The sequence below is a fragment of the Mesorhizobium australafricanum genome, assembly GCF_033977265.1.
Classification (GTDB): Bacteria; Pseudomonadota; Alphaproteobacteria; order Rhizobiales; family Rhizobiaceae; genus Mesorhizobium; species Mesorhizobium australafricanum.
Genome location: NZ_JAVIIT010000019.1, coordinates 1 through 96,234, shown reverse-complemented (window position 1 = coordinate 96,234; position 96,234 = coordinate 1). Strand labels below are relative to the sequence as shown.

85 protein-coding genes and 2 pseudogenes are annotated in these 96,234 nt (G+C 62.3%); 49 read left to right on the top strand and 38 right to left on the bottom strand.

The window, feature by feature from the left end:
- From RFM98_RS27045 to RFM98_RS27020, 6 genes and pseudogenes are all read left to right on the top strand, one after another.
- Positions 1–347 (top strand): annotated as a pseudogene (locus RFM98_RS27045) (transposase); the annotation flags it as partial.
- A 52-nt stretch (positions 348–399) separates the two neighbouring features.
- Positions 400–564, top strand: a complete 165-nt coding sequence (locus tag RFM98_RS27040; RefSeq protein WP_320311659.1) for a hypothetical protein — start codon at positions 400–402, stop codon at positions 562–564.
- Between the two features lie 101 nt (positions 565–665).
- The gene (gatC, locus tag RFM98_RS27035; RefSeq protein WP_320311658.1) at positions 666–953 is read left to right on the top strand and encodes an Asp-tRNA(Asn)/Glu-tRNA(Gln) amidotransferase subunit GatC; all 288 of its coding nucleotides are present in this window, start codon (positions 666–668) and stop codon (positions 951–953) included.
- Between the two features lie 3 nt (positions 954–956).
- A complete protein-coding gene (locus RFM98_RS27030) occupies positions 957–1,415 on the top strand; it encodes a GNAT family N-acetyltransferase (protein WP_320215839.1) in 459 nt (152 codons plus the stop codon).
- Positions 1,415–2,980, top strand: a complete 1,566-nt coding sequence (locus RFM98_RS27025; RefSeq protein ID WP_320311657.1) for an amidase — start codon at positions 1,415–1,417, stop codon at positions 2,978–2,980. Before RFM98_RS27030 ends, RFM98_RS27025 begins: the two co-directional genes overlap by 1 nt.
- A gap of 126 nt (positions 2,981–3,106) precedes the next feature.
- A complete protein-coding gene (locus tag RFM98_RS27020) occupies positions 3,107–3,904 on the top strand; it encodes a YdcF family protein (protein ID WP_320311656.1) in 798 nt (265 codons plus the stop codon).
- Here the strand turns inward: RFM98_RS27020 and RFM98_RS27015 are convergent.
- On the bottom strand, positions 3,877–4,596 hold the full coding sequence (locus tag RFM98_RS27015; RefSeq protein ID WP_320311655.1) for a DUF599 domain-containing protein: 720 nt from the start codon (positions 4,594–4,596) through the stop codon (positions 3,877–3,879). The two genes, RFM98_RS27020 and RFM98_RS27015, sit on opposite strands and share 28 nt — an antisense overlap.
- Positions 4,597–4,775: 179 nt before the next feature.
- Between RFM98_RS27015 and RFM98_RS27010 the strand changes: the two genes are divergently transcribed.
- Entirely contained in the window at positions 4,776–6,179 is a 1,404-nt protein-coding gene (locus RFM98_RS27010) for an L-serine ammonia-lyase (RefSeq protein ID WP_320215844.1), read from the top strand.
- 9 nt (positions 6,180–6,188) lie between these two features.
- Here the strand turns inward: RFM98_RS27010 and RFM98_RS27005 are convergent, their stop codons facing one another.
- Both RFM98_RS27005 and RFM98_RS27000 read right to left on the bottom strand, forming a co-directional pair.
- Entirely contained in the window at positions 6,189–6,461 is a 273-nt protein-coding gene (locus tag RFM98_RS27005; protein ID WP_320311664.1) for a DUF3471 domain-containing protein, read from the bottom strand.
- An 18-nt stretch (positions 6,462–6,479) separates the two neighbouring features.
- Positions 6,480–7,643 (bottom strand): serine hydrolase domain-containing protein, encoded by a 1,164-nt coding sequence (locus tag RFM98_RS27000; RefSeq protein ID WP_320311654.1) that lies wholly within the window; start codon positions 7,641–7,643, stop codon positions 6,480–6,482.
- A 279-nt stretch (positions 7,644–7,922) separates the two neighbouring features.
- Here RFM98_RS27000 and RFM98_RS26995 point away from each other — a divergent pair, with 279 nt between their 5' ends.
- Entirely contained in the window at positions 7,923–8,360 is a 438-nt protein-coding gene (locus RFM98_RS26995) for a DUF1489 family protein (protein WP_320311653.1), read from the top strand.
- Between the two features lie 123 nt (positions 8,361–8,483).
- On the top strand, positions 8,484–9,182 hold the full coding sequence (locus tag RFM98_RS26990; protein ID WP_320311652.1) for a J domain-containing protein: 699 nt from the start codon (positions 8,484–8,486) through the stop codon (positions 9,180–9,182).
- Positions 9,183–9,225: 43 nt separating this feature from the next.
- On the opposite strand, the gene RFM98_RS26985 is transcribed toward RFM98_RS26990, so the two are convergent.
- Positions 9,226–10,650, bottom strand: coding sequence for an SPOR domain-containing protein (locus RFM98_RS26985; protein ID WP_320311651.1), 1,425 nt, complete (start codon positions 10,648–10,650; stop codon positions 9,226–9,228).
- A gap of 289 nt (positions 10,651–10,939) precedes the next feature.
- Here RFM98_RS26985 and RFM98_RS26980 point away from each other — a divergent pair, with 289 nt between their 5' ends.
- The 3 genes from RFM98_RS26980 (at position 10,940) to clpA (ending at position 14,357) form a co-directional block, all read left to right on the top strand.
- On the top strand, positions 10,940–11,269 hold the full coding sequence (locus RFM98_RS26980) for a phasin family protein (protein ID WP_320311650.1): 330 nt from the start codon (positions 10,940–10,942) through the stop codon (positions 11,267–11,269).
- A gap of 277 nt (positions 11,270–11,546) precedes the next feature.
- The gene (gene clpS, locus RFM98_RS26975; RefSeq protein ID WP_165350036.1) at positions 11,547–11,873 is read left to right on the top strand and encodes an ATP-dependent Clp protease adapter ClpS; all 327 of its coding nucleotides are present in this window, start codon (positions 11,547–11,549) and stop codon (positions 11,871–11,873) included.
- Positions 11,874–11,879: 6 nt separating this feature from the next.
- Positions 11,880–14,357 carry an ATP-dependent Clp protease ATP-binding subunit ClpA gene (gene clpA / locus RFM98_RS26970; RefSeq protein ID WP_320311649.1) on the top strand — a complete coding sequence of 826 codons (2,478 nt, stop codon included), beginning with the start codon at positions 11,880–11,882 and terminating at the stop codon, positions 14,355–14,357.
- 93 nt (positions 14,358–14,450) lie between these two features.
- Here clpA and RFM98_RS26965 read toward each other — a convergent pair whose 3' ends face one another.
- From RFM98_RS26965 to RFM98_RS26950, 4 genes are all read right to left on the bottom strand, one after another.
- On the bottom strand, positions 14,451–14,879 hold the full coding sequence (locus RFM98_RS26965; protein ID WP_320311648.1) for an HIT family protein: 429 nt from the start codon (positions 14,877–14,879) through the stop codon (positions 14,451–14,453).
- Positions 14,880–15,002: 123 nt separating this feature from the next.
- Positions 15,003–16,217 carry a GNAT family N-acetyltransferase gene (locus tag RFM98_RS26960; RefSeq protein WP_320311647.1) on the bottom strand — a complete coding sequence of 405 codons (1,215 nt, stop codon included), beginning with the start codon at positions 16,215–16,217 and terminating at the stop codon, positions 15,003–15,005.
- Between the two features lie 170 nt (positions 16,218–16,387).
- The gene (locus RFM98_RS26955; protein ID WP_320311646.1) at positions 16,388–17,116 is read right to left on the bottom strand and encodes a glycerophosphodiester phosphodiesterase; all 729 of its coding nucleotides are present in this window, start codon (positions 17,114–17,116) and stop codon (positions 16,388–16,390) included.
- Between the two features lie 8 nt (positions 17,117–17,124).
- Positions 17,125–17,589, bottom strand: coding sequence for a RidA family protein (locus RFM98_RS26950; RefSeq protein WP_320311645.1), 465 nt, complete (start codon positions 17,587–17,589; stop codon positions 17,125–17,127).
- 138 nt (positions 17,590–17,727) lie between these two features.
- On the opposite strand from RFM98_RS26950, the gene RFM98_RS26945 reads away from it, so the two are divergent.
- The 5 genes from RFM98_RS26945 to tsf all read left to right on the top strand — a co-directional run bounded on the left by RFM98_RS26945 (position 17,728) and on the right by tsf (position 21,469).
- Positions 17,728–18,558, top strand: a complete 831-nt coding sequence (locus tag RFM98_RS26945; protein WP_320311644.1) for a cell envelope integrity EipB family protein — start codon at positions 17,728–17,730, stop codon at positions 18,556–18,558.
- 25 nt (positions 18,559–18,583) lie between these two features.
- On the top strand, positions 18,584–18,862 hold the full coding sequence (locus tag RFM98_RS26940) for a DUF4031 domain-containing protein (RefSeq protein WP_320311643.1): 279 nt from the start codon (positions 18,584–18,586) through the stop codon (positions 18,860–18,862).
- Positions 18,863–18,900: 38 nt separating this feature from the next.
- Positions 18,901–19,470: a LysE family translocator gene (locus RFM98_RS26935; RefSeq protein ID WP_320311642.1), complete on the top strand. Its 570-nt coding sequence runs from the start codon at positions 18,901–18,903 to the stop codon at positions 19,468–19,470.
- Positions 19,471–19,646: 176 nt separating this feature from the next.
- Positions 19,647–20,426: a 30S ribosomal protein S2 gene (gene rpsB / locus RFM98_RS26930; RefSeq protein ID WP_320311641.1), complete on the top strand. Its 780-nt coding sequence runs from the start codon at positions 19,647–19,649 to the stop codon at positions 20,424–20,426.
- A 122-nt stretch (positions 20,427–20,548) separates the two neighbouring features.
- Positions 20,549–21,469, top strand: coding sequence for a translation elongation factor Ts (tsf, locus tag RFM98_RS26925; RefSeq protein WP_320311640.1), 921 nt, complete (start codon positions 20,549–20,551; stop codon positions 21,467–21,469).
- 54 nt (positions 21,470–21,523) lie between these two features.
- Here tsf and RFM98_RS26920 read toward each other — a convergent pair whose 3' ends face one another.
- Positions 21,524–22,450 carry a LysR family transcriptional regulator gene (locus tag RFM98_RS26920; protein ID WP_320311639.1) on the bottom strand — a complete coding sequence of 309 codons (927 nt, stop codon included), beginning with the start codon at positions 22,448–22,450 and terminating at the stop codon, positions 21,524–21,526.
- A 114-nt stretch (positions 22,451–22,564) separates the two neighbouring features.
- Between RFM98_RS26920 and RFM98_RS26915 the strand changes: the two genes are divergently transcribed.
- The 14 genes from RFM98_RS26915 to lpxB all read left to right on the top strand — a co-directional run bounded on the left by RFM98_RS26915 (position 22,565) and on the right by lpxB (position 36,236).
- On the top strand, positions 22,565–22,993 hold the full coding sequence (locus RFM98_RS26915) for a nuclear transport factor 2 family protein (RefSeq protein WP_320311638.1): 429 nt from the start codon (positions 22,565–22,567) through the stop codon (positions 22,991–22,993).
- A 106-nt stretch (positions 22,994–23,099) separates the two neighbouring features.
- Positions 23,100–23,627: a nuclear transport factor 2 family protein gene (locus tag RFM98_RS26910; protein WP_320311637.1), complete on the top strand. Its 528-nt coding sequence runs from the start codon at positions 23,100–23,102 to the stop codon at positions 23,625–23,627.
- A gap of 37 nt (positions 23,628–23,664) precedes the next feature.
- Positions 23,665–24,774 carry an aldo/keto reductase gene (locus RFM98_RS26905; RefSeq protein ID WP_320311636.1) on the top strand — a complete coding sequence of 370 codons (1,110 nt, stop codon included), beginning with the start codon at positions 23,665–23,667 and terminating at the stop codon, positions 24,772–24,774.
- Between the two features lie 185 nt (positions 24,775–24,959).
- Entirely contained in the window at positions 24,960–25,682 is a 723-nt protein-coding gene (pyrH, locus tag RFM98_RS26900; protein ID WP_320311635.1) for a UMP kinase, read from the top strand.
- Positions 25,683–25,772: 90 nt separating this feature from the next.
- A complete protein-coding gene (gene frr, locus RFM98_RS26895; protein ID WP_320311634.1) occupies positions 25,773–26,327 on the top strand; it encodes a ribosome recycling factor in 555 nt (184 codons plus the stop codon).
- A 30-nt stretch (positions 26,328–26,357) separates the two neighbouring features.
- The gene (locus RFM98_RS26890) at positions 26,358–27,077 is read left to right on the top strand and encodes an isoprenyl transferase (RefSeq protein WP_320311633.1); all 720 of its coding nucleotides are present in this window, start codon (positions 26,358–26,360) and stop codon (positions 27,075–27,077) included.
- A gap of 11 nt (positions 27,078–27,088) precedes the next feature.
- The gene (locus RFM98_RS26885) at positions 27,089–27,904 is read left to right on the top strand and encodes a phosphatidate cytidylyltransferase (protein WP_320311632.1); all 816 of its coding nucleotides are present in this window, start codon (positions 27,089–27,091) and stop codon (positions 27,902–27,904) included.
- Positions 27,905–28,002: 98 nt separating this feature from the next.
- Entirely contained in the window at positions 28,003–29,145 is a 1,143-nt protein-coding gene (rseP, locus tag RFM98_RS26880) for an RIP metalloprotease RseP (RefSeq protein WP_320311631.1), read from the top strand.
- Between the two features lie 218 nt (positions 29,146–29,363).
- Entirely contained in the window at positions 29,364–31,721 is a 2,358-nt protein-coding gene (gene bamA / locus RFM98_RS26875) for an outer membrane protein assembly factor BamA (protein ID WP_320311630.1), read from the top strand.
- 78 nt (positions 31,722–31,799) lie between these two features.
- Complete coding sequence (gene lpxD / locus RFM98_RS26870) at positions 31,800–32,855, top strand: UDP-3-O-(3-hydroxymyristoyl)glucosamine N-acyltransferase (RefSeq protein ID WP_320215871.1); 1,056 nt, start codon at positions 31,800–31,802, stop codon at positions 32,853–32,855.
- Entirely contained in the window at positions 32,848–33,309 is a 462-nt protein-coding gene (gene fabZ, locus RFM98_RS26865) for a 3-hydroxyacyl-ACP dehydratase FabZ (protein WP_320311629.1), read from the top strand. Before lpxD ends, fabZ begins: the two co-directional genes overlap by 8 nt.
- Before the next feature lie 15 nt (positions 33,310–33,324).
- Positions 33,325–34,161: an acyl-ACP--UDP-N-acetylglucosamine O-acyltransferase gene (lpxA, locus tag RFM98_RS26860; RefSeq protein WP_320311628.1), complete on the top strand. Its 837-nt coding sequence runs from the start codon at positions 33,325–33,327 to the stop codon at positions 34,159–34,161.
- Positions 34,148–35,065, top strand: a complete 918-nt coding sequence (locus tag RFM98_RS26855; RefSeq protein WP_320311627.1) for an LpxI family protein — start codon at positions 34,148–34,150, stop codon at positions 35,063–35,065. The genes lpxA and RFM98_RS26855 overlap by 14 nt, the downstream gene beginning before the upstream one ends.
- On the top strand, positions 35,055–36,236 hold the full coding sequence (gene lpxB, locus RFM98_RS26850; RefSeq protein ID WP_320311626.1) for a lipid-A-disaccharide synthase: 1,182 nt from the start codon (positions 35,055–35,057) through the stop codon (positions 36,234–36,236). The genes RFM98_RS26855 and lpxB overlap by 11 nt, the downstream gene beginning before the upstream one ends.
- A 60-nt stretch (positions 36,237–36,296) precedes the next feature.
- On the opposite strand, the gene gltA is transcribed toward lpxB, so the two are convergent.
- Together gltA and gltX are read right to left on the bottom strand one after the other, a co-directional pair.
- The gene (gene gltA / locus RFM98_RS26845; protein ID WP_320311625.1) at positions 36,297–37,625 is read right to left on the bottom strand and encodes a citrate synthase; all 1,329 of its coding nucleotides are present in this window, start codon (positions 37,623–37,625) and stop codon (positions 36,297–36,299) included.
- A gap of 181 nt (positions 37,626–37,806) precedes the next feature.
- Positions 37,807–39,231 carry a glutamate--tRNA ligase gene (gene gltX / locus RFM98_RS26840; protein ID WP_320311624.1) on the bottom strand — a complete coding sequence of 475 codons (1,425 nt, stop codon included), beginning with the start codon at positions 39,229–39,231 and terminating at the stop codon, positions 37,807–37,809.
- A 103-nt stretch (positions 39,232–39,334) separates the two neighbouring features.
- Between gltX and RFM98_RS26835 the strand changes: the two genes are divergently transcribed.
- The gene (locus RFM98_RS26835; protein WP_320311623.1) at positions 39,335–41,809 is read left to right on the top strand and encodes a ComEC/Rec2 family competence protein; all 2,475 of its coding nucleotides are present in this window, start codon (positions 39,335–39,337) and stop codon (positions 41,807–41,809) included.
- A gap of 53 nt (positions 41,810–41,862) precedes the next feature.
- On the opposite strand, the gene lexA is transcribed toward RFM98_RS26835, so the two are convergent.
- Positions 41,863–42,597 (bottom strand): transcriptional repressor LexA, encoded by a 735-nt coding sequence (gene lexA / locus RFM98_RS26830; protein WP_320311622.1) that lies wholly within the window; start codon positions 42,595–42,597, stop codon positions 41,863–41,865.
- A gap of 464 nt (positions 42,598–43,061) precedes the next feature.
- On the opposite strand from lexA, the gene kynU reads away from it, so the two are divergent.
- Entirely contained in the window at positions 43,062–44,309 is a 1,248-nt protein-coding gene (gene kynU, locus RFM98_RS26825) for a kynureninase (protein ID WP_320311621.1), read from the top strand.
- A gap of 15 nt (positions 44,310–44,324) precedes the next feature.
- Here kynU and RFM98_RS26820 read toward each other — a convergent pair whose 3' ends face one another.
- Entirely contained in the window at positions 44,325–45,950 is a 1,626-nt protein-coding gene (locus RFM98_RS26820; RefSeq protein WP_320311620.1) for a benzoate-CoA ligase family protein, read from the bottom strand.
- Positions 45,951–46,203: 253 nt separating this feature from the next.
- On the opposite strand from RFM98_RS26820, the gene RFM98_RS26815 reads away from it, so the two are divergent.
- Positions 46,204–47,034, top strand: coding sequence for a hormone-sensitive lipase (locus RFM98_RS26815; protein ID WP_320311619.1), 831 nt, complete (start codon positions 46,204–46,206; stop codon positions 47,032–47,034).
- 101 nt (positions 47,035–47,135) lie between these two features.
- Here the strand turns inward: RFM98_RS26815 and RFM98_RS26810 are convergent, their stop codons facing one another.
- From RFM98_RS26810 to RFM98_RS26790, 5 genes are all read right to left on the bottom strand, one after another.
- The gene (locus RFM98_RS26810; RefSeq protein ID WP_320311618.1) at positions 47,136–48,341 is read right to left on the bottom strand and encodes a molybdopterin molybdotransferase MoeA; all 1,206 of its coding nucleotides are present in this window, start codon (positions 48,339–48,341) and stop codon (positions 47,136–47,138) included.
- The gene (gene moaC, locus RFM98_RS26805; RefSeq protein ID WP_320311617.1) at positions 48,341–48,820 is read right to left on the bottom strand and encodes a cyclic pyranopterin monophosphate synthase MoaC; all 480 of its coding nucleotides are present in this window, start codon (positions 48,818–48,820) and stop codon (positions 48,341–48,343) included. Before moaC ends, RFM98_RS26810 begins: the two co-directional genes overlap by 1 nt.
- A 66-nt stretch (positions 48,821–48,886) precedes the next feature.
- On the bottom strand, positions 48,887–49,738 hold the full coding sequence (gene trpC, locus RFM98_RS26800) for an indole-3-glycerol phosphate synthase TrpC (protein WP_320311616.1): 852 nt from the start codon (positions 49,736–49,738) through the stop codon (positions 48,887–48,889).
- A gap of 4 nt (positions 49,739–49,742) precedes the next feature.
- Positions 49,743–50,753, bottom strand: a complete 1,011-nt coding sequence (gene trpD / locus RFM98_RS26795; protein ID WP_320311615.1) for an anthranilate phosphoribosyltransferase — start codon at positions 50,751–50,753, stop codon at positions 49,743–49,745.
- Positions 50,750–52,645: a peptidylprolyl isomerase gene (locus RFM98_RS26790; RefSeq protein ID WP_320311614.1), complete on the bottom strand. Its 1,896-nt coding sequence runs from the start codon at positions 52,643–52,645 to the stop codon at positions 50,750–50,752. The genes trpD and RFM98_RS26790 overlap by 4 nt, the downstream gene beginning before the upstream one ends.
- 143 nt (positions 52,646–52,788) lie before the next feature.
- On the opposite strand from RFM98_RS26790, the gene tpiA reads away from it, so the two are divergent.
- From tpiA to RFM98_RS26765, 5 genes are all read left to right on the top strand, one after another.
- Positions 52,789–53,556 (top strand): triose-phosphate isomerase, encoded by a 768-nt coding sequence (gene tpiA, locus RFM98_RS26785; RefSeq protein ID WP_320311613.1) that lies wholly within the window; start codon positions 52,789–52,791, stop codon positions 53,554–53,556.
- 147 nt (positions 53,557–53,703) lie between these two features.
- Positions 53,704–54,207, top strand: coding sequence for a preprotein translocase subunit SecG (gene secG, locus RFM98_RS26780; protein ID WP_320311612.1), 504 nt, complete (start codon positions 53,704–53,706; stop codon positions 54,205–54,207).
- Between the two features lie 214 nt (positions 54,208–54,421).
- Positions 54,422–55,549, top strand: a complete 1,128-nt coding sequence (locus RFM98_RS26775) for a L,D-transpeptidase (RefSeq protein WP_320311611.1) — start codon at positions 54,422–54,424, stop codon at positions 55,547–55,549.
- Between the two features lie 232 nt (positions 55,550–55,781).
- Positions 55,782–57,419 (top strand): CTP synthase, encoded by a 1,638-nt coding sequence (gene pyrG / locus RFM98_RS26770; RefSeq protein ID WP_320311610.1) that lies wholly within the window; start codon positions 55,782–55,784, stop codon positions 57,417–57,419.
- 21 nt (positions 57,420–57,440) lie between these two features.
- The gene (locus RFM98_RS26765; RefSeq protein WP_320311609.1) at positions 57,441–57,986 is read left to right on the top strand and encodes a DUF1697 domain-containing protein; all 546 of its coding nucleotides are present in this window, start codon (positions 57,441–57,443) and stop codon (positions 57,984–57,986) included.
- A gap of 86 nt (positions 57,987–58,072) precedes the next feature.
- On the opposite strand, the gene RFM98_RS26760 is transcribed toward RFM98_RS26765, so the two are convergent.
- Positions 58,073–59,530, bottom strand: a complete 1,458-nt coding sequence (locus tag RFM98_RS26760) for an NCS1 family nucleobase:cation symporter-1 (RefSeq protein WP_320311608.1) — start codon at positions 59,528–59,530, stop codon at positions 58,073–58,075.
- A 309-nt stretch (positions 59,531–59,839) separates the two neighbouring features.
- Between RFM98_RS26760 and RFM98_RS26755 the strand changes: the two genes are divergently transcribed.
- Positions 59,840–60,142: a DUF982 domain-containing protein gene (locus RFM98_RS26755; RefSeq protein WP_320311607.1), complete on the top strand. Its 303-nt coding sequence runs from the start codon at positions 59,840–59,842 to the stop codon at positions 60,140–60,142.
- Positions 60,143–60,408: 266 nt separating this feature from the next.
- On the opposite strand, the gene RFM98_RS26750 is transcribed toward RFM98_RS26755, so the two are convergent.
- Both RFM98_RS26750 and RFM98_RS26745 read right to left on the bottom strand, forming a co-directional pair.
- On the bottom strand, positions 60,409–60,639 hold the full coding sequence (locus RFM98_RS26750) for a hypothetical protein (RefSeq protein ID WP_320311606.1): 231 nt from the start codon (positions 60,637–60,639) through the stop codon (positions 60,409–60,411).
- Between the two features lie 94 nt (positions 60,640–60,733).
- Positions 60,734–61,036, bottom strand: a complete 303-nt coding sequence (locus tag RFM98_RS26745; RefSeq protein WP_320311605.1) for a hypothetical protein — start codon at positions 61,034–61,036, stop codon at positions 60,734–60,736.
- Positions 61,037–61,257: 221 nt separating this feature from the next.
- On the opposite strand from RFM98_RS26745, the gene RFM98_RS26740 reads away from it, so the two are divergent.
- From RFM98_RS26740 to RFM98_RS26715, 6 genes are all read left to right on the top strand, one after another.
- On the top strand, positions 61,258–62,400 hold the full coding sequence (locus RFM98_RS26740) for a helix-turn-helix domain-containing protein (protein WP_430682353.1): 1,143 nt from the start codon (positions 61,258–61,260) through the stop codon (positions 62,398–62,400).
- A 501-nt stretch (positions 62,401–62,901) separates the two neighbouring features.
- Complete coding sequence (locus tag RFM98_RS26735; protein WP_320311603.1) at positions 62,902–63,591, top strand: ATP-dependent DNA ligase; 690 nt, start codon at positions 62,902–62,904, stop codon at positions 63,589–63,591.
- A 128-nt stretch (positions 63,592–63,719) separates the two neighbouring features.
- On the top strand, positions 63,720–64,643 hold the full coding sequence (locus tag RFM98_RS26730; RefSeq protein WP_320311602.1) for a porin PorA family protein: 924 nt from the start codon (positions 63,720–63,722) through the stop codon (positions 64,641–64,643).
- Positions 64,640–66,616 (top strand): sensor histidine kinase, encoded by a 1,977-nt coding sequence (locus RFM98_RS26725; protein ID WP_320311601.1) that lies wholly within the window; start codon positions 64,640–64,642, stop codon positions 66,614–66,616. The genes RFM98_RS26730 and RFM98_RS26725 overlap by 4 nt, the downstream gene beginning before the upstream one ends.
- A complete protein-coding gene (locus RFM98_RS26720) occupies positions 66,613–67,059 on the top strand; it encodes a response regulator (protein ID WP_320215911.1) in 447 nt (148 codons plus the stop codon). The genes RFM98_RS26725 and RFM98_RS26720 overlap by 4 nt, the downstream gene beginning before the upstream one ends.
- 6 nt (positions 67,060–67,065) lie before the next feature.
- The gene (locus RFM98_RS26715) at positions 67,066–67,971 is read left to right on the top strand and encodes a GGDEF domain-containing protein (protein ID WP_320311600.1); all 906 of its coding nucleotides are present in this window, start codon (positions 67,066–67,068) and stop codon (positions 67,969–67,971) included.
- A 117-nt stretch (positions 67,972–68,088) separates the two neighbouring features.
- On the opposite strand, the pseudogene RFM98_RS26710 reads toward RFM98_RS26715, so the two are convergent.
- From RFM98_RS26710 to RFM98_RS26700, 3 genes and pseudogenes are all read right to left on the bottom strand, one after another.
- A pseudogene (locus tag RFM98_RS26710) lies at positions 68,089–68,237 on the bottom strand (IS630 family transposase); the annotation flags it as partial.
- Between the two features lie 71 nt (positions 68,238–68,308).
- Positions 68,309–69,940, bottom strand: coding sequence for a chaperonin GroEL (groL, locus tag RFM98_RS26705; RefSeq protein ID WP_320311599.1), 1,632 nt, complete (start codon positions 69,938–69,940; stop codon positions 68,309–68,311).
- A 55-nt stretch (positions 69,941–69,995) separates the two neighbouring features.
- Complete coding sequence (locus tag RFM98_RS26700) at positions 69,996–70,310, bottom strand: co-chaperone GroES (protein WP_320311663.1); 315 nt, start codon at positions 70,308–70,310, stop codon at positions 69,996–69,998.
- A 465-nt stretch (positions 70,311–70,775) separates the two neighbouring features.
- Here RFM98_RS26700 and RFM98_RS26695 point away from each other — a divergent pair, with 465 nt between their 5' ends.
- A complete protein-coding gene (locus RFM98_RS26695) occupies positions 70,776–70,982 on the top strand; it encodes a hypothetical protein (protein ID WP_320311662.1) in 207 nt (68 codons plus the stop codon).
- A gap of 667 nt (positions 70,983–71,649) precedes the next feature.
- Here RFM98_RS26695 and RFM98_RS26690 read toward each other — a convergent pair.
- The 12 genes from RFM98_RS26690 to RFM98_RS26635 form a co-directional block, all read right to left on the bottom strand.
- The gene (locus RFM98_RS26690) at positions 71,650–73,080 is read right to left on the bottom strand and encodes an HlyD family type I secretion periplasmic adaptor subunit (protein ID WP_320311598.1); all 1,431 of its coding nucleotides are present in this window, start codon (positions 73,078–73,080) and stop codon (positions 71,650–71,652) included.
- Positions 73,055–75,193: a type I secretion system permease/ATPase gene (locus tag RFM98_RS26685; RefSeq protein WP_320311597.1), complete on the bottom strand. Its 2,139-nt coding sequence runs from the start codon at positions 75,191–75,193 to the stop codon at positions 73,055–73,057. The genes RFM98_RS26690 and RFM98_RS26685 overlap by 26 nt, the downstream gene beginning before the upstream one ends.
- Positions 75,194–75,226: 33 nt before the next feature.
- Positions 75,227–79,252 (bottom strand): alkaline phosphatase family protein, encoded by a 4,026-nt coding sequence (locus RFM98_RS26680; protein WP_320311596.1) that lies wholly within the window; start codon positions 79,250–79,252, stop codon positions 75,227–75,229.
- A 302-nt stretch (positions 79,253–79,554) separates the two neighbouring features.
- Positions 79,555–79,827 carry a hypothetical protein gene (locus tag RFM98_RS26675; RefSeq protein WP_320311595.1) on the bottom strand — a complete coding sequence of 91 codons (273 nt, stop codon included), beginning with the start codon at positions 79,825–79,827 and terminating at the stop codon, positions 79,555–79,557.
- A 226-nt stretch (positions 79,828–80,053) separates the two neighbouring features.
- On the bottom strand, positions 80,054–80,332 hold the full coding sequence (locus RFM98_RS26670; protein WP_320311594.1) for a hypothetical protein: 279 nt from the start codon (positions 80,330–80,332) through the stop codon (positions 80,054–80,056).
- Positions 80,333–80,355: 23 nt separating this feature from the next.
- Positions 80,356–81,711 carry an HlyD family type I secretion periplasmic adaptor subunit gene (locus RFM98_RS26665; RefSeq protein ID WP_320311593.1) on the bottom strand — a complete coding sequence of 452 codons (1,356 nt, stop codon included), beginning with the start codon at positions 81,709–81,711 and terminating at the stop codon, positions 80,356–80,358.
- Positions 81,708–83,432, bottom strand: coding sequence for a type I secretion system permease/ATPase (locus RFM98_RS26660; protein WP_320311661.1), 1,725 nt, complete (start codon positions 83,430–83,432; stop codon positions 81,708–81,710). Before RFM98_RS26660 ends, RFM98_RS26665 begins: the two co-directional genes overlap by 4 nt.
- A gap of 451 nt (positions 83,433–83,883) precedes the next feature.
- Positions 83,884–85,146, bottom strand: coding sequence for a polysaccharide biosynthesis/export family protein (locus RFM98_RS26655; RefSeq protein WP_320311660.1), 1,263 nt, complete (start codon positions 85,144–85,146; stop codon positions 83,884–83,886).
- 96 nt (positions 85,147–85,242) lie between these two features.
- Complete coding sequence (locus RFM98_RS26650; protein ID WP_320311592.1) at positions 85,243–86,247, bottom strand: SDR family NAD(P)-dependent oxidoreductase; 1,005 nt, start codon at positions 86,245–86,247, stop codon at positions 85,243–85,245.
- Between the two features lie 6 nt (positions 86,248–86,253).
- Positions 86,254–86,982: a sugar transferase gene (locus tag RFM98_RS26645; RefSeq protein WP_502572762.1), complete on the bottom strand. Its 729-nt coding sequence runs from the start codon at positions 86,980–86,982 to the stop codon at positions 86,254–86,256.
- Positions 86,979–88,115, bottom strand: a complete 1,137-nt coding sequence (locus RFM98_RS26640) for a DegT/DnrJ/EryC1/StrS family aminotransferase (RefSeq protein ID WP_320311590.1) — start codon at positions 88,113–88,115, stop codon at positions 86,979–86,981. Before RFM98_RS26640 ends, RFM98_RS26645 begins: the two co-directional genes overlap by 4 nt.
- A gap of 35 nt (positions 88,116–88,150) precedes the next feature.
- Positions 88,151–88,873 carry a nucleotidyltransferase family protein gene (locus RFM98_RS26635; protein WP_320311589.1) on the bottom strand — a complete coding sequence of 241 codons (723 nt, stop codon included), beginning with the start codon at positions 88,871–88,873 and terminating at the stop codon, positions 88,151–88,153.
- Between the two features lie 577 nt (positions 88,874–89,450).
- Between RFM98_RS26635 and RFM98_RS26630 the strand changes: the two genes are divergently transcribed.
- On the top strand, positions 89,451–90,131 hold the full coding sequence (locus RFM98_RS26630) for a LuxR C-terminal-related transcriptional regulator (protein WP_320311588.1): 681 nt from the start codon (positions 89,451–89,453) through the stop codon (positions 90,129–90,131).
- Here the strand turns inward: RFM98_RS26630 and RFM98_RS26625 are convergent.
- Complete coding sequence (locus tag RFM98_RS26625) at positions 90,128–91,864, bottom strand: PAS domain S-box protein (RefSeq protein WP_320311587.1); 1,737 nt, start codon at positions 91,862–91,864, stop codon at positions 90,128–90,130. The genes RFM98_RS26630 and RFM98_RS26625 overlap by 4 nt on opposite strands.
- Positions 91,865–92,163: 299 nt before the next feature.
- Here RFM98_RS26625 and RFM98_RS26620 point away from each other — a divergent pair, with 299 nt between their 5' ends.
- On the top strand, positions 92,164–92,856 hold the full coding sequence (locus RFM98_RS26620; RefSeq protein WP_320311586.1) for a helix-turn-helix transcriptional regulator: 693 nt from the start codon (positions 92,164–92,166) through the stop codon (positions 92,854–92,856).
- 573 nt (positions 92,857–93,429) lie between these two features.
- On the opposite strand, the gene RFM98_RS26615 is transcribed toward RFM98_RS26620, so the two are convergent.
- A complete protein-coding gene (locus RFM98_RS26615) occupies positions 93,430–95,661 on the bottom strand; it encodes a lipopolysaccharide biosynthesis protein (protein WP_320311585.1) in 2,232 nt (743 codons plus the stop codon).
- Positions 95,662–96,234 lie beyond the last annotated feature (573 nt).

Genomic DNA, 96,234 nt, shown 5'->3' with positions numbered 1-96,234 from the left:
TGAAGCCCAGGCTCTCGGCCGCTCGCGCGGTGGGTTCGGCACCAAGCTCCATGCCGTCGTAGATGCACTTGGCCTGCCGGTCCGCTTCGAGATCGGCCCCGGTCAGCAAAATGACATGGCACCTGCCATGTGATCCTCGACCAAGGCGGTGAACCGGTCATCCCGCCGCGGCGCCATCGCAAATACCAGCACAGCTACGACAAGATCGCCTACAAAAACCGCTGGGGCATCGAGGCGTTCTTCGCGAGCTCAAGCAGTGGCGGCGCATCGCAACGCGCTACGACAAGATCGCTGCCAACTTCCTCGGCTTCGTCAAGCTCGCTGCGATCATGCTCTGGCTCAAATGATTAAATTGTCACTACAGCCTAGGTCATTCCGCCAGGAATCTGGAACAAAACCATGATCTTGGGACGGACTCTTTGCGTTTCGATGCTGGTGGCCGCGATCCCCGGGCCGGCGGCCGGAATTGATCTCGTCTCAGTCCGGCCGGTCGACGGTGAAAGCGAGCAGGCCGGCGACAGCGGCAGTTACTATCACTGCGACGGCGGGGTGTTGCCTCAGTAAACGCTGGGGGCACCGCAAGCGGCCACTCCGGCATCATCCATGTTGCGCGGCAAGCGCCGCGCCGCTATAGCCCGCACTGGTTTTCCCGAGGCGAAAAGAACATGTCCGTTGATCTTCAGACCGTGAAGCGCGTCGCGCGCCTTGCCCGTATCGCGGTGAGCGAGGAGGATGCCGAGCGCATGACCGGCGAATTGAACGCCATCCTTGGCTTCGTCGAGCAATTGAACGAGGTCGACGTCTCGGGCGTCGAGCCGATGACCTCGGTCACGCCGATGGAGATGAAGAAGCGCCAGGATGCAGTCACCGACGGCAACAAGGCCGCAGACATCGTCGCCAACGCGCCGGCAACGGACGAGAATTTCTTCCTGGTTCCGAAGGTGGTGGAGTAGCCCGTGGCTGTCGAGATCGCCGTCGAGACGCCTTTGCAGGACGACGTGCGCGCGCTGGTCGCCGAACTCAACGCTGCGCTGCTCGAATTGACGCCGCCCGAGCATTGTTACCACCTGACCGTCGAGCAGATGGCCGGCAAGGATACCACCGTGTTCATCGCCCGCGACAATGGCTTGGCCGTCGGTTGCGGCGCGCTGAAGCGCCATGACGATGCTGTCGGCGAGGTCAAGCGCATGTATACGCGCGCCTCGCATCGCGGCCAAAAGATCGGCGCAGAGATCGTCGGACGGGTCGAGGCGCTGGCCCGCCAGGAAGGGTTGACGCGTCTGGTTCTCGAAACCGGCGATCGGCATCCCGCTGCCTGGACCGTGTATGAGCGCGCCGGATTTTCGCGTTGCGGACCGGTGCTGGATTATCCCGACTCCGAGTGGTCGGTGTTTTACGAAAAGAGCCTTGCCTGATGAGCGATCTCACACATCTCACCATTTCCGAGGCCCGCACCAAGCTGCGTGGCAAGGAGATCTCCGCGGCCGAGATCACCGAGGCCTACCTTGCGGCGATCGATCGCGCCAATCCCGTGCTCAATGCCTATGTGACGGTCACCGCCGACAAGGCGCGCGACATGGCCAAGGCGTCCGATGCCAAGCTCGCCAAGGGCGAGGGCGGCGCGCTCGAGGGCATTCCGCTCGGCATCAAGGACCTGTTCGCCACCGAAGGCATCCACACCCAGGCCTGCAGCCATGTGCTGGACGGCTTCAAGCCGCGCTATGAATCGACCGTGACCACCAATCTATGGGCCGACGGCGCCGTCATGCTCGGCAAGCTCAACATGGACGAGTTCGCCATGGGCTCATCCAACGAAACCTCCTATTACGGCCCGGTCATCAATCCGTGGCGGCGTTCGCGTCTCGACACGGTGGTGATGCCTACGACGCACCAGGGCGATGGCGGCTTTGTCTCCGCCGGTGGCACGAGGACGGCGCGGACTTTGGACAACGCCCAGCTGGTGCCGGGTGGCTCGTCCGGCGGGTCGGCTTCGTCCGTGGCCGCCTTCCTGTGCGCCGGCGCAACCGCCACCGACACCGGCGGCTCGATCCGCCAGCCCGCCGCCCTGACCGGCACGGTCGGCATCAAGCCGACTTACGGGCGCTGCTCGCGCTGGGGAATCGTCGCCTTCGCTTCCTCGCTCGACCAGGCCGGGCCGATCGCGCGCGACGTGCGCGACGCCGCGATCCTGTTGAAGTCGATGGCCTCCGTCGACCCGAAGGACACGACTTCGGTCGACCGCCCGGTGCCGGACTATGAGGCGGCGATCGGCAAGCCGATCAAGGGCATGAAGGTCGGCATTCCGAAGGAGTATCGCGTCGACGGCATGCCGGAAGACATCGAGGCGCTCTGGCAGCAGGGCATTGCCTGGCTGAAGGACGCCGGCGCCGAGATCGTCGACATCTCCCTGCCGCACACCAGATATGCTTTGCCGGCCTACTATATCGTGGCCCCTGCCGAGGCTTCGTCGAACCTCGCCCGCTATGACGGCGTTCGCTACGGTTTGCGCGTGCCCGGCAAGGACATCATCGACATGTATGAGAAGACGCGCGCCGCCGGTTTCGGCCGCGAGGTCAAGCGCCGCATCATGATCGGCACCTATGTGCTGTCGGCTGGCTATTACGATGCCTACTATCTGCAGGCGCAGAAGGTGCGCACGCTGATCAAGCGCGACTTCGAGAACGTCTTTGCCGCCGGCGTCGACGTCATCCTGACGCCTGCAACCCCATCGGCCGCCTTCGGCATCGCCGACGAGGACATGGCCTCCGATCCGGTCAAGATGTACCTCAACGACATCTTCACCGTGACGGTGAACATGGCCGGCCTTCCCGGCATTTCCGTGCCGGCTGGCCTCGACGGCAAGGGCCTGCCGCTCGGCCTGCAGCTGATCGGCCGCCCGTTCGACGAGGAAACGCTGTTCCAGACCGCGCATGTCATCGAACAGGCCGCGGGCAGGTTCCAGCCGGAAAAGTGGTGGTAGCCTCGTCCTCATCTCGCTCATCACCCCGAAAATCGGCTCCGATATTCGGGGTCATGAGCCAAAATTAAAGCGTTGCAGCGTCCTTTGCTCGTCCAAAAGATGCCCGGCGCTGTAACGAGGTGAGGGATGTTCTACCATCTTTCGAAAATCTTCTGGTTCTTCGGCCAGCCGATCAACCTGGCCATCTTCCTGCTGTTCGCAGGCCTGCTGGCGGCATTGTTCGGACGCCGGCGGCTGGCGGCGACCGGCAGCGTGCTCGGCTTAGCAATCCTGGTTCTTTCGGCCTGGACGTCGCTTGGCGCGATGATGCTGAACCCGCTCGAAGAACGCTTTCCCAAGCCGTCACTGCCCGAAAAGGTGGATGGCATCGTCGTGCTTGGCGGCGGCTTCGAGGGCGCCATCAATCTCGCGCGCGGCGGCTATGAGTTGAACAGCGGCGGCGACCGCATGGTCGAGACGGCGATTCTCGCGAGACGCTTCCCGCAGGCAAAAATAGTCGTGTCCGGCGGCAACGGCTCGCTTTTCCTCGACGGCGAGGGCGACGCCGATACCGCACCCCGACTGCTCGGTGCTTTGGGCGTTTCGGCCGATCGGCTGATCCTCGAGGACAAATCGCGCAACACCTACGAGAATGCGGTGTTCTCGCGAAAACTTGTCGAGCCGAAGCCGGGCGAGAGCTGGCTGCTGGTCACCTCGGCTTTCCATATGCCGCGCGCCAAGGCGCTGTTCGACATGGCCGGTTTTGCGACCATCCCGTGGCCGGTCGACTATCGCACCTCGGGCAAGGAAGGCATCGGCTTCTACCGCGACAACCCCATCGATTCGGTGCAGGCGACCACAATTGCGGTCCGCGAATGGATCGGGCTTTTCGCCTACAAGCTATCCGGCAAGATCGATCAGTTCTTCCCCGGGCCGGGCGGCTGACCGAGCACCGCCTGCCGCGCCGCTGAGAAGAACTGGCGGCGCACCAGCACCGCCAGAAGCACCAGCGTCGACACCACGAACACCATCGGATCGACGAACCAGCCGAGATAGCCGATCGAGAAGAAGACGGCGCGCAGGCCGGAGTTGAAGTGCTTGCCGGCGAGCACGTTCATCCGCGTCGCCCGCCAGACCGCCGTTTCGCTGACCGGGTTGCGGGAAGCCGGGCCATGCGGGGTCGGCACCGCGCCGATCAGGATCGAGCAGTAATTGAACAGCCGGTAGGCCCAACCGAATTTGAAGAAGGCGAAGGCCAGGATCAGCACCAGGCCGAACACCTTGGTCTGGAAGGCTTCGCGCGACGAAGCCGTGCCGAACGGCAAGTCGGCCAGAACCTGCAGCACGCGGTCAGAAGCGCCAAGCAGGGCAAAACAGCCGCCCAGCGCGATCAGGGAAGAGGAAGCAAAGAAGGCGGTGCCTTGTTGCAGGCCGCTCATGATCGCGGTGTCGACGATGCGGATTTCACGCTCGGCCATATTGCGCATCCAGGCCTCGCGCTGGGCGTTCATCGCGGTCGTCAGGGAGACGCGGCTGATCAGCTTGCCGTCGGAGGCGAGCGTATGCAGCACCCAGACGACCAGGAAGAAGGTCAAAGCCGCCAGATCTGCCGCTGACAGGTGGAGTGAGTCGCCCATGCGTTCTTGTAACACAGGCCGAGCCTGTGCTTCGACGGGCGCCAAAGCTGTCGACGGGGCGATGTCGCTGACGGAGCAAACAAGGTCGGCAGCCGCCGAGCCGCGACATGCAAAACAGCGGAAACATCCCGGGAATTCCTATATATAAGTTTGAGCGACCCTCAGGAGACAACGGCCCCGTGTTCCTTTCGGTTTTCGACCTGTTCAAGATCGGCATCGGCCCATCGAGCTCGCACACGATGGGGCCGATGACGGCCGCGCGCCGGTTCCTCGACGAGATCCTGGCCGGCGACTGGCCTCGCCCGGCAGGCGTGAAGGTCGATCGCATCGGCGCCAGCCTGCATGGCTCGCTCGCCTACACCGGCATCGGCCACGGCTCGGACCGCGCCGTCATCCTCGGCCTGGCCGGCCAGACGCCGCAGACGGTGGATCCGGACGAGGCGGATGGCATCGTCGCCCGCATCGGCGCGGAGAAGCGCATTTCGCCCCCCGGGCATCCGGCCTATCGTTTCGACCCGGCCAAGGACCTTGTGCTCGACCGCAAGACGCCGCTGACCGGCCACGCCAATGGCATGGCCTTCTATGCCTATGACGCATCCGACCGGCTGCTGCTCAAGCGCATCTATTATTCGATCGGTGGCGGCTTCGTGGTTTCCGAGGAAGAGCTGCAGCGCATGAAGACGAAGGGGTCGGTGACGACCGAAGGCAAGAAGGTGCCGTACCCGTTCAAGAATGCCGTCGAGATGCTGGCGATGGCGGCAAAGAGCGGGCTTTCGATCGCCGAGATGAAGCGCGCCAACGAGGAGAAGCACATGTCGCGCGAGGAGCTCGATGCGGGCTTGGACGCGATCTGGGGCGCGATGAAAGGCTGTATCGATCGCGGGCTGTCGCAGGACGGCATCATGCCAGGTGGGCTGAAGGTGCGCCGCCGCGCGCGACAACTGCACGACAAGCTGCAGGAACAGTGGCAGCAGAACCGGCCCAATCCCTTGCTCGCCAATGACTGGCTGTCGATCTACGCCATGGCGGTCAACGAGGAGAACGCCGCCGGCGGTCGCGTCGTGACGGCGCCAACCAATGGGGCTGCCGGTACCTTGCCGGCCGTGCTGCGCTACTGGCTGCATTTCCATCCCGAGGCAGACCAGCCAAGCATCCGTGACTTCCTGCTGACGGCCGCCGCTGTTGGCGGCATCATCAAATCGAACGCCTCGATCTCGGGCGCCGAGGTCGGCTGCCAGGGCGAGGTGGGTTCCGCTTCGGCCATGGCCGCCGCCGGCCTGTGCGCCGTCATGGGCGGCACGCCCGAGCAGGTGGAGAACGCCGCCGAGATCGCGCTCGAGCATCATCTCGGCATGACTTGCGACCCGGTTGGCGGCTTGGTCCAGGTGCCTTGCATCGAGCGCAATGCGCTGGGCGCGGTGAAGGCGGTGACGGCCGCCTCGCTTGCCATCAAGGGCGACGGCACCCATTTCGTGCCGCTCGACGCCGCGATCGAGACCATGCGCCAGACCGGCCTCGACATGAACGAGAAATACAAGGAAACCAGCCTCGGCGGCTTGGCGGTCAATGTGGTCGAGTGCTGAGGTCCGCGATTACGGGATGCGATTAGCAGTGTGATCCTGGCCGTCCTGGTAGATGGTCAACCGCTGAGCAATGGCTGAGCCGTCGGTCTCGAAGGTAAGGACCGAATCGAACGCGGTCGTGAAGAAGTAGCGTTCGCTTTGTGGGAACAGCTCGAATTTCGCTTGTCCTGTCGCCTGCGAAAACAAATTCCCACCTTCATTTGAAATATGAAGGACCATGGTTGGGCTAAGTCGATAAGTTCCGACCAATCGCTCCACCAGCTTTGGATCGACCGCGACCAGTTTCCGCTCTTTGCGGGCCTAGTCCGGCCATTGGTACTCGGCGGCGATGCTTTGCATGATCTCCGCAACCAGGATGTCGCCCTGGTCGCCGTTCGTCATCACGACGGCGCCGTCGCCTGTTTCATAGGAAATCATCGAATTGATGAAACCGGCATTCACGCCATCATGGCTAAAACGACGATGTGGCGAGGAACCACGGACGATCAGGCCCAGCCCGTAGGCGTCAAGCCCGGAAGTGAGCATTTGAATCGCCGCCGGTTGGGAAAGCACTGGCATTGACCGGCCTGCCCACGCATCGAGCAGGGCGAGATCGAAGCGAGCCAGATCGGTCGGTGTCGTCCACAATCCCGCCGCGGCCAGTTCGGGATAAGTGTGTGGACCACCGGAGACCGGGTCGCCATTTGCGATGTGCGGCATGGCAGCGTGGAGAAGGTCGCTGGCAGGCAGCGGTTGGCGATAACTGCTCCGGGCCATCCCAAGCGGGCGGAGCACCATCTCGTCGAGCAAATCCTCAAACGGTCTACCGGTCACGTCGATCAGCAACTGCTGCACGATCGTATAGCCACCGCCGGAATACCGAAAACGTTCGCCCGGCGGCTCATCGACGACAATTGGACGGTTGTTCGCCGGCGAAGAGCCGTTCAACACCTCGATGAGGGACGGGATCGCCGCCCCTGCCTGATATCCTGCAAAACCATTCACGGTCGTTCCCGCGGAGTGGCTGAGCAGTTCCCGAAGGGTGACTTTCGCCTTATCGGTGTACGAATTCGCCGGTACTTTCCAACTCTTCAAGTAGGAATTGACGTCCGCATCGAGGTCAAGTCTTCCCGCTTGGGCCAAAGCCAGCACCGCCATCGCCGTGACCGGCTTGCTGATCGATGCGGCCTGAAAGAGCGTGTCCGGCCCAATCGGGCGGCCGCCCTTCTTTGCCACACCGAAGCCTCGCGCCCATTCCACCGCGCCGTTATGGATGACAGCGATGCTGACACCGGGAACGTGCAGCGCGCGCATCCTTTCGGCAAGCAAGGCGTGCGGCTGACCGTCAAATCCAATGGGCGGTCGAAGCCCGCTAAGGACACGCTGAATGCGTGCCTCGATGTCTGGTTTGGTTGCCGACGTCTGGGATTTTCCATTGGAGGCAGATGGCGCGCCCTGCGCCCGCGTGACGATGGCCGACAGCATCAGCGTAGCCGCCAAAACCACGTCGCGCCTGTTCGGACCGTTTTGTTCTCGACCGCGTGCCAAGGTGTATGCTCCGCCAATAGCCCAGGTTGCCTATGGTGACCGGCACAGCCCTCTTTTGTCCAGAGAAACTGGCCACTCCGGCGGTGATGGTCTGAAGTCGTGCAGTATTCATGCTACCCCACATTTCCTGCAGGTTTTATGGCGTTATCCCGCTGGCCCTGTGGAGAAGTCGCTCAAGGCGTTGACGCGTCAAGGCGAGTGGCTAAATCTTGGGGCATGTCTCTCAATCTCCTAAAACTGTGCGTCGGCTGCGACAGCGTCGAGGATCTCGAAGAGTGGATCGAGTTCCGCCTCGACGAGCGGCGTCGCGCCGGCGAGCCGGCCGAGCACTGGCACACCACCCGCATGGTGCCGACGCGCGGCGGCGAGATCACCGATGGCGGCTCGCTCTATTGGGTGATCAAGGGCAGCGTCCAGTGCCGGCAGCTGATCACCGAGATACGGCCCTTCACCGACGGCGAGGGCATCGGCCGCTGTCATCTTATGCTCGATCCGAATGTGGTGCGCACCGAGTGGCAGCCGCGCCGCGCCTTCCAGGGCTGGCGCTATCTGAAGCCTGCCGATGCGCCGGCCGATCTCGGCAAGGGCAAGGCAGCACTGGCCGAAATGCCGCCGAAACTCAGGCTGGAACTCGCCGAACTCGGCCTCTTGTAGCGCGGCTTCGCGCCTCGCCCGCGGTGCTGGCCCTTCGGCTTGTGCGATGTGGGACTTGCAAGCGCCGGACCTTGGTCCCATCCTATTTCTTATGCTCAGTCATCCGTATGGCGGCGCAAATCGATGGGCGTGATCCTCACTTTGGCAGCGGTGCTTGTGGTGCTTTTGGGCGCCGCGGTGCTTTTTGTGCGCGCGGATCCGGCAAGGATGGCGGATAGCCTCAGGTCGCTTGGACCGACCTTGCTGGGCCTGGTTGGCGCGCCGATGCTGATCTTCGGCCGCAGCCTTATCGGCGGGCTGCTCTTGCTCGCGGCGCTGGCCTGGGTCGGCTGGATACGCACGAGGCGGCCCCCGGCGCGCGCCGCCGCATCCAAACACTCGACGGTGCGCACCGCCGCGCTCGAAATGGACCTCGATCACGATAGCGGCAGGCTCGAGGGTCTTGTCCTGGCCGGACGTTATGAGGGCAAGATGCTGGGTGCCATGGGGCTGACGGACCTGCGCCGGCTTTATGGCGAGCTCAGTCCCGATCCGGAGAGCCGCCAGCTTTTAGAGACGTATCTTGACGGCCGTTTTCCCGTCTGGCGCAAGGACGCGCAGCCGCACGGTGGCGAAGGGCTGAGTGTTGCGCCAGGTACGGGCGCCATGACTAAGGAGGAGGCCTACAAGGTCCTTGGTCTTGAAGCGGGGGCTGCCGCGGCGGATATCCGCGAGGCGCACCGCCGCCTGATGCAGCGCCTGAACGCCGATGTCGGCGGCACGTCTGTCCTGGCGGCGCGGATCAATGAAGCCAAGGACGTCTTGCTCTCCAATCACGATTAGTCTCCTTCGACGCAGGTACCTTCCGGGAGATTTCAAGAACCGCCTATTGCTCGACGGCGTAACACGAGATTTTCTTGCGCTTCAGGGCATCGCACGCCTTCCAGGCGGCGTCCTTCGAGCCGAAGCCGCCGAAGCGGGCGCGGTAGTAGGTGATGCCGTCCTTGTCGAAGGCGACGGTGAAGCCAGAGGCATCCGCCAGCACCTTCGGCGCCTGCTTGGCAGTCTGGTCAAGCAGGGTCTGGGCTCCCGATTTCGTCGGCGAGGAAGCGACCTGTACCACCCAGCCGGACGGCACCGACGATGTCTTGACCGGGTCGATCGCCGGCGCGGCGGGCGCTGGCTCGGCATAGGCGGTGACGACCTGGGGCGAGGTCTCCTCGGATTTGGGAGCCGGCGCCATGGCGGCCACGGCAATGGTCTTCACCTTCCTGGCCTTGATCAAGGGCTTGGTCGCTTCGGCGACCTGCTGGGTGTCGTCCTCAACGTCATCGGCCGAGGCAACGACGGCGTCATCCGTTGCCGGCTTGGCATCCGGTGTCGGCGCGTCCTGCTTGGGCAAGAAGACCTTGGCCAACGTCTTGATCGGATTGTCGTTGCCCTTGGCGATGAGATCGCCGCCGCCTCGCGTCGAGGTGCGCGGCATGTAGGTGGTGATCAGCGCGGCCATCTGGTTGTCGCGGCTGCGGCCGGAAGCGCCGCCCATCACCACCGCGACCAGGCGGCGGTCGCCGTCGGCGACGGAGGAGACGAGGTTGTAGCCCGAGGCGCGGGTATAGCCGGTCTTGATGCCGTCGACGCCCTTGATGCGGCCAAGCAGGCGGTTGTGGCCGTTGATGCGCTGGCGGCCATACAGGAAGGAGCGCTGCGAGAAATAGCCGTAATATTGCGGGTAATGCTCGCGCAGCGCTATGCCCAGCATCGCCATGTCGTGAGCCGTGGTGAACTGGCCAGGGTCGGGCAGGCCGTTGGCGTTGCGGAAGACGGTGCCGTTCATGCCGAGCTGGCGCGCCTTTGCCGTCATCATGCGGGCGAAATTGTCTTCGCTGCCGCCGAGCAGCTCGCCAAGCGCGGTGGCCGAGTCATTGGCCGACTTCGTCACCATGGACAGGATCGCGGTCTCGACCGGAACCGAGCCACCGGGGCGCACGCCAAGCTTGGTCGGCGGCTGGGCCGCGGCATGTGCCGAGTACTGTACCGGTGTGTTCTTGCCGATCCTGCCCTTCGCCAGCGCCTCGAAGGTGAGGTAGAGCGTCATCATCTTGGTCAGCGAGGCCGGATAGCGCCGGCCGTTGGCGTCGGCCGAATAGAGCACCTTGCCGGTCTTGGCATCGACGACTATCGCCGCGGACTTTGCGGCAAGAGCCGACGCGACATCGGCGGCGACAATCGTCACCGCAAGCGCGGCGATGGCGATTGCCTTGAAGGAGAATGAAGATTTGGAGACGAAGCCCGACAACGCCTGACGCACCGTTACTTACCCTGAATTTTCGTTGCCCCGGAGGCGGCTATGGGAGTGCCTGCCTCGCTTCCGGCCAAGCTATCGCGCTCAGCGTTACCAATCCGTTTATGGTAACCGCCGCGTTCACCATTTTTCGGCAAATCGAGCTTTTCTTTAATCGAAATTTACCGGCCGCCGGCGCTGGAGCCCCTGCATGCCAAGGGATTCTTGACTTTTGTGCATCGCACAATATATTGAGGTGCATTGCACAAGGGCGCCCGGGGCCAAAAAGGGCGTTTCAACCAAAGGGAAATATGAAATGACCCAGACGTATGAGGACTTCGCGAAATACGGCAAGGAGTTTGCCGACACCGGGCTGAAGAGCTTTGCCTCGCTCACCAAGGGCGCGCAGGCGATCGCCACCGAGGCCGGCGAATACAGCAAGAAGAGCTTCGAGGCCGGCAACGCCGCCTTCGAGAAGCTGTTCGCGGCCAAGTCGATCGAGAAGGCCATCGAGATCCAGACCGATTACGCCAAGCAAAGCTATGAGAGCTTCGTGGCCGAGGCCAGCAAGATCGGCAATCTCTATGCCGAGCTCGCCAAGGAAGCCTACAAGCCGTTCGAATCGGTGGTCGCCAAGGCGAAGTAATTTCGCCCGATCACACCCGATACGGCCAGCCGGCCAATCGAAAGGACCCGGTCGCGCGAGCGCGGCCGGGTTTTTTCATGCCCGGCCGCAACCCTATGCGCGTTGCGGCATTCACGATTGAGAAATTCGCTGAGGTTTGCCCACCTAGCCATATTGTCAGCTAAACAGAAGGGCTTAAAATCGTTCATCGAGCACCTACATGTTGAACTCGCATGAGGATTCGAAGAGGCAGAACTAAGTGACGATTGGCTCCACTGCCACGGCACCCGTGGTGCGAATGCAAAATGACGGCGACCGCAACGATCCCGGTCGCGGCACTGCCGTTATCACGCGCACCAAAACCAAGACCAAGAAGCCCAGCCTTTACAGGGTCCTCATCCTTAACGACGACTACACTCCCATGGAGTTCGTGGTTCACGTCCTGGAACGCTTTTTCCAGAAGGACCGCGAGGCCGCCACACGCATCATGCTGCATGTTCACAATCATGGAGTGGGCGAGTGCGGGGTCTATACATTCGAGGTGGCCGAGACCAAAGTGTCTCAGGTCATGGATTTCGCCCGACAGAATCAGCATCCGCTGCAATGCGTGATGGAGAAGAAGTGAGGTAACATGCCGGCTTTCTCCCAAGGCCTGGAAAAGGCGCTACATCAGGCGCTGACATTCGCCAACGAGCGGCATCATGAGTATGCGACGCTCGAACACCTGCTGCTCGCCCTGATCGACGACACCGAGGCTGCCGCCGTCATGCGCGCCTGCAACGTCGATCTCGACGAGCTCAAGCACACGGTTCTCACCTATATCGACACCGAACTCGACAATCTCGTCACCGGTTACGACGAGGATTCGAAGCCGACGGCAGGCTTCCAGCGCGTGATCCAGCGCGCCGTGATCCATGTGCAGTCGTCCGGCCGTGAGGAAGTGTCAGGCGCCAATGTGCTCGTCGCCATCTTCGCCGAGCGCGAGAGCCATGCCGCCTATTTCCTGCAGGAACAGCAGATGACCCGCTATGACGCGGTCAACTATATCTCGCATGGCATCGCCAAGCGCCCGGGCGCTTCGGAGTCGCGCACGCCGCGCGGCGCCGAGGACGAGCAGGGCGGCCAGAACGGCGCCGAGCCGCAGGAGGAAAACGGCAAGAAGAAGCAGCAGGACGCGCTGACCGCCTACTGCGTCAACCTCAACAACAAGGCACGGGCCGGCAAGATCGATCCGCTGATCGGCCGCGACAGCGAGATCAACCGCACCATCCAGGTGCTGTGCCGCCGTTCCAAGAACAATCCGCTCTATGTCGGTGACCCGGGCGTCGGCAAGACGGCGATCGCCGAAGGTCTCGCCAAGCGCATCGTCGAGGGCGATGTGCCGGAAGTGCTGCAGGACGCCACCATCTTCGCGCTCGACATGGGCACGCTTTTGGCCGGCACCCGCTATCGCGGTGACTTCGAGGAGCGGCTGAAGCAGGTCGTCAAGGAGCTCGAGGACTATCCGGGCGCGGTGCTGTTCATCGACGAGATCCACACCGTGATCGGGGCGGGCGCCACCTCGGGCGGCGCGATGGATGCATCGAACCTTCTGAAGCCGGCGCTGTCGTCCGGCGCCATCCGCTGCATCGGCTCGACCACCTACAAGGAATTCCGCCAGTTCTTCGAGAAGGACCGCGCTCTGGTGCGGCGCTTCCAGAAGATCGACGTCAACGAGCCGACCATTGAGGACGCCATCGAGATCATGAAGGGCCTGAAGCCCTATTTCGAGGAGTTCCACAAGGTCCGCTACACGAGCGAAGCCATCAAGGCCTCGGTTGAGCTGTCGGCGCGCTACATCAACGACCGCAAGCTGCCGGACAAGGCGATCGACGTGATCGACGAGACCGGCGCTTCGCAGATGCTGGTGCCGGAAGCCAAGCGCAAGAAGACGATCGGCATCAAGGAGATCGAGGCGACGATCGCCACCATGGCGCGCATCCCGCCGAAGACGGTCTCGGCCGACGATGAGAAGGTGTTGCAGGGGCTCGATATCGAGTTGAAGCGTGTCGTCTACGGTCAGGACACGGCCATCACCGCGCTGACCTCGGCGATCAAGCTGGCGCGCGCCGGCCTGCGCGAACCGGAAAAGCCGATCGGCTCCTACCTGTTCTCGGGCCCGACCGGCGTCGGCAAGACGGAAGTGGCCAAGCAGCTTGCCGCCTCGCTCGGCGTCGAGCTGATCCGCTTCGACATGTCGGAATACATGGAACGCCACACCGTCTCGCGGCTGATCGGCGCGCCTCCCGGTTATGTCGGCTTCGACCAGGGCGGCCTCCTGACCGACGGCGTAGACCAGCATCCGCATTGCGTGCTGTTGCTGGACGAAGTCGAAAAGGCGCATCCGGACCTGTTCAACATCCTGTTGCAGGTGATGGACCACGGCAAGCTGACCGATCACAACGGCAAGCAGATCGACTTCCGCAATGTGATCCTGATCATGACCACCAATGCGGGCGCGTCGGACGCGCAGCGCGCGGCGATCGGCTTCGGTTCGACCAAGCGCGAAGGCGATGATGTCGAGGCGATCAACCGGCTGTTCACGCCGGAATTCCGCAATCGTCTGGACGCGATCATCCCGTTCGGCTCGCTGCCGGTGCCGGTTATCCACCAGGTGGTGCAGAAGTTCGTCATGCAGCTGGAAGCGCAGCTCTCCGAGCGTGGCGTCACCTTCGACCTGTCGCCGGACGCGATCGCCTGGCTGGCCGACAAGGGCTATGACGAGCGCATGGGCGCGCGTCCGCTGGGCCGGATCATCCAGGAGCACATCAAGAAGCCTCTGGCTGACGAAGTGCTGTTCGGCAAGCTCAAGAAGGGCGGCACCGTTCGCGTCACCGTCGAGAAGAAGGAAACCGGCGAGTCCGGCCTGAAGCTCGAGTCGCTCGCCGACGAGTCGCCCGTGCAGCCGAAGAAGGAAGAACCGGAAGACGCGCCGAAGCCGAAAAAGACGGTCGCCAAGACGGTCGGCAAAAAGCCGACCGCCAAGAAGGCCGTGGCGCAGAAGCCGGATCCGAAGGGCAAGGACGGCAACAAGCGCAGCCTGGTGCCGCAACTGCCGCGCAAGAGCTGATCCGCCCTCTCGATTGAAATGCAAAAAGAGCCCCGGCGACGGGGCTCTTTTCTTTGGAGCGGTCAGCGCGCAGGAACCGGGTCGAAGGCCGCGTCAGCTACCAAGCGCTGCCCGGATCTTTCCGGCATTCTCGGCCAGCACTTCCGGCTTCTCCATCTGACCGGAATGCGGCTTCAACGGCACGCCCTCGAAGCGCGGCATGACGTGGACGTGGAGATGATAGACGGTCTGCCCGGAGGCCGGCTCGTTGAACTGCATCAAGGTGACGCCGTCGGCATTGAAGGCCTTTTTCACTGCCACCGCCACTTTCTGAACCACGGCAAACAATGGACCGAACGTCGCCGGATCGGCGTCGAGGATGTTGCGCGACGGCGCCTTGGGCACCACAAGCGTGTGGCCTATGCCTTGCGGCATCACATCCATGAAGGCGACGACCGCGTCGTCCTCGTAGACGCGGTGAGATGGAATCTCGCCGCGCAGGATCTTCGCGAAGATGTTGCCGGGATCATAGGCTTGGGTCATGGCGGGGGCGCTCCCAATTGTATTCGCCGTCCGGTGTAGCGAAGCAACCGATGGGCGGCAAGGCGACTGGACGATCCGCCGGCGAAGCGCGTTGGCGTCAGCCGCCTTTTCGCTTCCGGAATTTTATTCGTGAAGATCCTTGCGGAAGGGCGTGTGCTCTTCGAGATATTCGCCCATGCGCTCGACCTCGCGCCGCTCGCGCCTGAGATAGTCGGCGACGGCATTGCGCAAGCCGGGATGCGAAATGTAGTGCGCCGAATGCATGGTCACCGGCCGGTAGCCGCGCGCCAGCTTGTGCTCGCCCTGCGCGCCGGCCTCCACCACCTTCAGCCCGCGCTCGATGGCGAAGTCGATCGCCTGGTGGTAGCAGACCTCGAAATGCAGGAAGGGGTGGTCCTCGATACAGCCCCAGTTGCGCCCGTAAAGCGCGTCGGAGCCGATAAAGTTGATGGCGCCGGCAATGTAGCGCCCGTTACGCTTTGCCATGACGAGCAGGATGTCGTCGGCCATGCGCTCGCCGATCAGCGAGAAGAACTGCCGATTGAGATAGGGCCGGCCCCATTTGCGGCCGCCGGTATCCATGTAGAAGGCGAAGAAATCGTCCCAGGCGCGTTCGGTGATGTCCTTGCCGGTCAGCCAGTCGATGCTGATGCCGTCGGCCAGTGCCTCGCGGCGCTCCTTCTTCATGGCCTTGCGCTTGCGCGAGGCAAGCGTGGCGAGGAAATCATCGTAGCTGGAAAAGCCTTCGTTGAAGAAGTGGAACTGCTGGTCGGTGCGATGCAGGAACCCTGCTGCCTCCAGTGTCGCAGCATCAAGCTCGTTGGCGAAGGTGACATGCGCGGAGGAGACACCGAGCTTGTCGGTCACGAGTTTCAACCCCTCCGCCAGACCGGCCTTCACCGCGCCCGCGTCCTCGCCCTTGCCGACCAGCAGGCGAGGGCCGGTCACCGGCGTGAACGGCACCGAGCATTGCAGCTTGGGGTAATAGCGGCCGCCGGCGCGCTCGAAAGCGTCGGACCAGCCATGGTCGAAGACATATTCGCCCTGGCTGTGCGATTTGAGGTAACAGGGGACGGCGCCAAGAAGCCTGCCTTGCGCGGTTTCAAGTCTCAGATGATGGCCCTGCCAGCCGGTGCGGCGGACGGCGCAGCCCGACTCTTCCAAGGCGCTTAGAAAAGCGAATGAAACCAGAGGGTTGTAGCCGTTTTCTTTGTCGCCGCGCGTGGTTCCGGTAAAGCCGTTCCATTCCTCGCAGGTGAATGCGCCGATGCCCGCCGCGATGCGGATCGCATAATCCGCGTTCGCTGCCTGTCCATCGTCGTCGTCGCCCTGATCCATGGGGCTTATTTAAGCTTCGTCCGAGCCGCTACAAGTCACGTTTGAGGCACTGTCTCAGAGCATGATGCCGAAAAGTGTGGAGCGGTTTTCGGGCGACATCATGCTCTCTCCTTAGATTGATTTGGAGGCGGATCAGATTTCAGGTCGTCTCGACCTGAAATCATCCGGCTCTAGGCGACCTTGACCAAATCGGGCTCGAAACCCTCGAAGGTCATCTGGTCGGCATATTTGAAGGTGAGGTCGACCGCGGGCTGGTCATGCACGGTCCAGGTGATGACAGGCATTTTGAGCTTTTCGCGCACGAAGCTGACGAACGGGTTCGGCAGGTCGCCGGCGGCGTAGGACGTAAAGGCGAGGTCATGCGCGAGCATGGCGAAGTGTGCCTCGATCAGCTGGTTCTCGCTGCCGTAAGCGGTCAGCCCGCCGGGGATGCCCGGCGCGTCCTTGGCGAAATCCCGGATCAGCCAGTGGTCGAACGACATGATCGCCACCTTGCCCTGATAGCGCTTGAGCAGCCGGCCGACGCTGGCCACCAGGCCCGCATCATGCCCGGGAACGCCCTTCAGCTCGATCACCAGCGGTACGCGGCCGTCGATCAGGTCGAGCGCTTCCTCGAGCGTCGGCACATGGTCTTTGGTGCCGCCGATCTTGAGCGTCGCCAGCTCGGCCGCGGTGCGTTGCCAGACAAACCCGACATGGCCGGTGAGCCGTTTCAGATCGCCATCATGGATGATGACCGGGATGCCGTCGGACGAGATATGCACGTCGCATTCGATGGCGTAGCCGCGCTCGGCCGCCGCGGCGAAAGCCGACAGCGTGTTTTCCCAGCGCGTCTTGTTCATGTCGTGGAAGCCGCGATGCGCGACAGGCTGCGCAATCAGCCAGGACAGGTCGGTCATCTCAAGCCTCACTCGACTTCGAAGATCGCTTCGATCTCGACCGCGGCATTGAGCGGCAGCGAGGCTGTGCCGACGGCGGAGCGGGCGTGCTTGCCGCGCTCGCCGAGTGCCGCGACCAGGAAGTCGGAGGCGCCGTTGGCGACCAGATGCTGCTCGACGAAGTCAGGCGCGGAGGCGACGAAGACGGTGATCTTGACCAGGCGGCTTATTTTTTCGAGATCGCCCAGTGCGGCCTTGGCCTGCGCCAGGATGTTGATGGCGCAGAATTTAGCGCCTTCCTTGCCGGCAGCGGTATCGAGGTCGCGGCCGAGCAGCCCGCTTGCCTGCAGCTTGCCGTCTTTCAGCGGCAACTGGCCGGCGGTGAACAGCGTGTTGCCGGTGCGGCAATAGGGCACGTAGTTGGCGGCAGGCGCGGCGGCGGCCGGAATGGTGACGCCAAGATCGCTTAGCCGCTTTTCGATTGTTTCGCTCATAGCTTTTCCCTATTGCTGGAAGACGCCGCGCTGGCCGGGCCGAAATTGCTATTTTTGCCTCGCTTCCGCCACGACTTTTTTTAAGCTGGACCATCTTTCCCTGCGGTCTGCCCTCGGCCGCGACGATCGGAGCAACGCATGCGCGCAACGCGCCTTTTTCTCGCCGCCGCCTGTCTTTCGGTGGCGTTCCCAATGGCGCCGGCCTTTGCGGTGCCCGCGCTGCAGGCACACCGCGCCGTCTACGATCTCACGCTCAACAAGGCCTCCGACCGTTCGGGCATTACCGGCATCACCGGCCGCATGGTTTATGAGTTCAATGGTTCGGCCTGTGAAGGTTACACGGTCAAGTTCCGCTTCGTCACCCAGATCGTCACCAACGACAACACCAGGCTGACAGACCAGCAGACGACGACTTTCGAGGACGGCGAAGGCAAGACCTTTTCCTTCGTGACGAAATCCTTCGTCGACCAGAACCTCGACAAGGAGGTGAGGGGCATGGCCACCAGGGAACCGAAGGGCCTCAAGGTCGATATCGACAAACCCGAGAAGAGCAGCCTCGAGCTTGCGGCCACGCAGTTCCCGACCCAGCATCTGGTCGAGCTGATCGGCAAGGCCGAGAAGGGCGAGAATTTCTACCAGACCAATTTGTTCGACGGCTCCGAGGACGCCAACAAGGTGATGACCACCACCGTCATCGTCGGCAAGAAGGCGGATTCACAAAAGACGGATCCCGAAGCGCCGGCGCTGGCCAAGCTCGCCTCGGACAAATACTGGCCGGTCGACATCGCCTATTTCGACGATACCGAAAAAAGCGGCGAGGAGGTGCCGGAATATCGGATCAGCTTCAAGCTGCACGAGAACGGCATCACCCGCGACCTCGTCATGGACTATGGCGACTTCTCCATGACCGGCAAGCTGGTGAACCTGTCGCTGTTCGACCAGACCAAGCCTTGCCCGGCTTCGAAATAAGGCCACGCGGAATCCGGCGCGCCTGATGGCGGTCTACGTCGATGCGGCGATCTGGAAATGGGCCGGCCATCGCTGGTGCCATCTGCTCGCCGACAATACCGACGAACTCCATCGCTTTGCAGCCGAGCTAGGCCTTAAGCGCTCGTCCTATCAGGGGCCGCCCAAGACATCGGCGCCGCATTACGATATCACCGGCTTCGAGCGTGATCGCGCGGTCAGGCTTGGCGCGATCGAATGCAGCCGCGAGGAGATCGTGGCGATCTTCCGCCGCGTGCGGGTGCCGAATGGGAAGGTAAGACGATGACGGTGACGGCGTTCCTGGCCTATTGCGTCGCGATCTCATTGGCCGCCGCCACGCCTGGACCGGCGATGTTCGCGGTCATCACCAATGGTCTGTCACGTGGGTTTTTGCGGGCTTTCATAGCCGGCGTGGGCGTCGCCGCGGGCGACGCCGTCCTGGTCACTCTCGCGTTGCTCGGATTGATGGCCTTGGCCCAGACCTTCGAGTGGATTTTTCTTTTGCTGAAATACGCCGGCGCCGCTTACCTGGTCTTTCTCGGCATCAGGATGTGGCGGGCCGCCGCCCAGAAGCCGGACGAATCTCGTCAGACACAGGTTCGGCTGTCGCGGTCCTTCTTTCTCGGCGCATCCATCGCGCTCGGCAATCCGAAGGCGATCCTGTTCCACGCCTCCATCATGCCGCTGATCCTCGACCTTGACACCATGACCTTCGCCGATGGCCTGCTCGTGGTCCTTGTCGTGGTCAGCGTCAACATCATCACCATGGGCTTCTATGCCGCGATGGCGGGGCGGGCAGCCGGGTGGTTCAAGACCCCGAAGCGCATGCGCCTCATGAATAGGCTCGCCGGTGGCGCGATGATGGGCACCGGTGCACTGATTGCCGCACGTTGATGGGCGAAGCGATGCACGGCTTGCGTTTGTAGCGCTTCCCCTCTATATGCGCGCTCATTCCACACACGGACTTTGGTGTCTGCCCGGGAGAAATCCGGCTGAAACCTCCGGTGGCACAAGGACATCCCGTCCGAAATGCCTGTGTCCGTGGAGGCCAACCGGAAAGGAACTAACGAATGGCTCTGCCAGATTACAGCATGCGCCAGCTTTTGGAAGCTGGTGTTCACTTCGGCCACCAGACCCATCGCTGGAATCCGAAGATGGCGCCCTACATCTATGGCGCCCGCAACAACATCCACATCATCGACCTGTCGCAGACGGTGCCGCTGCTGCACCAGGCTCTGAAGCAGGTGTCCGACACCGTTGCCAAGGGCGGCCGCGTGCTGTTCGTCGGCACCAAGCGCCAGGCGTCCGACATCGTTGCCGACGCCGCGCAGCGTTCGGCCCAGTACTATGTCAACTCGCGTTGGCTGGGCGGCATGCTCACCAACTGGAAGACGATCTCGAATTCGATCCAGCGCCTGCGCAAGCTCGACGAGACGCTCGCCGGCGAGGCCCAGGGCCTCACCAAGAAGGAGCGCCTGAATCTCGACCGCGAACGCGAGAAGCTCAACAAGGCGCTGGGCGGCATCAAGGACATGGGCTCGACGCCGGACCTGATGTTCGTCATCGACACCAACAAGGAAGCGATCGCCATCCTCGAGGCCAAGCGCCTTGGCATTCCGGTCGTGGCCATCATCGATTCGAACTGCGATCCGGACAAGATCGACTTCCCGATCCCCGGCAATGATGACGCGGCTCGCGCCATCCAGCTCTATTGCGATCTGATAGCCAAGGCCGCCATCGACGGCATCGCCCGCCAGCAGGGCGCGCTCGGCGTCGACATCGGCGCTTCGGCCGAGGCTCCAGTCGAGCCGGCGCTCGGCACCCCGGCAGCCGAAGCTCCGGAAGCTTAATTAAAGAAGGCCGGATCCCGGCCTTCATCTTTCCAATAAATTGGCGCGCTAAAGCGCTTTTGCCGAGCGCATCACGCGAGTCCCGGTTGGTGCGTCGGCGCATTTGAAACAAAGAGGCGACAATGAGCATTTCGGCTGCACAGGTCAAAGAACTCCGCGACTTGACCGGCGCGGGCATGATGGACTGCAAGGCGGCGTTGAACGAAACCAACGGCGATATGGAAGCGGCCGTCGACTGGCTGCGCAAGAAGGGCATCTCGAAGGCCGACAAGAAGGCCGGGCGCACTGCGGCCGAAGGCCTGATCGGCGTCGACGCCGGCGTGCGTGAGGCCGCCATTGTCGAGGTCAATTCCGAGACCGACTTCGTCGCCCGCAACGCGGCCTTCCAGGAAATCGTCGCCAACGTCGCCAAGGTTGCGCTCGCCTACGGCACTACCGAAGCCGTGGCCGCCGCCAAGTACCCGGGTTCCGACAAGTCGGTCACCGACACCATCAAGGATGCGGTCGGCACGATTGGCGAGAACATGGGCTTCCGCCGTTCGGCCAAGCTCACCGTGCCGCATGGCGTGGTGGCGACCTATGTCCACAACGCGGTTGCGGACGGCCTCGGCAAGCTAGGCGTTCTGGTCGCGATCGAGACCACGGGCAATGAGCATGCGGCCAACGCATTCGCACGTCAGGTTGCCATGCATGTCGCCGCCACCAGCCCGATGGCGTTGACGGCCGAAGAAGTCGACCCGGCCGCGGTCGAGCGCGAGAAGGCGATCTTCGCCGACCAGGCGCGCCAGACCGGCAAGCCGGAAGCGATCATCGAGAAGATGGTCGAGGGCCGCCTGCGCAAGTTCTATGAAGAGGTCGTCCTTTTGAAGCAGGCCTTCGTGCTCAATCCCGACATCACCGTCGAGAAGGCGCTGAAGGATGCCGAGAAGGAGATCGGCGCTCCGGCCAAGATCACCGCTTACCTGCGCTTCGCGCTCGGCGAAGGCATCGAGAAGGAAACGACCGACTTCGCGGCGGAAGTCGCGGCCGCGGTCAAGAAATAGCTCTAATCCAAGGGGAACGCCCGGCGTCTCCCTTAAGGTGAAGAGCTTACGAGCTCAGGCAACTCGGCTGGGTGTCCGCATGGATGCCCGGCCGATTTCTTGTGCGGTGTCGATAAAGGCCCTGAGCTTCGGCGCCATCGATGCGCGGCGCGGGAAGTAAAGGAAAAGGCCGGGCTCCTCGATCGCCGTCTTGGGCAGGATCCGGGCAAGACGGCCGGCGGCCAGGTCGGCCTGCACCAGCGGCTCGAAGACGTAAGCAAGGCCAACGCCGGCCAGCGCCAGGTCAATGGCCGCGAGCGAATCGGTAACGATCACCGTGCCACGCGCTTCGACGACGATATCCTTGCCGTCCTCGTGCAAATCCCAACGATAGAGCCCGCCCGAGCGGACCAGCCGGTAGCTGATGCAATTGTGGTTCGCGAGGTCGGCCACGTCACGCGGACGGCCGTGCTTTCCGATATAGGCGGGCGAAGCGACGACCACGGCCTTGAAGGGCGGCGTGAGCCGCACGGTGATCATGTCCTGCGCGATCATCTCGCCCAGCCTGATGCCGGCGTCGAAACCTTCGCCGACGATATCGACAAGGCCCTGTTCGGCGAAAACCTCGACCGTCACATCGGGATAGCGTTCGGCCATGGCCGCCACAACGGGCGTAACCGCCAAGGGGATCGCGATATTGGAGGCGTTGATCCTGAGCAGGCCGGAGGGCCGGCCCTTGATGCCGCGGAGGCGGTCCATCCGCTCGGCGATGTCTTGAAGGGCAGGGGCTGCCGTCTCCACCAGCGCCTTGCCTGCTTCCGTCAGTGAAACGCTGCGCGTCGTGCGGGCAAAGAGCGGCTGACCGATGCGCTCTTCCACCAGCCGCACCGCGTGGCTGACGGCCGACGGGCTCATGCCGAGCTCCGCCGCGGCGAGCGCAAAGCCGCCGCGCCGCGCCACGGCGACGATAACTGGCAGATGCGTGAGCAGATCGCGATCCATTCATGAACTATATCGCATAGTCCATGCGGATCGTGCAATCTTATCGGGCAGGCAAAAGAGGTGCATCTAAGGGGCATCGAATGGCGCGGACGAGCCAAGCACGGGAGACCCGAGATGACCGACCTTCACACCAATCGAGCCCGCAACCTCGAGACGGTTCGCATTTTCTTCGAGCTGATGCAACGCAAGGATATCGATAGCTGGAGCGATCTTTGGGCCGAAAACGGCCGGATCATCGTCTTCTACCCACCGGCGGGATTTGGCGACAGCATCGACGGCAAGGCCGCGATCGTCGCAGCCTTCAGGGAATTGTTCGGCAATTTCGAATCCTTCGAATCCGAGCTGACGGCCATCTATCCGGCAGCCGACGCTGAAGCCGTGGTGGTTGAATACCGCAACCGCGCCATGATCAAGGGCGGCACCGAATACACCAACAGCAACATCGCGGTCTTTCGTTTCGAGAACGGCTTGATCAGCGCCTATCACGACTATTTCGACCCGCGCCGGTTCCAGGTGGTCGTCGACGCGTTGGCGAAGAACTGAAGGCAGCCTCGCCCCGACAAATCATCCATTCGTTTGCAGACCTGTCCACATAAGCCCATCCACTCAAACCTACCCACATAAACCTATCCACGCTGGGAGAAGCGAAATGAACGCGTTGAGACATGTAACTTTTACGGCGGGCATGGCGCTGGCGCCGGTCGATGCCGGCGGTGCCGAGCCGGCCGCCTGGCAGGCCCTTGCCGATGAGCGCGCCGTCATCCGCATCGCCGACGCCATCGACCGCGCGGTGGATGCGCAGGACTGGAAGCTCGCCCGCGGCTATTTCGCCGACCGTGTCACCGCCGATTTCAGCAGCTTGTCGGGGCAGCCCGCGGCCAACATCGCTTCCGACGATCTGATCGGCGCCTGGGCAGGCAACCTCAAGGGCAGCAAGACCAGCCTGCATCTACGCACCAACCATCAGGTCGTGCTTGAAGCCAACGCCGCGACTGTCCGTTCCAACGGCTATGCCTGGAACCGCATGGAAAGCAATGGCGACCCGCTCTGGGAAGTCTGGGGCACCTATGAGCACCACCTGACGCGCTCGGCTGCCGGCTGGAAGGTCGATGGCTTCACGTTCCGAATGACGCATGAGCGCGGCAATCCCTGGGTCAAGGCGACCCCTGGCCAATGACGGGCAGCTATCATCAGATGAAGATCGGAAGACCACTATGGCTATGACCTATTACACGCTCGGCAACAGCGGCCTGCGCGTCAGCCGGCTGGCGCTGGGCACCATGACCTTCGGCACCGAATGGGGCTGGGGCGCGGACAGGGACACCGCCCGCGCCATGTTCGACGCCTATGTCGAAGCGGGCGGCAACTTCTTCGATACGGCCGACCTCTACACCGGCGGCACCAGCGAGACCTGGCTCGGCGAGTTCGTCGCCGAGCGGGGCTCACGCGACAAGGCGGTGATCGCCACCAAATTCACCATGAATTCCGAGGCCGGGAATCCGAATGCGGGCGGCAACGGCCGCAAGAACATCATGCGGGCGGTGGATGCCTCGCTGAAGCGGCTCGGCACCGACTATATCGACCTTTACCTTTTGCATGTCTGGGACAGGATCACCCCGGCCGAGGAGGTGCTGCGCACGCTGGATGACCTGGTTCGCGCCGGCAAGGTACGCCATATCGGCCTCTCCGACGTCCCGGCCTGGTATGCCGGCCGAGCCCAGGCGATCGCCGGATTGCGCGGCTACGAGCCGGTCTCGGCGCTGCAGCTCGAATACTCGCTGGCCGAACGCGCGATCGAACATGAATACGTGCCGTTCGCCACCCGTCATGGCGCCGGCATCATGGTGTGGAGCCCGCTGGCCAGCGGCCTGCTCAGCGGCAAGTACAAGCCGACGCAAGCCGGAAACGCCGGGCGGCTTGACCGCTTCCGCAACACCACGCATCCCGGCTTCCGGAAGTTCAGCGACCGTAACTGGGCGATCGTGGCGGAGCTCGAGAAGGTGGCGGCCGATCTCGGCCGCAGCATGGCTCAGGTCGCGCTCAACTGGGTGGCGACGCAGCCGGGCATCGCTTCCGTCATCCTTGGAGCGACGAAGCTTACGCAGTTGCAGGACAATCTTGGTGTGCTCGATTTTTCGATTCCCGCCGCGCTTCGCAAGCGGCTGGAAGAGGTCAGCGCCGTGCCAGCGCCGTTCCCGCATTCCTATTTCGGCTCCGAGATCCAGGTCCGGGTGACCGGCGGCGCCGTGACGGGCGACAAGCCGGCCGGTTATTCGCCTGCGGTCATGATCGAAGGCGAGGTGGTCAGCATCTCAAGTAACTGATCAAAAGACAGCAACTGATCAAAAGGCGGCAACTGACCGAAAAAGCCTGGAATTTTGCACGAGGGCGCGGCGTGACATCGCCGCGCCCTTCGTGTATCGGGTCAACCCGTCATGACAGCATCGCCGGATGAAACGGGGGCGGTTTTGCCTCCAAAATTGCCGCGCCGAGATATTCGAGGACCCAGATGACGGTGAACCCCCTCTATCGACGTGTCGTGCTGAAGGCTTCCGGCGAAGCGTTGATGGGCGAGCAGCATTTCGGCATCGACGTCTCGGTGGTCGACCGCATCGCAGCCGACATTGCCGAGGCGCGCGCGCTGGGCGTCGAAGTCGGCGTCGTCATCGGCGGCGGCAACATCTTTCGCGGCGTCGCCGTGGCCTCGAAGGGAGGCGACCGCGTCACCGGCGATCACATGGGCATGCTCGCCACCGTCATCAACTCGCTGGCGCTGCGCACGTCGCTGAACAAGATCGGGGTCGACGCCGTCGTGCTTTCGGCGATCGCCATGCCGGAGCTCTGCGAGAGCTTTTCCCAACGCCAGGCGACCGCCTACATGAACCAGGGCAAGGTGGTCATCTTTGCCGGCGGCACCGGCAATCCATTCTTCACCACCGATTCGGCCGCGGCCCTTCGCGCCGCGGAGATCGGCGCCGACGCGCTGTTCAAGGGCACACAGGTCGATGGTGTCTATTCGGCCGATCCCAAGAAGGACCCGAATGCGGTTCGCTTCGACCGCATCAGCCACGCAGAAGTCATCAAACGCGGGCTTGCGATCATGGATACGGCCGCGATTGCACTTGCGCGCGAAAACAACATTCCGATAATCGTCTATTCGATCCACGAAAAAGGTGGTTTCGGCGATATACTGAGGGGCGGTGGCCATTGCACGGTCGTCGCGGACAAGTAATCGAGGCCTGGATACGTTAAACGACTGCGGAACCGCGGACGGGACGACCACACAAGCAGTGAACCCGGCGAACGGGTCGAGGAGATGATCATGAGTGGCGAATTCGAAGACCTCAAGCGACGCATGGACGGGGCGATCGCCGCCTTCAAGCACGATCTGGCTTCGCTGCGCACCGGCCGCGCCTCCAGCAACCTGCTCGATGCCATCCAGGTGCAGGCCTACGGCACGGCGATGCCGATCAACCAGGTCGCCAATGTGTCGGTGCCGGAGCCGCGGATGATTTCGGTTTCGGTCTGGGACAAGTCCATGGTCGGCGCGGTAGACCGCGCCATCCGCGAAGCCAATCTGGGCTTCAACCCGATCGTCGACGGCACCACGCTGAGGATTCCGCTGCCTGAGCTCAACGAGCAGCGCCGCAAGGAACTGGTCAAGATCTCGCATGGCTATGCCGAAAACGCCCGCGTCGCCGTCCGCCACGTCCGCCGGGACGGCATGGATTTCCTCAAGAAGGCGGAGAAGGACGGCACCATCAGCGAGGACGATCAGCGCAAGCGGTCCGACCAGGTTCAGAAGCTGACCGACGAGATGATCAGCACGATCGATCACCTGCTTTCCGATAAGGAAGCTGAAATCATGCAGGTTTAGGGTCGGGTTTTCCGGCTCGAAAGCGAGACTATGGCAACGCCCGCGCATGTCGCGATCATCATGGATGGAAACGGACGCTGGGCCAAGGCGCGAGGCTTGCCGCGCCTTGCCGGCCACCGTGCGGGCGTCGAGGCCCTGCGCAAGACGGTCCGCGCGGCGCCTGAGCTCGGTATCTCCTATCTGACCGTCTACGCCTTTTCCTCGGAGAACTGGTCGCGACCCAAATCCGAGGTCAGCGACCTTATGGGCCTGTTGAAGCTGTTCATCCGCCGCGATCTTGCCGAACTGCATCAGAGCGGTGTGCGGGTGAGGGTGATCGGCGACAGGCATGGGTTGCAGCCCGACATCAGGGGTCTGCTGCAGGAGGCCGAATCGCTGACCGCAGGCAATGAGGCGCTGACGCTGGTCATCGCCTTCAACTATGGCGGCCGCGACGAGATCGTTCGCACCGCTCGCAAGCTGGCGGATGCGGTCGTGCGCGGCGACATGGCCAGCGACGCGATCACGGCGGAAAGCTTTGCCGCGTCGCTCGACACCCAGGGCATCCCTGATCCCGAGCTGGTGATCCGGACCAGCGGCGAGCTCAGGCTGTCGAACTTCCTGTTGTGGCAGGCGGCCTATAGCGAGCTGGTCTTCCTGCCTTGCTACTGGCCGGATTTCAGCCGCGAGCACCTGTCCGACGCACTTCGCGATTTTGCCGGCCGCGAGCGCCGATTCGGCGGGCTTGCTGCCCGCGACGTCGCGCTGTAGCGCCGGCGCCAATGACCAATCTCCAGCAGCGCGTCATCTCGGCCATCGTGATGGCGGCCGTGACGCTTGCCGTGACCTGGCTTGGCGGACTGCCGTTTCGCCTGTTCTGCGGGGCGATCACGGCGGTGATCTTTTACGAATGGACGCGCCTGTCGCGACCGGCAAGCGGCACGACGATCCCCCTTGCGCCCGAAATTATCGTGGGAGTCTTCATTATCGCGCTGGTTGTCGGCCAGCCGGCCTTGTGGCTGCTGCTGCTGATCGCCCTGATCACCGCCATCTTTGCCATTGCCGCACGCCTAAAAGGAGCGGCGCAATGGGAGGCTTCGGGGTTCCTCTACGCGTCCTTGTCCGGCTTCGCGCTCGCCTTGTTGCGTGACGGCGACCATTCCGGCCTGATCGCCATCCTCTTCCTGTTCGCCGTGGTCTGGGCGACCGACATAGCCGCCTATTTCGTCGGCCGCGCGGTCGGCGGCCCGAAACTTGCGCCGTCGATCTCGCCCGGCAAGACGCAGAGCGGTGCGGCAGGCGGCGCCATCGGCGGCGTGGTCGCCGGATTGCTGCTGGCGGCCGTCGCCGGAGCCGGCAATCTCGTTCTGCTGGGTCTTGTCGCGCTGGTGCTCTCGGTCGTCTCCCAGATCGGCGACCTGTTCGAATCCTGGGTCAAGCGCCGGCACGGTGCCAAGGATTCGAGCAACCTCATTCCCGGCCATGGCGGCGTCATGGACAGGGTCGACGGGCTTGTCGCGGCAGCGTTCGCCCTGTACGTCATTGGCTGGATCACGGCGGGCGCCGAGCATCCGGCACTGGGGCTGTTTCCGAACTGAACGGCGCAAGGCGAAAAATGGCGCGCGCCACGGATTCGCCCGGATTGATGCCACAGTCGCGGCGGAGTGTCGCGCGCGGGCGAATTTGAGGGCATGACTTGAACGACATCTTTCACTCGGTCTTCAGCACACAAGGCTTCGTCCTTGGCACGCTCGTGCCGTTTCTGTTCGTGCTGACGGTGGTCGTGTTCGTCCATGAGATGGGCCACTATCTCATCGGCCGCTGGTGCGGCATCGGCGTGAAGGCCTTTTCCATCGGCTTCGGCCCCGAGCTCTTCGGATTCAACGATCGCCACGGCACGCGCTGGAAGCTTTGCGCCATTCCGCTTGGCGGCTACGTCAAATTCGTCGGTGACATGAACGCGACGTCGAGCCAGCCGAGCACCGAAGAGATCGAATCACTGACCGAGGCAGAACGCAAGGTCGCCTTCCATACCCAGCCGATCTGGAAGCGCGCCGCTACTGTCGTTGCGGGGCCGCTGTTCAATTTCCTTTTGACGATTGCCGTATTTGCAGTGCTGTTTTCGCTCTATGGCCGTCCGGTCCTGGAGCCGACGGTGGCCGAAGTCACCGCGGGCAGCCCGGCGGAAAAAGCCGGAATCCAGCCAGGCGACCGATTCGTCAAAGTCGACGGCAGCAAGGTGGTGACTTTCGCCGACGTGCAGCGGCTGGTTTCAGGCCGGGCAGGCGACGCCATCACCTTCACCATGCTGCGCGACGGCAAGGAAATCGCCGTCACGGCAACGCCGGAGCCCATGGAGCAGCAGGATGCGCTGGGCAACAAGGTCAAGGTCGCGGTTATCGGCGTCGTCAACAACGCCGAGCTCGGCCAGCCACGCCTGATCTCCTATACGCCGGCGGGCGCCGTGGTGGCGGCGGTCGAGGAAACCGGGCACGTGATCGAGCGCACCGGCCAGTTCCTGCAGCGCTTTGCGCTTGGACGCGAGGACAAATGCCAATTGGGCGGTCCGATCAAGATCGCGAAGATGTCGGGTCAGGCAGCCAAACTCGGCTTCGAGTGGCTGGTGCAGCTTGTTGCATTTCTGTCAGTCGGAATAGGATTTCTCAATCTTCTGCCGATTCCCCCTCTCGACGGCGGCCACCTGTTGTTCTACGGCGTGGAGGCCATCATAAGGCGGCCCGTTTCGGAGCGAACGATGGAGATGGCCTATCGGACCGGGCTGTTCCTGGTGCTCGGCTTCATGGGCTTCGTTTTTTGGAATGATCTGTTTGGGTGCTGAAATCATGAAGAAATTTGGCTTCAGCCCCGGTCGCATTGAGACGCCGTTTACCATGCGTGGGGATATGCGTGACGCGAAAGCCACGCGGTACGGTTAAGTAAATACAAATTAACCGGGAGCCTTGCGTGTAGGGAAAATCCGGTTAATACGGTAAGGGAAAATACCGCACGTCCGGTTTTCTCGCCGTGGGGACTACGAGAAAAAGGTACCAAAGCCCGATGAAGGCAGCATCCAAGTTTCTGAGCGCCGCGTCCGCGGCGGCTTTGTCCGCCGCTCTGGTCGTGCCAGGCGCGCTCGCAGTGCAGTTCGCTGCCACGTCCGTGGCCGAGGCCGCGGTGATTTCGCGTGTCGAGGTCAGCGGCAACCAGCGGGTCGATGCGGAAACCATCCGCAATTACATCTCGATCAAGCCGGGCAAGCCCTTCTCCAGTTCCGATATCGACGAAGCCGTCAAGGCGCTGTTCGGCACCGGCCTGTTCTCGGACGTTCAGATCAACCAGGTCGGTTCGAGCCTGGTGGTCAAGGTTTCCGAGTACAAGGTCGTCAACCAGGTCCTGTTCCAGGGCAACAAGAAGCTGAAGGACAACGCGCTCCAGGCCGCTATCCAGCTGAAGCCGCGCGCGACCTTCTCGCAGCAGGCGCTCGATGCCGACGTCGAGGCGGTAAAGGCTGCCTACAAGCGCATTGGCCGTGACGACGCCGCCGTGACCACGCAGATCATGGATCTCGGCGACAACCGCGTGAACGTGGTCTTCAACATCAACGAAGGCGGCCGCACCCAGATCGCTGCGATCAATTTCGTCGGCAACCACGCCTATTCCAGCCGCCGCCTGTCGGATGTCATCAACACCAAGCGTTCGTCCTGGCTGTCCTTCGTGCTGCGCGACGACGTCTATGACGAGGACAAGCTGCGCGCCGACCAGGAGCTGCTGCGCCGCTTCTACTACAATCACGGCTATGCCGACTTCCAGGTCGTTTCGGCCGTCGGCGAGCTTGACGACGCCACCAACAAATACACGGTCACCATCACCGTGCAGGAAGGTGACCGCTATACATTCGGCGACGTCAGCGTGGAAAGCACCATCCCCGAGGTCGACTCGAAGGCGCTGGAATCCGCGGTCGAGACCCACAAGGGCGACGTCTACAACGCCAAGGACGTCGAGGATTCGATCGTCGCCCTGACCGAGAAGGTCGCGGGTTCGGGCTATGCCTTCGCCCAGGTGACGCCGCGCGGCGACCGTAATTTCGAGAACCACACGATTTCGGTCGTCTACACCATCGACCAGGGCACCAAGGCCTATGTCGAGCGCATCGAGATCCGCGGCAACGACCGCACGCGCGACTATGTCATCCGTCGCGAATTCGATGTCAGCGAAGGCGACGCCTTCAACCAGGTCCTCATCCAGCGCGCTAAGAAGCGGCTGGAAAACCTTGATTACTTCCAGTCCGTCGATATCTCGACGGTTCCGGGCTCGGCTCCCGACCAGGTCGTTCTCGTGGTCACCGTGGTTGAGAAGTCGACCGGCGAGTTCTCGGTCGGCGCCGGCTATTCGTCGGGCGGCGACACGCCCGGCCCATCCATCGAGGGCTCGATCACCGAACGCAACTTCCTCGGCCGCGGCCAGTACATCAAGGTGTCGGCCGGCGGCGGCAAGCATTCGCGCGATTACGCCCTTTCCTTCACCGAGCCGTATTTCCTCGGTCGGCGCATCGCCGCGGGCTTCGACATCTACAAGTCGACCCGCGAATATGACCACTATGATGCGGACACAACCGGCGCGACGGTCCGCTTCGGCCTGCCGATCACGGACAGCATTTCGACCCAGCTGGCCTACAATATCTCGCAGGAAAAATACAAATACGACCACTGCGACACTGACGGAAATGGCATTCAAGGCGACTGCAACCTCTCGCAGGCCATCAAAGATGCGATCGATCAGGGCTCCTGGGTGAAGTCGTCGGTTAGCCTAGGCCTTACCTACAACACCATCGATGACATGAAGAATCCCCATGAGGGTCTTTTCGTGACCGGCACGACTGAAGTTGCCGGCCTCGGCGGTGATGCCAAGTGGGTGAAAGTGACCGGGCGGGCGAGCGTCTATCAAACGTTGTCCGAGCAACTCGACCTTGTCGGTCTCGTCTCGGGCGGCGCCGGCTATATCGCGGGCTATGGCGACAATGGCTTGCGTATTTTCGATCAGTTCCAGAGCAATGATCGCATGATCCGCGGTTTCGAATATGGCGGAATTGGCCCGGTTGACCCAGCCACGGGCGATCATCTCGGCGGCACGACATATTTCAATGCTTCGGCAGAAGCTCAGTTCCCGTTGCCGGTCATTCCGGAAAGCTTTGGCTTGCGCGGCGCGGTTTTTGCCGATGCTGCGACCCTCTACGGCAGCAAGGTTTCTTCGGTTGCGCAGGAATCTACGGACATGAAACTCCGTGCCTCGGTCGGTATCGGCTTGATGTGGGCGTCGCCCTTTGGCCCGATCCGCATCGACTACGCGATCCCGGTCAAGAAAGAGTCGACCGACGACGTGCAGGAATTCAACTTCGGTATCGCGACTCGCTTCTAATCTCGTGGTTGCGATGGTTCCGGGCCGGCTAGCGGCCCGGAGTAGACTGATCCGACCCAGCTGGATATTGCTTCTGGAATGACCGATCCGGTGTTCTTCGCGCCTTCACGCCGGTATACGGCTGGCGAGGTCGCGAATCTGACCGGCGCCAGCCTGCTCGATACCGCTCAGGCCGAAATTGCCATCGAGGCGCTGGCTCCAGCCAATGAGGGTGGCGACGGCGCGCTCGTCTTTGTCGACGGCAAACGCAATTTCGCACTGATGCAGTCGCTAAGGGCGGCCGCGGTCCTGTGCCCAGCCGATTTTGCCACCAAGGCGCCGCCAGGCATCGCGGTGCTTATGCATCCGCGCCCGCAACAGGCTTTCGCTATGGTCGGGCGCCTGTTGTTTCCGGCAGCCGCAACTCCGGGACCAATGACCGGAGAAACCGGCATCTCGGCGCATGCGTTTGTCGATCCGTCCGCGCATGTCGAGGAAGGGGCGATTGTCGAGGCGGGGGCTGTGATCGGTCCAGGTGTGTCTATCGGCAGCGGCACCGTCATTGCGCCTCACGCCGTTGTTGGCCGTTCCTGCCAGATCGGTCGCGACGGCTTCATCGGTCCCGGCGCCAGCATCCAATATGCGCTTGTCGGTAACCGTGTCATCATCCATGGCGGCGCCAGGATCGGCCAGGACGGTTTCGGCTTCGTGGGCGGCGCCAAGGGACCTGAACGCGTACCGCAGATCGGCCGCGTCATCATCCAGGACGATGTCGAGATAGGCTCCAATTCGACCGTCGATCGCGGCGCGATGTCCGATACCATCATCGGCCAGGGCACCAAGATCGACAATCTGGTGCAGATCGCCCACAATGTTCGCATCGGCCGCAATTGCATTATAGCAGGCCTTTCGGGTATTTCCGGTTCCGTCGTCGTCGGCGACAACGTCACCATGGGCGGCGGTGTCGGCCTCGCCGATCATCTGACCATCGGGCCAGGGGCCAAGCTTGCTGCGAGAAGTGGATTCATGAACAACGTGCCGGCAGGCGAGATCTGGGGAGGTTATCCGGCACAGCCGATGGCGGAAGCCATGCGCGAGATAGCGATGCTGCGCAAGATGGCCAGGACGCGCAAGCAAGGCGACGGAAATGGCTGACATGGTGGCAACGACACTCGAGGCGGTCGACATCACGGGGCTGATGAAGCTCCTGCCGCACCGCTATCCGTTCCTGATGATCGACCGCATCGTCGACATCGACGGCGACGAATCCGCTGTCGGGATCAAGAACGTGACCATCAACGAGCCGCATTTCCAGGGCCATTTTCCGCAGCAACCGGTGATGCCCGGTGTGCTCATCATCGAGGCCATGGCCCAGACCGCCGGCGCGATCTGCATTCGAAGCCTCAACACGGAAAAGCCCTCGTTGGTTTATTTCATGACCATCGACAATGCGAAATTCCGCAAACCGGTGGTTCCGGGCGATCAGCTCAGAATCCATGTCAAAAAGATCAAGAAACGCGGCAACCTGCTGAAATTCGCCTGCGAGGCGATGGTTGACGGCGCGAAAGCCGCCGAAGCCGAGGTTTCGGCCATGATGGTTACCGGCTGACGGTTCGAAATGCTCATGAAAGTCGAGACATCCATCCATCCTTCCTCGGTCGTCGAAGAAGGAGCCCGGCTCGGCAAAGGCGTCCGCATCGGACCCTTCTGCCATATCAGCGCCGATTCAATCATCGGCGACCGCGTCGAACTGGTCAGCCATGTATCGGTGATGGGCGCGACAACCATCGGGGCCGGAACAAAGGTCTATCCGATGGCGACGCTCGGCGCGCCGCCGCAGAACACCAAGCACAAGGGCGGGCGCACCACCTTGGTCATCGGTGAGAACTGCATCCTGCGCGAAGGCGTCACCATGCATGTCGGCACGGATTCCAGCCGTGGCGAGACCACCGTCGGCGACAATGGCAATTTTCTTGCCTATGCCCACATCGCCCATGATTGCGTCGTCGGCAAGAACGCCACCTTCGCCAATGGCGCGACGCTCGGCGGACATTGCGAGATCGGCGACAACGTCTATATCGGCGGCCTGAGCGCCGTGCATCAGTTCGTGCGCGTCGGCGACAACGCCTTTCTTGGTGGCTGCTCGGCTTTTGTCGGTGATGTCATTCCCTATGCCATTGCCGTGGGCAACCGGGCCAGCCTGCGCGGCTTGAACATCATCGGGCTCAAGCGCTCCGGCCTGCCGCGGTCCGAAATCTACATGCTGCGCAAGGCTTACAGGGCGATCTTCGATCGTTCCCGCACCGTCGGCGAGAATGTGGAACTCGCCAAGGCCGAATTCGCCGGATCGCCAACGGCCATGAAGATCATCGATTTCATCACCAGTCGCGGCAAGCGGCACTTTGCCGTCCCATCACTCAAGGATGGCGGCGACGATGACAGCGGCGATGACGAGGTCTGAGCGCGCCGCATCAGGGTTCCAACTGTCGCCGGGCGCAAAAGTCGGCATTATTGCCGGTGGCGGCAGCCTGCCCGTCGAAGTCGCCGATGGCCTGGTCAAGCACGGTTTTGTGCCCTTCATCATCATCGCCGCCGGCGAGGTCGACCGCGAGGCGGACTTCGCGGCCTACGATCAGGAAAAACTCGCGCTGGAAGACATCGGGTTGCTGTTTCCGTTGCTGAGGCGCCAGGGCATCACACACCTTGTCCTTGCCGGCGAGATCAAGCGCAGGCCGCGGCTGAGCAAGATAAGGCCGACGCTTGCTCTGCTGGCGATAATTCCCTCCGTGGTCAGAGCATTGCGACGCGGCGACGATGGTCTGCTGAAGCTGTTGACCCGAGCGCTTGAAACGCGCGGGATCAAGGTCGTTGGCGCGCATGAAGTCGTTCCGGAACTGAGGGCAGGCGAAGGTCCATTGACGGCGGCAGAGCCAAACCAGTCGGATTGGCGCGATATCGAAGCCGCGCGTAAGGCGGCCAAGGCCATTGGTGCCCTCGATATCGGCCAGGCGGCGATCGCGATCGGAGGCCGAACCGTCGCCCTCGAAGGTATCGAAGGCACCGCCGGCCTGCTCGACAGAATGCGCGAATTGCGCGGCCATGGCAGGCTGGCTGGCAAGGCGCGCGGCGTGCTGGTCAAATGCGCCAAGCCGGGCCAGGAATTGCGCGCCGATTTGCCCACCATCGGCCCGCAGACGATCGAGTCTGCGCATGCGGCCGGCCTTGCCGGCATAGCCGTCGAGGCCGGCCGTTCGCTTATTCTTGAAGGCCCGACCACGCTTGCCCGCGCGAACGCGCTCGGCCTGTTCATCGTCGGTCTGCCCGCGACTGAGCTGGCCGATGGGGAGCCGGCTAATGGTCGCTGACAAGCCGCTCAAGCTCGCGATCGTCGCCGGCGAGGAATCAGGCGATCTGCTCGGCGCCGATATCGTGCGTTCGCTCGAGCGCACGACTGGCCGCAAGGTTCAGCTCGTCGGCATCGGCGGCCGGCACCTGCAGCAGTTGGGGCTAACGCCGCTCTTCGACGGCGGCGAGATCGCGCTGATGGGCTTCAGCGCGGTCCTGCGCGATCTGCCGCGGCTGATGCGCCGTATCAGCCAGACGGCGGCGATGATCGCGGCCGAGCGGCCCGATTGCCTGGTTACCATCGATAGTCCGGACTTTTCGCTTCGCGTCGCAAAGAAGGTCCGCGCAACAGCGCCGGCCATTCCGATCGTCCACTATGTCTGCCCGAGCGTATGGGCCTGGCGGCCGGGCAGGGCGGTGGCGATGAAGCCCTATGTCGATCACATTCTCTGCATCCTGCCGTTCGAGGTAAAGGCGCTCGCTCGTCTTGGCGGACCGCCGGGCACCTATGTCGGTCATCGGCTGACGCAGGATCCGGGCGTGCTTGGCGCCGCCAAGGCGCAGAGCCAGCCACGCGACCTCGCCGACGACCGCGTCAAGACGGTGCTGGTGCTGCCCGGCTCGCGCCGCGGCGAAGTCCGCCGGCTGATCGAGCCTTTCGGCAAGGCGATGTCGGTCCTGCGCCAGCGCGGCCATCGCCTGCGCCTGCTCTTGCCGACGGTGCCGCATGTCGCAGAACTGGTGAAGGCATCGGTCGCGAGTTGGGACGACAAGCCGGAAATCATCAGCGAGCCGGAGCGCAAATGGCAGGCTTTCGGCAAGGCCGACGCCGCACTAATCGCTTCCGGAACGGTGTCGCTCGAGCTGGCGCTCGCCGGCGTTCCGATGGTTTCCAGCTACAAGCTCGACCCGATCGCGCGCCAGATTCTGCAGCATTTGGTGACGACATGGTCGGCGCTGCTGCCCAACCTGATTTCCGATCGCGCGCTGGTTCCGGAATTCTACGACCAGTATGTCCGGCCGGAGAACCTTGCCCGGCAGCTGGAAGCCCTGTTTGCCGACACCGGCATGCGCGCCTGGCAGAAGGCCGGCTTTGCCGAGATCGCCCGGCGCATGGCGACCGAGCGGCCCCCGGGCGAGATCGCCGCGGAAGTGGTGATGGGGTGTATCAGGAGAGCGAATAGGGAGTAGCGAATAGCGAGTAGGGTTGTGTCGGCTTTGCCCCGTTTTCCCTATTCGCTACTCGCTCAACTACCTTTTCGCAATCGGTACGTAGTCGCGTTCCGTGGCGCCGGTGTAGAGCTGGCGCGGGCGGCCGATCTTCTGGTGCGGATCCTCGATCATTTCCTTCCACTGGGCGATCCAGCCGACGGTGCGCGCGACCGCGAAGAGCACGGTGAACATGGTGGTGGGAAAGCCCAGCGCCTTCAGCGTGATGCCGGAATAGAAGTCGACGTTCGGGTAGAGCTTCTTTTCGATGAAGTACTCGTCGGTCAGCGCGATCTTCTCCAGCTCCATGGCGATGTCGAGCAGCGGATCGTCCTTGATGCCGAGCTCGCCCAGCACCTCATGCGCGGTCTTCTGCATGATCTTGGCGCGCGGGTCGTAGTTCTTGTAGACGCGGTGACCGAAGCCCATCAGGCGGAACGGATCGTTCTTGTCCTTGGCACGGGCGATGAACTCCGGAATGTGATCGACATGGCCGATCTCGCCCAGCATGTTCAGCGCCGCTTCATTGGCGCCGCCATGCGCCGGGCCCCACAGGCAAGCGATGCCGGCGGCGATGCAGGCGAAAGGATTGGCGCCCGACGAGCCGGCGAGGCGAACGGTCGAGGTCGACGCGTTCTGCTCGTGGTCGGCGTGCAGGATGAAGATGCGGTCCATGGCGCGCGCCAGCACCGGATTGATCTTGTATTCCTCGCACGGCACCGCAAAGCACATGTGCAGGAAGTTGGCCGCGAAGCCGAGATCGTTCTTCGGGTAAATGAAGGGTTGGCCGATATGGTACTTATAGGCCATCGCCGCGATCGTCGGCATCTTGGCGATCAGGCGCATCGACGCGACCATGCGCTGGTAGGGGTCCGAGATGTCGGTCGAGTCGTGGTAGAAGGCCGACAGCGCGCCGACCACGCCGCACATGACGGCCATCGGGTGCGCATCGCGGCGGAAGCCGGTGAAGAAGCGCGACATCTGCTCATGCACCATCGTGTGGCGGGTCACGCGATAATCGAAGTCGTCCTTCTGCGCCTTGGTCGGCAACTCGCCGTAGAGCAGGAGATAGCAGACCTCGAGGAAGTCGCCGTGCTCGGCGAGCTGATCGATCGGGAAGCCACGATGCAGCAGGATGCCGGCATCGCCGTCGATGAAGGTGATCCCCGACTCGCAGCTTGCAGTTGAGGTGAAGCCCGGATCATAAGTGAAGGCGCCGGTGGTGCTGTAGAGCGAACCGATGTCGATGACGTCGGGCCCGACCGTCCCGCTTCGCACCTTCAATTCGTGCGTCTTGCTGGCGAGTTCGAGCCTGGCGGTCGATTCGCGCGTTTTGCTGCCCGGTTCCAGTTTTGTCGCAGCTTCGCTCATTCTCAAACTCCTTTTGTAGCCTCATGCCGGCAAGGCAATTCCTGCAAACGACACGTCGAAGTCACCGGAATGCGCGAACTCGCCACCGCATTTTAGGAGGTGCGTGCCAGATTGGGCCAAGGCCTAATGTTGCACTGCGAAACACACCTTTCAATGCCAATCTTCTTGGGCCAGTTCGCTCCTAATCGATTTGATCTCCAATGCGCGCCAGGCTTTCCTGGCGGCCCAGCACGGCAAGCACGTCGAACACGCCGGGCGAGGTGCTGCGGCCGGTCAGCGCGGCCCTGAGCGGTTGGGCCACGGCGCCGAGCTTGTGGCCGCCGGCCTGCGCAAACTCGCGGATCGAAGCCTCCGCCGAAGCGGCGCTCCATTCGCCCTGGACAGAAGACAATGCGCCATGCGCACCGCGCAAAATCGCGCGCGCATCCGCGGTGAGCAGGCCCGACGCCTTCTCATCCAGCGGCAATGGCCGCTCGGCGAACAGGAACGCCGCGCCGTCGACCAATTCCACAAGGGTCTTGGCCCGCTCCTTGAGGCCCGGCATGGCGGCAAGCAGTTGCGCCTTGCGCTTGTCATCGAGCTTTGCCGCGAGCGCCGGACCGCCATCGAGATAAGGCAGGGTACCGACGAAAACATCGAACAGCGCCTTGTCGTCCATCTTGCGCATATGGACGCCGTTCAGCGCCTCCAGCTTGGCGAAGTCGAAGCGGGCCGCGCCCTTGTTGACGTCGCCGATGTCGAACCAGGCGATCATGTCCTTGATCGACATCACCTCGTCGTCGCCATGGCTCCAGCCGAGCCTGGCCAGATAGTTGAGCAGGGCCTCCGGCAGATAGCCCATGGCGCGATAGGCCTCGACGCCGAGCGCACCGTGCCGCTTCGACAGCTTGGCGCCGTCGGCGCCATGGATCAGCGGGATGTGCGACATCGACGGCACGTCCCAGCCCATGGCGTTATAGATCACCGTCTGGCGCGCGGCGTTGGTCAGATGGTCGTCGCCACGGATGATGTGGGTGACGCCCATGTCATGGTCGTCGACGACGACGGCATGCATGTAGGTCGGGTTGCCGTCCGAACGCAGGATGATGAAGTCGTCGAGATCCTTGTTGGGGAAGCGCACCTCGCCCTGCACGCGGTCCTGCACGACCGTCTCGCCCTCGGTCGGCGCCTTGATGCGGATCGCGCCCTTGACGCCTGCCGGCGCCTCGGAGGGGTCACGGTCGCGCCACTGGCCGTTGTAGCGCGGCGGCAGGCCTTTGGCACGGGCTGCCTCGCGCATCGCCTCGAGCTCTGCCGGCGTCTCGTAGCTGTAATAGGCCTTGCCCATGCGCACGAGCTGCTCGGCCACCTCGCGATGGCGCGGCGCGCGCTCGAACTGCGAGACGGCGCCGCCATCCCAGGAGAGGCCGAGCCAGGTCAGTCCATCGAGAATGGCAGCCGTGGCGGCCTCGGTGGAGCGCTCGCGATCGGTGTCCTCGATGCGCAGCAGCATCGTGCCGTCGGTGTGCCTGGCATAGAGCCAGTTGAACAGCGCCGTGCGGGCCCCGCCAATATGCAGGTAGCCGGTGGGCGAGGGAGCAAAACGGGTGACGACCTTGTCGGACATGGAACTCTCGAAGAAGCACTGAAAAAATGCACGTTTCGCGCGGACTTCCACGCGACCGGCGTTCATGTAGCATAGGCGGTCTGGGGCGCAAGGGGCAGACCCGATGGCTAGACATGGCCGCGGCGCGGAGGAGGGCGAGGGAACGACAGCTGGCGTCAGCGAACGCCTGATGTTTGCTCCTGCCGCGCCTGCCGACGAGGCGTCGCGTTCACTTCCGGAACTCAGCCCACCAGCCGAGCTGCCGCGGCCCGATAGCGGTGCGCTGCAGCCAGCCTCGCCGGCAGGCACCGTCAGCCGGATCCGCAAACAGCTTGGCCGCGTTTCGCTTCCTGCACTGCGCCGAAGGATTGCCGTCGCCGCCGCGACCGAGCTCGATCGCGGCGTCGGCTTCCTGCTGGTGCCGGTCTTCCTGGCGGCCGGCGTCATCTATTACTTCTCGCTGACCACCGAGCCTGACCTATACAGGCCGCTTGCGGCGGTGGCTCTGATGGCCGTCTGCGCGGCGGTCTCGCGTTCCTGGCAGAGAACGCACCTTGTCTTCATGGCGAGCCTTTTCTGTGCGCTCGGCTTTCTCGCGGCCAAAGTCGAGACCTGGCGGATGGCTACGCCGATGCTGGGGTCCGAAATCCAGACGCGGCTGACCGGCCGCCTCGTCATCGCCGAAGCAATGGCCAATGGCCGCGTGCGGCTGACCATCGATCTCATTTCCACGGAGCGTCCGACACTGCGTTACGCACCGGACCGCGTCAGGCTTTCGGCGCGCAGGATCCCGCCCGACATGACGGCCGGGTCGATGCTGACCGGCTATGCCAAGCTGCTACCGCCGACGGGCCCGGTTCGGCCGGACAGCTACGACTTTTCCTTCGACAGCTATTTTGCCGGCATCGGCGGCAGCGGCTTTTTCCTGGGCGACCCAAAGCCGATTGCGCCGGCTCCGACTGTGCCAATGGGGGCACCATTCGGCGCACGCATTGCATCGGCCATAGAAAACGCGCGGGAGGGGATTGCCGATCACATCAGGAGCAGCATCGGTGGTTCCGAAGGCGAGATTGCAGCGGCCCTGATCGTCGGCGTGCGCGCCGGGATCCCGGAAGCAATCAACGAGTCGATGCGACGGACCGGCATCTACCACATCATCTCGATCTCCGGCCTGCACATGGCGCTGGTCGCCGGCACGATCATGTTCCTGCTGCGCGGCGCCTTCGCGCTGTTTCCGGACTTCTCGTCGCGCCGGCCGGTGAAGAAATATGCCGCTGGCATCGCGCTGGTCTCGATCGCCGCCTACCTCGTGATCTCCGGCATCGTGGTGGCGGCCGAGCGAAGCTTCATCATGCTGGCCGTCATGCTTGTCGCCGTGCTCTTCGACCGCGCGGCGCTGACGATGCGCAACCTGGCGATCTCGGCCATCGCCGTCATCCTGGTCTCGCCGCACGAAGTGGTAGGCCCAAGCTTCCAGATGTCCTTCGCCGCCACCGCCGCCCTGGTCGGCGCCTACGCCGGCTTTGCCGATTATCGCGCCGGTAAAGCGACCGCGCCGCCGGCAAGACGATCGTTCATCGGCTTCGTGTCGCGAAAACTGGCGGTTGGAGTGGGGGGCGCCGCCATGACGTCGCTCATCGCGGGCAGCGCAACATTGCTGTTCGCGATCTGGCACTTCCAGCGGGTGTCGCCGCTCAGCCTGCTGGCCAATCTGGCGGTCATGCCGATCGTCTCGCTGATCGTCATGCCGTTCGCCGTCTTGAGCGCGCTGGCCATGCCCTTCGGCTTCGACGGTCCTTTTCTCTATGTGATGGGCAAGGGCCTGACGGCGATGATCGCTATTTCGGCATGGATTTCCGAGCGCTCGCCGGTCGACGCAGTCGGGTTGATCTCGATCCAGTCGGTGCTGCTGGCGACGATCGCGCTGGTCATAGCGACCATGGCCACCACCTGGCTAAGGCTTGTCGCCGTCCCCTTCGCGCTCGCCGCCCTGCTGGCCATTCCGCATGTCCGCACGCCGGATGTGCTCATCTCCGAAGACGCGCATCTGGTGGCAATGCCGATCGGCAGCGGCGAGCTTGCCATCAACCGCGCCCGTTCCAACGAGTTCACCACCGACAATTGGAAACGGGCGCTGAAAGCCGAGGAAATCGTGCCGCCGGAGACATTCGCCAAGGATGCTCTCGACATCGCCGATCCCGTCGACCTGCCGCCTGGCTCGCCCTTCTACTGCACCGGCGACCTCTGCATCGGTCGGCATCCCTCCGGCGCGATCGTCGCGCTCGCCGAAAATCGCGACACCGCACGGCCGGCCTGCGGCTTTGCCGACCTTATCGTCATCAACGACGCCACGGCCTACAATCCCTGCCACGATCCGCATGTGCTTGTCGTCACCAAACGCCAGCTGGCGCGCGACGGCAGCGCCGCCGTGTTCTTCGATCCGCAATCGGCCACCGCGCGGCCCGCTATTCGCTACGCGGTCGAAAAGCCATACCGGCCCTGGCACGAGCAGCGGAAATACGCTCGCGAGGCGAGGGGCCTGCCGCCTTATGAAAAGCCTGAGAGGACGGGTGCCAAGCCCTCGCAACCGTCTCAGTAGATCGTAACGCAATTCCGAACGGAAAACCGCCGCGCACTTTTCCTGAAAATTGCTCAGTAGCGGCGGATAAGCCCGACGAGCTTGCCCTGGACCTTGACCCGGTCGGGCCCAAAGATGCGGGTTTCGTAGGCCGGGTTGGCGGCTTCGAGCGCGATCGAGGCGCCCTTGCGGCGGAAGCGCTTGAGCGTCGCTTCCTCATCGTCTACCAGCGCCACCACGATTTCGCCCGGGCTTGCCGTGTTGGCATTGCGGATGATGACGGTGTCGCCGTCGAAGATACCGGCCTCGATCATCGAGTCGCCCTTGACTTCCAGCGCATAGTGCTCGCCGCCCGTGATCATGTCCGGCGGCACCGTGATCGAATGCGTCTGGTGCTGGATGGCGTCGATCGGCACGCCGGCGGCAATGCGGCCCATCACCGGAATGGATACCGCCGAAACAGCGTCGTCATCATTGCTTGGCGTCGGCGCTCGCGAGGGCGTCGCCGGCTTGACCTGGCGGCTGAGATTGCCCTGGCCGCCCTGGATGACGCTTGGCGAAAACTTCTTCGCGGCATTCAGGCCCGGCGCGATCGAGTCGGGCAGCCGCAAGACTTCCAACGCGCGCGCCCGGTTCGGCAGCCGGCGAATGAAGCCGCGTTCTTCCAGCGCCGTGATCAGCCGATGGATACCGGACTTCGAGGCAAGGTCGAGCGCCTCCTTCATCTCGTCGAAGGATGGAGGAATCCCGCTCTCCTTCAGGCGTTCATGGATGAACATCAGGAGTTCATGTTGTTTGCGCGTCAGCATTGGCGGCCCCCACGGGTTCTGAAACCAGAATCGGAAAAACAAACCCAGAACAAACACTATCTGTTCCAGTTGTGTTCCGCAACCGTTTAAAGTTTAGTGAATTTGTTAAGGCTGGCGAAACAATGTTGCATCCGATGGTGCCCTGGCCGCCTTTAGCCGGGCGGTGACATTGATTCCGCTCGATTTTGCGGCCCGTGCTTAAGCTCAAACAAGAGGTGGCACCACCACGAAAGTGCCGGGCGAGATTCGCGCCGACTCCTCGGTGCGCGTGCTGCACCGTGAACGAAACGAACCCAAAATGCCAACCTCGGCGGTTTTCCGGTTCACAGTTTTCGCCGTCTATGGACCAGCTAACATAGGACGAAAGGTTCTTGCCCTGCCGCCGACGGTGATGAGACAACCGCCCTTGGCCGCCTGACGATGCAGTGCGAGCGGCGCCGGGTCGAAATGGAGGCGGTAGCACAATGAGGGGAATTCCTGATCTGGCCGAGATCGAGGCGATGGATGCCGCCGATCCGCTGCGCGCCATGCGCGGTCGCTTCGTCCTGCCGGAAGGCGTCATATACCTTGACGGCAATTCGCTGGGCGCTGCTTCGGTCAACGTCTTCAACGAGCTCGAGACGGCCGCGAAGCAGGAATGGGCGCAGGATCTCATCCGTGCCTGGAACACAGCCCGCTGGTTCGACATGCCTGTCGAGCTGGGCGACCGGCTCGGGCGTCTGATCGGCGCCGCGCCGGGCCAGAGCGTGGTGTGCGACACGACCTCGATCAACATCTACAAGGTCCTGCACGCGGCACTTGCAATGCGGCCCGAGCGCTCGGTGATCGTTGCCGAAGGCGACAGCTTCCCGACCGACCTCTACATGGCGGAAGGGGTGGCCTCGACGCGGCCGGGCACGGCGCTGCGGCTCGAAGGTGTCGATGCCCCGACGATCGAAGAGCTGGTCGACGATCGCGTCGCGGTCATCCTGGTCAACCACGTCAACTACAAGTCCGGCCGGCTGCGCGACATGGCGGCCCTGACGCGCAAGGCCCACGACGCCGACGCGCTGATCGTCTGGGACCTGTGCCACACGGCCGGTGCCCTGCCGGTGGATCTCGACGGCTCGAATGCCGATTTCGCCATCGGCTGCACCTACAAATATCTCAATGGCGGGCCGGGCGCGCCGGCCTTCATCTATGCCGCGAACCGCCACCATGGCGATATTCGCCAGCCGCTCAGCGGCTGGTGGGGTCATGCGCGGCCGTTCGCGTTCGAGCAGGGCTATGCCGCCGGCACGGGCATCCGGCGGTTCCTGTGCGGAACGCAGCCGGTGCTGTCGATGCGGGCGCTGAAAGGAGCGCTGGATGTCTGGGACGAAGTCGATATGACGGCCGTGCGCCAAAAAAGCATCGCGCTGACGGACCTGTTCATCCGGCTGGTCGAAGCAAGATGCGGCGTCTTTGGTCTTGAGCTGGAAAGCCCGCGCAACGGCGCCGAGCGCGGCAGCCAGGTATCGTTCGCCCATCCGCATGGCTACCAGGTGATGCGCGCCTTGATCGAGCGCGGCGTGATCGGCGATTTCCGCGCGCCGTCGACCGTTCGTTTCGGGTTCACGCCGCTTTATGTCGGCTACCGGGATGTCTGGGATGCTGTCGAGGTGCTGGAAGACATCCTGCGCACGGGCGCCTGGCAGGATGCCCGCTATGCCGTCAAGGAGGCCGTCACCTGAAACGGGATCGCCCGCTCAATGGGGCTTTTCGGCGCGCAGGCGAAAGCGCTGGATCTTGCCGGTCTGGGTCTTGGGCAAGGCCGCGATGAACTTGACCGAGCGAGGGTATTTGTAAGGTGCGATCGTCGCCTTGACGTGGTCCTGGAGGCGCTTGACGGTCGCTGCGTCCGCCGTCGCGCCGGGCGCCAGCACGACATGCGCCTCGACGATCTGGCCGCGTTCGGCGTCCTCTGCGCCGATGACGGCGCATTCCGCGACATCCGGATGCGACAGCAGCGCGGCCTCAACTTCCGGCCCGGCAATGTTGTAGCCGGCGCTGACGATCATGTCGTCGGAGCGGGCGGCGAAATGGAAGAAGCCGTCCTCGTCCTGCACGAAGGTGTCGCCGGTCAGGTTCCAGCCGCAACGGACATAGTCCTTCTGGCGGTCGTCGGCCATGTAGCGGCAGCCCGTCGGCCCGCGCACCGCCAGCCTGCCTGTCGCGCCGCGCGGCAACTCGCGCATCTCGTCGTCGACGATGCGCGCTTCGTAGCCGCGCACCGGCTTGCCGGTCGAAGCCGGCTTCATCTCGCCGAAGCGGTTGGAGATGAAGATGTGCAGCATCTCGGTAGCCCCGATGCCGTCCAGGATCGGTTTGCCGGTCTTTCGCGTCCATTCTTCGAAGACCGGGGCGGGCAAGGTCTCGCCAGCCGAAACGGCAACGCGCAGCGACGACAGGTCGGCACCTTCATCCATGGCCTTCAGCATGGCCCTGTAGGCCGTCGGCGCCGTGAAGGAGATGGTCGCCCTGTAGGTCTCGATGATGGCGATCATGTTGGGCGGCGTCGCCTGCTCCAGCAGCGTCGCGGCAGCCCCGACGCGCAGCGGAAAGATAGCGAGGCCTCCGAGGCCGAAGGTGAAGGCCAGTGGCGGCGAGCCGACAAATATGTCGTCGGGCGTCACCTGGAGAATCTCGCGGGCGTAGGCGTCGGCGATGATCAACAGGTCGCGATGGAAATGCATGGTCGCTTTCGGCACGCCGGTCGTGCCCGACGTAAAGCCGAGCAGCGCGACATCGTCACGACCGGTCTCGACCGCCTTGAAGGTGACAGGCTTATCGAGAGCGGCGCGATCCAGCTCGGCATCATGGTTGGCGGTGCCGTCGAAGCCGATGACCTGCTTGAGGAAGGCGCTTTCCTTGGCGCAGGCCGTCATCTCGTCCATCAGCCGCGTATCGCAAAGCGCGATGCCGATTTCCGCCTTGTCGACGATCTTGGCGAGCTCGCCGGCGCGCAGCATCGGCATGGTGTTGACGACCACCGCGCCGACCTTGGTGGCGGCCAGCCAGCAGGCGACCATCGCGGGGTTGTTCGCCGAGCGGATCAGCACCCGGTTGCCCGGCTTCACTCCGTAGTTTTCGACCAGCGCATGGGCCAGCCTGTTCGTCCAGTCGGACAATTCCTTGTAGGTGCGGCGACGGCCGTTGCCGATCAGCGCGGTGCGATCGCCAAAACCCTTCTCGACCAGCCTGTCGGTCAGTTCGACGCCGGCGTTGAGGCGTTCGGGATAGTCGAAGCCGTCCAGAAGGAAGTCCGGCCATTGCTCCGGCGGCGGCAGGTTATCGCGCGTGAACGTGTCGATATGCGCTGAAGGTCCAAGCATGGTGCCGCTATCCTCCCTGCCTCCCGGAGGAGGTTTGCCGCCACCCAGCCGCACCTTTCGCGCGACGCCACCTGAGGGGCGAGCGGGTGCGGGTTTGGGCTGTTCAGCAGACCTCCCATTGTCGGCTGTTCGTCAGCGAGGATCGCATCGGCCCAAATTTGTTTCAAGCCTAAAATGTTTTGCCTCGGTGCATTGACGTGCCGGTCCATGGCGACCATTGGTGGTGAAGAAACAGTGCGTTCCTGGAGGAGCGATGCTCGAGCACAGCATTTCGGACTGGGACAACGCCTACGCCAACGGCGCGAACATCGCCAGCGGCGACCGTTGGCCGGCGGCCTGGGATGGCCCGGCTCAAGCTTTTCGCGAAAAGCTGCTGGCGAAGGGCAGGGCGAGGCTCGACATCGTCTATGGCGAGGCGCCGCGCAACCGGTTCGATCTCTTTCTCCCGCCTGCAGCGCCAAGGGGGCTCGTGGTGTTCATCCACGGCGGCTACTGGATGGAGTCGGACAGGAGCTCGTGGTCGCATCTGGCCGGAGGCGCGGTCGGACGCGGATTTGCCGTCGCCATGCCCTCCTACACGCTTTGTCCTCAGATCAGGATCAGCGGCATTGTCGATGAAGTCGCGGCCGCGATCGAGAAGGCGGCGGCGATGGTCGATGGCCCGCTGATGCTGACCGGGCACTCGGCCGGTGGACATCTTGCCAGTCGCATGGCGACCACGACGTCACCGCTGGCATCCGATGTGGCGCGGCGTATACGCCAGGTCGTTTCGATTTCAGGCCTGCACGACCTGCGACCGCTGATGTTCACCGCGCTGAACGAGACCCTGCACATCGATGAGCGGGAAGCGTTGAGCGAAAGCCCGGCGCTGCTGCGGCCTCGGCAGCGAGCGCGTATCACCTGTTGGGCCGGCGGCGGCGAGCGTTCGGAATTCCTGCGCCAGAGCGCGTTGCTGGCCAATATCTGGACCGGCCTCGGCGCTGCGACGGGTTCAGTGGTCGAGCCGGACCGGCATCATTTCAACGTTGTCGATGGTCTCGCCGATCCGGACCATGCCCTGACCCGCAGGTTGGTCGACGAATAGGGTTTAAGATCGACGTCGTCGCCGTATGAGCGATCGACTTTGTCGACGCATTAACGATCGACTTCGTCGACGTATTAGCGATCGACTTCGTTGACGTCTGTTCAGCGCAGCATAAGCACGTTGCATTCGCCGCCGGCTTCGGCAGCGGGCGCGAAGGGCTCGCGCACGATCAGGCCGTTGGCGTCGGCGAGCATCCGTAGCATCGAGGAGTCCTGGATGCCGAACGGGGTTGCGACCAGTGTGCCGGCGTCATCGCGCACCACGGCGCGAACATAGTCCTGCCTGAAATCGTTGGCCTGCATCGCGGCGCCCAGCCGGGCGGTTCGCAGGTCCTGCCTGTGATCACGGCCGCCGAGCCGGGCAAGGAGCGGCTTCAGGAACAATTGCGAGCAGACGATGCTTGCCACCGGATTGCCGGGCAGGCCGACGCAGCGGACATTGCCAAGCCGGCCGAACATCAGCGGTTTGCCGGGGCGCATGGCGATCTTCCAGAAGTCGAGCTTCATGCCTTCGCTAGTGAGCACGTCATGGATCAGGTCGTGATCGCCGACCGAGGCGCCGCCGAGCGTGACGATGACGTCGGCGCCGGCATCGACCGCTTTCCTGACCAGCGCGGCGATTGCCTCCCGGCGGTCGGCGGCGATGCCGAGATCGAGGGCGCGCGCGCCGACCGACTGTGCGGCGGCGGCAACGCCATAGGCATTGGACGAAATGATCTGGTCGGGGCCGAGCGTGCTGCCAGGCGGCAGCAGTTCGTCGCCTGTCGCGATGATCGCGACCAGCGGCTGACGCACGACGCTCAGGCTCGGGTGGTTGGCCGACGCCGCCAGCGAAAGCGCTGCCGCATCGAGCGCGCGACCCTTTTCGAGCAACACATCGCCCTGGCCGAAGTCGAGCCCGCGGCGGCGGATATTGCGTCCTTGCGCGGTCGGCTCCGTCACCTCGATCTTGCGGTTGCCAAGGTCACGGACGTTTTCCTGGATGACGATGGTGTCGGCGCCTTCAGGCAGCGGCGCACCGGTAAATATCCGAACAGCCTGGCCCTTCCCGACGGTTCCGGGGAAGCCGCGGCCGGCAGGCGCCATGCCTATCACCTCGAGCTGCGCCGGCACCGAAGCAACATCGGTGGAACGCGCGGCATAGCCATCCATCGCGGAGGCATTGAAAGGCGGCTGCGTGCGCAGCGCCACCACCGGCTCCGCCAGGACCCGTCCGGCCGCTTCCGCCAGCGGAATGCTTTCGCCCGGCAATGGCGCCGCGCCGTCGAGCAGGCGTTCAAGCGCTTCGGCGACCGGGACCAGTGCCATCACGGGGCCGCCTTGTAGTCGCCCGACTTGCCGCCGGTCTTCTCGACAAGCCGGATACCGGAAATCGCCATGCCGCGATCAACCGCCTTGGCCATGTCGTAGATGGTAAGGCAGGCGACCGATGCGGCGGTCAGCGCCTCCATCTCCACGCCGGTCTTGCCGGTGACGCGAGCGAGCGCCGTGACCTTGAGGCCGGGCAGCGTGTGGTCCGGCTCGATCTCGACGGCGACCTTGGTCAGAAGCAGCGGATGGCAAAGCGGGATCAGTTCATGCGTCTTCTTCGCCGCCATGATGCCGGCGATACGGGCAGTGCCCAACACGTCGCCTTTCTTGGCGTCGCCGGCGAGAATCATCTCCAGCGTTTCGGGCCGCATCGAGACAAAGCCTTCGGCGATTGCCGTGCGGGTCGTCTCGGCCTTGTCGCCGACATCGACCATGTTGGCTTCGCCCTTGGCGCCGAGATGAGTGAGGGCAGGCATCCTCAAACGGCCATAGAGCGACGTGCGTCCACTTGGACGCACAAAGTACGCTCTAACACTTTGAATCTATGCATCGTGCTCTCCGAAAATCGGAGTCGATTTTCGGGCCGATGCATTGGCCGGCGCCTTGCCCGTCAGCAGCAGCTCGGTCGCGGCAGCCACATCGGCCTGCCGCATCAGGCTCTCGCCGACCAGGAAGGTACCGATGCCGGTCTTCTGCATCCTGAGGCAATCGTCGTGGATGAAGATGCCGCTCTCGCCCACCAGCAGGTAGCCGCCCGGGACGATCGGCGCCAGCCGCTCAGAAGTCTCAAGGCTGGTCTCGAAGGTCCGCAGATTGCGGTTGTTGATACCGATCAGCTGCGACGACAGTTTTAGCGCGCGCTCCGTTTCGGCCTCGTCATGCACCTCGATCAGAGCGTCCATCCCGAGTTCGAAGGCGATAGCTTCCAATTCGCTCGCCAGGGCATCATCCACGCTTGCCATAATGATCAGGATGGCGTCTGCGCCCCAGGCTCGTGCTTCGTAGACCTGGTAGGTGTCGAAAAGGAAATCCTTGCGCAGAGCCGGCAGGCGCACCGCTGCGCGCGCGGCCGTCAGGAATTCCGGCGCACCCTGGAATGAGGGGGCGTCGGTCAGCACCGAAAGGCAGGCAGCGCCGCCCTTCTGATAGGCCCTGGCGAGCGCCGGCGGATCGAAATCGGCACGGATCAGGCCCTTCGAGGGACTGGCTTTCTTGATCTCGGCGATCAGCGCGAAGGTGCCAGACCTGCGCTTTGCCTCCAGCGCCGCGAGAAAGCCGCGCGGCGCGTCCGCGTCCTTCGCACGCGCCTTGATTTCGGCCAGAGGCACACGCGCCTTTGCCGCCGCTATTTCTTCGAGCTTATAGGCTTCGATCTTGCGCAGGATGTCCGACAAAGCCTTATCCGTTCGAAATCTCGACCAGCTTGTCCAGCACCGCAAGCGCGCGGCCGCTGTCGATCGCCTGCGCCGCCGCCGCGATACCGTCGGCAAGCGTCGTCACCTTGCCGGCCACGACCAGCCCGGCGCCGGCATTCATCAGCACCGTGTCGCGATAAGCACCGGCGGCTCCGCCCAGCATATCGCGCAGTTCCTTGGCATTGTAGGCCGCATCGCCGCCACGCAGGTCCTCCTTGCTGTGCCGCTTCAGCCCGACGGCCTCCGGCGTCAGCGTGAAGCTGCGGATCTCGCCGCCGGCAAGTTCCGCCACCTGGGTCTCGCCCGTCGTGGTGATCTCGTCATAGCCATCGCCATGGACGACCCAGGCATGATCGGCGCCCAGCGCCTTGAGCGTCTCGGCCACCGGCATGATCCACTCCGGCAGGAAGACGCCCACCATCTGGCGGCTGACACCAGCGGGGTTCGACAGCGGTCCGAGCAGGTTGAAGATGGTGCGCGTGCCGAGCTCGACGCGGGTCGGCCCGACATGCTTCATGGCCGGATGATGCGCCGGCGCAAACATGAAGCCGACGCCGGTCTCATGGATGCAGCGGCCGATCATTTCCGGCGGGATGTCGATCTTGACGCCCAGCGCCGTCAGCACATCGGCCGAACCTGTGAGCGAGGACAGGCCGCGATTGCCATGCTTGGCGACCGGCACGCCGGCGGCGGCGATGACGAAGGCCGAAGCGGTGGAGATGTTGACCGAATGCGAATTGTCGCCGCCGGTGCCGACAATGTCGATGGCGCCGTGCGGCGCCTCGACGCGCAGCATCTTGGCGCGCATCGTGGCGACCGCGCCGGATATCTCGCCCACCGTCTCGCCGCGCACGCGCAGCGCCATCAGGAAGCCGCCGATCTGACCGGGCGTCGCATCGCCCGACATGATGATGTCGAAGGCCTCGCGGGCCTCCTCGAAAGACAGCGCGGTGCCGGTGGCGACCTTGGCGATATGGGTCTTCAGCGCGCTCATCGTGTCTGTGCTTGCGAAACGGCGTTCGGATCGATGCGAACGCTATATTGCGACTGCAGCTGCGCCACCAACTGGTCGAGCAGGTCGTCGGACATGCCGGCGCCGAAGGATTTCTGCGCCTCATCCGGCACCGCGCTGCCATCGGCGCCCGCCGGCTCGAAGACCTCGGCGACCTTGAACAGGATCTGGCCGTCGCCGGTGGGCGAGGGGATCAGACCGGTGCCGCCTTCGCCGACGCCGAACATGGCCGCAGCACCTTCCTTGCCGAAATCGGCATCGTCGGCTTCGCGCTTCAGGCCGCGCTTGGTCTGTTTGTCGAGCTTGAGCTCGCCGGCGATGACGTCGAGGGTGGTGCCGGCCTTGAGGCGCTTCTCCAGCTCCTCAGCCTTCGCATCGAGCCTCTTGTCGGTCTCGGCCTCCGTCCAGTCGGCCGCGACCTTCTTGCGGACCTCATCCAGCGTGCGGTCGCGCGCCGGCGTGACCGACTGCACCTCGTAGAAGACGAAACCGTTGTCGGCGGTGGTCAGGCCCTCATTCTCGGTATTGGGCTCCGCCGCGAACACCGATTTGATCAGCTCGGCCGATTCCGGCAGGTCGTTGACGATCGTGCCGTCCGGCCGCTGGCCGGTACGGTCGATGGCGTCGATGGTGACGACCTTGAGCTTCAGCTTTTCGGCGGCCTGGGCAAGCGAAGCGCCCGAGGCCCGGGTGTCCTCGTAGCTGTCATGCACGTCGAGCAGGATGCGGCTTGCTTCGCCGAGCGCCAGGTCCTTGCGGATCTGGCTGGACACTTCCGAAAGCGGCTTTACCACCTGCGGCTTGATCTCGGTGACACGCAAGAGCACGGGACCGAAGGCGCCCTGGACGACCTGGCTCACCTCGTTGGCATTGAGCGAGAAGGCGGCATCGGCCACCGCCTTGTCGGCGATCTTGTCCTTGGCCAGCGTGCCGAGCAGCGTGTCGGCCTGCGTCTTGCCTTCAGCGGTGACGAGCTTGTCGAAAGTGGCGCCTGCCTTCAGCGAATCGTAGGCCGCCTTGGCCGCATCCGGCGTCTTGAACACCAGCTGTTCGATGGTGCGGGTCTCGGGCGTCGTGTAGCGCGCGACATTCTTGTTGTAGTCGTCGCTGACCTGGCTGTCGGTCACCGCGGACGGATCCATGATGTCCTGCGGCTCCAGCCGGGCATAGGAGAACTTGCGGTACTCCGGCGCGGCGTAGTTCTTCTTGTTGGCGTCGAAATAGGTGTTGAGAGCGCTGTCGGACGGCGCCTCGATCGGTTGCACCAGCGTCTTGGGCAGCACGAGATAGTCGATCGTGCGGTCCTCGCCGCGATAGAGAGAGACCGCCTTCAGGAACGTCTGCGGAACCTTCAGGCCGTCGGAAATCGCCTCGACGATCTGCTGGCGCACAGCCACCTGCGAGCGGTTCTTGAGATAGTCCTCCGGCCGCATGCCGAGCTGGTGCAGGAGATACTCGAAGGTCCGGCGATCGAATTGGCCGCCGGGGCCCTTGAAGGCCGGATCCTCGCGCGTCAGTTCGGCCAGCCGATCCTTGGAAAGGCCAAGCCCGAGCTTGCGCGCCTGTTCGTCGAGGACGGCGCCCGAAACGAGCTGCGACAGCACCTGGTTGTCGACGCCGAGCAGCTTGGCCTGTTCCTGGGTGACTCGCTGGCCATATTGCTGCGACAGCAGGCTGACCTGGCGATCATAAGCGAGGCGGTACTCGTTGATCGAGACTTCCGTGCCGCCGGCCGTGATCACCGCGTGATGGCCGCCCAGCACGCCACCCACCATGCGCGTGGTCGCGCCCCAGGCTAGGAAACTGACCACCAGCAAGGACAGCAACGCCTTCGCGACCCAGGTGCCCGCCGCACTTCTCAATATACCAAGCATGCATACTTCCGAGTTTTGCGCATTTTCGCATGCGCCGAGTTTGAAACAAGCGCAATAGCGCCCTTCCGGTCCACTGTCGATTGCTTTGTGACCCGATTTTGGTAGTGAGGGCGCTGCTTAATGTCGCTCGGAGAACGCGCCCCATGACCCCTGGAATCCGCCCGCTTGTCGCCGGCAACTGGAAAATGAATGGCACCAGCGCCTCTCTCGCCGAACTACGGTCGATCGGCAACGGGTTCATGAGCGGGCTCGATGCGGAGACCGAAGCCGTGGTGTGCGTGCCGGCGACTTTGCTCCAGCGCGCCGCCGAGATTCTGTCGCGCACGCCGGTGCGCGCCGGCGGAGAGGATTGCCATGCCAAGGAGAGCGGCGCCTTTACGGGCGAGATTTCGGCCGAGATGCTCAAGGATGCCGGCGCGAGCCACGTCATCGTCGGCCACTCCGAACGCCGCGAACTGTTCGGTGAGGACGATGCGATGGTGCTTGCCAAGGCATCGGCCGCATGGCGGGCAGGGCTGGTGGCCATCATCTGCATCGGCGAGACGCGTGCCGAACGCGAGGCGGGCGCAACGCTCGATATATTGGCGCGCCAGCTCGAAGGCTCCGTTCCGACAAGCGCTACCGCAACGAACACGATCGTCGCCTATGAGCCGGTCTGGGCCATCGGCACCGGCCTGACCCCGACCGCAGCCGACGTCGCGGAGGCGCATGCGCATATCCGCCGCAAGCTGACCGGAATGCTCGGCGATGCCGCGGCCAGGATGCGCATTCTTTATGGCGGCTCGGTCAAGCCTTCCAACGCGGTGGAACTGCTTGGCGTCGAGAATGTCGACGGCGCCCTGGTCGGCGGCGCCAGCCTGAAGGCGGCCGACTTCCTGGCCATCGCGGAAGCTTACATGAACATCGCTTAGGCTCATGCGGCATAAATCGTTGTAATGGCCGCATTGCTTCCCATATTCCCGGCCACGGGCTTGGAAATGCCGTCAAAGCATTGTAAGGAGCCGCCTCCAAAACACCGGTCGTATGCGCGGTCGCGCAAGGCCTCGCCAGGATAAATTATGGAAACCGTACTGATCGTCATCCACCTTATGGTCGTGCTCGCCCTTGTCGGCGTGGTGCTGCTGCAGCGCTCCGAAGGCGGCGGCCTGGGCATCGGCGGCGGTTCCGGTTTCATGACGGCGCGCGGCGCCGCCAACGCGCTGACCCGCGCCACCGCAATCCTGGCGGCGGCCTTCTTCGTGACATCGCTGGCGCTGTCGATCATTGCCCGTTACGGCGAAAAGCCGATCGACATTCTCGACCGTCCGGCGACGTCGACCTCGGGCAACGGCGTGCTCAACCAACTGCCCGGTTCCAATGGACCGGTTGGCACCTCTAAGCCCGCGGCTCCGGCCGGCGGCACGGCTCCCGCGGCCCCGTCGGGCGCCACGACGACCACCACGCCGCTTGCCAATGGCACCACCGCTCCGGCTCCGGCAGCGCCGGCACCTGCGAATCCGACCACGCCGCCGGCAGCCAACGGCGTCACCTTGCCGGTCACCCCGCAGGTTCCGAACCAGTAGCCGGACAAGCACCGAGGCCGCGATCTGTTGTTCTTTGAACACAGTCGCGGCAAATGCGCGCCTGATCACGAAGATTCAACCGGGCGTGGCGCCTGCCTCAGCTTGAGGCGATGACGGCTAATCGATTATAGATTGCGCGCGGCACATTTCGGCGTCCTTGGGGGGCGCCGGGCGACGCCGTGGGCAACTCGCACTGAACGATCGGATCTTCGCCATGCAGCTTCGCAGCTTCATCATTTTGGGAGTCTGTGCCGTCCTCGGCATGGGTTCCGCGGCCCTTGCCGGACCGGCAAATCTGGCCACATCACCGTCATTCGAGAAGACTGACGCCATCAATGTCGCAGCCAAGAGCGACGCATCGCAGCTGAAGCTTCTCAAGAAGAAGAAAAATCCGACCTCGGACGATCTCGCGCAGATCAGCAAGCTCGAGGCCAAGATCGCGGCCGACAAGGAAGCCGCCAAGGACAAGGCGCTCGAGGCTCGCAAGATGGCGATGCGCGAGGCAGCCAAGGCCAAGGCCGACGCTGCGCGTCAGGAATGGCTCTCCAAGAAGGGTTCGGCAGCGTCAGTCGAAGTGGCCGATGCCAGGCCGGTGAAGAAGACCACCAATATCATCGCGCCGCTCGAGCCCTTGGCTTCGTTCGCGCCGATCCAGACCGATGAACCGATCCCGGCTGAGGCGATGAACGTCACGGCCACCGGCAATACTGGTGAGCTGCGCAGCGAGCAGCCCGGGCAAAAACAGACGAGCAGCAGCGGCGGCCTGTTTGCCGGTCTGTTTGGCGGTCAGTCGGTGTCTTCGATCAGCTATCTGCCCGAGACCCGCGCGCTTGATTCGGCGCTCGCCAGGAAGGACGCAAAGCGGCCGTTCAAGGTGAAGCCGGAATTCGTGCCGCAGGATGTCTCGTTTTCGGGCTATGAGCCGGGCACCATCGTCATCGATACCAGCGCTCGTCGCCTTTACCTCGTCGAGAGCTTTTCGACGGCCCGGCGCTATGCCATCGCGGTCGGTCGCGAAGGCCTGCAGTTCAAGGGCACCGTGGCGGTCGGCGACAAGCAGGAATGGCCGCGCTGGATCCCGACACTCGATATGCAGAAGCGCGAGCCGAAGCATTACGGCCAGTACAAGGACGGCATGGCCGGCGGCGGCGAGAACCCGCTCGGCGCGCGCGCCATCTACCTCTATGACGGTAGGAAGGACACGCATCTGCGCATCCACGGCACCATCGCGCCGCAGTCGATCGGAACCAGCGCTTCCAATGGCTGCTTCCGCATGATCAACGAGCACGTCATGGACCTTTACAGCCGCGTCAGGATCGGCACCAAGGTCGTTATCATATAACGACTGGTTGTTGTTATCTGACGCTTTCAATCAAACTGCCGAAAGGGCCGGCGCCGCCGGTCCTTTTGTTTTTCGAGTCTTTGCTTTGATGGATGTCGTTCTCCCAAAGCCGCTCCACACTTTTGGGCGACATGCTTTCCGGAAAGGCTCCTCACGAGCATCGGCGCCATTTTGGGAAAAAGCCTTCGCGGCGGTTTTTTCTCTGGCGGAATCAATCAGGCCGCGTTAAGCGATGACTCCCATGGCGCGATATGTTTTCATCACAGGCGGCGTGGTTTCCTCACTCGGAAAAGGCATCGCCGCAGCAGCTCTTGGGGCTCTTCTGCAGGCGCGAGGCTATCGCGCGCGGATCAAAAAGCTCGACCCTTACCTGAATGTCGACCCCGGAACGATGTCGCCGTACCAGCATGGCGAAGTGTTCGTGACCGATGACGGGGCCGAGACCGATCTCGATCTCGGCCATTACGAGCGCTTCACCGGGCGTTCGGCAAACCAGCAGGACAACATCACCACCGGCCGCATTTACAAGAACATCATCGAGCGCGAGCGGCGCGGCGACTATCTCGGCGCGACCGTGCAGGTGATCCCGCACGTCACCGACGAGATCAAGCATTTCGTGCTCGACGGCAATGAAGACTACGACTTCGTGCTGTGCGAGATCGGCGGCACGGTCGGCGACATCGAGGCAATGCCGTTCCTGGAAGCGATTCGCCAGCTCGGCAACGACCTGCCGCGCAACAACGCGGTCTATGTGCATCTGACGCTGATGCCCTACATCCCGACGGCCGGCGAACTGAAGACCAAGCCGACACAGCATTCGGTCAAGGAATTGCGCGGCATCGGTATTGCGCCCGACATCCTGCTGGTGCGCGCCGACCGGCCGATCCCGAAGGAGGAGCGCAGGAAGCTGTCGCTGTTCTGCAACGTGCGCGAAAGCGCTGTCATCCAGGCGCTCGACGTGCCGCACATCTACGACGTGCCGATGGCCTATCACAAGGAAGGGCTGGATTCGGAAGTGCTGGCCGCCTTCGGCATCGATCCGGCGCCGAAGCCGCGCATGGAGCCCTGGCAGGCGCTGTCCACCCGCATCCACAATCCGGAAGGCGAGGTGACGATCGCCATCGTGGGCAAATACACCGGGCTCAAGGACGCCTATAAATCGCTGATCGAGGCGCTGTCGCATGGCGGGCTGGCCAACCGCGTCAAGGTCAAGCTCGACTGGATCGAAAGCGAGATCTTCGAGAAGGAGGATCCGGCCCCTTGGCTGGAGAAGGTGCACGGCATTCTCGTTCCCGGCGGCTTTGGCGAGCGCGGCTCGGAAGGCAAGATCCTGGCGGCGAAGTTCGCGCGCGAGCGCAAGGTGCCCTACTTCGGCATCTGCTTCGGCATGCAGATGGCCTGCATCGAGGCGGCGCGCTCGCTGGCCGGTGTCGACCATGCGTCGTCGACCGAGTTCGGCCCGACCAATGAGCCGGTCGTCGGCCTGATGACCGAATGGCTGAAGGGCAACATGCTGGAGAAGCGCAGGGCCGCCGGCGATCTCGGCGGCACGATGCGGCTCGGCGCCTACCAGGCCGAACTCGCCAAAGGCTCGAAGATCGCGGATATCTATGGCGACACGCAGATTTCCGAGCGCCATCGGCACCGCTACGAAGTCAACATCGACTACAAGCAGCGGCTCGAGGATTGCGGCCTGGTCTTTGCCGGCATGTCGCCCGACGGCGTGCTGCCGGAGACGGTCGAATATCCCGACCATCCCTGGTTCATCGGCGTGCAGTATCACCCCGAACTGAAGAGCCGCCCGCTCGACCCGCATCCGCTGTTCGCGAGCTTTATCTCGGCGGCGGTCGATCAGAGCAGGCTGGTCTAGGCCCGGCGGTCGGACCGGGTCATGCAAACCTATGTCGCGCTGCTCTACAGCATAATCTTGGGCGAAGGGCGGCGTGTGGTCATGGCCGATCTCAAGGCCATGGCGGAAGGTCTCGGGCTGAAGAATGTCCGCACGCTGGTGGCGACCGGCAATCTGGTGTTCGAGGCACGGGCTGGTGACGTTTCAAAGCTCGAGCAGCGGCTGGAAAAGGCCTTTGAGAAGACCTTCGGCCGCCATGTCGACATTATCGTGCGCGGCGCCCAGGACTGGATGAAGCTTGCTGCAGGCAATCCGTTTCCGGGCGAATCGGTCGACGCGGCCGATCAGGTTGCGGTGCGCGTGATGCGAGAGCCGCTGCTCGCGGATGCCGTCCAAGCGCTCCAGGCCTATGCCGCTGACAATGAGAAAGTACTTTGGGTCGACGGCGATATCTGGCTTGTCTTCTCGCGCGAGCGGCCGCGCTCGCGGCTGCTCGCCGCCGCCAATCACAAGCGCTTTGGCGTCGGTACGTCGCGCAACTGGAACACGGTGCGGCGGCTGGCGGAGATGGTAGGCAGTAGGCAGTAGGCAGTAGGCAGTAGGCAGTAGGCAGTAGGCAGTAGGCAGTAGGTGGCGTTTTCTATTGCCTAATCCCTACTGCCCACTGCCTTGTTTCAGGCTTTCGCCATCTTGGCACCCGCGCCGAGCGCCATGGTGCGCAGGACGTAGTAGACGGCGCCCGCGATCGCTACGCCGAAGAACCAGCCATAGACGCCCCACCAGGATGGCAGCCAGTTGGTGAAGTTCGGCAGGATCGAGGAGAAGATCGCGCCGGTGCCGGCGGCGATGAAGGCGTTGACGTGCCAGCCGCTCTGGAAGCGGAATTCGCCTTCCTCGCGGTAGAGCGCTTCGACATCGACCTCGCTTTTGCGGATCAGGTAATAGTCGACCATCATCACTCCGAAGATCGGCCCCATCGTCGCGCCGATGATGTTGACGAAGGAAGCGGCACTGCCTTCCCACGGCGCGAAGGGATAAAGCACAAGCGCGATCAGCGCTGCGATGTAGCCGCCCTTCTTGAAGTCGATCTGGCGCGGGAAGACGTTGGAGAAGTCGAAGGCCGGCGAGACGAAATTCGCCACGACATTGATGCCGAGCGTGGCCACGGCGAAGGTCAGCGCGGCGAGAGCGGCCAGGAACCAGCTGTCGAACTTGGCCGAGATCTGGTCGGGATGGAGCAGCACCTCGTGGTAGACGTCATAGGCGGCAATGGTGGTGACGCCGGCAACGAGCGAGAACAGGATGAGGTTGACCGGCAGGCCCCAGATATTGCCCTTGCGCAGCGCTGCAGTGTCGGGCGCGTAGCGGGCGAAATCGCAGAAGTTGAGGTAGAGCGCCGAGAAATAGGTCACCCAGATCGCCGCCACCGCGAACAGCGCGGTCCATGAACCGGGCTCACCCGGAACGCCGGCGTCCTTGGTCTTCTCCAGCAGCACATCCATCGGAATGTCGCTGGTAAAAGCGAAAGTGCCCGATTTCACGCAAAGATAGATGGCCAGGATCAGCATCATGATCCACACCGCCGGGCCGGCCCAGTCCTGGAAGCGGCGCACGGTCTCCATGCCCTTCTGGATGATCAGCAGCTGCAGCGCCCAAATGACGACGAAGCAGATCACCTCCAGGGTCGAATGTCCCAGAAGATGCGAGCTCTTGTTGAACTCGTCGAACCATTGCAGGCGCGTCAGCAGCGCAACGATTGCGCCTGATGCCGCGGCCGTCTGGGCGCCATACCAGAAGCAGGCGACGATCGCGCGCACCAGCGCCGGGACGTTGGCGCCCCAGATGCCGAAGGAGGCGCGGGCAAGCACGGGGTAGGGCACGCCGGTCTTCACGCCGGCATAGCCGACCATGTTCATCAGCGCGTAGATGATCAGCGATCCGATGCCGATGGCGATGACGAAGTTGACGAAGCCGCCGCAGAACAGGAAAAGGCTGGCTGCCAGGTAGTAGCCCCAGAGGCTGTGGACATCCGAGGTCCAGACGTTGAAGATCGAAAACGGTCCCCAGTTCCTGACCGTTGCCGGAGCCAGATCCTCATTATAGAGGTCAGGCGATGCGCCTTGAATGGTCATTGCAAGTGTTCCCCTTTTTGCAAAACGCGCCCTCACGCGTTTAACCACAGAGGTTAAGCCTGACGCGGGGGAACCGGCAAGCAACCCATTTGCCGGCTTTCGCCTTAAAGACATTCAATGAGAATCGCCGTTATGGCTGCCTCTACGGCCAGCATCGGAACTGAGTTGCGACGGCGCCTCGTGCAAGGCCGGGCGCTGACCAGCCGGTTGCGAACTTTTTCCGTCGGCAACCAAATTTGTTTGGAACTGATTCGCGAGACGTGCGTTTATTGGGGTTCGACTGCGCTGCGGTCGACCGGGAGGTTAACTATGGATCGGTTGCATTTCTTTACCCCAGTGCGAATTGCGCGTGGGCAGGGACACCCTGTGGAGGAAGTCGATAGCGTCTCCGAGGCGATGGTGTTCCTGCGGAAGTGGCCAACGGGAAGACGCGGCCCGGTATATCAATGCGCCCTTAATTGCTGTGCGGCAGCTATGTCGGGCAAGATGTCGGCCGAGGAAGCGAGAAAGGCCTTTGTCGGCTTTGCCCGCATCACCCGCCTGCTCGACGACGATATGGCGCTGCCGCTGGGTGGCGCGTCTGTGGACAACGTCTTCGCCTTGAGGCGTTAGGAGCCGAGCCAGTATTTCGTAAGATCGGAACGCCGCGACTGGCGCGGCGAGTGGACTTTTACGCGGCATCGGCCCGAATAGGGCCGGGCTGCCGCCCTGCTTTGTCCGTTCCGCGCAGTTCCTGGGACATCCGGTAGGAAACCGCCGCGAAATCGCGGCAGCGCTTCCTTGGCTTCGACGTCGTCAATTACGCGTCTTCGACTTGGATGGGCAATCCTGTCCAGGATCTGAATCAAGGCGCCGCAGAGCATTTTGAGCGACCTGTACTAATGGTCGGATCCCGCGTTTTTTTGCCGGAGGGATCTGACCGCCTCCAGCAGTTCGCGCTCGCCGGTGTGAGCGTTTCGATAAACGGCCACAACCATCACCGCCAAAATTTCGGTGTCCGGGTCCAAAGGATCGAGCCGTTCATCCGCGCAGACCTGATTGAACACGCGTTCGCAAACAGCCAGATCGAGAGGGCTAAGACAGGTGCTGTTAAGATGGCGACGCAGCATTGAGCGAACCTTTCAGGCCCGCCTTCCATGCTTTGCGGCGGGCTTTTGTCACTGAGGCTTGAGCGATAATATCGTCAATAGTATCGTGACAAGATTACTCTGAAACTCGGGATTGCGTTGTCAGTATCCCCAAAATCTGCGCGCACTCGCGAGATCTATATTGCCCGGAAGTCATCAGCTGGTAATAATCTTGCCGCTTGTGTTCCGGTATGCGGAAGCCACGGCGAAAGTCCGCCGCCTCTTTTGGTGTTCTGGTGCAACCGAGCTTGCTGGCGCTCACTTTCAAGCTCGCCAATGAGCATCCGAGCTTTGCCGCAATGTCTTTCAATGGTTCGTTATTGACGTATCCATCAAGGATTATCTTGCGGCGAGCTTCTCCTGTGAGCTTTTCGTTCATTTCGTGGTCTCCTCAACATCGCTTTCACGATGCCGGAATCTATACGTGCGAGTTTGAAGAGTGTCGTTATCTTCACATCCAGAAACTTATCTCCGGATGCATTTCTTGGTGTAATCCAGCGTGATCGCCGATGCAGTCGACAGGCTTGCCAGATGCCCCGGATACACCACATGATTGCGAGGGCATGGGGCATACCGGAATCGGATATGGCACCACGCGCGATGGACGCTGGAAGGCAAAACGAGGCGCATGCCGGGCAGGCACCGGAGCGTGAGCGACGTCGTTGGCCGCGCGACGCTCAACCTCACAACGAGGCCGCTCCACCACTCGCGTCGGTGCTGGCACCGTTGTCCTTTTCAACGCTCAAGCTGGCACCGGAGGATCAATTCAAGGCTTGGCAAGCGCATGTGGCACCGCTTGTCGAGGTCAAGTTGCCGGATGACAAATCGCCGGACGACGGCTTTCCCGCCGACCACACGGCTTGGAATCTTGGTGGCATGCTGATCGTTGAACAGCGCGCGCCGGCGCACAGTTATATGCGTTCCGCCGCGAAGCTGCGGTCCAGCTCGATCGATCACTGGAATGTCGTCTTGCCACATACTGGCCGGTCATGGACGGAGGTCGATCGCCGCGTCGCTGAGGGCCAGCCCGGCAAACTGGAGCTCAGATCTCTTGGCTACCCGTTCCGCGGCAGGACAACGGAATCCGAAAGTCTCTTTCTCTACTTGCCGCGTGATTTGTTCGCCGATGCGGCGGGGACCCTCGACGCAAACAACAATTCAATTCTGTCCGGCAACTTTGCCAATCTTCTGATCGACTACGTCAACAGCATCGTGACTAGATTGCGCGATCTCACGGCGGAAGATCTGCCCCGCATCGTCCACGCAGCTCGCAGCATGATCATTGCCTGCCTTGCGCCTCCGGCGGAACATGCCGCGGCGGCCGAACAACTGGCGAGCGTCGCGCTAATGGAGCGAGCGCGTCGATACGTCCAAAACAATCTGGACGCGGCTCGTCTGACACCGGATTCAATGTGCCGGGCGCTCGGTGTCTCGCGATCTCGCCTCTATCAGTTGTTCGAACCGAGCGGCGGCGTTCTCCATTACATTCAAAGTCGCCGCCTTATGGCAGCCCACCTTGCGCTTAGCGATCCGGCGGACAGCCGGCGCATTGTCGAAATTGCCGAAGCCTTCGGGTTCAGTTCGGCGGCAAACTTCAGCCGAGCGTTCAGCAAGGAGTTCGGTTACAGCCCCCGCGAAGGTCGCAGGACGATGGTATTGCCGCGCCCCGCCCACTCTGTTTCGCTTGGCGAGCACGAGAAGGCCTCTTCCTTTGAAAATTGGCTCAAGGCGCTTGGACGCTGAGCAGGGCGTCGGTGTCGGTCGAGATCGGCGACGTTTCATCAGAATGCCGCCCGGAGTTCTGCTGCGTGCCGGGCGGCAATCCCGTAATTGGAAAAGGCGACTGCGTGGGCTGACGGCACCCCAAATAGCACAAGCCCTGGGAGAGATGCCGCGCCGATATCGAGATATGTACGCCCGGATAAGTATTTGGATGCGCAGCCAACGACAATGCGACCTTATTCGTAGATGTTCGCGATGACTTAGCGGGGGCTCGGCACAGGCGGCAGGTTTCCAAGTTGGGGGGAATATCGCACCGCCTGTGCCGATCGCGCCACCGCTATCCGTCAAGGATGGTGGCGTAATCGAGTTAGCGCGCCAAGACCGGGGGCGGCCGGCTGGTGTTCATTCCGTCGCAAAATGGCTTAGTGGGGGCTCGGCACAGGCGGCAGGTGTCCAAGTTGGGGGATACCGGATCGCCTGTGCCGCTCGCGCCACCGCTATCCGTCAAAGATGGTGGCGTAGTTGGGTAAGCGTGACAAGGTGGACGGCGACCGGCTGGAGTTCATTCCGCCGCAGATGCCAACTCTTGTCGAGCAGCCGCCCGAAGATGAGGGGTGGGTCCACGAGGCCAAGCTCGACGGCTACCGGACGCAGATCATCATCGATAAGGGTCGCGTGCGTCTCTACAGCAAGAACGGCCGTGATTGGACGACAAAATACTGGCCCATCGCGCTGGCGGTCGACCTGCCGTGCCGGGCTGCCATTCTCGACGGCGAGGTGATTGTGTCAGGCGAGCGGGGTACGCCCGATTCCCCTGCGCTGGAAGCCGCGATCTGGAACGAGCCGAGTCGGCTGGTGTTCGTCGCGTTCGACATTCTCCATCTCGACGGTCGCAATCTTGCCCCCTTGCCCTTGCTGCAGCGCAAGCAAGCGCTGCGGCAATTGGTTGAGCCTCGCGTCGGCAAGATCCAATACAGCGATCATTTTGAGGGCGACGCGCCGACGATCCTTCGCGCCATCGAGAACGAAGGGTTTGACGGCATAATCTCGAAACGCGCCGACAGCCCCTACAGGAGCGGACGGTCTAAAACATGGCTGAAGGCCCTTTGCACTGGACCGTCTGATGCTTGGGCGCGAAATCGTAAGCAGAAGGTTATCCATGCCGCGAGTAAGACGAGGCAATCGCAAGGGACAAGAGGTCCTAGATCTTGATCGCGCTGTGGGAAGCAGTTAGCGTGGAACCGCCCGCAGATAGACTGAACGCACGTGTGGAATATTCGTCGGCATAGGAGCGATCCGAGCCGCAATCCGATTGCCGTTGGCGGGCCAAGGGGGCAACGATGGGGCCTGGTGTTCCGCATGCATCGGCAATGGTGAATGCGCCGCGGGCGTGGCGCTTGATACCTTTCCTGTGGGTCCTTGCGCCACCAGCGTTTTTGATCGTTGCCGCGGCGATTGTTCGATTGACCCTTGGACCAGCCTCCGAGAGGCTGCCGGCTGACTATACCAATAGCGTCATACTCGAATCGGATAGCCGCTTTCGGCAGGCCCCGGATGCGGCCTTTGCTGCGTTTCACCAGAAGGGCCGTCGTGTCGACCAAGTGCTGAGCGCCACCGGCGACATTGCCATAGTCCAGAGCCATATCGATTGGACGACTGACACCGGTGAGGTCAACTATCAAACCACCGGCCTTTACGGCGTTGATCGCAAGACCCGGCAGAATGTGGCGGGCTACGGCGACCTTAGCCGCAGCGGGCAATTCATGTTTCCGCCTCAGCTGAGGGACGTCGCTGATGAGGTCTGGGACCCCTATTATGGTGGTCCACGACACTTGGCTTTCGATCGCAATGAGGTGGTCGATGGTCTGGCGCTCGCAGTGTACCGCTTCACGATTGCGGACCTCGACGAGACAAAGACCTATGATTATTTTCCCGACGTACCCGAGCGCTTCGGGGTCGGGACAGACGGCGAAGGTTTGCTTTGGGTTGAGCCCGTCTCAGGTACCCTCGTCGATATGACGGATAATGGCCACAGCTTTTTCGTCGATCCGGCCACGGGGAAGTCGATGGGAGACTTTAGTATCTGGCAGGCTAGGTATTCCGCGCAGTCCAAGGCCGACCTGTTCAGCGCAGCGACTTCGAGCCGACTGCATATATTGGCGGCGAAAATCTGGCTGCCCGCTGCCCTGCTTGCGCTGGCACTCGCCTGGTTGGGGATCGGTTTGCTGTGGCTTCGCCGCGGCGCGCGGCCGAGTCCGGAATGAGCATGCGACCGCATGTAGATCCGCAAGACGCCTTGCCGCTCTTGCAGCTTGGGATTTCACAAAAGCTTACCCTGCTTTTTGCGCTCTTCGCTGCAATTCTTCTCGGTGCGACCGGATGGCTGGCCTTCAACCAGGGCAGGGCGGCGCTTGAGAGCAGCGTTGTTGCCGAGGTCCAATCGCGAGCTCTGGAAAAACAGGCCGCGATCGGGTCATGGCTCGACGGGCAGCTGAGCGAGCTGCGCGGGCTCAGTGAATCGCCCCATATTGTCGACGACTTCACCAGGCTCGCCGATCTTCCTGCGGATGCGACGCCTGACAATTGGGCCGACGTCCGCGACGATCTTGCGGCGCGCACTGGAGAGGGCCAGGACTTTGTCGCCCTCTTTGTGATGGAACCGAAATCGGGCCGAGTGTTGACGGCGACGGATCCCACCGATCGTGGTCGACAGGGCGCGAGCGAGCCTTATTTCACCAATGGCAAGATCCGCGCTGGCCTCTACCTGGTGCCGGACCGATCAAGGAACCTCACCCTTTTGTCGCCGTTCTTGTCCACGCCGCTTCATGCCCGCAACGGTGCACTTGTTGCTGTTGTAGTCGCCCGCCTCGGAACAGAGAGTTTGGCTAGCACCGTCGATCGACGAGCGGGGCTGCGCGCGACCGACGAGGCATACTTGATCGACACGCATAGGCAGTTTGTCAACAGGCCGCGCCTGCTGACCGACGCCGATGCAAGCACCCTAACCTCGGACCGAAGCGTGGCGGCCCGGCTCTGCCTTGATCACAATGATGGGCTGGATCTCTCGAATGACTACCGCGGCGTTCCGGCGATCACCGTTTATCGCTGGATGCCGAAGTTTGGTTTGTGTCTCATCACAAAGCTCGACAAGGCCGAAGCCTTTGCCCCTGTTTATCAACTCGGCCAGAGCCTCGCGATCGCTGGTGGCCTGCTTTTGCTCGTCGCATCGGCAGTGTCGGGGTTGTTGTCGCGAACCATTACCAACCCTATTCGGCGCATCGAGGCGGGCGCCAGACGAGTCGAGGCTGGCGAGCGGGATGTGGTGCTGCGAGAGTCCTCGAGCGACGAGCTTGGTCGTTTGGCGCGTGCCTTCAATCGAATGACGACCGCGCTCAAAGGCCGGGAATCGGAGCTGCGCGCGCACGCTGCCACCCTGGAGCAGCGTGTCGCGGAAAAGACACGCGAGCTTGACCTGAGGGCAAGTGAGTTGGCGCGGTCAAATATCGAGCTGGAGCGCTTCGCCTACGTCGCCTCGCATGACTTGCAGGAGCCGCTGCGAATGGTGGCAAGTTATACCCAACTGCTTGGCAGACGTTACAAGGGTCGGTTGGACGCCGATGCCGACGAATTCATCCATTTTGCCGTGGACGGCGCTGCACGGATGCAGGCATTGATCAATGACCTGCTGGTCTACTCGCGTGTCAGCACGCAGGGCAGTGCGTTCGAGACGATCGATTGCAATCTTGTGGTCGAGCGCGCCTTGACGAACCTCAAAGCAGCGCTGACCGAGAGCGGCGCAATCATCCGAAAGTCGGACCTGCCGAAAATCGATGCCGATCGATTCCAGTTGGTTCAACTGTTCCAAAACCTGATCGGCAACGCCATCAAGTTCTGTGGCGAGCGCGTCCCGGAAATTGAGATCGCGGCGCGGCGAGACAGCGGGGAATGGGTATTCTCCATCGCGGACAATGGCATCGGGATTGACGCCAAGTACATCGAACAGCTTTTTGCTGTTTTCAAGCGCTTGCACACACGGGCCGAATATCCGGGGACCGGCATCGGTCTTGCCATTTGCAAGAAAGTCGTCGAACGCCACGGCGGTCGAATTTGGGTCGAGTCTGAGGTCAACCGTGGCTCGACCTTCTTCTTTACGCTTCCCTGCCGGGATATAGAGGACACCAGCCAGGCATGGAAGTTGGCTGCAACGTCCTCGGCACCTCAAATGGATCCGGTATGAACATCACCTCGACTGAACGCGCCATCAACATCCTCCTCGTCGAAGACAATCCAGGCGACGCTCGGCTCACGATCGAGGCCTTGCGAGACGCAAAGGTGCGCAATGAACTCAACGTCGCGCAGGACGGAGTCGAGGCCATGTCGATGCTACGGCGAGAAGGACGCTACGCCGACGCGCCACGTCCTGACTTGATCCTGCTTGATCTCAATCTGCCCCGTATGGACGGCCGTCAGGTTCTGGCCGAAATCAAGGCGGACGAAAACTTGCGACGTATCCCGGTTGCGGTGCTGACGACTTCGCAGGCCGAGAAAGATATCCTGACCAGCTACAACCTGCATGCCAACTGTTACATCACCAAGCCCGTCGACCTGGATGAATTCGTACGCGTAGTGCGCGGGATCGAGAACTTCTGGCTCTCGATTGTGAAGCTACCGCCGGAGTAATGCGAGTTGAGCGAAAGCCCGTTAAACATACTCCTCGTCGAAGACAACCCCGGTGATGCTCGGCTGATCCGGGAACTGCTTGCGGACGGCAGCGGCACGAGCTTCGTGATCTCTGAGGTGAATCGGTTGGCCCATGGCCTCGAGCAGTTCGCCGACCAGAGCTTCGATCTCGTATTGCTCGATTTGTCTCTCCCCGACAGTACGGGTTTGGATACGCTTCGCCGGTTTCAGGCGACCGCCCCCGACGTCCCCGTCATCGTGCTGACAGGCCTCAACGACGAAGGGTCGGCGATTCAAGCGGTTCGCGACGGTGCGCAGGACTATCTCGTCAAAGGGCAAATCGACGGGCAGCAAATTGTGCGCGCCATCCGCTATGCCCGGGAGCGCCATAGAATGGTGCTGCAGATAAGGGACCTGTCGCTTGTCGACGACCTTACCGGCCTTCACAACCGTCGTGGCTTCGCAGCGCTCGCCAGAGAGGTGGTGAAGCGCGCCGTCAGGACCGGAACGGGGTTGGTGGTGACTTTCGTCGATCTGGACGGCATGAAGCACATCAATGATCGTTTTGGCCATGAGGTCGGCGACCGGGCGTTGATCAGGACAGCAGGGGTTCTGCGTTCCGTTTTCCGGGTGTCCGATGTGATCGCCAGGATCGGCGGCGACGAGTTTATCGCGATGACGGATGGCGTCGACGGAGAAGCCGTCGAACTTCTGCGTCGCCGCCTCGCGAGCGCCGTGGAGGATCACAATCGCGAATCGGCGGGGGAGCCGGCACTGGCCCTCAGTCTGGGCTTCGCCCACCACAATCCAACAACGGAAACGTTGAAATCTCTCGACGCTTTGATTGCAGAAGCGGACGAGGCGATGTACGTGGATAAAGATAGCCGCCGGACCAAGGCGGCCCGCCAATGACCTCTCCTTGAAAATATCTGGCTCCCCCAGGCCGCACGAAACCGCGAACTATGAGCTGCCGATCCCCCTCAACACTACGCCGGAGCTTTCCCCCAAGCTTCGCAAGTGGGATCGCCAGTATTTCGCCAGGAAGAGGAGCCTTGCGCCGACGGCGCGTATGGCGCGGCACACCGCCTTGCCTTGTGCGAGCCGAGATTGTCCATGACGACGATGTCGCCGAACCGCAGGGTCGGGACGAGCACCTTCTCGATATAGAGGAGGAACCTCGCAATAGGGTCCATGAATTCCTGGTCACTCTGCGCAAAGCCTGAGCCGGACTTCCCCTGACGGCCAAGTGTCAGTATCCCATTCCGCCCATGCCGCCGCCGGGTGAAGGCGCGGCATCCTTGGCCGGAATGTCGGTGATCATGGCCTCGGCGGTGATCAACAGGGCGGCGATCGAACCGGCATCCTGCAGTGCCGTGCGCACTACCTTGGCCGGGTCGACGATGCCGGCCTTGATCATGTCGACATAGGTCTCGTTCTGGGCATCAAAGCCCTGATTGGCGTCTTTGCTGCCGGTAAGCTTGCCGACGACGATCGAGCCTTCGACGCCGGAATTCTCGGCGATCTGGCGGAGCGGCGCCTCGAGTGCCCGGAGCACGATAGCGATGCCGGCGGTCATGTCGGCGTTGGCGCCGGTCAGGCCGCTGAGCGCCGACCTGGCGCGCAGCAACGCCACGCCGCCGCCCGGAACGATGCCTTCTTCGACGGCGGCGCGCGTGGCGTTCAGGGCGTCGTCGATACGGTCCTTCTTTTCCTTGACTTCCGATTCGGTGGCGCCGCCGACGCGGATGACCGCAACGCCGCCGGCGAGCTTCGCCAGCCGCTCCTGCAGCTTTTCCTTGTCATAATCGGAAGTTGTCTCCTCGATCTGCCTCCTGATCTGGGCGATGCGGGCCTGAATGGTGGCCTTGGTGCCGGCGCCGTCGACGATTGTGGTCGTGTCCTTCTCGATCAGCGCGCGCTTGGCGCGGCCGAGCATCTCGATGGTGACATTTTCGAGCTTGATGCCGAGATCCTCCGAAATCATCTGGCCCGAGGTGAGCACGGCGATGTCTTCCAGCATGGCCTTGCGGCGGTCGCCGAAGCCCGGTGCCTTGACGGCCGTTACCTTGAGGCCGCCGCGCAGCTTGTTGACGACCAGCGTCGCCAGCGCCTCGCCTTCGACGTCCTCCGAGATGATCAGCAGCGGCCTGCCGCTTTGCACCACGGCTTCGAGGATCGGCAGCAGCGCCTGCAGATTGCCGAGTTTCTTTTCGTGGATAAGGACGTATGGGTCCTCCAGTTCGGCGCGCATCTTGTCGGTATTGGTGACGAAATAGGGCGAGAGGTAGCCGCGGTCGAACTGCATGCCCTCGACGACGTCGAGTTCGGTGTCGGCGGTCTTGGCTTCCTCGACGGTGATGACGCCGTCATTGCCGACCTTGTCCATTGCCTTGGCGATCATGGCGCCGACGGTGGCGTCGCCATTGGCGGCCACGGTGCCGACCTGCGCGATCTCGGCCGACGACTTGACCTTCTTGGACAGCTTCTGGACTTCCTTGACCACGGCGGCAATAGCCTGGTCGACGCCGCGCTTGAGGTCCATCGGGTTCATGCCGGCCGCGACGAGCTTGGCGCCTTCGCGAAGGATCGAGGCGGCCAGCACCGTGGCGGTGGTGGTGCCGTCACCGGCAAGGTCGTTGGTCTTCGAGGCCACTTCGCGCACCATCTGAGCGCCCATGTTCTCGAACTTGTCGGTCAGTTCGATCTCCTTGGCCACCGTCACGCCATCCTTGGTGACGCGCGGCGCGCCATACGCCTTGTCGATGATGACGTTGCGACCCTTGGGGCCGAGCGTCACCTTGACGGCGTTGTTGAGGAGTTCGACGCCGCGTAGCATGCGGTCGCGGGCATCGGTGGAAAACTTGATTTCCTTGGCAGACATGATTGTTCATCCCGTTCGAAAATTGGAGTGGGCGGTTGCCGTGAAGGCAGACCGGTCAAGCGGCGTTCTTGGCAGCCACTGTCTTCTCGATGGTTCCCGTGATGTCGGCTTCCTTCATGATCAGAAGGTCTTCGCGGTCGATCTTGACCTCGGTGCCGGACCATTTGCCTAACAGGATAAAGTCCCCGGCTTTGACATCGGGCACGATGAGTGCGCCGCTTTCGTCGCGCGCGCCCGAACCGACGGCGATCACTTCGGCTTCCAGCGGCTTTTCTTGTGACGTGTCCGGAATGACGATGCCGCCCTTGGATCTGGTGTCGCCTTCGGCGCGGCGAATGACGATGCGGTCGCGGAGTGGCCGAAGTTTCATGGGAAGCTTCTTTCTGGGGCCGGCATGGGCGGCCGCTGCTTCTGTATAGCCCCAATGGCACTCGATAGATAGGCGTGCGAACATTATTTCTCGCGAATATCCAAGAAAGCAAATGAAATAGTTCAAGCTGCCAAGAAAATCATTGGCATTGGAGGAAAATTTTCAATGGACTTGAATTAGGGAGACGTGGATCTGTTATTTCAAAGGTCAAATAAAAGGCGCCACGACCTGGCTTGAAACTCAATTGAGGCGCATAGGTAAAACTCGTTATTTGATCGAGCTGGCTTTGTGGCAGAGCCTCGCCATTCACCGCCAAATTTTCGAAAACGAGAGCATACGCCGGTTTTGCACATTTCGTTTCAGGTCGAATCTTGGAATGAAACCGACGCTGACCAGGGATGTACTCGCAGCGCCTCAGAGACCGAGCCGGGCCGCTTCGTGCTTGCCGATGTTGCGGAACATGTCCTGCGCGATCTCGGCACGCGCAATGACATCATCAATACCATGCATCGGGCACTCGCCAACCACGGCGTCGCTTCGCAACGGTGCTCGGGGCCATGCGCTGCGGACTGGTGCGAAGATGCGTCGGCCGTCGGTCAGACGATGACCATCATGCCGTTCGGCGGCCGCAGGAGATCACGCAAAAAGGCACTGCTGGGGTGCCAACGGTGAGCGCAACAGGAACAAGCTTCGTCTGCGCTACGCCGGACTGCACACGCCACCGGGACAGCATGCCCGTGACGATCCCGCGCTTTCGCGCGACCTGTGAGACGGTGATGCCACTGCGGCCCGACCGCCTTGGCACGGGGTACCATTTTGCGGTCGGGCCTGACCGGCGGCGGAGAGGGGGCGAGTTGGGGTCGCCGGCAGAGCTAACATACAGCTCGGGCGAAAGTATCGCATCATTCGAATGACCACCAACGCGGGTCACACCGAAATCGGATTCAGTCAGCGCGCTTAATCTGGCGGGCGGAAGCGGTCGCTCGGCATTGCGAACGACGAGGACGCCGACTGGCTGACGCTTCTCTGTCGACCGGGGACACGCATTCTCGCTTGCTCAGCCTTGTCGATTCAGAAGGTCGCCCGAGGTCAAAACGCGTTTACCAAGCTTGGTAGAGGCGACGCTGATCTAACATCGCGCAAGCATCTGCGTGAGGCGCGCTTGCAGCCTTGCGGCGCGAGTTGGTCGAGATGGGCAACAGGAACGCCAAGGGCTAAGCGGAATTCGGCGAGATCGTCAAGACGTTAAGCCCACAGGCGCGCTTGGAGAGTATCGTTCATTTGAACGAGTCGCCCTGAGCGGAGTAGGGGGCAAGCAAGACCAATACGGCAAACCATCTCACCTCTCCCGCAAGACGTCGTGCTCGTAACGAATGAGTGGCGAAAGCAGATAGCTGATGATTGTGCGAGAGCCGGTCTTGATCTCGACCATGACCGACATTCCAGGCGCAAGATCGACAGTTCTGCCCTCGATCCGCATCCGTCTGCGGTCTAGCGAGATGCGCGCCAAGTACGCGGGCTCCAGGGTCCCGTTTTGCGAGGCCGAATTCTCCGACCCTGATGACGGATCACGCATGGCGTTTTCGCGCCTGTCATTCGCTACGGCATCGCGCGAGATACCGAGCACGCGCCCGTGCAGGAGCCCGTAGCGCGTGAAATTGAAGGTATCGACCTTGATCTCCGCGTCCTGTCCCTGAGAAACGAAACCGATATCGTCGTTGGACACCATCGCCTCGATCTCGAGGGAAGCGTCGGCCGGCACGACGATAGCGAGCGTCTGTGCCGGTGCGACGACACCGCCGATCGTATGCACGGAAAGCTGTTGCACAACGCCGTCGACCGGAGCAGTCAGGGTCTGCATCTTCGCCTTTTGCTGGGCTTTGATCAGATCCTGGGAGAGGCCGGCCTCCTTCTGCTCCGTCTTGGCCAGATCGTCAAAGAGCGTGCGCCGATATTCAGCCTTGGCCCGCGAGCGCGTCTCCTCCAGCACTGCGATCGCCGCCTCGACCTCGTGTTGTCGGCTCTCCAAGACTGGGAGGTCATGCTGCTGGCCGACCAGATCCTGCAAGTCGGTGAGATAGGACATCTTCGAAGCGAGACCCTTGTCGTAGAGGTTCTTGCTCACCGCTACCCGCTCCTGCAGAGGGGGAAGCGTTGCCTGAAGCTTGGCGATCGTCGCGGTGATCGTCTCGCTTTCGGCTTGCTTCTCGGCAAGCTGGCGGGTGATCTCGGCGAGCTTCGCGTCCTGTTCGGCGGTCTGCGTCACGAGGAAGCGACGATCCGTCTCGACAAGCGCCTGGCTCGCGTCGGCGGGGGCTACGAAATCGTTGAGTGGGTCGGCATTTCCTGCCAGTGCCGCCTTGATGCGCGCCACCTCGAGTTCCGCGGCAACGAAATCGCTCTTGATGTGGTCGGTTTCCGCCGCGCTGATCGTTGGATCGAGCTCGATCAGGACATCGCCGGCCCTGACTGACGCACCTTCGCGAACATGGATGGCGTGCACGACGCCGCTCTCGAAGGGCTGGATGACCTTCACGCGGTCATCGGGCACGATCCTGCCAGGAGCCGCGGCCACGATGTCGACCTTGCCGACCATTGCCCAGGCAAGGGCCAGGCAGAAGAATGCGATGATCGTTGCGCCGATGGCGCGGCCGATGGGCGAAGGCGGCGTCTCCATCATCTCGAGCGCTGCGGGCAGGAAGGCGATCTCATGGCCGCGGCGGCGAACCTGCCGCGCGGGAAATTCAACGATGGTTCCAGCGATCGCCATTGGTGATCCCCGCTTGCAGATGATGCAGACTGGCGTAACGACCTTTCAAGAGCATCAAGTCGTCATGCGTTCCGTCCTCGGCGATGCGGCCTCGGTCGATGGTGATGATGCGGTCGGCATTGCGCACCATCGACAGGCGATGGGCGATGATGATGACGGTTCGCTGTTCGGCCATGCTGCGCATATTGTCCCGGATGATGCGCTCGCTCTCATAGTCGAGGGCGCTCGTCGCCTCGTCGAAGATCAGGATGCGCGGATCACCAAGAACAGCGCGCGCAATGGCGATGCGCTGCCGCTGGCCGCCGGACAGAGAAGAGCCGCGCTCGCCGATCACCGTGTCATAGCCCTCCGGGAGTTCGAGGATGAATTGATGGGCTCCGGCGAGCGTGGCTGCTGCGATAACATCCTCCATCGGCGTCGCCGGATCGGCGATCGCGATGTTGTCCCGCACCGAGCGGTTGAAAAGCACGTCGTCCTGCAGCACGACGCCGACCTGCCGGCGCAGCCAGGCCGTGTCGACCATGGCGAGATCGACGCCATCGACGAGCACACGCCCGGTCTCGGGCACATAAAGGCGCTGAATGAGCTTGGCGACCGTGCTCTTGCCTGAGCCGGATGCGCCGACGAGCCCCACGACCTGGCCGGGCTGCACCTTGAGGCTGACATCGTGCAGCACTTGTGGCCCGTCGATCCGGTAGCGGAAGCCGACATGTTCGAAGGTGATCTCACCGAGGATGGGCGGGAGCGAGGCGCGACCCGAGCCGAATGTCGGCTCCGGCTGGGTATTGAGAATGTCACCGAGCCTCTCGATCGAGATGCGTGCCTGATGGAAATCCTGCCAGATCTGGGCAATCCGCAACACCGGGGCGCTGACGCGGCTTGCCAGCATGTTAAAGGCGACCAACTCGCCGACGGACATGTTGCCCTCAATGACGAGCTTGGCGCCGAGGAACAGGATGGCGGCGGTCACGATCTTGTTTGCGAGCTGAATGACTTGGCTCGCGATATTGCCGAGACTCAGCACGCTGAAGCTCGCGGCCACATAGCTGGCGAGTTGTTCCTCCCAGCGGCGCTGCATCTGCGGTTCGACTGCGAGCGCCTTCAATGTCTCGACGCCGGCGATGCTCTCCACGAGCAGGGCCTGATTTTCGGCACCGCATCTGAACTTCTCGTCGAGCCGCTTGCGGAACAGCGGCGTGGCGCCGGCCGACACGCCGATATAAACCGGAAAGGCGCTTAGCACGACAATGGTCAGGAGCGGAGAATAGAGGACCATCACGGCAAGGAAGACGACGGTAAAGGCAAGATCGAGGACGAGGGTCAGTGCCGAGCTCGTTAGGAAGTTGCGGATGTTTTCGAGCTCGCGCACGCGCGCGATCGAATCCCCGGCACGCCGCGCCTGGAAATAGGCGAGCGGCAGCGCCATCAGATGGCGATAGAGGCGCGCGCCGAGTTCGACATCTATGCGGTTGGTCGTGTGGGCGAAGAGATATGTGCGCAACCCGCCCAGGATGGCCTCGAAGATCGCGATCGCCACGAGGCCGACGGTGAGGATTTCCAGGGTGCTCAGTCCACGGTGCACCAACACCTTGTCGATAACGACTTGGAAGAAGAGTGGGCTGATGAGCGCGAATATCTGTAAGAATAGGGATGCGACGAGGACTTCGCCCAAAAGGTGACGATATTTTCCGATCGCGCCGAGGAACCAGGTGATGTCGAAGCGCCGCGAAAGGTCCGAGAGGGAGGCGCGGCGCGCCATCAGGACCAGCCGGCCGTCCCAGATCTTCTCAAACTCGGCGCGCGACAACATCTCTGGCCGTAACGCATTGGGACGCTGAACGAGGAGTTGCTCCTCACCAGCCTTGCCGAGCAGCAGGAAACCGCCGTCGTTGAGAGCCGCGATCGCGGGCAGGGGGGTACGGACGAGTCGAGACCAGGCGCTCTTGACGCTGCGCGCTTTGAGTCCCAGATCCCTGGCGCAGCGCAGCATCTCACTCGTGCCGATGCGCGCCTGACCAAGCCTATGACGGATCTGCGGCGCCTCGGCGGCGACACCGTGCAGCTGTAGGAGCATGACCAGCGCGCCAAGCCCCTGGTCGTCTTCCGGCCCCATATGAGGGCCTCCCAAGGACATCGCGGCCCCCCTTCAGTGCCCAAAATGACCTGGTGTCGCGAGGAGCGCCACCACGTCGTGACCGCGATGGGTCGCCCATGCCGGAACGATCTCGCCGGCAGACGCTCGGCCGTCGTGGAAGCCCCAGGCCGCGTACTGGTTGAACAGCGCCAACAGGTTCGATGTCGGACTGATGGTGGTCGCCGGAGGATCAGTGACCGTCATGGTCTGGGTCGACGAACTCGCCGTTTCGCCAAGGGTCGAGCTGCTCGCGGTGACCGTCAGCGTTGCGATAGGATGGCCCGTGCCGGTATAGGAGGATGTGAGCGTGAGCCCGGTGAGCGGCTTGCCTACGGTGGACGAGGTTTCGCTGATCGTCCAGGTGTAGGTGCCGTTCGATTGAAGCGCCTTGCTAACGCCGTAGCCGCTCGGCGCCCCGATCGTCTCGTAGCTAGGCAAGCCCGAAATCTTCACAGTGATGCTGTCGTCGGAAACGATGGGGGTTGCTGTAATCCCGAGCGCTACCGAGCCGCCTGCCGGGACGGTCAGCGCCGTGTTGGCAATGGTCAGAATCGGCGCTTCGGGCTTGTTGTCCTCGTCGACCGTGAGGCTCCCGGTGGCGAGTGGGGCGAGATTGCCTCCCTTGTCCGCGACGCCAGTGCCCGACGTCGCGATGGATGTCACCGTCGGCGCGCCGCCCACGGGATCGAAAGTCATGATCGGCGCCGTTCCGGTCGAGCCCAGCGCGGGCAAATTGTACATGTTTTCGATCGTGTGCAGGAGCGAGTAATGATCGAAGAGTTGGCTATTCTGCCCTGCGCCCACGCCCGCGCCGAAGACGAGCGTCGCAACATGGTTGTTGCTCGTCCCGTCGTCCTCGTCGAAAGTGACGATGAGAATGCTGTTATGAGTGGTCGCCCAATTGGCGTAGGCGCCGAGATGCGAACTGAGCCATTGATCGCCCTGGGCGATCGTGCCGGTATGCATGTCGTCGTTGATGTTCGGAATAACAAACGAAACTGTCGGCAATTTGCTGAAGTCGGTTGGAAACTGGCTGAAATCCTGACCCGTGTTTTGCGAGTCGCCAAAACTTGCCCAGGGATCATGATCTTGATCCGGCGGCGATTCCGCATAGCCGACAAAGCTGTCGTCGGCTTGCAAGAGTTCGCCCGCAAGCGTCGGCGTTGTCGGAAAGAAGAAGGTTCCGTCAGTAGTGACTCCCTGTGTCGACCCTGAAAACATTACGAAATAGTTTGGTTCGCTCGGATGGGTCATGGCATAGTAATTAGTGAACAGCGTGCCCTGTCCTGCGAGAGAGTTTATGTAGGGAGCGGATGAGCTCCCTATAATTTCTGAATAGCTGTGATTTTCTTCCACAACGACCACGACGTGGTCGGGGGCGGCTAGCGGCGTCCCCTGGTAGGTATATGTGACTGGTGCGCTGGTCGCGGTTGTCGCCTGGATGGCGACTTGCGCCACCGATGTCTGCCACCAGCCATTGGCGGAGTACTCGCTCGACAGCCAGAAGGAATTCGCATGATTGGGATCGGCGATCGCGGTCGAATAGATTCCCCAGCGCTGGACTGTCGGGCCGTCGCCATTGGCGAGATAGCTGGCGCTTGCCTGGTAGAGAACGGGCGCGCTGAAAGTGCTTGAGGGATCGCCAGCCGCCAGGAAGCTGTAATAGTCGGCCGGATACATGTTCGGGCCGCTGGCGGTGAAGTTGATGACGACGTCGCCCGCCTGGTCGACGGCGATCGAACCGTCGAAGGTGGCGACGCCGGTGCCGATCGAAGCGCCCGACACGTTGCCCTGCGCCACGAGGACCGGGCTGGCGGGATTGCTCACATCGAGCTTGAACCAGTGCACCTGGGGGGTGATCGAGCCGATCGGCTTCACCTCGGACACGCCGTAGAGAAAACCATTGGCATAGGCGAGGTTCTGAAGATGCCCGTCGCCGGCATCGAGCGGGACGATCGTTCCCAGTTGCTGTGCCGTGAAATCGGCGCCGCCGCCCCCCTGATCGATGTTGCCGAGGGAAACCGTGGTCGCCGGGCCGAAGCTGTTGGTGGCGAGAGTGTAGGTCTGCACCGTCACGAGGGTCTGGCTGCCGGTGTTGACCACGGAGGCATAATAGGTCCGGCCGTTGTTGCCGGCGACGACCCGGGAAATGCCTTGAGTGGGCGAAGCAAGCCGGTTGGCGACAACCGTCATCGTGCCGCCGTTGTAGAGGCCGCCGCCGGTGCCCGCCGTATCGCTGATGACCCATTGTTCCGTCCCGGCGAAGCCGGAGACATTGACGTCGTACTGGGGCGCCGTGATGTAGATGTTTGTGCCGTCGACCGACAGGATCGGCTGATCGGCCGCCGTCAGCTGACCGTTGATCGTGAGCGATGTGTTCAGCGAGTAGAAATACCAGCCGTCATTCGGGTTCGAGTCCTTCGATACGGCGATGTCGATGTTGCTGACCGCGCCGTTCGAACCGAGGTTGTCCATCGTGACGACGTATCTCTGGTTGACGCTGTCGTAGACCGCGCGCGGGTCGAACAAGCCGCTGGCCGCAGTCGAACCAAGCGAACCGAAGAACCGGTAGACCGACTGCAGATTCGCCGCGCCACCCGACAAACCCGTCCATTCGATCCGCGAGCCTTCCGCCATGACGATGTAGTTCGGGCCAACGGCGAGCGCATTATGCGGTGGGTCGGTCGACGTATCGGAAATGCCCGAGAACAGCGTGGTGATTTGAGATGTCGGCGCCTGGATGGCGACTTGCGCCACCGATGTCTGCCACCAGCCATTGGCGGAGTACTCGCTCGACAGCCAGAAGGAATTCGCATGATTGGGATCGGCGATCGCGGTCGAATAGATTCCCCAGCGCTGGACTGTCGGGCCGTCGCCATTGGCGAGATAGCTGGCGCTTGCCTGGTAGAGAACGGGCGCGCTGAAAGTGCTTGAGGGATCGCCAGCCGCCAGGAAGCTGTAATAGTCGGCCGGATACATGTTCGGGCCGCTGGCGGTGAAGTTGATGACGACGTCGCCCGCCTGGTCGACGGCGATCGAACCGTCGAAGGTGGCGACGCCGGTGCCGATCGAAGCGCCCGACACGTTGCCCTGCGCCACGAGGACCGGGCTGGCGGGATTGCTCACATCGAGCTTGAACCAGTGCACCTGGGGGGTGATCGAGCCGATCGGCTTCACCTCGGACACGCCGTAGAGAAAACCATTGGCATAGGCGAGGTTCTGAAGATGCCCGTCGCCGGCATCGAGCGGGACGATCGTTCCCAGTTGCTGTGCCGTGAAATCGGCGCCGCCGCCCCCCTGATCGATGTTGCCGAGGGAAACCGTGGTCGCCGGGCCGAAGCTGTTGGTGGCGAGAGTGTAGGTCTGCACCGTCACGAGGGTCTGGCTGCCGGTGTTGACCACGGAGGCATAATAGGTCCGGCCGTTGTTGCCGGCGACGACCCGGGAAATGCCTTGAGTGGGCGAAGCAAGCCGGTTGGCGACAACCGTCATCGTGCCGCCGTTGTAGAGGCCGCCGCCGGTGCCCGCCGTATCGCTGATGACCCATTGTTCCGTCCCGGCGAAGCCGGAGACATTGACGTCGTACTGGGGCGCCGTGATGTAGATGTTTGTGCCGTCGACCGACAGGATCGGCTGATCGGCCGCCGTCAGCTGACCGTTGATCGTGAGCGATGTGTTCAGCGAGTAGAAATACCAGCCGTCATTCGGGTTCGAGTCCTTCGATACGGCGATGTCGATGTTGCTGACCGCGCCGTTCGAACCGAGGTTGTCCATCGTGACGACGTATCTCTGGTTGACGCTGTCGTAGACCGCGCGCGGGTCGAACAAGCCGCTGGCCGCAGTCGAACCAAGCGAACCGAAGAACCGGTAGACCGACTGCAGATTCGCCGCGCCACCCGACAAACCCGTCCATTCGATCCGCGAGCCTTCCGCCATGACGATGTAGTTCGGGCCAACGGCGAGCGCATTATGCGGTGGGTCGGTCGACGTATCGGAAATGCCCGAGAACAGCGTGGTGATTTGAGACGAGGTGGTCATTCGGAACCCCCAATCCGTAGGGACGGTTCGCCGGGCGCAACCCGATCCTCACGAGATCGGACAAGTCTTCCCTGTGCGCAAATGCGAAATGCTCTCCCGGCTGGGACAAGCCCCAAAGCCAGACGTCGGCTACTCTCGCGCACCGCATCCTTATGAAGCAATGTTTCGAATAGATCAGCGCAATGCAATGCGCACCCTCCATTCGAATGACGTTCCTCCTGGTCGGTAGGTGGTCTACGAGAATTTCCTGACGCAGTTCATTGCCGCCTGCGATCGGTGGCAAACTCGCGTGATCGACGAACCTACTTCCACGAATTTCGATAGAGGGCCGAGGTTTTGTCCGCGGCAAGGATCTGCTGAGTTCGAGGATCGCGCTCGCTGCAACCCCTCAAAGCCGCCACCAGCACAGTGCAATCGATCTCCTCGGCAAAGGACACCCTCGGATCTGCCTCCGCCAGCACAAATTGTGTACGGAGCGACTTCAACCTGGCCGCCTTGGCGGCGCGCTCGGCACGTTCGGCTTCGAGGATCGCAAGCAGTGACTGACCGGGTTCCCCAGGTGGTTGTCGGGCCATCTGTCCGCCCTCAATATGTTTCGGGAGTTTGTAATCTTCTCATAGTGCGGCAGCTCGTGTCCGAAGCGGCTGTAGCGTTCAGCGTTCGACGCCAGCGAGCCGAAGTCCACAGAATCCACGGACTAATGCGCTTGTCGACCTTCATTGTAATGATGGCGGTCAAAGCGCGTTTGATATGAGCACCGGCCGTTATGGCCGTGGAAAGTCAGTCGCGTGGACATCGCCTTCATTCGAATGATGCCAAGTCGATCACGCGCTCGGATAATTGCTGCAGCCGGCGACCAAAAAAACGCCTATCCCCACGCCGGTTAGGCCCGGTGGCCGACTTGCAACCCCAGAAGGCGCCGGGCCGCTCCCGTAGCGGCGCCAAAAGAAGCTCGCGTTCCGGATCGTTCGACTGCAAGAGGACGCCGAACAGGCTTGGCGCGCCGCGGAAGGGGCGCTCGCCGCTGGCAGCAGAGCCGACGAGCCACCAAGGCGTTTCCCAAATCAGCGCCTTGTGCACCTCTATCCGAGAGGTCTTCTACGCTACCGAAAGGCCCGAGACATCTGATCGGTCAGCGGCTTCAGCAAGTAGGACCAGACGCTGCGCTGGTCCGTGCTTATGTGAACTTCCGCCGGCATACCCGGCTTGAGTTCCTTCGCGTCGGTCAGGCAACCGGCCCTGTCCTCGACGCTGATACGGGCGGAGAAATACGAAAGCTGGTGTTGCTGGTCCTTGATCAGGTCCGCCGAAATGCGTCGGACTGTCCCGCGGCAGGCGGGCGTCGTGCCGGCGTCGAAAGCCGGGAAGCGGATTGAGACAGGTTGACCAGGACGAACGTCATCTATCCGCGACGGAGGGACAAGCGCATCCACGACGAGATCGTCGGTATCGGGAACAACCATCATGAGCACTTCGCCGGGGCCGATAACACCACCGATCGTGTGCACGGACGACTGCTGTATGGTCCCGGATTGCGGGGCGCGAATGGTCGTCTTGGTGAGTTCGTCCTGCGCGACCACTTTTCGCTCCTTGAGCTCGGTCAGCTTGGCTTCCGTCTCGCGCAGTTCGCTCGTTACGTCACTGCGCCGTTGCTCATCCAACTGGAGGACTTGCAACTCGGTCTCGCTGACCTTGGCTTCCGCCTCGGCGACCGCCGCGGCGAGGCGCCCGGATTCCCCATGGGCCCGCGTCGCGTCTAGCCTGACGTTGCTCACCCTTTCCTTGGGTACCAGCTTCTTCGAATAGAGTGCCTCGACATCAGCCTTGTCCTTGTCCAGGAGAACGATGGACTCGTCCGTCGCTCCCTGTTGGGCCTTGAGGCCTTCGATCTGATTTTGCAGCTGTTTCGAACGGCTCTGCAGCTGAGCCTTCTGCCCTGCCAAAGCAGCCGCACGAGTTTCGAACAGGGCTCGCTCGCCATTGACAAGGCTGGCCAGGTCCGCATTGCCCCTTTCAGCCTGAAGACTGGCCGGAAGTTTCATTTCCGCCAGGCCTTGTCGTTCCGCTTCAAGCCGCGCGAGACCGACGGTTGCCCGATCAAGGTCACCATCGATAATCTGGAGGTTTGCCCGCGTGAGCGTATCGTCCAGCCTGACCAGCACATCGCCGGCCCGCACATGATCGCCGTCCTGAACAAAAATTCCGCCGATGGTGCCGCCGGTCTGATGCTGGACCTTCTTGATGTCGCTTTCGACGACCACGGTGGCTGGCGCGATCACCGCGCCGGCGATCTTCGTCAGGCCGAGCCAAAGTCCGCCACCGACAACCAACAACAGGGTCACCGCCAGACCTAGTGTCAGATTGGCGCGGATTCCGTCCGAAACCTGGCGCGGGTTGTTTGCCGCCCACTTGCCAGGTGCCGCGGGGACGCTATGCGGCCATGCTGTCGCGTCAGTCATGCCGGCGCGCCTGACACATGTCCGCTGACATCCCTTTGCGGGGAACCGATCGAGCCAGGGCGCTCGGCGGGCGGAACGGACCGGATCACGTTGGCCAAGATGGACTCGCGCGAGCCGAAGGAATGCTGCATGCCGTTCGACATCACAAGGACCTGGTCGATGTTGGCGAGGGCAGAGGGGCGATGGGCAACGACGATGGCGATTCCACCGCGTCGGCGCACCGAAAGGATCGCTCCGGCCAAGGCGGCATCGCCGTCCACGTCCAAATTCGAATTCGGCTCGTCCAGCACGACAAGGAATGGATCGCCATAGAGGGCCCTGGCCAGACCGACGAGCTGCCTCTGCCCTGCCGACAGGGCCGCTCCGCCGTCTCCGATGCGCGTATGAAACCCCTGCGGCAGGCGCATGATCATCTTGTCGGCGCCGGCGGCCCTGGCGGCGGCCAGCACTCCTTTGGCGTCACTGGCGCCGCCGAACCGCGAGATGTTGTCGGCGACGGTTCCATCGAACAGCTCGACATCCTGCGGCAGGTAGCCGATATGGGCGCCGAGCTGATCCGAATTCCATTGGTCGAGAGAAGCGCCATCCAACCTTACGTTGCCGCGAAGCGGGCTCCATACCCCGACTAGGGCTCGCGCGAGCGTCGTCTTGCCGGAGCCGCTTGGGCCAACGATGGCCATTCCCGCCCCCCGCGCCAACTGGAAGCTGACGTTGATCACGGTCGGTTTCTGCTGGCCTGGAGGGGCTATCGTCAATTCCTCGACGGCAAGCTGCGCTTCAGGTCGCGGCAACGCCATGGGCTCGCTCCGATCACCCAAAGTGGCGAGCGTCGCCTTCAGCTTCGAATAACTCTGCCGGAAAGCCACAAACCCCCTCCAGTTCGATATCGCCGCGTCGACCGGCGCCAACGAGCGGCCCAGCAAAATGGAGGATGCGATGATCACGCCTGGCGATGCTTCGCCACCGATCACGAGATACGCACCGAGCCCCAGTACCGACGACTGCAGAGCCATCCGCAGCGCCCTGGATAGTGAGCCGGTGGCGCCGACGATGTCGGACAGCCGTTCCTGCTGCATCAAATATGAATGACTGACCTCGCTCCAGCGCTCGCTCATCCGTCCGGAAAGTCCCATTGCGCGTACGACTTCGGCATTGCGGCGTCCCGAATCGGCAAGGCTGTGCTGTGCAAGCAGTGTTTCGGATGCGCTCGCTGCCGGCCTGCGGCCCAGAATATCCGCGGCGACCGTCACCAGCACCACTACGATGGCGCCGACCGTCGCCAGCAGACCGAGGGCAGGGTGGAGCAGATAGATGACCACCAGATAGAACGGAATCCAGGGGGCATCGAAAATGACCGTCGGTCCCAACCCGGAAAGAAAGCCTCGCAGCTGATCGAGATCGCGAAGCGGGTGCACGCGGTTCGCATCCCCGCCCGCGACCAGCGGTAGGGAAAGCGAGAGGCTAAAGACCTTGGGCTGCAGGTTACGATGTAGGCGGTTGCCTATTCGAACGAGCAGTCGAAGCCGCACGAAATCGAGCAGACCGTAAACTGCATAGAGACCCAGCATCCCGACTGTGAATCCGACAAGCGTTGGAACGCTCTGGGACGGCAGTACGCGATCGTAGACCTCCAGCATGTAGATGGAGCCGGTCAGCGAGAGAATGTTTATGACTGCCGTGAACAGGCCGATGCCGGCCAGCCCCGATGCGCAGCCCAGCATTGCTGCACGCAGATCGACCGAAGACCCTTCGCGAGGCTTCACGACCTGCGAAATTTTTTGCGAAGATAATCTAAACACGTCCCCGAAACTGATTCCTTTCTTTTCCCCTCCCATGTCGAACATTGCGCCCGGCTAATGTACGTGCCTCTTGGCAAAATGCAGCGGAATCGTGACGCAACCGGCAGAAAATCGAGTCTGGCCAGCCAGAGCGGGGGATAACGAACTGAAAGTTGTTATCTTCGGAGCCGATATGGAGGGGTGCATCCTTCCGGAGCGTAGCCGGCAATGCAACAGCATCGATTCGGGCATTCTGGGATCGACCTTTTCCGGCTTTGCCCCAAACCAGAGCGGCACAATTCCAGGAAAGCTGCTCTACACTTTTCCTGGAATTGCGCTGTTGATTTATGCAGTCCGGAACGGAAAACCGTTCGACACTTTTCTTGGAATTGCTCTACTGGACCGCCGCGTCTTGAACGTCGCTGGCGAAGCTTGCCTCGATCGTGTCGCCGGGCGCCACCACCGTGTCTTCGTCGGCAGCCAATTTTCGCCATTCGTTGCCGACCTTGCGAACGATCGTCACCTGTGCCCGGATCGTTTCGCCGGCGACCGGTAGCGGCAGTCCGGATGCCCCAGTCGGCTGCAATTTCTGGCTGGCGGCATGGAGTTTTGCGGTGAGGTCCGCCAGTTGCGCCTCGCTGTCCTTGAGATCCGTCAGCAGACCGATGCGTCTCTGGCTTTCGAGGTGTTCGCGCTGCCTTGCATATTCGGCCTGCTGGCGTCGGGTCCGCATCAGTTCGACCGATGTTTGCAGCGCTTCGCTGGAGGAAAGGAGCAATGCGCGCCGCACGTCGGCGAGCCTGTTGTTGGTCAGATTGCCGGCCTCGTACAATTTGGTAACCCGGCCCAGGTCCTGCTCGTCCGCCTTGACGCCTTCGGCCTCAACCTGCTGGCGCTTGGCAAGGACGTCGGCTTGAGATGCGGCGTCTTTCACTGCCTTGTCGAGGAAACTCTGCTCCTGATGATAGTCGCCGAGAGCGATCTCGAGCGACTCGCTTTCGGCTCTGGCGATTGCCGTTCCGAAACTATCCGGCAGGGGCGAACCTTGCGGTATCTGAGGATCGATGCTGTCGTTGTCCTGCAGTTCTGCCTTGACGCGGATGCTGTGAAAATAGTCCTTAGTGTATTCTCCCCAAAGCGATTCATAGTCACGTCTCAGGTCGACCGGATCTGGCCCGGATTGAACGACCCTCGACCGCAAGAGATTGTAGCCGCCAGCGACCGCAATTGCCTGTCGCGCTGTCATCATCGGACGGTAGGTCTGCTGTCCCGGGGTGAGCACGTCGCCTGTCACATAGACAGGGCGATAGTCAGCAATGATAGCGGTCACATCGCCTGGCCTGACGACAAGCGACTGATCCCGCCCGTCGGACAGGCGCATATGAAAGATCTTGCTCGGCAGGATTGTTTCCATGCGTGTCTGCAGGTCGGTCGAAGTCAGGCCGGCGACCGCAATCATCCCGACTTGAGGGAGTGCGATCGTGCCGTCCATCTGGACCACTGCGCGCCGCGGCCAATCGGGAAGGGAGGCAATCCCGACTTCGACGGTGTCGCCGGGAGAGAGCTGATAGGCGCCCTGAACGTCAGTAGCCATGGCTATCCGCGCGGTGCAGAAAACGGCAATCGAGGCGAGAGCAATTCGACTAGTGAAGACCATTTGCGACAACCTTCGTTTGCGCCGAAGCGCGGTCCTGAGGCCAGTCGACAAGGGCGACGAAATCGTAGGCCGGACCGCCAGGCAGGAGCAGCCGGGTCATGTCATGTAGCTCATTTCGCGGCGTACCCGACCCTCGCTCAGACGTGCCCGCCACCAGGCGATGGTTCGCTCAAGTCCATCCCGCAAGCTGGTCTGCGCTCGCCATCCGGTCTCGTCTGCAAACCGCGAGCAGTCCGCGAGCAGCGCTCGGACTTCCGAGTTCTGCGGGCGCAAGCGGATCTCGTCGCGGCGGACGGGTTTTTTCGAACCGCTCAATTCGAGCACGAGATCCAGTACGTCGGAGATGGTCACAGCACGCTGGCTGCCGGCGTTGTAGGGACGACCGAATTCCAGCCCCGCCATCCCGGCGGTCAGGAATGCCGACGCCGTGTCTTCGACAAAGGTGAGGTCGCGGATCGGGCTTGTATCCCCGACCATTATCGCCGGGCAATTTGGATCAAGGGCCTGCCGAATTATGGTCGGCACGATTGCGCGTTCGCTCTGACGCGGGCCGTATGTATTGAAGGGACGCAGGATCACGACAGGGACATCGAAGGATCTGGCGTAGGATTCCGCCATCATGTCGGCTCCGATCTTGGAGGCCGAGTAGGGCGACTGTCCCTGCAAAGGGTGAGCCTCGCTGATCGGCATGGTCAGCGCCGTGCCGTAGACCTCGCTGGTTGAGGTATGAACGACGCGTTCGATTTCCCACTGGCGCGCGGCCTCCAGCACATTGACCGTGCCAAGAACATTGGTCTCCACATAGGACTGGGCGGCGGCGTAGGAGTATGGAATGGCTATCAGCGCCGCCAGGTGAAATACGATGGCCTGGCCGCGTATGATCCGGTTGAGGAACGCGCTGTCGCGTACATCCCCGCGGACGAGCTTCAGCTGGCGTCGAACGCCTTCCGGAAGGTCGTCCAGCCAGCCATGGCTGTCGAACGAATTGTAGAGGGCCAAGGCAGTGACATCGGCGCCATCGCGGACCAGCGCTTCGGTGAGGTGCGACCCGATAAATCCGTCCGCGCCCGTGATCAGAACCCTTTTCCCTTCGTAAGCCATCGCTAACTACCCTTTGTCCAAGCTGGTTGACCGGCCGTGTGGATCCTGCGGCGCGCGAACATCTCGAAGGTTCTCACCTGTTGGCGCTGGACGAAGGATCGCCAGGAAGCAGCGGATCATCCAGGCCACGTCTGAGGCGATCGTGCGCTTCGGATAATAGGAAAGGTCAATCCTCGCCTTCGCAGGAAAAAGGATCTCACGGTAAAAGTGCACCGGGTCCACGCTTTGCGGGTATAGATAGGCCTCGTGCCGGAAGAGCGCCTGTGCTGGGCCAAGCAAGCCCGGTTTGTATTGCAGCAGAGTCTCGAAACCGCGGAAGAAGCAATCCGCGAAGACCAGGCTTTCCGGTCGCGGCCCCACGATTGCCATGTCGCCTGTGAGCACATTCCACAACTGCGGCAACTCGTCGAATTTGGTGGCGGCAAGCAACCTCCCTATCCGCGTCATGCGGCTGTCGCCGGCGACTGTCAGGGGCAGGCCATCCGGGCTGCAATGCACGGCGAACTTGCGGAATTTGTACATGCGGAACGGCCGTCCGCCTGCGCCTATGCGGGGCTGGGCGAACAGAACGGGGCGACCGCTTTCCAGCATAAGGGCCATGGCGATCACCAGCATCAGAGGCGTCAGCACCACCGCTGCCGCCATAGCGACGGCAAGGTCCATCAATCGCCTCGCAAATCCGTTCGTCGGAGTCGGGGTGAAATATCGATGTAGGGATACGTCCGAAGCGTTCATGCTACTGCTCCCGCCTGCCTGCCGTTTCCGAGGGAGCTTGCCAGGGCTGCCACGACCGCCTCGGCCACGGACGACGTTATCTGGGGGTGCAGCGGAATTGTAAGCTCCCGCTTGGCAAATTCCTCAGTCAACGGCAGTTGAGTTCCGGGGAAGCGCTCGCGATAAAGCGTCATCCGGTGCACGGGAGGATAGTGGATGGTCGTCTGTATTCCTTGGTTCCGCAGCTCATCGATTACGTCTTGCCGCCTAGCAAAGGATGGCAGAATGATTGGCATGATGTGGTAAGCGGAGGTCCGTGGCTGGCTGAACGGGACGTTCACGGTTGGGCAATAGTTTGCAACCAAGCGACGGTACAGGACCGTCAGAATACGCCTAATCTCGTTCCACTCCTGCAAGTTCTGGAGCTGGACCAGCCCGATCGCCGCCCTCATCTCATCCATGCGGTAGTTGAACCCAAGCATGGTGACGTCATACTGCGGCGTGCGGCTGTTCAACCGCTGATGTGTTCCTGAGGTCATGCCGTGCCCGCGGGCCTTGCGGATTTTCTCGCGCAGGTCAGGGTCGCGCGCGATGACGGCTCCTCCTTCCCCCGTTGTCATGTTCTTATTGCCGTAGAAGCTGAAAGCGGCGGCGGCGCCAAACGTCCCCACCTCTTTCAAGCCGGGCGCGTGCGCGGCATCTTCGATGAGGTGCAATCCGCGCGCGCGCGCGAACTTCTGCCACGGTTCGCGGCTGGCGAGATAGCCCGCGAAGTGAACGAGAATGACTGCCTTGGTGCGCGGTGTGCATCTCGCTTCGGCTTCCGCAAGCGACATCAACGGCACGTCGATCGACTCGATGTCGACGAAGACCGGCGTGGCCCCGACATACAGCACTGCATTTGCGGTCGCCACGAAGGTCAACGACGGCACCAGCACTTCGTCGCCGGGGCCGATCCCGAGCGCATGCAAGATCAGGTGCAGGGCGGCGGTGCAGGAACTGACCGCGACGCAGTCCTGCGCCCCATGGGCCTCGGCAAAGGCTTCCTCAAAGGCTTGCACCCGCGCGCCCATCGTCAGCCAGCCGCTATCAATAACCTTCGATAGCGCTGCCTTCTCAGGTTCGCCCAAGATCGGGGAACTCACCAGGAGCATTGTGACCTCCCAGGCCGTTATCTGCTAATCGCTTCTCACGCGGCCGCAGCGGCAACCTCTATCGAAGCCGACTGGTCCTCCCACGAGATCGATTGTGCATTCTGGAAGTCGTCGACCCGTCCGATATCGAGCCAGAGACCCTCGTGCTTGTACACGTGCACGACTCTGCCTGCCTGCATCATCTGAAGCATGAGATCGTCGAAACCAAAGGGCACGCCGGACGGGATGAACTGCAGGACATCCGGATTCATGCAGTAAATCCCCATGCTGACAAGATGTGACAGCGTCGGCTTCTCGCGGAATATCTGCACGGTATTGTCGACCTCATCTATGACGCCGAAATCCATCTTGATCAGGCGGCAGGTCGTGGCGATCGTTACCGAATCCTTGTGCTTGCGATGCGCCGCCACAAAACGACTGAGACTAAGATCTGTAAGGACATCGCCATTGAGGACGAGAAACGGCTCGGTCAACTCGTCCCTGATCAAGGACAGCGGGCCGATGGTCCCGAGCGGCTCCAGTTCCTGGGTGTAGCGAATCTTCAGGTTCCACTGGGAGCCGTCGCCGCAGACGCTGCGGATCAGGTGCCCGAGATACCCGGTGGTGACGTAGATGTCTTCAATGCCGTTGCGTCGCAACCACTTCAGGAGCAACTCCAGAACGGGGCGCGCGCCGATTGGCATGAGCGGCTTCGGCAGGACCGAGGTGAAGGGCCGAAGACGCGTGCCCATTCCACCGCATTGAATCACCGCTTTCATCTGATCCTCCCTGGGTCGTCCGGCCCACGCCGGCTAGCAACGCACCATCGCAACAAGCCAGCCGAACGGGGAAATCCGGAGTGTCGCTGACCAATCCGAAGAACGTGTCATGGATGTTATGGCCAGTCAGGATGAGTGTCGTCGTGCATTCGAATGGCGATGATCTGGCGCTGCCCGTTCTCCAATGGCCACGAGGAGTCCGAAGCCCCTCGTGGATCAGGCGTTGGTCATAGGGCGACGGGCGAACTGAACATTCCTGCAGCAGAAATATGTTGCCGACTGCCATACCAGCCTGAGTTGATTGGCGGATGCCAGTATGTGGGCGCGGGGCAGCTTCCCACCGTCGACGCCGATACCCAAAGGGCCTCATGCAAAGGTTCAAAAAGGGGGCTTTTCCATTCGCGAATTAAGATTATATTAGTGATGTGAAGTTTGCGGGTAGGGCATCGCGAACTCGCTGAGAAGCGACAACCAGTGATCGGCCACGGTTTAAGCTTGTCACGGTTGGTGCATCTCAGGGTGATGAGTACGGCGGGCTAGTGAGGGTATTCCGCCGATAAGCGTTGGGGTAACTGAAATGCAGCGGATCGTCATAGCCGACGATCACGGGTTGTATCGTCGTGGCTTGCGATTGGCGCTGACGGCGAGCATCCCGGGCGCGGAGATATTCGACGCGGCGTGTTTCGACGCCGTGATCAGGCTCCTAGAGCAGCAGGTCTCGATCGATCTTGCGATCCTAGATTTGAACATGCCGGGTCTCTTCGATCAGGAGGTTCTCTGCGACGTTATTTCGGCGTATTCGGATACGCGCTTCGCGATCGTTTCCGCCGACGGCTCACGCGCGGAGATACTCAAAGCGCTGTCAATCGGACTGCACGGCTACATCGTAAAGTCGCAAAGGGACGAGGAGGTCGTGCTGGCCGTGAACGAAATCCTTGCTGGCCGCATCTATGTTCCGTCACTTCTCTCTCGGACCTCTGGAGGGCAGGGACAGCATGCGCTTCCACTCTCGGAAACATCTCCGACCAGGCGGCGCGCCGGGATCGATAATCTTGCAAGATTGACGTTGCGACAGAAGCAAGTTCTGAAGCTGATGGCGGAAGGGTATTCGAACAAGGAGATCGGCCGCAATCTGGAGATTGCGGAGGCCACGACGAAAATACACGCCGCCGCCATTCTGCGCGAGCTTGGGGTCCGAAACCGGACCGAAGCGGCTGTTTTGCTGCAAGGCTGGCTTGCGAACAACGAAGGCAGCTAGAGCTCGATTTCTTTGCGCGACAGCCGCAACGAATATCGGAACCGGTGCTCCGATATCTCCACTTTTGGCGAATGACCGACCAGTGGCGCACCATCCATGCCGATTATCATCGAACCGAAGCCATGGCGTACGACGCTTGCGAGCTTACGTTGCCCCGATTCCACCCAATCGAACACGAGGTCGCTACCTGCGTCGGCTGACGCGAACCCCCACGTTACTTCGACTTGGCCCCCGGCACCGCCTAGCGCGCCGTGCTTTACCGAATTGGTCGTCAACTCGTGAAGAACCATGGCAAAGCTCTCGGCGGCCCCAGAGGGCATTACCAGCGATGGCCCGACGATTTTCACGTCTCTTGTTTCTGCAAATGGTTGAAGCTCCTGAGTGACGAGGTCATGAAGCATCCCGGAGCTGCTTGAGTGGCGCGAGAGAAGCAGATGCGTCGCCTCAAGGGTTCTGATCCGGTCAATCAGCATCTCCTTGTATTTGGCAATGTCGTTGTCCGGAACATTGATCATCTTCACCAGGGCGGTGATCACAGGAAATAGATTGCTGAAGCGATGGCGGTCTTCGCGCATCGTTCGTTCGCGTTTCCTTGCGGCTGCGCGCAGGAGCGTGGTTTGCCGACGTTCAGTGAGGTCGGCAGCCACCCCGATGTATAGCGAACGTTCATCGTCCTTGCGTCCGCGCAGGGCGATCCAGCGCACATGCCCGTCCTGCCGCCGGACACGAATTTCGATGTCGTAGTTCGATGTCGTCGAGGGTTTGATCGAGGCCGCGAGCTTGGGCCAATCAGCTGGGTCGACCACAGCAGAAAGTTCCTCCAGGCGACGGGTGGGAGCAACTGGCAGACCGAGAATGTCCCAGAACTTGCCAGAGCCAGTGACCGTCCCGTCCTTGAAATCCATTTGCCAGGTGCCCAAGCGCCCGGCAGACAGAGCAAGATCAAGCCATTCCTTCTGCGCCCGCAGCGCCTCGCGTGCCGTTCGTCGCTCCGAAATATCCTCGATCACAACGAACACGCCGTCTGCGAAAACTTTATCATGCGGGGACGAAGAAAGAGTCAGATGGCACCAGAATGTCTGGCCATCCTTTCGCAACAGGCGAACCTCTGCACCGAACGAGGCGGCGCCGCTACCCAGATCTCTCAGAAATCCCTGCACCGCATCTCGGTCATCAGAGTGAATGAGTGCCTCGAGCTGCAACTGGGCAAGTTCCAACGCCTCGTAGCCTGTCAATTCGCAAAGGCGTTCGTTCGCTTGCAGCAACTCGCCGCGTCGATTGCTGTTTGCGAAACCCATAGCGGCGCGCTCGAAAGCCCAGCGATAGCGGCTCTCGGTTTCCCGGACGGCAGCGAGCCTCGCCTCCGCGACCCCGAGGGCTTCGCGCAAGTCGGTGCGCAAGCGGTGGAATATCAAGGCAATTGTCCCGCCCGAGACCAAGAGCAGTACGGCGCGCGTCCAGTCCTCATAAGTGATCTGGGAATTCTGCATCTGGCGAGCCCAAAGGCCGGCCGCTGCCATCACGAGCGTCGCGGCGATCGCGGCTGCACGGCCTTCGAGGTATACAATGACAATAATGGCAGGAATAAATGCAATAAATGCCCCATCCTGCCCGACATGGATTTGGTTTGTTGTTTCGAATACTGTCGAGGTTGCTAGAATCGCTATGGAAGCTACATGAGCTAGCGCTGTCCCCTGCGCGTTCGAATTCAACCAACGTAAATACGAACCCATGCGTGAGCCTACAACCTTTTGACTAGCCCGTCGAGACTAGGCCGTGCGCGGGGGCAGGTTAGTACCACCGTCGGATTGCCACGCCTTAGCCGGCGAATAGAATTGCATGTCAGGGTGAGGAGGCTTCTCGGAGAGGCTTCTCGGAAACGTGCATTTCTTCGAGTGCGACTGGTTGCAACAGTCGCAGTGAATTTAGCTATGTCGACAGGGAACTCATCAGGAACCAGGTAAATCCCGGATAATCGCAAGTAACTTCAGCGAATTTTACTTCTGTGGGCGAAAAAGGTTGGGGTAGAAACATGACGCTGATTCACGGGCGCAACGACCTAGTTGCGGGCAGCCGATACATTGCGCTGAGACACCAATATGCTCGACAGGTGCAATCGCCGCATTTCGCAAAAGCTCCAGACCGGTCGGACGAACCTGCTGGCGGATTTGAACGTCGCAGCCTGGAATCCATCACCGGCATGATCGAGCGCATCGGATGCGGCTATCTGGTGCTGGACGGCCAAAGGAAGGTGATCGAATGGAATGCGGCCGCTCGCGCCACAATTGAACGGCAGGGCGATAAGGCCGACACTGCCACCGCGCTTGCCTTGGGGCTCAAGCGGCTGGTTGCGGATGTGCCTGTGCATTTCCACCCGGGCTCGCTCTCTTGGGTCGTGATCCGAAGCCGTGGCGACAGGCCGGTGGTACTGAATGAAATGGGCGTCGTCGCGCATGACGGAACTTGCATCGTCGCGTTGCTGGATCGCGACAACAGGTCTGCGGCCAACCCTCGGACACTGCAGCGGATGTTCGGTTTGACGGGCGCCGAGACGCAGCTCGCGCTGCGTCTGGCTCTGGGCGACGCGCCTTTGGATATCGCACGTAGCTGGCGCCTCAGCCGTACGACGATCCGCTCCCAGCTCGCCTCATTGTTCGCCAAGACCGAGACGAAGCGTCAGGGGGAACTGGTAGCCCTTCTCGCGCGAATTTCGGTCTTGCCCTGACAGGCGATCTCGCTGTGCGAAGCAAGAGGGCGTCATCTGCCGCATGAGTCTGGCACCGACGGGCAGCCGCCCTCTTGGTAAGCGGGCAGAGCCTTTTGCGGAAGACGACAGCCGCCTTTTTGCTGATGCCCTTCGGCCGTGGGGCAGGTAGCCTGCCGATACTCCATCCTGGAAGGTCGTCGCTTCCGTTGGCAACTCGTGACGATGGTCGGGCTCGTCTCGCACGTGTTCAAAGCACTCGCCAGATCGCGCCGTGGCTGAACCGATGACAGCCTGAGCGGCCCGATGTTGATCAGACTTCGCAACAAGCAAATCAACGTCCGATCCACCCAGCAGAACAGCTGGAAGACGCCGGCTGCACCTCCAATAGCAGCATTAGACGTTGCTTCGCTCCAATGCAGTCGGCGCCGTGAGCAGGGTGCTCAACGCCTCGATCCCCCGCCAGGCATCGCGTTGGCATTTTCCGTTTCGACGGCCATGGTCGCCGGAGGGTCGGTCTCATATTGCGGAACGCGGCTGGGCTGATGACCGGTGGATATTATTGCATCGAAGCCCACGAATTGGGACATGCGGCTATCCCCAGCGAGCTCTGAGCTGTCCTGACCTAAAGGTCGAGGCAGCAAAGACCAGACCGGGCAAGATGTTCAATCGTTTGCGGATATAAGTTGCCATTGCCAGGTTCCAGACGACCAGTGCGAGCGTGAAGCCGATCGCCGCCCCGGTCGCCCCATCCATCGCTATACCGGCTGCACAGGCGACGACGGCGACCACGGAACCGGCAACCATCGTCGTCGCGGCGGCCCATTCATGCTTGGTCATGGTCAAAAGATTTAGCTGGGGTCCGCAAACCGCATTGCAGAGGTAACCCATGATGAGGATTCGTGCGATCGGTGCTCCCATAGCAAAATCCTTGCCGAACCAGCTCAGGAGAGGTTCGGTGACCAACAGCAACACCAGGGCCAATGCGAGTGCCCCGCTGAAACTCAGAACGGCTGCCCGTGAGAATAGCTGCTGCAGCCCCTCGTGATCCCCGCGGGCATGAAGATCCGCAGCAGTCGGCGAGAACATCGTGCTTACTGCGACGCTCGAAAGACCGACCAGTAACGCCACGTTTAGGCTTAGGGCAAAAATGCCAGCCTCGTGGACCCGGCCCGTCCAGCCCAGAAGCATGACTCCGGTTCGGCCTATGAGGGCATCAAGCCCAGTGATCAGCATGGTAGGAGGGATTGCAGACCGCCACAACCGTCCGGAGTAACTCGCCCGCGCCCTTTTCAGGTCCGCCGGGCGCAGCTTGATTGCGGTGGCAAGGACAAGTATCACGGTAACAGCCGAGCTTGTGACGACCGCCATCATCGCGAAAGAGGCATTCGGGGTCATCCAGCCCGAAAGCGCCGCGCCGCCCATCAGCAGCAACAGCAGCCCATCGCGCGCCACACGCTCGGGCAAAAGCGCGGACACCACGCCTCCAAACGCGCGAATCACGGTGGCGCCAAGCGCATAGGCCGTCATCAGCGGCACCGCCGCCATGGCGAGCAGCATTGCCGTCTGAAGTTCGTGGTTGAGCTTTCCCGAAAAGGCGACGAGGCCGGCTCCTGTCAGTCCCGCCAGCATCGCGGCCGAAAGCGACCAGGAGAGCGCGAAGGTGACTACGCCGCGCGCTAGGTCCCAACGTCCAGCGGCCTTGTATTCCGGCACGAAGCGCAACAGCGACACGTTAAAGCCGAGCGTCGAGAGGGTGGCGAGAACGGTGGCCCAGGCCAAGGCATATGAGTAGGTGCCATAGCTGGTCGCGCCGACCAACCGCGCGATTCCAAGCTGTGCCGTGCTGGTGAGGCCCGCACCGCCGATATAGACCAGAAGGGCGAGGATGCTCGCATGCAATAGCCGCCCGCCGACATCATGACGCCGATGGAGCATGGCAACGGATGCTCGGCCTGCGGTGCCCCCGAGTGCCTGGGTTTGGGTATCCTCGTCGGTCGCATGGCGTACGAGCGGCTGCTTTTCCGAGTGGTCTTCCGTGTTTGCCTTGTTGTTCGCCAACCCGCCGCGCGTGTGGTTGGTGACCGGAACGCCGGTTCGCGATAGTCGCGTCAGGATTTCCCCTTCCACCCGAGAAAGCTCATGTGCGATTGACTGCTCGTCCACCGCCTGCACCGACACTTTGCTTCGCTGCGCGCTCTGGAGAACATTGCCAATCTTGTCGAAGACATCGAACGCTTGCATGTTGCCGGCGACATCCACCTCGAAGAGCCGCTCTGCCGCTGGTTCGCGATTCAATCTGGCTTGCAGCCGCGCTTCCACGACATCGCGTGGGACCGCCATCCAAACCACCAGATCGGCCCGGGGCGTAGATTCGAGCGCTCGCGCGATCAGCCTGTCGTCCGCAGCGCCGTTGAACATTGCAAGGGACCCGATCGCCTGCACGAAGCCTTGGTCGAATATGATTATATTTGTTGATCCCTGCGCCTGGGTCCAGCAGCGTGACAGGCGAACTATGTACTGCCAGATACGAATTCGCCATATAGGGCTCTTCGGTGGCAATGTTCTTATAAGTTGATTGGCGGATGTGATACCATTGTTTCGCCCGAATGAAGAAAGAAAGACCAAAACTGTCATGAAGATGGCAGATGATATTCGGGAGATTACAGTGAAAATGCCGAAGCGATCACGACCCTCGCCTCTACTGCGGGGCAGGTAGCACAGGGTGACATTGGCAACGTACCCATGGTCGCGCAAATGCTTGGCAAGGGCATTCGCGAAGGTTGTTTTGCCGGATCCCGCGGGTCCGAAAAGTTCAATGATCATGCCGTTTCAATCCGGAGATCGAGATGATCGGTTCAGCCCTCGCAAATGCCCTTCAACAAAAAGTCGCCGGTATGTGTTGTTTGAGATTCACCCGGGTGAGAACATTTCTCATTGCCGGTTTGCAACGCTTCCGCCTGACATCCGCCCGGATCACGCTAGGGGCATGCATGCCCACTGTCCTCGTCCGTTTGAATGAGGCAGGTGCCTCGCGCCGCTACCGGTGTAGCGAAACGGCTTCGACGGGCCGCGCATCCTAACAAAAGGTCGCAGTCGCAATCCTGATTATCGACGCGACGCGAGTTCCGCCGGGCCGTCCGCTTTGGCGATCAAGAATTCTGAACGCAGGCGCATCTATGTTACTTGTCGCTAATTTAGGCGTCGGCTAGGCAGGCGGAGGGGGCTGTCGAATCAGCCAAAAAAAGGAAAAAGAAACAGGGATGACAACTCTCCACTACACTGCCGGATCCGGTGGACTGGCCACGGATGTTGCAACCGCAGGATTCAATCTGATCGATGTCCAATCCGTCGATCAACTGAATGCGTTGCCGGCCGGCACTAAGGGCCTCGTCTACC

What these genes read in the sequence shown, in the direction of transcription:
- RFM98_RS27040 (WP_320311659.1), top strand. Translation starts at nt 400, where the DNA reads ATGATCTTGGGACGGACTCTTTGCGTTTCGATGCTGGTGGCCGCGATC.
- gatC (WP_320311658.1), top strand. Translation starts at nt 666, where the DNA reads ATGTCCGTTGATCTTCAGACCGTGAAGCGCGTCGCGCGCCTTGCCCGT.
- RFM98_RS27025 (WP_320311657.1), top strand. Translation starts at nt 1,415, where the DNA reads ATGAGCGATCTCACACATCTCACCATTTCCGAGGCCCGCACCAAGCTG.
- RFM98_RS27020 (WP_320311656.1), top strand. Translation starts at nt 3,107, where the DNA reads ATGTTCTACCATCTTTCGAAAATCTTCTGGTTCTTCGGCCAGCCGATC.
- RFM98_RS27015 (WP_320311655.1), bottom strand. Translation starts at nt 4,596, where the DNA reads ATGGGCGACTCACTCCACCTGTCAGCGGCAGATCTGGCGGCTTTGACC.
- RFM98_RS27000 (WP_320311654.1), bottom strand. Translation starts at nt 7,643, where the DNA reads ATGCTGTCGGCCATCGTCACGCGGGCGCAGGGCGCGCCATCTGCCTCC.
- RFM98_RS26995 (WP_320311653.1), top strand. Translation starts at nt 7,923, where the DNA reads ATGTCTCTCAATCTCCTAAAACTGTGCGTCGGCTGCGACAGCGTCGAG.
- RFM98_RS26990 (WP_320311652.1), top strand. Translation starts at nt 8,484, where the DNA reads ATGGGCGTGATCCTCACTTTGGCAGCGGTGCTTGTGGTGCTTTTGGGC.
- RFM98_RS26980 (WP_320311650.1), top strand. Translation starts at nt 10,940, where the DNA reads ATGACCCAGACGTATGAGGACTTCGCGAAATACGGCAAGGAGTTTGCC.
- clpS (WP_165350036.1), top strand. Translation starts at nt 11,547, where the DNA reads ATGCAAAATGACGGCGACCGCAACGATCCCGGTCGCGGCACTGCCGTT.
- clpA (WP_320311649.1), top strand. Translation starts at nt 11,880, where the DNA reads ATGCCGGCTTTCTCCCAAGGCCTGGAAAAGGCGCTACATCAGGCGCTG.
- RFM98_RS26965 (WP_320311648.1), bottom strand. Translation starts at nt 14,879, where the DNA reads ATGACCCAAGCCTATGATCCCGGCAACATCTTCGCGAAGATCCTGCGC.
- RFM98_RS26960 (WP_320311647.1), bottom strand. Translation starts at nt 16,217, where the DNA reads ATGGATCAGGGCGACGACGACGATGGACAGGCAGCGAACGCGGATTAT.
- RFM98_RS26955 (WP_320311646.1), bottom strand. Translation starts at nt 17,116, where the DNA reads ATGACCGACCTGTCCTGGCTGATTGCGCAGCCTGTCGCGCATCGCGGC.
- RFM98_RS26950 (WP_320311645.1), bottom strand. Translation starts at nt 17,589, where the DNA reads ATGAGCGAAACAATCGAAAAGCGGCTAAGCGATCTTGGCGTCACCATT.
- RFM98_RS26945 (WP_320311644.1), top strand. Translation starts at nt 17,728, where the DNA reads ATGCGCGCAACGCGCCTTTTTCTCGCCGCCGCCTGTCTTTCGGTGGCG.
- RFM98_RS26940 (WP_320311643.1), top strand. Translation starts at nt 18,584, where the DNA reads ATGGCGGTCTACGTCGATGCGGCGATCTGGAAATGGGCCGGCCATCGC.
- rpsB (WP_320311641.1), top strand. Translation starts at nt 19,647, where the DNA reads ATGGCTCTGCCAGATTACAGCATGCGCCAGCTTTTGGAAGCTGGTGTT.
- tsf (WP_320311640.1), top strand. Translation starts at nt 20,549, where the DNA reads ATGAGCATTTCGGCTGCACAGGTCAAAGAACTCCGCGACTTGACCGGC.
- RFM98_RS26920 (WP_320311639.1), bottom strand. Translation starts at nt 22,450, where the DNA reads ATGGATCGCGATCTGCTCACGCATCTGCCAGTTATCGTCGCCGTGGCG.
- RFM98_RS26915 (WP_320311638.1), top strand. Translation starts at nt 22,565, where the DNA reads ATGACCGACCTTCACACCAATCGAGCCCGCAACCTCGAGACGGTTCGC.
- RFM98_RS26910 (WP_320311637.1), top strand. Translation starts at nt 23,100, where the DNA reads ATGAACGCGTTGAGACATGTAACTTTTACGGCGGGCATGGCGCTGGCG.
- RFM98_RS26905 (WP_320311636.1), top strand. Translation starts at nt 23,665, where the DNA reads ATGGCTATGACCTATTACACGCTCGGCAACAGCGGCCTGCGCGTCAGC.
- pyrH (WP_320311635.1), top strand. Translation starts at nt 24,960, where the DNA reads ATGACGGTGAACCCCCTCTATCGACGTGTCGTGCTGAAGGCTTCCGGC.
- frr (WP_320311634.1), top strand. Translation starts at nt 25,773, where the DNA reads ATGAGTGGCGAATTCGAAGACCTCAAGCGACGCATGGACGGGGCGATC.
- RFM98_RS26890 (WP_320311633.1), top strand. Translation starts at nt 26,358, where the DNA reads ATGGCAACGCCCGCGCATGTCGCGATCATCATGGATGGAAACGGACGC.
- RFM98_RS26885 (WP_320311632.1), top strand. Translation starts at nt 27,089, where the DNA reads ATGACCAATCTCCAGCAGCGCGTCATCTCGGCCATCGTGATGGCGGCC.
- bamA (WP_320311630.1), top strand. Translation starts at nt 29,364, where the DNA reads ATGAAGGCAGCATCCAAGTTTCTGAGCGCCGCGTCCGCGGCGGCTTTG.
- lpxD (WP_320215871.1), top strand. Translation starts at nt 31,800, where the DNA reads ATGACCGATCCGGTGTTCTTCGCGCCTTCACGCCGGTATACGGCTGGC.
- fabZ (WP_320311629.1), top strand. Translation starts at nt 32,848, where the DNA reads ATGGCTGACATGGTGGCAACGACACTCGAGGCGGTCGACATCACGGGG.
- lpxA (WP_320311628.1), top strand. Translation starts at nt 33,325, where the DNA reads ATGAAAGTCGAGACATCCATCCATCCTTCCTCGGTCGTCGAAGAAGGA.
- RFM98_RS26855 (WP_320311627.1), top strand. Translation starts at nt 34,148, where the DNA reads ATGACGAGGTCTGAGCGCGCCGCATCAGGGTTCCAACTGTCGCCGGGC.
- lpxB (WP_320311626.1), top strand. Translation starts at nt 35,055, where the DNA reads ATGGTCGCTGACAAGCCGCTCAAGCTCGCGATCGTCGCCGGCGAGGAA.
- gltA (WP_320311625.1), bottom strand. Translation starts at nt 37,625, where the DNA reads ATGAGCGAAGCTGCGACAAAACTGGAACCGGGCAGCAAAACGCGCGAA.
- gltX (WP_320311624.1), bottom strand. Translation starts at nt 39,231, where the DNA reads ATGTCCGACAAGGTCGTCACCCGTTTTGCTCCCTCGCCCACCGGCTAC.
- RFM98_RS26835 (WP_320311623.1), top strand. Translation starts at nt 39,335, where the DNA reads ATGGCTAGACATGGCCGCGGCGCGGAGGAGGGCGAGGGAACGACAGCT.
- lexA (WP_320311622.1), bottom strand. Translation starts at nt 42,597, where the DNA reads ATGCTGACGCGCAAACAACATGAACTCCTGATGTTCATCCATGAACGC.
- kynU (WP_320311621.1), top strand. Translation starts at nt 43,062, where the DNA reads ATGAGGGGAATTCCTGATCTGGCCGAGATCGAGGCGATGGATGCCGCC.
- RFM98_RS26820 (WP_320311620.1), bottom strand. Translation starts at nt 45,950, where the DNA reads ATGCTTGGACCTTCAGCGCATATCGACACGTTCACGCGCGATAACCTG.
- RFM98_RS26815 (WP_320311619.1), top strand. Translation starts at nt 46,204, where the DNA reads ATGCTCGAGCACAGCATTTCGGACTGGGACAACGCCTACGCCAACGGC.
- RFM98_RS26810 (WP_320311618.1), bottom strand. Translation starts at nt 48,341, where the DNA reads ATGGCACTGGTCCCGGTCGCCGAAGCGCTTGAACGCCTGCTCGACGGC.
- moaC (WP_320311617.1), bottom strand. Translation starts at nt 48,820, where the DNA reads ATGCCTGCCCTCACTCATCTCGGCGCCAAGGGCGAAGCCAACATGGTC.
- trpD (WP_320311615.1), bottom strand. Translation starts at nt 50,753, where the DNA reads ATGAGCGCGCTGAAGACCCATATCGCCAAGGTCGCCACCGGCACCGCG.
- RFM98_RS26790 (WP_320311614.1), bottom strand. Translation starts at nt 52,645, where the DNA reads ATGCTTGGTATATTGAGAAGTGCGGCGGGCACCTGGGTCGCGAAGGCG.
- tpiA (WP_320311613.1), top strand. Translation starts at nt 52,789, where the DNA reads ATGACCCCTGGAATCCGCCCGCTTGTCGCCGGCAACTGGAAAATGAAT.
- secG (WP_320311612.1), top strand. Translation starts at nt 53,704, where the DNA reads ATGGAAACCGTACTGATCGTCATCCACCTTATGGTCGTGCTCGCCCTT.
- RFM98_RS26775 (WP_320311611.1), top strand. Translation starts at nt 54,422, where the DNA reads ATGCAGCTTCGCAGCTTCATCATTTTGGGAGTCTGTGCCGTCCTCGGC.
- pyrG (WP_320311610.1), top strand. Translation starts at nt 55,782, where the DNA reads ATGACTCCCATGGCGCGATATGTTTTCATCACAGGCGGCGTGGTTTCC.
- RFM98_RS26765 (WP_320311609.1), top strand. Translation starts at nt 57,441, where the DNA reads ATGCAAACCTATGTCGCGCTGCTCTACAGCATAATCTTGGGCGAAGGG.
- RFM98_RS26760 (WP_320311608.1), bottom strand. Translation starts at nt 59,530, where the DNA reads ATGACCATTCAAGGCGCATCGCCTGACCTCTATAATGAGGATCTGGCT.
- RFM98_RS26755 (WP_320311607.1), top strand. Translation starts at nt 59,840, where the DNA reads ATGGATCGGTTGCATTTCTTTACCCCAGTGCGAATTGCGCGTGGGCAG.
- RFM98_RS26750 (WP_320311606.1), bottom strand. Translation starts at nt 60,639, where the DNA reads ATGCTGCGTCGCCATCTTAACAGCACCTGTCTTAGCCCTCTCGATCTG.
- RFM98_RS26745 (WP_320311605.1), bottom strand. Translation starts at nt 61,036, where the DNA reads ATGAACGAAAAGCTCACAGGAGAAGCTCGCCGCAAGATAATCCTTGAT.
- RFM98_RS26740 (WP_430682353.1), top strand. Translation starts at nt 61,258, where the DNA reads ATGGACGCTGGAAGGCAAAACGAGGCGCATGCCGGGCAGGCACCGGAG.
- RFM98_RS26730 (WP_320311602.1), top strand. Translation starts at nt 63,720, where the DNA reads ATGGGGCCTGGTGTTCCGCATGCATCGGCAATGGTGAATGCGCCGCGG.
- RFM98_RS26725 (WP_320311601.1), top strand. Translation starts at nt 64,640, where the DNA reads ATGAGCATGCGACCGCATGTAGATCCGCAAGACGCCTTGCCGCTCTTG.
- RFM98_RS26720 (WP_320215911.1), top strand. Translation starts at nt 66,613, where the DNA reads ATGAACATCACCTCGACTGAACGCGCCATCAACATCCTCCTCGTCGAA.
- groL (WP_320311599.1), bottom strand. Translation starts at nt 69,940, where the DNA reads ATGTCTGCCAAGGAAATCAAGTTTTCCACCGATGCCCGCGACCGCATG.
- RFM98_RS26700 (WP_320311663.1), bottom strand. Translation starts at nt 70,310, where the DNA reads ATGAAACTTCGGCCACTCCGCGACCGCATCGTCATTCGCCGCGCCGAA.
- RFM98_RS26690 (WP_320311598.1), bottom strand. Translation starts at nt 73,080, where the DNA reads ATGGCGATCGCTGGAACCATCGTTGAATTTCCCGCGCGGCAGGTTCGC.
- RFM98_RS26685 (WP_320311597.1), bottom strand. Translation starts at nt 75,193, where the DNA reads ATGGGGCCGGAAGACGACCAGGGGCTTGGCGCGCTGGTCATGCTCCTA.
- RFM98_RS26680 (WP_320311596.1), bottom strand. Translation starts at nt 79,252, where the DNA reads ATGACCACCTCGTCTCAAATCACCACGCTGTTCTCGGGCATTTCCGAT.
- RFM98_RS26675 (WP_320311595.1), bottom strand. Translation starts at nt 79,827, where the DNA reads ATGGCCCGACAACCACCTGGGGAACCCGGTCAGTCACTGCTTGCGATC.
- RFM98_RS26665 (WP_320311593.1), bottom strand. Translation starts at nt 81,711, where the DNA reads ATGACTGACGCGACAGCATGGCCGCATAGCGTCCCCGCGGCACCTGGC.
- RFM98_RS26660 (WP_320311661.1), bottom strand. Translation starts at nt 83,432, where the DNA reads ATGCTGGGCTGCGCATCGGGGCTGGCCGGCATCGGCCTGTTCACGGCA.
- RFM98_RS26655 (WP_320311660.1), bottom strand. Translation starts at nt 85,146, where the DNA reads ATGGTCTTCACTAGTCGAATTGCTCTCGCCTCGATTGCCGTTTTCTGC.
- RFM98_RS26650 (WP_320311592.1), bottom strand. Translation starts at nt 86,247, where the DNA reads ATGGCTTACGAAGGGAAAAGGGTTCTGATCACGGGCGCGGACGGATTT.
- RFM98_RS26645 (WP_502572762.1), bottom strand. Translation starts at nt 86,982, where the DNA reads ATGAACGCTTCGGACGTATCCCTACATCGATATTTCACCCCGACTCCG.
- RFM98_RS26640 (WP_320311590.1), bottom strand. Translation starts at nt 88,115, where the DNA reads ATGCTCCTGGTGAGTTCCCCGATCTTGGGCGAACCTGAGAAGGCAGCG.
- RFM98_RS26635 (WP_320311589.1), bottom strand. Translation starts at nt 88,873, where the DNA reads ATGAAAGCGGTGATTCAATGCGGTGGAATGGGCACGCGTCTTCGGCCC.
- RFM98_RS26630 (WP_320311588.1), top strand. Translation starts at nt 89,451, where the DNA reads ATGCAGCGGATCGTCATAGCCGACGATCACGGGTTGTATCGTCGTGGC.
- RFM98_RS26625 (WP_320311587.1), bottom strand. Translation starts at nt 91,864, where the DNA reads ATGGGTTCGTATTTACGTTGGTTGAATTCGAACGCGCAGGGGACAGCG.
- RFM98_RS26620 (WP_320311586.1), top strand. Translation starts at nt 92,164, where the DNA reads ATGACGCTGATTCACGGGCGCAACGACCTAGTTGCGGGCAGCCGATAC.
- RFM98_RS26615 (WP_320311585.1), bottom strand. Translation starts at nt 95,661, where the DNA reads ATGATCATTGAACTTTTCGGACCCGCGGGATCCGGCAAAACAACCTTC.